General features: G+C 40.3%; 108 protein-coding genes, 5 tRNA genes and 1 pseudogene (1 of these 114 running past the window's edge). 39 read left to right on the forward strand and 75 right to left on the reverse strand.

The features are described from left to right. On the forward strand, positions 1-209 hold a 209-nt coding region (locus QL984_RS04790; RefSeq protein ID WP_290172047.1), incomplete at its 5' end, for a hypothetical protein. A gap of 64 nt (positions 210-273) precedes the next feature. Continuing rightward, entirely contained in the window at positions 274-1,692 is a 1,419-nt protein-coding gene (locus QL984_RS04795) for a sodium:alanine symporter family protein (RefSeq protein ID WP_036956983.1), read from the forward strand. Positions 1,693-2,376: 684 nt separating this feature from the next. Here QL984_RS04795 and QL984_RS04800 read toward each other — a convergent pair. The 7 genes from QL984_RS04800 to QL984_RS04830 all read right to left on the reverse strand — a co-directional run bounded on the left by QL984_RS04800 (position 2,377) and on the right by QL984_RS04830 (position 7,207). Continuing rightward, positions 2,377-2,463: transfer RNA gene (locus QL984_RS04800), tRNA-Leu, on the reverse strand. Between the two features lie 36 nt (positions 2,464-2,499). Beyond that, positions 2,500-2,573 (reverse strand) — tRNA-Cys (locus tag QL984_RS04805). 28 nt (positions 2,574-2,601) lie between these two features. Next, a tRNA-Gly gene (locus tag QL984_RS04810) sits at positions 2,602-2,677 on the reverse strand. A 139-nt stretch (positions 2,678-2,816) separates the two neighbouring features. Then, entirely contained in the window at positions 2,817-3,362 is a 546-nt protein-coding gene (gene pgsA / locus QL984_RS04815; RefSeq protein WP_013464594.1) for a CDP-diacylglycerol--glycerol-3-phosphate 3-phosphatidyltransferase, read from the reverse strand. A 42-nt stretch (positions 3,363-3,404) separates the two neighbouring features. Then, positions 3,405-5,228: an excinuclease ABC subunit UvrC gene (gene uvrC, locus QL984_RS04820; protein WP_036956961.1), complete on the reverse strand. Its 1,824-nt coding sequence runs from the start codon at positions 5,226-5,228 to the stop codon at positions 3,405-3,407. A gap of 9 nt (positions 5,229-5,237) precedes the next feature. Further along, on the reverse strand, positions 5,238-5,888 hold the full coding sequence (uvrY, locus tag QL984_RS04825; protein WP_016899482.1) for a UvrY/SirA/GacA family response regulator transcription factor: 651 nt from the start codon (positions 5,886-5,888) through the stop codon (positions 5,238-5,240). Positions 5,889-6,055: 167 nt separating this feature from the next. After that, positions 6,056-7,207, reverse strand: coding sequence for a dicarboxylate/amino acid:cation symporter (locus QL984_RS04830; RefSeq protein ID WP_016899481.1), 1,152 nt, complete (start codon positions 7,205-7,207; stop codon positions 6,056-6,058). A 377-nt stretch (positions 7,208-7,584) separates the two neighbouring features. Between QL984_RS04830 and cysK the strand changes: the two genes are divergently transcribed. Continuing rightward, a complete protein-coding gene (gene cysK / locus QL984_RS04835; protein WP_028835324.1) occupies positions 7,585-8,553 on the forward strand; it encodes a cysteine synthase A in 969 nt (322 codons plus the stop codon). A gap of 145 nt (positions 8,554-8,698) precedes the next feature. Then, the gene (locus tag QL984_RS04840) at positions 8,699-9,148 is read left to right on the forward strand and encodes a hypothetical protein (RefSeq protein WP_013464590.1); all 450 of its coding nucleotides are present in this window, start codon (positions 8,699-8,701) and stop codon (positions 9,146-9,148) included. Between the two features lie 125 nt (positions 9,149-9,273). On the opposite strand, the gene QL984_RS04845 is transcribed toward QL984_RS04840, so the two are convergent. The 8 genes from QL984_RS04845 to QL984_RS04880 all read right to left on the reverse strand — a co-directional run bounded on the left by QL984_RS04845 (position 9,274) and on the right by QL984_RS04880 (position 17,801). Beyond that, on the reverse strand, positions 9,274-11,550 hold the full coding sequence (locus QL984_RS04845) for an acyl-CoA dehydrogenase (protein ID WP_138764740.1): 2,277 nt from the start codon (positions 11,548-11,550) through the stop codon (positions 9,274-9,276). Between the two features lie 213 nt (positions 11,551-11,763). Further along, positions 11,764-12,552, reverse strand: coding sequence for a putative porin (locus tag QL984_RS04850; protein WP_013464588.1), 789 nt, complete (start codon positions 12,550-12,552; stop codon positions 11,764-11,766). A 208-nt stretch (positions 12,553-12,760) separates the two neighbouring features. Further along, positions 12,761-13,135 carry a PH domain-containing protein gene (locus QL984_RS04855; RefSeq protein WP_013464587.1) on the reverse strand — a complete coding sequence of 125 codons (375 nt, stop codon included), beginning with the start codon at positions 13,133-13,135 and terminating at the stop codon, positions 12,761-12,763. Beyond that, positions 13,135-14,043: an ABC transporter ATP-binding protein gene (locus QL984_RS04860; RefSeq protein ID WP_013464586.1), complete on the reverse strand. Its 909-nt coding sequence runs from the start codon at positions 14,041-14,043 to the stop codon at positions 13,135-13,137. Before QL984_RS04860 ends, QL984_RS04855 begins: the two co-directional genes overlap by 1 nt. Next, on the reverse strand, positions 14,040-14,867 hold the full coding sequence (locus tag QL984_RS04865; RefSeq protein WP_024601640.1) for an ABC transporter permease subunit: 828 nt from the start codon (positions 14,865-14,867) through the stop codon (positions 14,040-14,042). The genes QL984_RS04860 and QL984_RS04865 overlap by 4 nt, the downstream gene beginning before the upstream one ends. Before the next feature lie 143 nt (positions 14,868-15,010). Continuing rightward, positions 15,011-16,189, reverse strand: a complete 1,179-nt coding sequence (locus QL984_RS04870; protein ID WP_024601639.1) for a cystathionine beta-lyase — start codon at positions 16,187-16,189, stop codon at positions 15,011-15,013. 3 nt (positions 16,190-16,192) lie between these two features. After that, complete coding sequence (gene nudC, locus QL984_RS04875; protein ID WP_024601638.1) at positions 16,193-17,119, reverse strand: NAD(+) diphosphatase; 927 nt, start codon at positions 17,117-17,119, stop codon at positions 16,193-16,195. Positions 17,120-17,306: 187 nt separating this feature from the next. Continuing rightward, the gene (locus tag QL984_RS04880) at positions 17,307-17,801 is read right to left on the reverse strand and encodes an NYN domain-containing protein (RefSeq protein WP_024601637.1); all 495 of its coding nucleotides are present in this window, start codon (positions 17,799-17,801) and stop codon (positions 17,307-17,309) included. A 139-nt stretch (positions 17,802-17,940) separates the two neighbouring features. Between QL984_RS04880 and QL984_RS04885 the strand changes: the two genes are divergently transcribed. Both QL984_RS04885 and QL984_RS04890 read left to right on the forward strand, forming a co-directional pair. Further along, positions 17,941-18,564: a hypothetical protein gene (locus tag QL984_RS04885; RefSeq protein WP_013464581.1), complete on the forward strand. Its 624-nt coding sequence runs from the start codon at positions 17,941-17,943 to the stop codon at positions 18,562-18,564. After that, positions 18,564-19,310: a DUF3307 domain-containing protein gene (locus QL984_RS04890; RefSeq protein WP_024601636.1), complete on the forward strand. Its 747-nt coding sequence runs from the start codon at positions 18,564-18,566 to the stop codon at positions 19,308-19,310. Before QL984_RS04885 ends, QL984_RS04890 begins: the two co-directional genes overlap by 1 nt. Positions 19,311-19,380: 70 nt before the next feature. On the opposite strand, the gene QL984_RS04895 is transcribed toward QL984_RS04890, so the two are convergent. Both QL984_RS04895 and QL984_RS04900 read right to left on the reverse strand, forming a co-directional pair. Then, the gene (locus QL984_RS04895; protein ID WP_024601635.1) at positions 19,381-20,778 is read right to left on the reverse strand and encodes a DEAD/DEAH box helicase; all 1,398 of its coding nucleotides are present in this window, start codon (positions 20,776-20,778) and stop codon (positions 19,381-19,383) included. A gap of 171 nt (positions 20,779-20,949) precedes the next feature. Continuing rightward, positions 20,950-21,789 (reverse strand): 2OG-Fe(II) oxygenase family protein, encoded by an 840-nt coding sequence (locus tag QL984_RS04900; protein ID WP_013464577.1) that lies wholly within the window; start codon positions 21,787-21,789, stop codon positions 20,950-20,952. Positions 21,790-22,215: 426 nt separating this feature from the next. On the opposite strand from QL984_RS04900, the gene QL984_RS04905 reads away from it, so the two are divergent. The 3 genes from QL984_RS04905 to QL984_RS04915 all read left to right on the forward strand — a co-directional run bounded on the left by QL984_RS04905 (position 22,216) and on the right by QL984_RS04915 (position 24,753). Continuing rightward, positions 22,216-23,418 carry a bifunctional alpha/beta hydrolase/OsmC family protein gene (locus QL984_RS04905; RefSeq protein ID WP_013464576.1) on the forward strand — a complete coding sequence of 401 codons (1,203 nt, stop codon included), beginning with the start codon at positions 22,216-22,218 and terminating at the stop codon, positions 23,416-23,418. Between the two features lie 157 nt (positions 23,419-23,575). Further along, positions 23,576-24,187, forward strand: coding sequence for a hypothetical protein (locus QL984_RS04910; RefSeq protein ID WP_024601634.1), 612 nt, complete (start codon positions 23,576-23,578; stop codon positions 24,185-24,187). Beyond that, positions 24,184-24,753 carry a hypothetical protein gene (locus tag QL984_RS04915; protein WP_024601633.1) on the forward strand — a complete coding sequence of 190 codons (570 nt, stop codon included), beginning with the start codon at positions 24,184-24,186 and terminating at the stop codon, positions 24,751-24,753. Before QL984_RS04910 ends, QL984_RS04915 begins: the two co-directional genes overlap by 4 nt. A 104-nt stretch (positions 24,754-24,857) precedes the next feature. Here QL984_RS04915 and QL984_RS04920 read toward each other — a convergent pair whose 3' ends face one another. After that, on the reverse strand, positions 24,858-25,604 hold the full coding sequence (locus tag QL984_RS04920; protein ID WP_024601632.1) for an alpha/beta hydrolase: 747 nt from the start codon (positions 25,602-25,604) through the stop codon (positions 24,858-24,860). A gap of 129 nt (positions 25,605-25,733) precedes the next feature. Between QL984_RS04920 and QL984_RS04925 the strand changes: the two genes are divergently transcribed. After that, a complete protein-coding gene (locus tag QL984_RS04925; RefSeq protein WP_008111621.1) occupies positions 25,734-26,057 on the forward strand; it encodes a hypothetical protein in 324 nt (107 codons plus the stop codon). Positions 26,058-26,278: 221 nt separating this feature from the next. Here the strand turns inward: QL984_RS04925 and QL984_RS04930 are convergent, their stop codons facing one another. From QL984_RS04930 to aspS, 7 genes are all read right to left on the reverse strand, one after another. Continuing rightward, positions 26,279-27,295, reverse strand: coding sequence for a lipase family protein (locus QL984_RS04930; RefSeq protein WP_249365151.1), 1,017 nt, complete (start codon positions 27,293-27,295; stop codon positions 26,279-26,281). A 10-nt stretch (positions 27,296-27,305) separates the two neighbouring features. Then, the gene (locus tag QL984_RS04935) at positions 27,306-27,437 is read right to left on the reverse strand and encodes a hypothetical protein (protein WP_283241270.1); all 132 of its coding nucleotides are present in this window, start codon (positions 27,435-27,437) and stop codon (positions 27,306-27,308) included. Positions 27,438-27,447: 10 nt separating this feature from the next. Further along, positions 27,448-27,972: a DUF6795 domain-containing protein gene (locus QL984_RS04940; RefSeq protein WP_138764739.1), complete on the reverse strand. Its 525-nt coding sequence runs from the start codon at positions 27,970-27,972 to the stop codon at positions 27,448-27,450. 321 nt (positions 27,973-28,293) lie between these two features. After that, entirely contained in the window at positions 28,294-28,812 is a 519-nt protein-coding gene (locus QL984_RS04945) for a DUF6795 domain-containing protein (protein ID WP_138764738.1), read from the reverse strand. Between the two features lie 121 nt (positions 28,813-28,933). Further along, positions 28,934-29,128 (reverse strand): DUF4277 domain-containing protein, encoded by a 195-nt coding sequence (locus QL984_RS04950; RefSeq protein WP_138764737.1) that lies wholly within the window; start codon positions 29,126-29,128, stop codon positions 28,934-28,936. Positions 29,129-29,270: 142 nt separating this feature from the next. Further along, positions 29,271-29,870, reverse strand: a complete 600-nt coding sequence (locus QL984_RS04955) for a pentapeptide repeat-containing protein (RefSeq protein WP_138764736.1) — start codon at positions 29,868-29,870, stop codon at positions 29,271-29,273. 89 nt (positions 29,871-29,959) lie between these two features. Next, positions 29,960-31,738, reverse strand: a complete 1,779-nt coding sequence (gene aspS / locus QL984_RS04960) for an aspartate--tRNA ligase (protein ID WP_013464572.1) — start codon at positions 31,736-31,738, stop codon at positions 29,960-29,962. A 237-nt stretch (positions 31,739-31,975) separates the two neighbouring features. On the opposite strand from aspS, the gene QL984_RS04965 reads away from it, so the two are divergent. After that, complete coding sequence (locus QL984_RS04965) at positions 31,976-32,824, forward strand: DUF72 domain-containing protein (RefSeq protein WP_138764735.1); 849 nt, start codon at positions 31,976-31,978, stop codon at positions 32,822-32,824. Positions 32,825-32,851: 27 nt separating this feature from the next. Continuing rightward, positions 32,852-33,349, forward strand: coding sequence for a YgjP-like metallopeptidase domain-containing protein (locus tag QL984_RS04970; RefSeq protein WP_010391443.1), 498 nt, complete (start codon positions 32,852-32,854; stop codon positions 33,347-33,349). Positions 33,350-33,582: 233 nt separating this feature from the next. Here QL984_RS04970 and QL984_RS04975 read toward each other — a convergent pair whose 3' ends face one another. Then, positions 33,583-34,266: a DUF3334 family protein gene (locus QL984_RS04975; protein WP_008111638.1), complete on the reverse strand. Its 684-nt coding sequence runs from the start codon at positions 34,264-34,266 to the stop codon at positions 33,583-33,585. Positions 34,267-34,382: 116 nt separating this feature from the next. Here QL984_RS04975 and cmoA point away from each other — a divergent pair, with 116 nt between their 5' ends. From cmoA to QL984_RS05000, 5 genes are all read left to right on the forward strand, one after another. Next, on the forward strand, positions 34,383-35,108 hold the full coding sequence (gene cmoA, locus QL984_RS04980; RefSeq protein WP_138764626.1) for a carboxy-S-adenosyl-L-methionine synthase CmoA: 726 nt from the start codon (positions 34,383-34,385) through the stop codon (positions 35,106-35,108). Between the two features lie 15 nt (positions 35,109-35,123). Continuing rightward, positions 35,124-36,092, forward strand: a complete 969-nt coding sequence (gene cmoB, locus QL984_RS04985) for a tRNA 5-methoxyuridine(34)/uridine 5-oxyacetic acid(34) synthase CmoB (protein ID WP_138764625.1) — start codon at positions 35,124-35,126, stop codon at positions 36,090-36,092. 196 nt (positions 36,093-36,288) lie between these two features. Further along, a complete protein-coding gene (gene purM, locus QL984_RS04990; RefSeq protein WP_016899473.1) occupies positions 36,289-37,341 on the forward strand; it encodes a phosphoribosylformylglycinamidine cyclo-ligase in 1,053 nt (350 codons plus the stop codon). Continuing rightward, positions 37,341-37,988: a phosphoribosylglycinamide formyltransferase gene (gene purN, locus QL984_RS04995; RefSeq protein ID WP_036956951.1), complete on the forward strand. Its 648-nt coding sequence runs from the start codon at positions 37,341-37,343 to the stop codon at positions 37,986-37,988. The genes purM and purN overlap by 1 nt, the downstream gene beginning before the upstream one ends. Beyond that, positions 37,942-38,739, forward strand: a complete 798-nt coding sequence (locus QL984_RS05000) for a DUF3108 domain-containing protein (RefSeq protein ID WP_036956948.1) — start codon at positions 37,942-37,944, stop codon at positions 38,737-38,739. Before purN ends, QL984_RS05000 begins: the two co-directional genes overlap by 47 nt. A gap of 113 nt (positions 38,740-38,852) precedes the next feature. Here QL984_RS05000 and QL984_RS05005 read toward each other — a convergent pair whose 3' ends face one another. Beyond that, a complete protein-coding gene (locus QL984_RS05005; RefSeq protein WP_036983149.1) occupies positions 38,853-39,617 on the reverse strand; it encodes a class II glutamine amidotransferase in 765 nt (254 codons plus the stop codon). Positions 39,618-39,925: 308 nt separating this feature from the next. Here QL984_RS05005 and fadE point away from each other — a divergent pair, with 308 nt between their 5' ends. Then, the gene (fadE, locus tag QL984_RS05010) at positions 39,926-42,388 is read left to right on the forward strand and encodes an acyl-CoA dehydrogenase FadE (RefSeq protein ID WP_013464564.1); all 2,463 of its coding nucleotides are present in this window, start codon (positions 39,926-39,928) and stop codon (positions 42,386-42,388) included. On the opposite strand, the gene QL984_RS05015 is transcribed toward fadE, so the two are convergent. Both QL984_RS05015 and QL984_RS05020 read right to left on the reverse strand, forming a co-directional pair. Then, positions 42,389-43,501, reverse strand: coding sequence for a DUF6136 family protein (locus QL984_RS05015; RefSeq protein ID WP_036956946.1), 1,113 nt, complete (start codon positions 43,499-43,501; stop codon positions 42,389-42,391). It abuts the gene before it with no gap. Continuing rightward, positions 43,498-44,088, reverse strand: coding sequence for an ATP-binding cassette domain-containing protein (locus QL984_RS05020; protein ID WP_036956944.1), 591 nt, complete (start codon positions 44,086-44,088; stop codon positions 43,498-43,500). The genes QL984_RS05015 and QL984_RS05020 overlap by 4 nt, the downstream gene beginning before the upstream one ends. Before the next feature lie 162 nt (positions 44,089-44,250). Between QL984_RS05020 and QL984_RS05025 the strand changes: the two genes are divergently transcribed. Then, a complete protein-coding gene (locus QL984_RS05025; RefSeq protein WP_036956943.1) occupies positions 44,251-46,194 on the forward strand; it encodes a S9 family peptidase in 1,944 nt (647 codons plus the stop codon). A 63-nt stretch (positions 46,195-46,257) separates the two neighbouring features. Here QL984_RS05025 and QL984_RS05030 read toward each other — a convergent pair whose 3' ends face one another. The 5 genes from QL984_RS05030 to dnaQ all read right to left on the reverse strand — a co-directional run bounded on the left by QL984_RS05030 (position 46,258) and on the right by dnaQ (position 49,424). Then, positions 46,258-46,821 carry a transcriptional regulator gene (locus tag QL984_RS05030; RefSeq protein ID WP_232311339.1) on the reverse strand — a complete coding sequence of 188 codons (564 nt, stop codon included), beginning with the start codon at positions 46,819-46,821 and terminating at the stop codon, positions 46,258-46,260. 43 nt (positions 46,822-46,864) lie between these two features. Continuing rightward, positions 46,865-46,963: a helix-turn-helix domain-containing protein gene (locus QL984_RS05035; protein ID WP_016899469.1), complete on the reverse strand. Its 99-nt coding sequence runs from the start codon at positions 46,961-46,963 to the stop codon at positions 46,865-46,867. A gap of 192 nt (positions 46,964-47,155) precedes the next feature. Further along, positions 47,156-47,232: transfer RNA gene (locus tag QL984_RS05040), tRNA-Asp, on the reverse strand. A gap of 98 nt (positions 47,233-47,330) precedes the next feature. Then, positions 47,331-48,701 (reverse strand): TIGR03503 family protein, encoded by a 1,371-nt coding sequence (locus QL984_RS05045; RefSeq protein WP_128583293.1) that lies wholly within the window; start codon positions 48,699-48,701, stop codon positions 47,331-47,333. A 9-nt stretch (positions 48,702-48,710) separates the two neighbouring features. After that, entirely contained in the window at positions 48,711-49,424 is a 714-nt protein-coding gene (gene dnaQ / locus QL984_RS05050; RefSeq protein ID WP_058154394.1) for a DNA polymerase III subunit epsilon, read from the reverse strand. A gap of 68 nt (positions 49,425-49,492) precedes the next feature. Here dnaQ and rnhA point away from each other — a divergent pair, with 68 nt between their 5' ends. Further along, a complete protein-coding gene (gene rnhA / locus QL984_RS05055; protein WP_013464557.1) occupies positions 49,493-49,957 on the forward strand; it encodes a ribonuclease HI in 465 nt (154 codons plus the stop codon). 14 nt (positions 49,958-49,971) lie between these two features. On the opposite strand, the gene QL984_RS05060 is transcribed toward rnhA, so the two are convergent. Continuing rightward, entirely contained in the window at positions 49,972-50,733 is a 762-nt protein-coding gene (locus QL984_RS05060; protein WP_128583294.1) for a class I SAM-dependent methyltransferase, read from the reverse strand. A gap of 53 nt (positions 50,734-50,786) precedes the next feature. Between QL984_RS05060 and gloB the strand changes: the two genes are divergently transcribed. Both gloB and QL984_RS05070 read left to right on the forward strand, forming a co-directional pair. Further along, complete coding sequence (gene gloB, locus QL984_RS05065) at positions 50,787-51,560, forward strand: hydroxyacylglutathione hydrolase (RefSeq protein WP_128583295.1); 774 nt, start codon at positions 50,787-50,789, stop codon at positions 51,558-51,560. Between the two features lie 187 nt (positions 51,561-51,747). Next, the gene (locus QL984_RS05070) at positions 51,748-53,325 is read left to right on the forward strand and encodes a LysM peptidoglycan-binding domain-containing protein (RefSeq protein ID WP_138764352.1); all 1,578 of its coding nucleotides are present in this window, start codon (positions 51,748-51,750) and stop codon (positions 53,323-53,325) included. A 53-nt stretch (positions 53,326-53,378) separates the two neighbouring features. On the opposite strand, the gene QL984_RS05075 is transcribed toward QL984_RS05070, so the two are convergent. Next, positions 53,379-54,749, reverse strand: coding sequence for a Gfo/Idh/MocA family oxidoreductase (locus QL984_RS05075; protein WP_128583296.1), 1,371 nt, complete (start codon positions 54,747-54,749; stop codon positions 53,379-53,381). Between the two features lie 161 nt (positions 54,750-54,910). On the opposite strand from QL984_RS05075, the gene QL984_RS05080 reads away from it, so the two are divergent. Next, positions 54,911-56,524, forward strand: a complete 1,614-nt coding sequence (locus QL984_RS05080; RefSeq protein ID WP_138764353.1) for a M28 family metallopeptidase — start codon at positions 54,911-54,913, stop codon at positions 56,522-56,524. Positions 56,525-56,555: 31 nt separating this feature from the next. On the opposite strand, the gene QL984_RS05085 is transcribed toward QL984_RS05080, so the two are convergent. The 25 genes from QL984_RS05085 to QL984_RS05205 all read right to left on the reverse strand — a co-directional run bounded on the left by QL984_RS05085 (position 56,556) and on the right by QL984_RS05205 (position 81,033). Continuing rightward, positions 56,556-57,503: an EAL-associated domain-containing protein gene (locus QL984_RS05085; RefSeq protein WP_016899465.1), complete on the reverse strand. Its 948-nt coding sequence runs from the start codon at positions 57,501-57,503 to the stop codon at positions 56,556-56,558. A gap of 231 nt (positions 57,504-57,734) precedes the next feature. Beyond that, positions 57,735-57,950 (reverse strand): calmodulin, encoded by a 216-nt coding sequence (locus QL984_RS05090; RefSeq protein WP_013464551.1) that lies wholly within the window; start codon positions 57,948-57,950, stop codon positions 57,735-57,737. Positions 57,951-58,019: 69 nt separating this feature from the next. After that, the gene (locus QL984_RS05095) at positions 58,020-58,232 is read right to left on the reverse strand and encodes an EF-hand domain-containing protein (protein ID WP_128583298.1); all 213 of its coding nucleotides are present in this window, start codon (positions 58,230-58,232) and stop codon (positions 58,020-58,022) included. Between the two features lie 160 nt (positions 58,233-58,392). After that, complete coding sequence (locus QL984_RS05100; protein ID WP_138764792.1) at positions 58,393-58,605, reverse strand: calmodulin; 213 nt, start codon at positions 58,603-58,605, stop codon at positions 58,393-58,395. 579 nt (positions 58,606-59,184) lie between these two features. Continuing rightward, the gene (locus QL984_RS05105) at positions 59,185-59,400 is read right to left on the reverse strand and encodes a TIGR02450 family Trp-rich protein (RefSeq protein ID WP_033103890.1); all 216 of its coding nucleotides are present in this window, start codon (positions 59,398-59,400) and stop codon (positions 59,185-59,187) included. Between the two features lie 69 nt (positions 59,401-59,469). Beyond that, a complete protein-coding gene (locus QL984_RS05110; RefSeq protein ID WP_058154388.1) occupies positions 59,470-59,823 on the reverse strand; it encodes a cupredoxin domain-containing protein in 354 nt (117 codons plus the stop codon). 22 nt (positions 59,824-59,845) lie between these two features. After that, the gene (locus QL984_RS05115; protein WP_138764333.1) at positions 59,846-62,089 is read right to left on the reverse strand and encodes a heavy metal translocating P-type ATPase; all 2,244 of its coding nucleotides are present in this window, start codon (positions 62,087-62,089) and stop codon (positions 59,846-59,848) included. Further along, on the reverse strand, positions 62,086-62,523 hold the full coding sequence (locus QL984_RS05120; RefSeq protein WP_138764334.1) for a MerR family transcriptional regulator: 438 nt from the start codon (positions 62,521-62,523) through the stop codon (positions 62,086-62,088). Before QL984_RS05120 ends, QL984_RS05115 begins: the two co-directional genes overlap by 4 nt. A 209-nt stretch (positions 62,524-62,732) precedes the next feature. Further along, positions 62,733-63,230, reverse strand: coding sequence for a DUF2059 domain-containing protein (locus QL984_RS05125; RefSeq protein ID WP_036956928.1), 498 nt, complete (start codon positions 63,228-63,230; stop codon positions 62,733-62,735). A gap of 128 nt (positions 63,231-63,358) precedes the next feature. Further along, the gene (locus tag QL984_RS05130; protein ID WP_013464546.1) at positions 63,359-63,691 is read right to left on the reverse strand and encodes a Na+/H+ antiporter subunit G; all 333 of its coding nucleotides are present in this window, start codon (positions 63,689-63,691) and stop codon (positions 63,359-63,361) included. Between the two features lie 9 nt (positions 63,692-63,700). Then, positions 63,701-63,970 carry a K+/H+ antiporter subunit F gene (locus QL984_RS05135; RefSeq protein ID WP_008114565.1) on the reverse strand — a complete coding sequence of 90 codons (270 nt, stop codon included), beginning with the start codon at positions 63,968-63,970 and terminating at the stop codon, positions 63,701-63,703. Next, complete coding sequence (locus QL984_RS05140; RefSeq protein WP_016899457.1) at positions 63,964-64,500, reverse strand: Na+/H+ antiporter subunit E; 537 nt, start codon at positions 64,498-64,500, stop codon at positions 63,964-63,966. Before QL984_RS05140 ends, QL984_RS05135 begins: the two co-directional genes overlap by 7 nt. Beyond that, entirely contained in the window at positions 64,500-66,017 is a 1,518-nt protein-coding gene (locus tag QL984_RS05145; protein ID WP_024602786.1) for a monovalent cation/H+ antiporter subunit D, read from the reverse strand. Before QL984_RS05145 ends, QL984_RS05140 begins: the two co-directional genes overlap by 1 nt. Next, positions 66,014-66,361, reverse strand: coding sequence for a Na+/H+ antiporter subunit C (locus QL984_RS05150; RefSeq protein ID WP_013464542.1), 348 nt, complete (start codon positions 66,359-66,361; stop codon positions 66,014-66,016). The genes QL984_RS05145 and QL984_RS05150 overlap by 4 nt, the downstream gene beginning before the upstream one ends. Next, a complete protein-coding gene (locus QL984_RS05155; RefSeq protein ID WP_096038305.1) occupies positions 66,361-69,153 on the reverse strand; it encodes a monovalent cation/H+ antiporter subunit A in 2,793 nt (930 codons plus the stop codon). The genes QL984_RS05150 and QL984_RS05155 overlap by 1 nt, the downstream gene beginning before the upstream one ends. Positions 69,154-69,442: 289 nt before the next feature. Then, positions 69,443-70,582, reverse strand: coding sequence for a hypothetical protein (locus tag QL984_RS05160; RefSeq protein ID WP_096038304.1), 1,140 nt, complete (start codon positions 70,580-70,582; stop codon positions 69,443-69,445). Next, positions 70,566-71,438 (reverse strand): lipoprotein NlpI, encoded by an 873-nt coding sequence (gene nlpI / locus QL984_RS05165; protein WP_013464539.1) that lies wholly within the window; start codon positions 71,436-71,438, stop codon positions 70,566-70,568. Before nlpI ends, QL984_RS05160 begins: the two co-directional genes overlap by 17 nt. A 185-nt stretch (positions 71,439-71,623) precedes the next feature. Then, the gene (gene pnp / locus QL984_RS05170) at positions 71,624-73,750 is read right to left on the reverse strand and encodes a polyribonucleotide nucleotidyltransferase (RefSeq protein ID WP_013464538.1); all 2,127 of its coding nucleotides are present in this window, start codon (positions 73,748-73,750) and stop codon (positions 71,624-71,626) included. Positions 73,751-74,112: 362 nt separating this feature from the next. Next, a complete protein-coding gene (gene rpsO / locus QL984_RS05175) occupies positions 74,113-74,382 on the reverse strand; it encodes a 30S ribosomal protein S15 (RefSeq protein WP_006793376.1) in 270 nt (89 codons plus the stop codon). A 109-nt stretch (positions 74,383-74,491) separates the two neighbouring features. After that, positions 74,492-75,436 carry a tRNA pseudouridine(55) synthase TruB gene (gene truB, locus QL984_RS05180; protein WP_013464537.1) on the reverse strand — a complete coding sequence of 315 codons (945 nt, stop codon included), beginning with the start codon at positions 75,434-75,436 and terminating at the stop codon, positions 74,492-74,494. Next, positions 75,436-75,843, reverse strand: a complete 408-nt coding sequence (gene rbfA, locus QL984_RS05185) for a 30S ribosome-binding factor RbfA (protein ID WP_008467148.1) — start codon at positions 75,841-75,843, stop codon at positions 75,436-75,438. Before rbfA ends, truB begins: the two co-directional genes overlap by 1 nt. 157 nt (positions 75,844-76,000) lie before the next feature. Beyond that, positions 76,001-78,658 carry a translation initiation factor IF-2 gene (gene infB / locus QL984_RS05190; RefSeq protein ID WP_013464536.1) on the reverse strand — a complete coding sequence of 886 codons (2,658 nt, stop codon included), beginning with the start codon at positions 78,656-78,658 and terminating at the stop codon, positions 76,001-76,003. 25 nt (positions 78,659-78,683) lie between these two features. Continuing rightward, positions 78,684-80,183 (reverse strand): transcription termination factor NusA, encoded by a 1,500-nt coding sequence (gene nusA, locus QL984_RS05195; RefSeq protein ID WP_013464535.1) that lies wholly within the window; start codon positions 80,181-80,183, stop codon positions 78,684-78,686. Between the two features lie 38 nt (positions 80,184-80,221). Beyond that, complete coding sequence (rimP, locus tag QL984_RS05200) at positions 80,222-80,677, reverse strand: ribosome maturation factor RimP (RefSeq protein WP_008114543.1); 456 nt, start codon at positions 80,675-80,677, stop codon at positions 80,222-80,224. Between the two features lie 279 nt (positions 80,678-80,956). Further along, positions 80,957-81,033, reverse strand: a tRNA-Met gene (locus tag QL984_RS05205). Between the two features lie 224 nt (positions 81,034-81,257). On the opposite strand from QL984_RS05205, the gene QL984_RS05210 reads away from it, so the two are divergent. The 4 genes from QL984_RS05210 (at position 81,258) to QL984_RS05225 (ending at position 85,683) form a co-directional block, all read left to right on the forward strand. Next, entirely contained in the window at positions 81,258-82,811 is a 1,554-nt protein-coding gene (locus QL984_RS05210; protein WP_016899452.1) for a cryptochrome/photolyase family protein, read from the forward strand. Positions 82,812-82,970: 159 nt separating this feature from the next. Continuing rightward, positions 82,971-83,984 (forward strand): phospholipase, encoded by a 1,014-nt coding sequence (locus QL984_RS05215; RefSeq protein ID WP_016899451.1) that lies wholly within the window; start codon positions 82,971-82,973, stop codon positions 83,982-83,984. After that, positions 83,984-85,174 (forward strand): peptidylprolyl isomerase, encoded by a 1,191-nt coding sequence (locus tag QL984_RS05220; protein ID WP_016899450.1) that lies wholly within the window; start codon positions 83,984-83,986, stop codon positions 85,172-85,174. The genes QL984_RS05215 and QL984_RS05220 overlap by 1 nt, the downstream gene beginning before the upstream one ends. Continuing rightward, on the forward strand, positions 85,171-85,683 hold the full coding sequence (locus tag QL984_RS05225) for a hypothetical protein (protein WP_016899449.1): 513 nt from the start codon (positions 85,171-85,173) through the stop codon (positions 85,681-85,683). Before QL984_RS05220 ends, QL984_RS05225 begins: the two co-directional genes overlap by 4 nt. A gap of 59 nt (positions 85,684-85,742) precedes the next feature. Here the strand turns inward: QL984_RS05225 and QL984_RS05230 are convergent, their stop codons facing one another. After that, positions 85,743-86,189: an Hsp20 family protein gene (locus QL984_RS05230; RefSeq protein WP_016899448.1), complete on the reverse strand. Its 447-nt coding sequence runs from the start codon at positions 86,187-86,189 to the stop codon at positions 85,743-85,745. Between the two features lie 289 nt (positions 86,190-86,478). Between QL984_RS05230 and QL984_RS05235 the strand changes: the two genes are divergently transcribed. From QL984_RS05235 to QL984_RS05245, 3 genes are all read left to right on the forward strand, one after another. Further along, complete coding sequence (locus tag QL984_RS05235) at positions 86,479-86,742, forward strand: GrxA family glutaredoxin (RefSeq protein ID WP_008114535.1); 264 nt, start codon at positions 86,479-86,481, stop codon at positions 86,740-86,742. 160 nt (positions 86,743-86,902) lie between these two features. After that, on the forward strand, positions 86,903-88,735 hold the full coding sequence (locus QL984_RS05240; RefSeq protein WP_016899447.1) for a DEAD/DEAH box helicase: 1,833 nt from the start codon (positions 86,903-86,905) through the stop codon (positions 88,733-88,735). Between the two features lie 415 nt (positions 88,736-89,150). Continuing rightward, a complete protein-coding gene (locus tag QL984_RS05245) occupies positions 89,151-89,702 on the forward strand; it encodes a hypothetical protein (protein WP_236613528.1) in 552 nt (183 codons plus the stop codon). A gap of 79 nt (positions 89,703-89,781) precedes the next feature. Here the strand turns inward: QL984_RS05245 and QL984_RS05250 are convergent. The 5 genes and pseudogenes from QL984_RS05250 to QL984_RS05270 all read right to left on the reverse strand — a co-directional run bounded on the left by QL984_RS05250 (position 89,782) and on the right by QL984_RS05270 (position 96,800). Continuing rightward, a pseudogene (locus QL984_RS05250) lies at positions 89,782-91,340 on the reverse strand (AbgT family transporter). A gap of 143 nt (positions 91,341-91,483) precedes the next feature. After that, a complete protein-coding gene (locus tag QL984_RS05255; RefSeq protein ID WP_010391380.1) occupies positions 91,484-91,759 on the reverse strand; it encodes a YfcL family protein in 276 nt (91 codons plus the stop codon). Between the two features lie 3 nt (positions 91,760-91,762). Beyond that, entirely contained in the window at positions 91,763-92,905 is a 1,143-nt protein-coding gene (locus QL984_RS05260) for an ATP-NAD kinase family protein (RefSeq protein ID WP_010391378.1), read from the reverse strand. After that, positions 92,895-93,449, reverse strand: coding sequence for an elongation factor P hydroxylase (locus QL984_RS05265; RefSeq protein ID WP_013464525.1), 555 nt, complete (start codon positions 93,447-93,449; stop codon positions 92,895-92,897). The genes QL984_RS05260 and QL984_RS05265 overlap by 11 nt, the downstream gene beginning before the upstream one ends. A gap of 165 nt (positions 93,450-93,614) precedes the next feature. After that, positions 93,615-96,800 carry an HD domain-containing phosphohydrolase gene (locus tag QL984_RS05270; protein ID WP_290172056.1) on the reverse strand — a complete coding sequence of 1,062 codons (3,186 nt, stop codon included), beginning with the start codon at positions 96,798-96,800 and terminating at the stop codon, positions 93,615-93,617. Positions 96,801-97,020: 220 nt separating this feature from the next. Here QL984_RS05270 and QL984_RS05275 point away from each other — a divergent pair, with 220 nt between their 5' ends. Beyond that, on the forward strand, positions 97,021-97,719 hold the full coding sequence (locus QL984_RS05275) for a 2'-5' RNA ligase family protein (RefSeq protein WP_029609924.1): 699 nt from the start codon (positions 97,021-97,023) through the stop codon (positions 97,717-97,719). 46 nt (positions 97,720-97,765) lie between these two features. Here the strand turns inward: QL984_RS05275 and QL984_RS05280 are convergent, their stop codons facing one another. The 3 genes from QL984_RS05280 to prmB all read right to left on the reverse strand — a co-directional run bounded on the left by QL984_RS05280 (position 97,766) and on the right by prmB (position 100,403). After that, positions 97,766-98,152 (reverse strand): DUF4112 domain-containing protein, encoded by a 387-nt coding sequence (locus QL984_RS05280; RefSeq protein WP_013464522.1) that lies wholly within the window; start codon positions 98,150-98,152, stop codon positions 97,766-97,768. A 126-nt stretch (positions 98,153-98,278) separates the two neighbouring features. Continuing rightward, positions 98,279-99,376: a chorismate synthase gene (gene aroC / locus QL984_RS05285; protein WP_013464521.1), complete on the reverse strand. Its 1,098-nt coding sequence runs from the start codon at positions 99,374-99,376 to the stop codon at positions 98,279-98,281. 91 nt (positions 99,377-99,467) lie between these two features. Then, a complete protein-coding gene (gene prmB, locus QL984_RS05290; RefSeq protein ID WP_013464520.1) occupies positions 99,468-100,403 on the reverse strand; it encodes a 50S ribosomal protein L3 N(5)-glutamine methyltransferase in 936 nt (311 codons plus the stop codon). Between the two features lie 295 nt (positions 100,404-100,698). On the opposite strand from prmB, the gene smrB reads away from it, so the two are divergent. Both smrB and QL984_RS05300 read left to right on the forward strand, forming a co-directional pair. Continuing rightward, positions 100,699-101,256, forward strand: coding sequence for an endonuclease SmrB (smrB, locus tag QL984_RS05295; RefSeq protein WP_016899440.1), 558 nt, complete (start codon positions 100,699-100,701; stop codon positions 101,254-101,256). A gap of 32 nt (positions 101,257-101,288) precedes the next feature. Further along, positions 101,289-102,212: an AEC family transporter gene (locus QL984_RS05300; RefSeq protein WP_013464518.1), complete on the forward strand. Its 924-nt coding sequence runs from the start codon at positions 101,289-101,291 to the stop codon at positions 102,210-102,212. A 66-nt stretch (positions 102,213-102,278) separates the two neighbouring features. Here QL984_RS05300 and sixA read toward each other — a convergent pair whose 3' ends face one another. Next, a complete protein-coding gene (gene sixA / locus QL984_RS05305; RefSeq protein ID WP_020476934.1) occupies positions 102,279-102,755 on the reverse strand; it encodes a phosphohistidine phosphatase SixA in 477 nt (158 codons plus the stop codon). 184 nt (positions 102,756-102,939) lie between these two features. Between sixA and QL984_RS05310 the strand changes: the two genes are divergently transcribed. Together QL984_RS05310 and QL984_RS05315 are read left to right on the forward strand one after the other, a co-directional pair. After that, positions 102,940-105,663 carry an insulinase family protein gene (locus QL984_RS05310; protein WP_013464516.1) on the forward strand — a complete coding sequence of 908 codons (2,724 nt, stop codon included), beginning with the start codon at positions 102,940-102,942 and terminating at the stop codon, positions 105,661-105,663. A gap of 51 nt (positions 105,664-105,714) precedes the next feature. After that, positions 105,715-107,955 carry an EAL domain-containing protein gene (locus QL984_RS05315; RefSeq protein WP_013464515.1) on the forward strand — a complete coding sequence of 747 codons (2,241 nt, stop codon included), beginning with the start codon at positions 105,715-105,717 and terminating at the stop codon, positions 107,953-107,955. Here the strand turns inward: QL984_RS05315 and QL984_RS05320 are convergent. Beyond that, positions 107,952-108,146, reverse strand: coding sequence for a hypothetical protein (locus tag QL984_RS05320; protein WP_138686387.1), 195 nt, complete (start codon positions 108,144-108,146; stop codon positions 107,952-107,954). The two genes, QL984_RS05315 and QL984_RS05320, sit on opposite strands and share 4 nt — an antisense overlap. Positions 108,147-108,320: 174 nt before the next feature. Next, positions 108,321-108,893 (reverse strand): elongation factor P-like protein YeiP, encoded by a 573-nt coding sequence (yeiP, locus tag QL984_RS05325; RefSeq protein WP_013464513.1) that lies wholly within the window; start codon positions 108,891-108,893, stop codon positions 108,321-108,323. Positions 108,894-109,086: 193 nt separating this feature from the next. Here yeiP and QL984_RS05330 point away from each other — a divergent pair, with 193 nt between their 5' ends. Further along, positions 109,087-109,473 (forward strand): MmcQ/YjbR family DNA-binding protein, encoded by a 387-nt coding sequence (locus tag QL984_RS05330; RefSeq protein WP_013464512.1) that lies wholly within the window; start codon positions 109,087-109,089, stop codon positions 109,471-109,473. Positions 109,474-109,583: 110 nt separating this feature from the next. On the opposite strand, the gene fadJ is transcribed toward QL984_RS05330, so the two are convergent. After that, a complete protein-coding gene (gene fadJ, locus QL984_RS05335; protein ID WP_013464511.1) occupies positions 109,584-111,776 on the reverse strand; it encodes a fatty acid oxidation complex subunit alpha FadJ in 2,193 nt (730 codons plus the stop codon). Beyond that, positions 111,776-113,086 (reverse strand): acetyl-CoA C-acyltransferase FadI, encoded by a 1,311-nt coding sequence (gene fadI, locus QL984_RS05340; RefSeq protein ID WP_013464510.1) that lies wholly within the window; start codon positions 113,084-113,086, stop codon positions 111,776-111,778. Before fadI ends, fadJ begins: the two co-directional genes overlap by 1 nt. Positions 113,087-113,416: 330 nt before the next feature. On the opposite strand from fadI, the gene QL984_RS05345 reads away from it, so the two are divergent. The 3 genes in view from QL984_RS05345 to QL984_RS05355 are tightly spaced (at most 3 nt apart) and all read left to right on the forward strand, a layout consistent with a single transcriptional unit that may run on beyond the window. Then, positions 113,417-114,373, forward strand: coding sequence for a MoxR family ATPase (locus tag QL984_RS05345; protein WP_013464508.1), 957 nt, complete (start codon positions 113,417-113,419; stop codon positions 114,371-114,373). Between the two features lie 3 nt (positions 114,374-114,376). Next, a complete protein-coding gene (locus QL984_RS05350; protein WP_024602812.1) occupies positions 114,377-115,321 on the forward strand; it encodes a DUF58 domain-containing protein in 945 nt (314 codons plus the stop codon). A 3-nt stretch (positions 115,322-115,324) separates the two neighbouring features. Further along, a protein-coding gene (locus QL984_RS05355) for a DUF4381 domain-containing protein (RefSeq protein ID WP_013464506.1) crosses the window boundary here: on the forward strand, positions 115,325-115,343 show its start. The gene runs 416 nt beyond the window's last position; 19 of the gene's 435 nt are visible here — the first part of the coding sequence; the start codon lies at positions 115,325-115,327; the stop codon falls past the right edge of the window.

Here is a 115,343-nt window from a genome sequence, read left to right on the forward strand (position 1 = left end):
TTTTACTCGACTCACTGAGTAGCTCGTGCCTCGCTATGCGTTGCGCTCTGCCGTCTCAGTGGGGTCGCATTATAGGGCGAATCGATTTTAACGCAAGCGTTTTTAAAGGCTTTTTTGCATTTAATTTTTACCCCAAAGATACCCCACCTAGACACACACGTTACCCACAAAACCCTGTGGATAACTCATTTTTTTACGCTGTTTACTAAACTATTTACTGTGCTTGTGGTAAGTTGCGCCCGATATTTACAACTCGTTCACTAGGTAACGCACATGACAGATATAATAAATAGTATAAGTGGTCTCTTATGGGGTCATATTTTAGTGTACTTATTAATAGCAGCAGGGCTATTTTTTACAATACGTCTTGGTTTTATCCAATTTGTACAGTTTCCACATATGATTAAAGTCATGTTTCAAAGTCGTCAAGGCTCTGACGGCGGCATTTCTTCTTTCCAAGCATTTTGTACATCTTTAGCAGCCCGTGTTGGTACTGGTAATATGGCAGGTGTTGCCGTTGCACTTTATTTAGGTGGCGCAGGTGCTATTTTTTGGATGTGGTTAATTGCTTTAATTGGTATGGCTACTAGCTTTGCTGAAAGTACATTGGCACAAGCTTATAAAACACGAGATGAAGAAGGTAACTTCCGTGGTGGTCCGGCCTATTATATGGAGTACGGACTTGGTAAGCGTTGGATGGGTGTTGTCTTTTCATTGTGCTTAATTTTAGCCTTTGGTTTAGTTTTTAACGCAGTACAGTCAAATTCTATTGCTGCGGCTTTTGAAGTCGCCTTTGGTATACCTAACTATATAGTCGGTATCGCTCTTGTTATTGGTTCAGGTATTATTATATTTGGCGGTCTGAAAACCATTTCTCGATTTGCTGAATTAGCCGTTCCATTTATGGCTGCTGCTTACCTTGTGGTTGCACTTTATATATGTGCTGTAAATTACACTGAATTACCTGATGTATTTATGCATGTGATTAGAAGTGCTTTTGGTATTGAGCAAGCGGGTGCCGGTGCAATTGGTTATGGGGTAATGCAAGCGATGATCCAAGGGATCAAGCGCGGCTTGTTCTCAAACGAAGCCGGTATGGGTAGCGCTGCGAATGCTGCAGCAACGGCAACGCCAAACCCACCTCACCCTGCTTCACAGGGGTATGTACAAATGCTGGGTGTATTTGTAGATACTATTATTATTTGTACTGCAACTGCTGCTCTTATTTTATTATCAGAGCAATTAGTGCCAGGCTCAGATGTAACGGGTATAGCGCTTACACAAGCAGCCCTTGAAGAACATGTAGGCAGCTGGGGTGCCATATTTGTAGCAGTCGCTATTTTGTTTTTTGCTTTTACATCAATTGTAGCTAACTATTCTTATGCAGAAACGAACTTATTGTTTTTAGAGCATAACCATGCATCTGGCATGCTGATCTTCAGATTATTAGTGTTAGGTATGGTGATGTTTGGTGCCCTTGGTGAATTACCATTAGTGTGGACTCTAGCTGATGTGTCTATGGGCCTAATGGCGATTGTAAACGTAATCGCGCTATTTATGCTCTCAGGAGTTGTGGTATGGCTTGCCAAAGATTATAACGCTCAACGACGTGCTGGTAAGTTACCGACGTTTGATCCAAGTAAAAACAACAAGCTTAATAAAACTATTCCGAAAGGTATTTGGCACAAATAACTTTAAAGTGATTTAAGTTAAAAACCCGGAACGGCCATGGCCATTTCGGGTTTTTTATTGATTTAACTTTAATCTAAAAGTTACTGATAACAGTAGTCACTTATAAATTACTAGTGTGAAGATAGACGTTATTAAAGCCGCCCAACCTACCTATAAGCTCACCTTATCCTAACATTATAAGCATCCTACAAGTAAATTTAATAACCTATGTAGTAGGTCTCAATGCTTATAACGACATCCCCGCTTAGGTTTATATACATTACTGCATAACCATAATAACTAACACTGCGCTTATTATACCAATCCGCAATAATACTCAATCATTTTGCGGGACTAAACGTGTCGCTATCTGTGTTAAAAAATTCTCATTTAGAACAACTAAATAGCGAATTTTTTGCCTAGCTATCAACCCGTTTTTCCTGCCTCAAAATAGACCGCTTAATTAAGCGAATTGGTATTAAAGAGTCTAGTTTATGATTTAGCTAACGACCTACACTACACCTTGATTAACTTGTAAAAAAGTCTGAAGTGTTCAGTGACAGTCTCTTGGTGAGCCAATAGTATGTATCAGACCTTGCAACAAACCATTATTGCTAACAGCAGGGGTAGTAAATTAGTGTGCCTAAAGGGATTTAGTAATAAAGATATGATGATTTAATTAGATTTTACGGAAAGAATATAAAGTGGTGCCCGAGGCCGGACTTGAACCGGCACGACTTGTTAGTCGAGGGATTTTAAATCCCTTGTGTCTACCAATTCCACCACTCGGGCATCGAGTTTGCTAATTAAAGCGTGTGGAGTGTTGATTGGAGGCGGAACCCGGAGTCGAACCGGGGTAAACGGATTTGCAATCCGGTGCATGGCCACTCTGCCATTCCGCCTCAATACTAGGTTAGCTTTAAGATAAACTGGAGCGGCACACGAGGCTCGAACTCGTGACCTCGACCTTGGCAAGGTCGCGCTCTACCAACTGAGCTAGTGCCGCTTTGTTTATCTAGGGGGCTATGCCCTCTCAACACGGACGCATTCTACAGAGATTATTAAACGCGTCAACACAAAAAATGCTACTTTTGAACTGTTTGATTATTTTTTATCTAAAATGGTGCGTTATTAGACGTTTACAATCAATTTTTGGTCAATTCTGCCCATGCTGCAACTAAATATTGCACCATAGAACTGAGCGTTAAAAACGTCGCTATATAAAGTAAGCCATAGCTTAAATACATCATCCAGGTATCGTACTGCCAAATTAGGCCAATAATGGCTAACATTTGCGCTGCGGTTTTTAACTTACCCATATCGGATACAGCTACATTGCCGCGTTTGCCTTGCTCAGCCATCCATTCTCGTAGCGCCGATATAACAATTTCACGGCTTATAATAATAAGTGCAGGAATAGTCATATACAAAGATTGATAATGCTCAGATAAAGCAACCAAAGCAGCGCACACCATTACTTTATCAGCAACAGGGTCTAAAAACGCACCAAAAGGCGTTGATTGTTCAAGCTTACGCGCTAAATAGCCATCGAGTATGTCTGTGATTGAAGCAAGCCAAAAAATAAAGGCAGCAACAAAGAATGCCCATGAATAAGGCATATAAAATATCACCAAAAAAATGGGGATAAGAAAGAGTCTAAACGTTGTGAGTGTGTTTGGAATATTCCACATAACTACTTGGATATGTCTTTTTTTCTATATTCGCACATAGGGCTAGCCCTTGTCATGCAAATGGTTAAATATCTTCTCAGCCATGTCAGGACTGATCCCAGGAACTTTCTTTAGCTGTTCTATATTAGCAGCTTTTACGCCTTGCATGCCCCCTAAATATTTTAATAATGTTTGTCGACGCTTTGAACCAACGCCATCTATTTCTTCTAATAGCGACTGAGTTCGCTGTTTTTGACGCTTATTTCGATGTCCTGCAATAGCAAAGCGATGTGACTCATCGCGAATATGCTGAATTAAATGCAGTGCGGGTGCATCAGAATCCATAGGAATAGTTTTACGCCCACCGTCAATAAGTAAAGTTTCAAGGCCTGGTTTACGGCTAGTGCCTTTTGCAACCCCAACTAATAGTGGCATTTTTGCATGCGGCCAGTTTTCAAAGTATTGTTCTGCCCTACCTAATTGGCCTTTACCACCATCAATAAAAATCACATCAGGAATTTTATCTTCATCCACTAACTTGTTATAACGTTTGTTTAGTGCAAATTCCATAGCGGCGTAATCATCGCCACCAGTTATGCCCGTGACGTTGTAACGACGATATTCTTTATTGTTAGGCCCTTGAGAATCAAAGACAACACAACTGGCCACGGTGTTTTCACCCATGGTGTGGCTGATATCAAAACATTCCATGCGATTAATGTCATCAAGACGCAAGGTAGCCTTTAATTGAGCATAACGCTTGTTTATAGAGTCTTGAGTGCTTTGCTTAACCGTAATACTATTTAATGCGTTTTTATTCGCTAACTGTAAGTACTGTGCACGCTCACCACGGGTAACCACTTTAAGCGATACCTTACGTTCACTAATTTGAGTCAAGGCTTCACCTAGTGCATCACTTTCTTCTATTTCAAATGGTAAGATGATTTCTTTGGCAATGCGTCCTGTTGCTCCCGGTGCTAAGTAATATTGGCCTAAGAAAGAGGTTAAGATTTCCTGCTCTTGTGAGTCTTTAGGCACCTTTGGAAAGTAAGTTTTACTACCCAGCACTTTATGATCGCGGATCATTAGTAGATGAATCCCATTTAAGCCATTTAAATGGGCAAAACCTACAACATCCATTTCAGCAAAATTACCTGAGATAGACTGCTGCTCCTGCATTTTACGCAATAGCATAATTTGGTCGCGAACTTTAGCTGCGAGTTCAAAATTAAGCTGCTCACTGGCTTTTTCCATTTTAGCGATAAGATCGGCTATTACTTCATGGGATTTACCGGTTAAAAATTTACGGACATAATCAACTTGCTGCGCGTATTCATCTTCAGAGACTTTATTAACACACGGCGCAGAGCAACGTTTTAATTGGTATTGCAAGCATGGCCGACTACGCGCACGGTAGTAAGCGTCTTCACATTGACGTACCGGAAATATTTTTTGCATTAAGCGCAAACTTTCTGATACGGCTCCAGCGCTTGGAAACGGGCCAAAATATTCGCCTTTTACTTTTCTGCTACCACGATGAAAGGCTAAACGAGGGTGCTTATGATTCGTGAGTAATATGTACGGGTACGATTTATCATCACGTAACAGAATATTATAACGTGGCTGATATTTCTTAATGAGGTTATTTTCAAGCAGAAGCGCTTCTGTTTCTGTATTAGTAAGTGTGACTTCAATATTACAAATATTACTCACTAAAACACGGGTTTTGCTGTCGGTAATGTTGCTGCGAAAGTAACTGCTCACCCGCTTTTTTAAACTTTTAGCTTTACCGACATAAATAACTTGGTTGTCATTATCGAGCATGCGATAAACGCCAGGCTCACTCGATAATGTTTTTAAAAACTGGGCATGATCAAATTCAGACATATATATCGACTAGTAAGAGATATCTATATCAATCATTTTGTAACGTATGGCTAAATGAGTAAGCTCGACATCGCCCCCTACGTTAAGCTTTTCAAACATACGATAGCGATAACTGTTTACTGTTTTAGAGCTTAAATTTAAGCGCTCAGCAATATCCTGTGCTTTTTCACCTTTGGTGATCATCAGCATAATTTGCAGTTCACGCTCAGACAAACTTTGAAATGGGTTTTCATCAGTTCGCCCAGTAACCTGTGCAAGCGCAATTTGCTGTGCTATTTCTGGCGCAATATAACGTTGCCCTGCATGCACGCAACGTATAGCACGCACCATTTCATCAGATCCTGCCCCCTTGGTTAAAAAGCCATGAGCACCAATTTGCATAACCTTGCTCGGAAATGGGTCTTCACAATTAACTGTAAGCACAATAATTTTTACATCGGGACAATAACGGCAAATCTTTTTAGTTGCCTCAAGCCCGCCCATACCAGGCATGTTCATATCCATTAATACTATATTTGGCGCATGTTGACGACAAAACTGTACAGCCTCTTCGCCTGTTTTAGCTTCACCTATTACTTTAAAACCACGTATGTCATCAAGAATACGTCTGATCCCCGTGCGCACAAGTTCATGGTCATCAACTAAAAGTACGTTAATCAATGGAACACCCTCACTAGCCTAATAAGATGCAAGTTAACAAAATTAATTTTCAACATTAGCATAGATACGACGAAACCATAACTAATATTATGCTTTCGCCGTCGGTCGCTATGACCCAATATTGTCAAAGCGTATTTACCTATCGTAGGTAAATACGCCATAGTGATTTAAGCTGAGGCTTTTTCACTAAAACGGTCTACCCACAAAGCAATGATACCGTCGCCAGTTACATTACACGCAGTGCCGAAGCTATCTTGTGCAAGGTACAGCGCAATCATTAGTGCCACTGCACCTTCGTTGAAACCAAGCATACTAGTTAATAAACCTAACGCCGACATTACCGCGCCACCTGGGGCACCTGGTGCAGCAATCATAACCACACCTAGCATCATAATGAATGGCAACATAGCCATTAGTGAAGGTACTTCCATGCTAGGCGATAAAAACATCACAGCCATAGCACAAGTAACTATTGTAATTGTTGAACCTGATAGATGAATAGTGGCACATAATGGGACTGTAAAGTTAGCTACATCTTCTTTAACGTTATTTGCTTTACTTGATTGCAAAGAGACTGGAATGGTTGCCGCGCTCGACATGGTTCCTAATGCAGTAAAGTACGCAGGTAGCATGTTTTTAATTAGCTCAATAGGATTACGCTTAAGTAATAGGCCCGATACAATATAAAGCACACTCAACCATAACCAATGCATCACTAATGCGGCAATGAGTACTACACCAAAGGCCTGTAATGTATCAACAACGGTACCTGCCACGGTCATTTCAGCAAACACACCCGCAATGTAAAAAGGTAATGCTGGGATAATTACTTTAGCAAGTAAACCATCTATAATATCGCGCCCTTGATCAGACACCGTTTTTAATGTGTCTAAACCTAGCTGGCTCATACCAATACCAAATACAAAGGCTGTGACTAAAGCAGTCATTACACCCATTAATGGTGGAATTTCTAAGTCAATAAAGCTACCTACCTCGGTGACGGCTTCAGCTTCAAATGAAATTCCACCGCTTAGGAACGGAATAATCGCTGTGACTAATAAAAACGCTAAGGTACCGGCAATAATTGTTGAGCCGTAAGCAAAACCAACCGTTTTTCCCAGTAAATGCCCAGACCCTTTAGGAAGCCCGGCAATCCCAGAGGCAATAAAAAACAAAATAATCAGTGGAATTGTAAAACTAATAAGCTGGCCAATAAGCTCTTTTACTGTGTATAAAAGCTCAACGCCAGTTAAGGGAATATAGAGTCCGACTAAAATACCGGCCACAATACCGGCAATTAATTTTAAGATTAACTTCATGGTGATTACTTTATTGAATTTAGATAGTGTGTTTTTATCATGTTTTGAATAGTTTGTGTCAATAAACTGTTCAACCGCAGTTCATTTGCACAATTAACCAACAAAATATAAGTATGTAGTGTTGATTTGTTTAAATAACGACTACATAAACAAAAAATACAGTACAAAGTTAAAAACGAACAAATGGCTTCAAGTTCACCTTTTTAATAACTAAAAAAATAACAGGTTAAGTTTTTAGTTCAATCCGTTATAAGCGGAATTAATATATGTTATAGCCAAAGCTTACTTTAACTTTTTTTATCTCACAGTAAAGTAGGCTTATAAAGTTAACAGACTAACTGTTAATGTGTTGATCAGATTGTACCTAAAGGAACATTATGTCTACTATTTTTGAAGATAACTCACTAAGCATCGGTAACACACCGTTGGTAAAACTTAACCGTGTTACAGGTGGGAATGTATACGCTAAAGTTGAGTCGCGTAACCCAAGCTTTAGTATTAAATGCCGCATTGGTGCATCGATGATTTGGGAAGCTGAAAAATCAGGTCAACTTACCAAAGATAAAGAGCTTATAGAGCCAACATCAGGTAACACGGGCATTGCACTGGCATTCGTAGCAGCCTCACGCGGCTACAAATTAACGCTTACAATGCCAAACACCATGAGCTTAGAACGTCGTAAGCTATTAAAAGCACTCGGTGCTAATCTTGTACTAACAGACGGTGCTAAAGGTATGAACGGTGCTATTGCTAAGGCCAAAGAAATTCAAGCATCAGCCCCTGAAAAGTTTATTTTATTACAACAATTTGAAAACCCTGCAAACCCTAAAATTCACTTTGAAACAACTGGCCCAGAAATCTTTGATGCACTTGATGGCAAAATCGATTTCTTTGTTGCAGGCGTTGGTACTGGTGGAACTATCACAGGTGTAAGCCGTTATCTTAAAAAAGAAAAAGGCTTAAATGTAAAATCAATCGCTGTAGAGCCAAGCCACTCTCCGGTAATTAGCCAAACACTTGCTGGTGAAGAAGTAAAACCTGGGCCACATAAGATTCAAGGTATTGGTGCAGGCTTTATTCCTGGGAATTTAGACCTATCAATAATTGATGGTGTAGAGCAAGTCTCTAATGAAGAATGTATAGCAATGTGTCACGAGCTAATGAAAAAAGAAGGGATTTTAGTTGGTATTTCATCAGGTGCAGCTGTGGTTGCAGCGAAACGTATTGCTGAACGTCCTGAAAATGCAGATAAAAATATTGTGGTTATTTTGCCAAGTGCAACAGAGCGTTACTTATCAAGCCCGATGTTTGACGAAGAGTTTAGCGAACAAGAGCTTGTTCAATAATCGAGCGTTCTGATTAAAAAAGGATGTTTTTTAACATCCTTTTTTATTGCTTTTTTAATAAGTTACTATCTATTTAGTTCACTCCTCTTTACATCTTCTCCATTCCATCACACACTTTATGTATAAGTAATCAACCTGACCAAATATGAAAACAATTTTAACCATTTTTGTGCTCATTTTTAGTATTTTGATCGTTGGCTGTAATGAAAATACTAAACCTAAAGAGCAGTATATTGACAATGATCGTCCAGGCGACACTGCTACTGTGTATTTTGATGCGCTTTATAACCAGCATAACTTGCAAAAAGCCAGCGATTTCGCAACGCCTAAATTAGCCCGCATAATGAAATCGTATGGGACGGCCAAACAGTTTGCGCGTAGTCTTATTAATTTACAATACGATGAAGTTGTGATTGAAATTGATATGTCAAATTCAAGCCTGCGAGAACAGTATGGCAATCAGGCTAAAATAAACATTGTGTTTACCGGTTATTTTAATGGTAAAAAAATCGATGATTTCCGCAGCATCGAAATGCTTAAAATAAAAGGTAAGTGGTACGTAGATAAAATCATCGCCGATCCTTACGGGCGCTGATCAGTCATTCAGAGCCTTAGTAACGATAACCGTATATTCGAGCTTAAAAAAATACACAACATAAAAAAAGCCTTAAATCATAAACTTAAGGCTTTTTTTATTATCTACATTATTATAATCCAGTGTTAAATGTCTTCAGGTTTAAAGTTATCAACCGCAATAGCCTGCATTCTTAGCTTATTGGCATGATGCATTGCTTCACCATCAACTTTAGTTACTAACTCATGTTCAAGTGCGTAATCAATCGCTTGTTCAATATCATAGGTGGCAGGCACCTTGCCTTTTCGTTGCCACTGTTTCAACTGCTTAAATTGATTGTGCATATCGTGCATTGCTAAGAAAGCATTTTCCATAACACCCGTTCCGGCATTTTCATCCACATAACACAAATGGGTAAGTCTATTTCTAAATACCCCTGGTTGAGTCATGTGCTCGCAAATACGCTGGGCAATAGCATCACTTGGTTTGTGATAATGGTTACCTAATGGAAAAACAATACGCTTAAGTGCAAAGTTAATCACTGGATTAGAAAAGTTTTTAAAGAAGCCATCAAATGCTTGGCCTATTGCATATAACGATGTCTCTATAGCATATTTTACAAAAGGCAAATCAGCTTGTTGACGCCCTTCATCTTCAAAACGCTTTAATACCGTTGATGCAATATATAAATGACTTAACACATCGCCTAAACGTGCCGATATCATTTCTTTACGTTTAAGTTCACCACCTAACATCAACATTGCAACATCCGTTGTAAACGCCAATCCTCGGCTCATTCTACCTAATTGTTTATAATAGACGGCCGTCTCTCCACACACAGGCGCTTTGGCAAAGTAGCTGCGAGTCAAACCATGCACCAAGGCCATACTTGCATTACTCAGTGCAAATACAATGTGCTTCATTAACAAGCCATCAAATTGCTCAAGTGCAGCATCATCGTCATCCATTGCTGCAACTTCCATTTCTTTTAACACAAAAGGATGACAACGGGTTGCACCTTGGCCAAATATCATAAGGTTACGGGTAAGAATATTGGCGCCCTCTACGGTAATAGAGACGGGAATACCCATATAACCGTGTGCTAAATAGTTATTAGGCCCAACCTGAATCCCTTTACCTGCATGAATGTCCATTGCATCATTCATTACCGTTCGACCCATTTCTGTCATGTGGTACTTTGCAATAGCAGTCACTACTGACGGGCTAAGTTTTAAATCAATTGCACCTGCGGTCATTAATCGGCATGATTCCAATGCATAAGTTAGTCCACCAATACGTGCCAACCCTTCTTGTACGCCTTCAAATTGCCCAATTGACACGCCAAACTGTTGGCGTACAACCGTATAAGCCGAGGTCATCTTAGCTGCCAAGTGCCCTGTTGCAGTGCTTAATGCCGGTAATGAAATACCACGCCCTGCGCTTAAACACTCTACTAGCATGCGCCAACCGCGCCCTGCCCCTTGCTGGCCACCTATAATCCAATCAAGCGGAATAAATACATCCTTACCGTACGTTGTGCCATTCATAAACGCCATGTTAAGTGGGTAATGACGCTCTCCTGTTTTAACACCTGGGTGATCAGTTGGAATAAGTGCACACGTAATTTCGAGCTCTTTTTCATCGCCTAACAATCCATCTGGATCGTACATTTTAAATGCAAGACCTAACACAGTCGCCACAGGCGCAAGGGTAATGTAACGTTTTGACCAATTTAAACGCAGTCCCAACACTTCCTTACCATCATGCTCGCCTTTGCACACCACGCCTGAATCTGGGATACTGCCAGCATCAGAGCCAGCCTCTGGGCCCGTTAATGCAAAACAAGGTACATCGTCGCCTTTTGCAAGGCTAGGTAACCAACGATTTTGTTGCTCAGTTGTTCCGTAATGCAGTAATAACTCACCAGGACCTAAGCTATTTGGCACCATGACCGTTACGGCGGCCGTTAAGCTTTTAGTCGCAATTTTTGACACTATCGTAGAGTTAGCAATAGCAGAGAATTCAAGACCCCCAAATTTTTCAGGGATGATCATTGCAAAAAACCCTTCGGTTTTTAAAAAGTCCCAAACCTCTTTAGGTAAATCTTTGTCTTTTTGTACAATTTTATAGTCATCAAGCATGGCTAATAAAGTTTCAACTTGATTATCTATAAATGCAGTTTCTTTTTCACTTAACTTAGGGCGCGGATAATTATGTAATTTTTGCCAGTCAGGCTCACCACTAAATAACTCGCCATCCCACCAAACATCGCCCGCTTCCATGGCTTCTCGCTCTGTTTGCGATAATGGCGGCAACACCTTTTTAAACATCTTAAAAGTAGGTCGAGTAATTAAATTAAGGCGGATATCTTTAATCGCAAACACCACGACCACCACAACCAGTAATATAATAAATACTGACATGAGCACATTCCTTTTACAGTTATAAAAACACTGATTTAATTATGACCGATCTTAATTTAAATACAATGGGCTGTCAGACGAGTGCCACTAAATGATGAAGTTATTCTATTGCGATTAAAATATAACGATGAGTAAAGTCACTAATTTATTACACACAGCAAAAAGCCCACAAAATGTGGGCTTTTTACTACTTAACTGGTTTTAATTATTTAATTAAAACTGAAAACGCATGTTAGCAAAGTAAGCATCGTTATCTGAGTCATCTGCGTTGTTGCCGTAACCCACTTTTAAACCAATGTTTTTATTGATGAAGTGTTGAGCACCAAAGCTGTAGTTGTCTTCTTTATCGTAAGCTGCAAATACAGAAGTCGCTTTAGAGAAGTAGTAGTTTGTTTCTACGTTCCATTGATCATCTGCTTCGTCAAGGCTTACAAATGTACCTTCTACTGTTAAGTAGTTACCTTGTTGTAAATCAACAAAGTATTTAGCAGCTACTGAACGAGAATCAAAATCATCATCTGATTCTACAGTGATACCTACGTAATCTGTATCGTTTAGCATGTGGTTGTATGCTAAAGAAAAGAATGTAACGTTATCACCATCTTTTTGATCAACAAATCTTACTTTTGCAAGTAAGTCAGGGTTGAAGAAGTAACCAGCAGAAAGTGTGTATGACTCGTTGTTAGAGTTGTAATCAGCATTTTGGTAAGACGCACCAACAACAAAATCTTCAACGAAGTATTCACCACCAATAGCAGTCACATCGCCAAAATCGTCATCAGCGTAGCCACCAAATACGTTGCTTTGCTTGTTAATGTATTCGAATTGGTCGTATGGACCTAGTGTGCTCTTTGGAGAGAAGTAGTAAGTAGAGTCCACGCTGATAGTATCGTTGTTATCAGTATCTGTGTAGCCTAAGTTACTGATTGATTGATAGCTATCTGCAGCGTGTGCAGCACTTGATAATAAAAGACCTGAAATAATAATTGCTAACTTTTTCATAATGAAACATCCCTATGTACATTGTTTTTGTACTTTAACTACATTGCTAAAGTGGGGGTATGCTAACGCCGCGAAACTGAACGAAAACTGAATCAAGCAATTGTATTTGTTAGGGAATTTGTAAGAAAGTGTTGGAGTAATTTATGTTAAAGTAATCGCAACAAGCTGTAAACAATTACTTTAATTTTACACCGATTTTTGTTTGTTTCTATAATGAATACTGGCTGATTATCCTATAAACATCATTTATGTTATCACCTGCTTTAAAGTCCTTGCTAATAGGCGTTGGATCTGACCCTACCCATATTTTTAACTCGGCGTCTAAATCAAAGTGCCCTGCACTCTCTTTACTGAATTTAGTAATTTTAGAATAGGCAATACTGATCATTTCCATTTTAGACCCTGTCACGCCTTGCTTATCGATTAAAATAAGTCGCTTATTAGTAAAGATAAACATATCACGGACAACTTTATACGCTTTTTCAACTTGCTCACCTTCAATAAGGGTATTTGCCAACACTTTCTCTAAATCAGCGTCATCCACTTCACTGGCATTACCCATTAAACCACTAAATAGTCCCATTATAGTTTCTCCTGTTTAAATATTTGATTTTCTAATGTATGGCCATTTACTAACTGCCGATACTGCCAATTATGTTGGCGACAAAATTGCAATAGTGCTATATCGAGCGGATCACTGGTTGGTTGATACTCAATCACGTACTCTTTGTGCTGGCTCATATAAACACGACTCACCCCCTCAAGTGCTTGGAGTTGTTGCTCCACATTTTGATACACGTCGCTAAGCATTAAGGTGTAAAAGTGCTTATCGGTGTTCACTGCTTTAGTTTGGTGCTCGCTTAATACGCCTTTATCCAAATGGAGTACTTGGGAACACAGTCGTTCTAATTCAGTTAAATCATGTGAACTTAAAATAAACGTCGCTTGGTCACTTAACTGAGATACCAACTCGCGCACTTCTCTGGCATGAATAGGATCAAGCCCTGCCGTGGCTTCATCTAACATTACAATTTGTGGTGAGCCAATTAATGCTTGCGCTATGGTTACACGCTTGCGCATACCGTGGGATAAATCCCCAGCGCGGTTTTTTGCAATTTCGCTAAGGCCCACTAAATCAAGCACACGAAGTGCCTCTACGTGGCTTTGCTTAGTACTCATGCCTTGTAGCTTGGCATAAAAACTAAGTTGTTTATCTATATTAAAACGCGGATCAAGCTGGGCATCTTGCGGTAATGCACTCACTTTATTAAATAAAGCAGCGCTGCCTGGTTTATGGCCGAGTATTTCAAGCTCTCCCATGCTAGGGGCTATATAGCCGCACAGCAAACTAAATAAAGTAGTTTTTCCTGCGCCATTAGGGCCAACAAGCGCAACGGGAGCACCTTTTTGAATCTCAAAATTCACATTATTAAGAGCCAGTTTTGAGCCGTACGATTTACTTAAATTACGCCCTGTGATTAATGATTTCATAGTGAGCTCCTTGCAAAAACACGTTGCGCAACCACAAGTAGCACCGCTGTTTGCACAAGCGGAATAGCCAATGCACTCAATAGCGGTAAGTTCTGTCCGGCTAATAACTCTATTTGCACACCAGGGAATAAATAATCAAGCACACTTAATGCGGGTATTTGCCACTCCAGCAATCCAACAATAATGCCACCGGCTGTAAAATATAAAATGGCTAACACAATAGATAAGCGAGATGAGCTCGCAAAAGTATTAATCAAACTCATTAACGCAACAAACGGCGCAAAAGTAACAATGAGAATTAAAAATATTGAAACTGCACGGCCAACGCCACCAGCAAGTAAGCTCGGATCGCGAAACCCGAGCACCGCCAATGTCGCTACCAATGTAATGCCAACTAAACAGGTTAGTACCGCTAACTGCCCTAAAAATCGACCAAAGAGTATTTCAAAGCGGGTTGAGCGCAGTGATAAAAACCTTAAAGTCCCCCTCTCTCTGTCACCCACAGTTTGATCACTACAAATAAATAAGCTAAAAACAGGAAAACTATACAAAGCAATTAGCCAATACATAGCAAATTCGGCTTCAGGCCAATCAAGTAACTTATTTAATCCAATAGAGCCGGAAATATCACGGGCTATTTGTTCAAAATCGGGGGAGCTGATAATGCCCACTGCCTGCCCTATGGGGTAACGTAAAATAACAAGCCACACTAGCGCGAAAGCCGCCAGTGCAATAAGTCCTCGTTTAGTTAAAAACATACGTACAAGCTCAAAACCCGCAATTTGAGTTAAGCGCCCTACGTTTATTGGTAATGGTGTTGCCATTGACTATCCTTAATGACGTTGTTCATGCTTTAAAATAAGCGTTATTTAACAACACTAAGTGTAAACACGTTGAATTGCTAGCAAAAAAAAGCCTACTCAGAGGTAGGCTTTGTAACAAATAATGTAATTTAAACAATTAGTAATTATAAATGTTGCTCATAAATAGCGAATGCTTGCTGTAAGTCGGCAATTAAATCTTCAGCATCTTCTAAGCCAATGTGCAAACGAATAACAGGTCCATGCTCCCATCCTGTTTGCGAGCGCAGCCCTTTCATTGATAGGTTTGCCGTTACTAAGCTCTCAAAGCCTCCCCAAGAAAAGCCCATTTTAAAATGCTGCAAGCTATCTAAAAAAGCATCAATGGCCTTTTGGTTACCGGTTTTCATTACAAACGAAAACAAACCATTACTACCGTCAAAATCGCGTTTGAAAAATTCATGCCCAGGACATGTTTCAAATGCTGGGTGGCGAATATGATCAACTAACTCGTGCTGCTCTAACCATTTAGCAACCTCAATAGCCGCTTTTTCATGCTGATTTAATCGCACCGCCATGGTACGCAAACCTCGTAGTGCTAAATACGCATCATCTGCACTGGTGCATTGCCCGAGTAAATAAGAGTGTTCACGAAGTGTTGGCCAATATTTTTTATTCGCTACAGCTACGCCCATCATCACATCTGAATGACCTACAATATATTTGGTTGCCGCTTGAATACTAATATCAACACCATGTTCAAGTGGGCGATAGTGCAAACCATTACCATAAGTGTTATCAAGCACCGTCATCACATTATGATCATTTGCAACTTGCACCATAGCGGGAACATCTTGAATCTCCATGGTAATTGAACCCGGAGATTCTAAAAACAACACTTTGGTATTGTCTTGAATGTACTCTTTTATATCTGCGCCAATCATGGGCGGATAATAGGTCGTAGTAATGCCCAGCCCCGCTAAAATCTTGTCGCAAAAATCACGGGTTGGCTCGTAAACAGTATCCACTATTAAAATATGATCACCGGACTTTAAAAACGATAACAATGTTTGGCTTATCGCTGCCGCGCCACATGGGTATAAGGCACAGCCTTCACCCCCTTCGAGTTCAGTAATTGCCTCTTGCAGGGCAAAATGCGTAGTGGTACCACGACGGCCATAAAATAACGTTTTATCACCGCGTGTTTTAGCCGCTTCTTTAAGCTCACTCACAGAATCAAACACAATCGTTGAAGCGCGCTGTACCACAGGATTGACTACGCCATGGGTGTACGCTTTTTTGCGCCCTGATGAGACTAACTGAGTATTTTTATTTTTGCTCGACATGATTCATCCTTCTATCTGAGTACGCCAATATTCAATTAAATAACGCGAAATTGAATCAGCTCTAGGTAGCTTTAAATGCTCCCCTTGATGGTGCCAATCTTTAAATTGCGCAAGTTCTTCGCGAGAAAACCACTTTGCATCTTCAAGTTCATCTTGCTCTGTGCTTATTTCATCACTGCTTGCTGTGGCAATAAAACCTAGCATAATTGACGAAGGAAACGGCCAAGGTTGCGAAGCAATATATTCAGCTTTTTCCACAGTAATACCCGCCTCTTCTTTTACTTCTCGGATCACGGTTTGCTCAAGGGTTTCACCAGGGTCAACAAAGCCTGCAAGCGATGAATACAATCCTTTTGGCCAAGTTGCTTGGCGACCCAATAAGCAGCGTTCAATCCCATCAGAAAATGTTCTAGTTACTACCATAATAACCGCAGGATCGGTACGCGGAAAAGTCTGGTGCAAACACGCAGGATTGTCGCATAATCGAGAGTGACCCGCTTCAACTAAGTGATTTTTGGTACCACAACGACCACAAAAACTATGAGTGGCATGCCAGTAACACAACCCACGGGCAAGCGCTGCATTTGAGCCATCTTCAAGCGCCACCTGTGTACCAAACTGGCGAATATCTGCAAACTGGGCGCCATCAATAATCGTTGCTAATAACGACTCTTCGAGTGCGGTTACATCTAGCGCAAATACGGCATTATCCTGCTCATTTGAACCTAAAAAAATAGCCTGCGTTAAATCTAAATGTGCCACCTGTAGGTAAGCCAAATACACCACCTCAGGGCTACTGTTAGCAAATAAGGTGTGATTGCCTTTAACTAAAAGCCATAAGCTGTCTGCTGTTTTTTTTGCGTCTACCCAAGTAGGGTCTTTGCGCGCATTTGAGCCTCTGTCTAATGGCATATTACTGTAGTTAAGCATGTAATTCCTTGATACTAATTGATTCTTAAAATTACCATAATCATCCACTAAACCCAATTTATTACCGCCATAAAAAAAGCCTAAATTAGGCTTAATTAATCTATGCACCCGCTGTATTAAAAATGCTCATGTTGAAGGTGGGCATTCTGCTCAAAAATACACCGAACCAACGCAGCGCTTATACTTTTTAAAGTAGTAACTGATTGTCAATTAAATGAAATTGCTCAGCACTTTGCTTAAGTACCTCTGCGGTTAATTTATCAGCACCGTATACATCACACGGAACATTGTATTGATTTTTTAAGTGCCCAAGTAATAACGCAAAGTCACCGTCACCCGAGAGTAAAATAACCTTATCAAGCTGCTTTCCCTGCTCTAACATATCTATGGTTATACCTACATCCCAATCGCCTTTGGCACTGCCGTCACGGCGTTGAATAAAGGGTTTTAGTTTTACTTCAAAGCCAATAGCGCGCAAAATATTTTGAAACTGATTTTGCTTTTCATCACCTCGGTATATTGCATAAGCAAACGCACATTTAATATCGTATTGTTGCTCTATCATTCGCCAAAAGGCATTGTAATCAAAGTTTTTACCGTAGCTCTCGCGACAGGTGTAATAAATATTTTGTACATCGACAAAAATACCTACACGAGGTTTACTGCTTTGTTGTGAGGTCATTATTATGTCCTAATGAGTAATACTTGCAATTGCGTGTTAAGTAACCTAAATTAGTTACCAAACCCAATGTAACCAAATACGGTTACATTTTAAGATGTAACCAAAATTAGTTACATATAAATAATCTATCTGGATTTATATGATTGGTGTGATCAGCGGCGATATAATTAAATCGCAAAAAATACCTAAACAACAATACGATGCCATGCTTTATCAGCTAGAGCAAAGTTTACGTGCAAATTGTAATAAAACAACATCTTGGGATATTTACCGTGGGGATGCATTTCAGCTGCAAGTAGAAAAAAGTGAACGGTTAGTTACCACCGCTATTCTTATCTATCTACAGCTCAAATCTGCCGGCTATGAATTGCGTCAAAGCATGGCATTGGGACACATAGATAACCCTGGTACGAGTATAAAAACCGCTACAGGCTCTGCGTTTACTCTCTCTGGTCATGAGCTAGATAAAATGACAAACCAGCGCTTTACATTTGCTATTGCAAAACAACCAGTTGATGAGAGCTTTAAGCTAAACCTAGCGTTTGTCGATGTATTACTGTGTAAAATAACCCAAAAACAAGCAAATGCTTTGTATGTATATTTAACCCATACTAATAACAACCATGCAGCCTTAGCTAATGAGCTCAACACCAGCCGAGAAAACGTTACTAAGCTGCTTAATCTTGCTAACTATCAGCTGATAGAACGATTTATTTTACATGCACAACAACAGCTTAAAAGCATACAGCAAGGACATGACTAATGGAATTTTCACTATTACTCGTTGCACTGATTATTGGCCACTTACTCGCTGATTTTTATTGGCAACCCATGAGCTGGGTAAACGACAGAAACACCCGTCATTTTAAAGCAAAAAAACTTTACTACCATGTATTGATTCACGGAGTTACCAGCGCTGTCGTTGTTGCACTTTGGGAATATAGCTTTGGCTGGCAACAACTAAGCAGCGTATTACTGGCCACCAGTATTATTATGATCAGCCACTACTTTATTGATATTGCAAAATCGTATTCAAATAAAGGCGTGGTGCCTTTTTTATTAGACCAAATTGCCCATATCACCGTCCTTGTTGTGATAAGCATTTGGCTCACTGATAATCAGCAATTTACTAACAATTTTATGGCGTTATTGTTCAACGAAAAAGTGCTGTGGGTTATAACTGGTTACCTTATTATTTTAAGTCCCAGTGCGGTATTTATAAGAATGATGTTAGAGCGTTTAACTAATCACTTTTCTAGTGATGGTAGCCTCCCTTTAGCAGGACAAAGTATTGGTATGCTCGAACGAGTACTTATGCTGACATTTATTTTATTAGATCAGTTTGCTGGGCTTGGGTTTTTAATTGCCGCCAAATCCGTGTTTAGATTTGGCGACTTAAGTGCCAGTAAAGATAAACAACTCACGGAATATGTGATGCTAGGCACGTTACTGAGTGTTAGCGTTACGCTGTTTGTTGGCCTAGGCATTAATTACTTACTGATAAATTAAAAACAAAAAAAGCGCTAACCTTAAAGCTAGCGCTTTTTTTGCAGCTGCGTTTAACTAAACGCAGTGACAATTAGTCGTTATTTGCTGGACGACGACGGCGCTGACCAGTGCCCCCTACCGATTGACGCTTTGCCCAAGGGTTTTGTGCATTCTCGTCTGTTTTTGCTGCTGGCTTTTTAGAGCCACCACGACGTGGGCCTGTACCATTGCCACCATTGTTAGGCTTTTTGCTATTAGGTTTGCTGCTATCAGATTTAGGCTTATTAAATGGTTGTTTTTTCTTTGGCTTTTTAGCAGGCAGTGGGCGAGCATCGAGGGCGCGCTCAGCAACAGGGTTAGCCGGTTCAAAGCCTTCTTCTTCAGCACGAGGAATTAACTCGCCAATAAAGCGTTCAATACCGTATAAATCCACTGCATCGTCGACCGTTACAAACGAAATGGCATGCCCTGATGCACCCGCACGACCAGTTCGGCCAATACGGTGAACATAATCTTCATATACATTAGGTAAGTCGTAGTTAACTACGTGTGGAAGCTCAACAATATCTAAACCACGGGCAACAATATCGGTTGCCACTAATACGCGCACTTCACCACTTTTAAAGCCTTCCAATGCTTTAACACGTGCGCCCTGAGATTTATTACCATGGATTGCTGCGCCAACAATATCATCACGTTCCAGTTGCTTAACTAAACGGTTAGCACCGTGTTTAGTACGGCTAAATACCAGTACTTGTTGCCAATTGTTGCTACGAATTAAATGGCTTAATAAGGCCGTTTTACGCGCTTTATCTACTGCGTACACGCATTGAGTCACGCTTTTAGCAGTCGTGTTTTTGGCAGCGACTGAAATTTCAACCGGATCGTTAATTAACTCTTTGGCCAATGCACGAATGTCGTCAGAAAAGGTTGCTGAGAACATTAAGTTTTGACGTTTTTCAGGCATTTTTGCAATTAAGCGTTTAATGTCGTGGATAAAGCCCATGTCTAACATACGGTCGGCTTCATCTAAAACCAGTACTTCAACGCTATCAAATTTAACCGCGTTTTGATTGTGTAAATCAATTAAGCGCCCAGGTGTGGCCACTAAAATATCAACCCCTTTACGCAGGCGCTGCATTTGTGGGTTAATTTTTACACCACCGTAAACCACAAACGAACTCACATCAGAATGCTTAGCGTATTCTTCAACGTTTTCGCTTACTTGCAACGCAAGCTCTCGGGTTGGCGTTAAAATAAGCGCACGTACATGATTACTTTTTGCTTTAGTGCCCGACGATAAACGCTCAATTAGTGGCAAAGTAAAACCAGCGGTTTTACCGGTACCTGTTTGTGCTGCGGCCATTACATCGCGACGCGCAATAATTGCTGGGATAGCTTGAGCCTGAATAGGCGTTGGCGTTTCATAGCCCTTTTCTAAAACCGCATTAACTAAAGACTGTGATAAACCTAAACCATCAAAACTCATATAAACTCTCTATTTCAAATTAGGCCAAAGTGGCCAGTTGCGCGCATTATACCTTTAGTAGCTCAGAATGCATGCCATTATTTACTTTGTGTCAAATCAATACACACAAATACTAAAAAAGCGGCTAAACAGCCGCTTTTTATTTACCTGAGCATTACATATGCTAAAGGATTATTTTACACCTAGCTCACGTAAACGCTCTTGTAAGTAGCTATCTGCTGTGTAGCGTTCAGATAACACCACATCTGGACGAGGATGCAAAAACAAAGGTAATGAAATACGTGATTTGGTTGTTGCTTTACCTGATGGATTAATTACACGGTGAATCGTTGATGGGAAATAGCCACCTGATGCTTCTTGTAGCATGTCACCAATATTAATAATTAAACTACCAAAATCACATGGCACATCTAACCAACCGCCATCGGTTTTTTGTACTTGTAAACCTGGCTCGTTTGACGCTGGCAATACGGTTAATAAGTTAATATCACCGTGCGCAGCAGCACGAATAGCACCTGGCTCTTCATCACCTGTCATTGGCGGGTAATGTAAAATACGCAACAACGTTTGCTCAGACTGGGCAATCATATCTTTTAAATCGATAGAGAACTTAGCACGGACTTCTTCAGGCGCTTCAGCCTGAACCCAGCTTAATAATGTTGCCGCAAATTCATTAGCTAAACGGTAGTACTCACGCACATCAGCTTCTAATTGAGCAGGAACACGGCCTTTAGGATAAACATGAAAGTACTCTTTAATGTCTTTTACTGTATGGCCTTTAGCAACTTCTGATACCGACGGTGGAAAATAGCCATCTTGCGTTTCTTTTGAAAATAAAAACTCATGCTTCTGCTCTGAGTTAAAAAAGTCTTGCCAATTTTTATAAATAGACTCAACTAAAGATTGCGGAATAGGATGGTTTTTTAATACGCCAAAACCAGTATTTCTCAACGATTCAACAAATTGCGCAGCCGCATCGTCCGCTTTATAATCAACTGTGGGTAATTGCATGGTACATTCCAGTAAGTAGGTTGTTAGAAGCCATTTACCAATTCGCTTGAGTAAAGATCCATTAAATTAACTAAATATTACATGCTAACTACGCAAAAAAATTATATCTACTTGTTCTAGATAAGGTTTTTTAAACGACGATAAACAACGACTTAATACATTAAATTAATCACAGGTTTATGCAAACTGGTATTACATTCAAATATAGCTTAACTACTTAATTCAAGTAATAAAGGCTGCATTTTTATGCTGTGCGAGGATAGACAAACCCCTTTGAAATTATAAGGACATATGTCCGCACTCAATTGGCAAGCCCTTTCTAGCTTGATCGAGATCAAAATAATGCCAATATTGAATTTTCATCCCACCGTACCAATCTCTTATTTATCAGCACCACACACTTTATCAATTAGTTAAGGTATTCCCATGCGACAAAAAGTCTCTTTTAAAAGCGGTGAATTAGAACTTGCTGGACAACTTGAACAGCCCTCTGGTGAGGTGAAATTTTATGCCTTATTTGCCCACTGTTTTACCTGCTCTAAAGATGTAGCGGCTGCAACACGAATAAGCCGCGCACTCACTCAGCAAGGCATTGCTGTATTACGCTTTGATTTTACAGGGCTTGGTAATAGCGACGGTGACTTTGCCAACAGTAACTTTTCATCAAACATTCAAGACTTAGTGGCTGCTGCCAATCACTTAAGAACACACTTTAAAGCACCTCAGTTATTAATAGGTCACAGCTTAGGTGGTGCTGCGGTGCTTGCAGCAGCAGAGCATATACCCGAAGTGTCAGCTATTACGACTATAGGCGCGCCATCAGATGCCCAGCATGTTACTCATAACTTTGCTGCTCATTTAGATGAAATAAACCAATCGGGTGAAGCAAAAGTGTGTTTAGCTGGGCGTGAGTTTACGATTAAAAAGCAATTTATAGATGACATCGCCAAATACGATAACAGCCATATAGGCAAGCTTAAGCGTGCTTTGTTGGTTATGCACTCTCCTATTGATGCCACCGTGAATATTAGTGAAGCCGAAAAAATTTACGCCGCTGCCAAGCATCCAAAAAGCTTTATAAGTTTAGATAATGCCGATCACTTACTCAGCAATAAAGAAGACGCTAACTACGCAGCCGATGTCATTGCTACGTGGGCTAATCGCTATGTTAAATACGAGAAAACACCCTATAGTGCAAAATTAACTAACGGCAGTGTATTAGTTGAAGAAAAAGATCATCAATTCACTCAGCACGTGAGTACTAAAAACCATACATGGCTTGCTGATGAGCCTACTGATGTTGGTGGTAAAAACTTAGGCCCAGACCCTTATGATCATTTACTCGCTGGGCTTGGAGCGTGTACTGCAATGACACTTCGCATGTATGCAAGTCGCAAAGAGTTACCGCTAGAGCATATAAAAGTAGAGCTTAACCATACCCGCAATTACAACCAAGATTGTGATGATTGCGAAAAAACCGGCAATCTAGAGGCCATTACCCGCAAAATAACCTTACAAGGAGATTTAACTGACGCTCAGCGAAATCGATTACTCGAAATAGCCGATAAATGCCCTGTGCATAAAACGCTACATAATAGCCCTTTGGTGGTGAGTGAATTAGTGGAGTGACTAAAGAACATCTAAGATAGCGCAGCTGTGGCTGCGCTATCTTAGATGTTCAATGAAGCAACCTCACAATCTGAGATAAAATATAGAGGTTGAATAATAGGTACAATTCTAGTAGTTTGTTAGTAAAATTATATAACCAAGGATAGGTATAAATAGTATGAATAAAAATACTTACTATGAGCGCAATAACTTTTCAATTTACGAAGTAACAAACAAAACAGGTATCGAGTTAACTTTATCTGAACTAAAACAAATTGAAATAGCTATGCTAATTACCCCAAAAGCATTAACAACTTTTATTAATATATTACACAACCCTGCTAACTTAGATGAAAAGAAAAAAGAAAAATTCGAATCAATTATGAAACAATATGGTTTTATTAATTCAATTAATTTTGAGGCAACACGAACATTTCTAATTCGCCAAGCACGCAAAATAATAAACCTTATCGGCTCAATGCTTTTAACCCCTCATAAACTTTATAAATGCACAGGGTTTGGAGATGCTACTTATTATGATAGATATGGAATTATAGGGTTTGGTAAGAGCTTTTTCGAAGTAGGAACTGACAGAAAAGTTGATACTATCGTTCACGAGTTTAGTCACGCGGTATGGACTTCTGAAGATACAGCATATAACGCTAGAACAGCTATGAAAGAGCTTAATATAATCGCTCGAAACGCACGAATAAACCAAAGCGCCCAAGATAGAAAAGAAATTTTATCCTCTTCATACGCATTTGAAAGTGCAGTACGAGCAGCCCAATGAAAAGAATTATTATTACTATATTTTGTTTGATTAGTTACTCATCGTTTGCTAATGAAGAAGCTATCGAAAGTCCTATCGCTACCTCCTCTTTCACTTTTTGTCATATAGATACTAAGTGTATAACGAATATCAGATTAGCTAACACAACACCATATAAAGTTAAGCTAAGCTCTCTCGCTTTTAATAAGCAAGGAATCGATTTAAACTCGATGTATGTATTTGAAGAAAATAGTTATTACGATTTAAAAGAGAATAACTTAGATACAGGTATGTCAGAGCAACCCATACAGGGACGCAGACGCGCCTACAAGCAATTGTCATCATTAGAATTCGAGCCCCTAGAAGTCAAATTTATTGAACTAAAAGGCATAGAAAAGAGGTTTGCATTAGATCCAGGTAAGAGGTATCTGGTGGGAACACTTACCCCATTTGTAAATTTGTACATTAATGGTAAATTTGCCGATATCATCACAATTAGAACAAACTATTCACTTTTAACAATTCCTACAGAAGATATGGAAATAAAGGAACAACCAATAAAGCAGTTTGCTACACCCCAAGGGTAACCTGCAATAATATACATGCTTTGTTTGATCGCACTAAAAATTCTGCGTCAGCTTAAACCTTTATATATCAAGCCAGCATAATGTTGGCTTGATATATATCTTAGCTAATTATCTAAAAACGCCGCTACCTCTTTACTCATTCTATCCACCAGCCATTTAGGCCCGCCATCGTACATATCGTTGTGGCGTGATTCTGCTATAAACGTTTGCGTAACGGGATAAACCGTTAACTCTTGGTCGGTTAAAAGCACGTTCGCATCGGCTGGGTAATCACTACCTCGAAGTGTGAGCACATGTATGTTTTTATTGCGTGGCAATAACATGCGGCGGTGATCGAGCGTAATTAATTGGCTTACTTCATTTGGGTAAATAGCTGCATACAAGGCTGAGATATCTCCACCATTTGAGTGACCAAATAAAGTGAGTTTTGTAAACTCATACTCAGGGTATTTAACACTTAGCTCGTTGACTAAAAACTTGAGTGTTACAACACCCCGGTGCCAATTTTCCATACGGGTAGTCAGGTATGGCTGCGCACCATTAAGTGCAGGGTCACTTTTAAGCTCATGCGCTACCGCAATGCTTAAATAGTCTTGCGCATTAAATAACTTACTCGCAAAAGTGTATTCATTGTGGCTAATGCCATACCCCGCATTTATAAATACCACTGGGCATTTGACTTGCGCGCTGCACTTAAGGTGGTTAGTTGGTAGGGTAATATTTACAGGTATAGAGCGATTACGACTATCATCAATCACTACATCGTCTTGGGCATAACTTGATGATGCAAATAGCGCAGTGCTTAAAGTCAGCGCACTTAATATTAAACGCTTTTTTATAATTTTTAACATGCATTTCATTGTATTATCTATATATTTTTAACTAGTATTAATTTTTATTATAAAGGTTAGCACGCTCCTTTACTAATTTGTGCGATAATAGCGATTATTGTTTTACTATTATCGCAAAAGAATCCATTCATGAAATCATACAGCAGCATTGAACAACGCATCGACATTCTACAAAGTAGAATTGAAGCCTACCAAGAAGAAATTAAAGTGTTACAAGCCGAGCCGAAAAGTAACAACGAACGTATTATTTTTAAGTTTATTGAAACCGGCAGTACAGGTAAAACCAAAGACTTTGTGAGAGAGCTTGGGATTAAATCACCGCGTGATAGTTTATATTCATCAGGTGATGTAACTAAACTAATTAAAGATGGCGCGGATGATATTTCGCCTGAGCTACTGAGCATAGCTCGCGCACTTGCTAGCGCGCGCAACAAAAATGGCCCTGCTTGCTAATAGTAAATATAATAACGTATTAGCCGTAAGCTCTTGCGGCTAAACTGCAATTGTATTTCATCGATAATAATTGCAGTTAAATTTGCAGTTACTACAGCTTATTGTGCTGATTGGTCTTCGTAACCGAAGCAACAGTAATACATGCAGATGTGTGTGAACTGCTTGCAATTAAAGCTGCCAATCAATACCTGCCTTACTTAACTTCCACACCAAGCACCGTGCTATAAACCTTTGAGTGCTAGTTTTGCCATACTGGTCAAGGTGTTTATCATTAGAGTTAAAGTACTCCTTATAAACTTGTAAGTTAATTCAATGGCTTTAAAGGGTAATCCACAAAATGAGAGAATGTGCCCCAAAATACCTCTTACATCTTCGGCGTTACCTTTTGATATATCAATACTGTCTGCTAACACTTTTGCAATTTTATCGTAAACCGTAAGGGTATTTGAAATATCTGCTTGTATTGCGTGTAATCTTCCTGAGGCATGTAAATGAGTTATAATCTCTTCGCCAATTGTTCTTGCCCAGCGAGTTGTTGGTCTAGCTTGCAAGCGCTTATCATAATCAAGTTTTACTTGTCGTCTTAACCTAGATTCCTTCCCTTTATTGATTGCAGCATAGCTCTTAAAGCAACTAGCAGTATGTAAATACCCTGGTGTTTTTACTGTCATACTGTGAGCTTTTGCTGTTATCGTCGGTGCACCATGCAATATGTATTCATCCTCGGTATGCACAAAAGGCCATACAGGCAATAGCGGAACTGGGTCGCCAGCATGGACACAACCATATATACCATTATCGGTCGCATAAACGGTTTTTAGGGCAAAGCTTGGATACCCCACTCTAGATGCTCCAAAGGTATATAGTTTTACATTAGCGTTAAAGTGTTTCTTTAACCAGTTTGTAGCTAGATTAGCTAACGCGCCTCCTAAGCTATGACCAACAACATGAATATTTAAACCTGTTTTTGATTGCGAAGCGGCTAATGTGAAGTAATCTTCAAGCTGCTGCTTTAATGAATTAAAAGTGTTATTAAATCCAGCATGAACAGGTTGCCCATTAGCGCATGTATTCACACCACAGTGTAAATCAGTAATAATATCACGCTTCTTTTCCGTCCCTCTTAAGGCTATTACAAAGTCACCTTCAAATGGCCCTCGTTTGCCTTTTACTATACAGCCGAAAGGAGTTGTATGTTTAAATATTCTTTCTAAAACACTGCCACTAATTGCTTGCAAATTATCACTTTCAAAAAAAACCTACTGCCAACCTACTATGGTAGAGAATTTTTTGAGTTCCGCCGTTACGGTTTACATCATAAGCTACCGAAGCAAACAATGCTGCTAACTCCGGTGTTAATACATTCATATTTGTACTCATTCCAATATCCTTATTGTAAAATTCCGCTTATCATCCGATCAAAATCGGCTTCAAGATCTATTAAAACAAAATCGTCGTCCCATCGACAGATACTTTTTGCACAATACGAATTCTGACACGATGTACCTTTAAAGGAAAAAAAAACTTCCTCATTAATAATGTCGCCATTCAACGAGTTCAACTTATCGACATACTCTTGAATAACAGAAATTCCACTAGGGTTACTTGACCATAATATAAAGTTGTCGCCACTGTATTGAGCTGTAATTTCCTGCCATCTTATTTTCTCTGCTATTAGCAAAGCAGGCTGACTGGATCTCAAACTCATTTCTGGCATTTCAAATTCGCCATTGCTATCTGTAAAACACTCATCTTTTGTGTATTTACCATCAGAATAACTAAGTGTTCTTAATATTCTTACATTGGCAAGAGGCGCACCATTATTAACTAAACGGCCTTTCACTTCGGGACATAAATGTACTTTGTGAGTACCAATATGATTATTGATCTTTCTTAATATTTCAGAAAATGACATCAGCAAACCTTAAAGTTACCGTTAGCTGACAAAGTAAGAAATATTCCATATTTATATTGCCAACATCCATGTAAAAAAAGCAACATAACAAAAAAATGTAAAATTGCAAATTAACTAAAATAACAGCTACTCTTGCATCTTTCTTTTGATCACATATCCTGTTAGATCTTGCATAAATTAAGCAACTACTATTGCTCCACTCTCCTATCTAACAAGTGTATAATTTGCTTGATATTATAAAGGTTCTTTAATAGTTACCTTTTAAGTTTCGCGTTTGACAAAAACAGTCCCCATTCAAGTTGATATATTTTTTATTTTGGTTTAACTATCCTGACCAATAAACTTATATAGATCATCATTGTTAACTTCTTGAAAATTTTCTTTCCAACGGCATATACTAACGCCACTATATTCATGAAAAAGATGATTATCTTTAAAAGAAAATAAAATTTCTTCGTCAGAAATATCACCATTTAAGTTCCGTAACTTCTTTGCGTATGCAGGTTTCGTGTTTATACCTGAATTCTCACTTGACCATAATAAGAAAACATCATTTTCATAATGCGCAAAAATCCTCTGAGAAGTAAACCTTTCAGCTATTAGCAAAGCAGGTTGGCTGGATCTTAAGCTCATTACAGGCATTTGAAATTCGCCATTGCTATCTGTAAAACACTCATCTTTTGTGTATTTACCATCAGAATAACTAAGTGTTCTTGATATTTTTACATTAGCAAGAGGAGTACCGTTATTAACTAAACGGCCTTTTACTTTGGGACATAAATGGACTTTATGAGTACCAATATGATTATTGATCTTTCTCAATATTTCAGAAAATGACATCAGCGAACCTCCAAGTTACCGTTAGCTGACAAAGCAGGAAAGACTCCATATTTATATTGCTAACATCCTTGTTAAAAAGTGAACATAACAAAAACATATAAAATTGCAAATTAGTAAAAAACTAAGGACTTAAAGATAAAGGACGATTGGCAAATTCAAGACAGTTCATAATCATACCTTTAACTGCTTCGCCTGGGATAATTTCTTGCTTCTCATCTTGAGGTAAATATTGGTCTAAAAGGGAAACTATTTTTAAATCTTCAATGACACCTAAAACAATACCATGATGATCTAACCGTCTGATTTCTAAGTTCATAAACACCTAGAAGTTGAGGTGTTATTATACAAGATTACAGCAGTTCTAGTTTTTTAACCTAAAATTGAATATAAATTTATGAGTTTGGCCTGCTCAATGTCTGCTAATAGTAAATATACGTATTAGCCGTAAGCTCTTGCGGCTAATCAACCAGCTCGATATCAAGTCCAGCTAATAAATTTAACGCTTCAAGCCGTTCAAACTTTGCATTACTCACATCATTGCTTGTTATATCAATATTAAATTGCGTTGCGCCAACAAAGTTTGCTTTTCTCAAATTAGTTTGATGAAACAGGCTGTCTCTAAAGTCAGTATCCGAGAAGTTGCTTTGAGTTAAGTTAGCGTGCCTAAAATCAACATCTTTGGCAAAACAACTCGTCATTGTTAACGCTTTTAACTGTAATTCAAAAAACGAACTGTGGCTCAGCTCACACTGTTTAAAACTCACCGGTGACGTTAGCGCTAATTGTGGCCAATTTACTTGTCCCCACATTATGCTATTGAGTTTACAATTTGCAAAGCTCACCCCTTCTAGTGAGCTGTAATTCCAATTAAGCTCAGTCAAATTACAGTTAATAAATTCACACTCTATAAACCGACAGGCACTAAACTGGCTGTGACTAAAATCGCAATCAATAAACTGACATTGTTCAAACTCAATATCGCTAAAGCGCTTTGCATTTGCTGTAAAGTTTGAAAATGACTGATCAAAATAATGACTATCTTTAAATAACTCGCTCATAAAAATAAAGCACCTAAATTGGGTTATGCCAAACAAAAAACCCCTTAGGTACGAAGCCTAAGGGGTTTTGATCTAACTAAACACTAGCTTTATTCTGCGCTTGGTAATTCTTTCTCAACTACACTAATAGCAAGCTCTGTCAGCGAATCGCTGTTTGCTTTGCTAGGCGCATCGGTTAATAAACACGATGCTTGTGTGGTTTTAGGGAAAGCAATAACGTCACGAATGTTATCAGTACCACATAACAACATAACTAAACGGTCTAAACCGAACGCTAAACCTGCATGCGGCGGTGTGCCGTATTTAAGTGCATCAAGTAAGAAACCAAATTTATCTTGCTGCTCTTGCGCTTCAATACCTAAAATTCTAAATGCCGCTTCTTGCATATCTGCATTATGAATACGTACCGAGCCACCGCCCACTTCGTAGCCGTTTAATACCATATCGTAAGCATCTGAAATAGCCGCTGCTGGGTTTGCTTCAAGCTCACTTGCACTAATATCTTTTGGTGCAGTAAATGGATGGTGTACAGCGTGTAATGTGCCTTCATCATCTTCTTCAAACATTGGGAAGTCAACAACCCAAAGTGGTGCCCAGCTATCTAAATTAGTGATTTCTAAATCAATACCAATTTTTAAACGAAGTGCGCCCATGGCTTCATTTACGGTGTTGCGTTTATCCGCACCAAATAAAATGATATCGCCTGTTTGTGCATTAGTACGTTCAAGTAACTGCGTGATCACGTCTTCATTTAAGAATTTAGCGATTGGCGATTGCACGCCCTCAACGCCTGCATCGCGGTCATTTACTTTCATCCATGCTAAACCTTTAGCACCGTAAATACCGATAAACTTAGTGTAATCATCTAGTTGCTTACGAGAAAGTGATGCGCCACCTGGTACCGTTAGTACTGCAACACGGCCTTTTTCATCGTTTGCTGGGCCTGAGAATACTTTAAATTCTACGTCTTTTACTAAATCGGCTACATCAATAAGCTTCATTGGGTTACGTAAGTCTGGCTTATCAGAACCATATAGGCTCATTGCCTCAGAGTAAGGCATAATTGGGAAATCACCTAAATCAACATTTAGTAATGACTGCCACATTTCACGGATCATCTTTTCTGTCATGCCACGTACTTGATCAGAGCTCATGAACGAGGTTTCTAAATCTATTTGAGTAAACTCAGGTTGACGGTCAGCACGTAAGTCTTCATCACGGAAACATTTAACAATTTGGTAGTAACGGTCAAAACCCGACATCATCAACAATTGCTTAAACAACTGTGGTGACTGTGGTAATGCGTAAAAGCTACCTTTATGAACACGACTCGGTACTAAGTAATCGCGAGCACCTTCAGGCGTTGCTTTAGTTAGCACTGGCGTTTCGATATCTAAAAAGCCATTTTCATCTAAAAAGCGACGTACAAAGCTGCTTGCTTTAGCACGTAATTTAATGCGGTCGCTCATTTCTAAACGACGTAAATCTAAGTAACGGTATTTTAAACGACGCTCTTCTGAGTTCACTTGGTTAAAATCAAGTGGCATAGGCTCAGAGCGGTTAATAATAGTTAAACCCGTGCCTAAAATTTCTACTTCGCCGGTTGCCATGTCTTTATTTACTTGGCTGTCTGGGCGAGCGCGTACAATCCCTTTTAACTGAACACAAAATTCTTGACGAAGTTTGTTAGCTGTTTCCATTAATCCTTCAACTTCCGGATCGAATACAACTTGTACTAAACCTTCTCTATCACGTAAATCGACAAAGATAAGTCCGCCAAGGTCACGTCGTTTGTTGATCCAGCCACATAGTTCAACTTCCTGATCTACGTGAGTTTTATTTAGCTGTCCGCAGTATATAGAGCGCATAGTTTTCCTGTCAGATAAAAGGCATATAGCGGTTAAACACCGTTGTTTTAAAAGTTTTTATAAACACTAAAATGAAAATAAAACCGCTAGCAATTCAAAATAATCAAATTAAGCCCTGCATTATACCCAAGTAGGTTGAAGATGCTAGGGCGTGTTTACCTTTCTAGGTTGAATTTAAAGCGTACCGTTTTGTTATTTGTTACACTACAAGCACTTTATAACAAGGCTTTTGTTTGTATGCTTTATATTGGATGCCCGCAGTGGTCGAGCAACGCATGGAAAGGAAATTTATTTTCACGCCAGTGTAAAAATGCCGATATGCTCAGTGAATATGCGCAGCATTTTAATTCGGTGGAAGGTAACACCAGTTTTTATGCCGATCCCTCGCCTGACACTGTATTACGGTGGGCTGCCAGTGTACCTGATGAGTTTAAATTTACCTTTAAATTTCATCGTCGCTTTAGTCACGAACTCCAGCTTAGTAACGTGCAACATGAGCTAACCAATTGGCTTAATTTATTCGCCCCACTATTTGAAAAAACAGGGCAAATAATGCTGCAATTACCTAAAGCGTTTGCCCCACAGCATTTAGCGAAGCTTGCCGCTTTTATTGAGTTACTTCCTAAAGAGCTAAACTATGGGGTTGAGGTACGCCACCCTGATTTTTTCAAAAAAGGTGAGGCCGAAATCGCACTTAATCAGCTTTTAATTGCACACAATATAAATCGCATTGCTATGGATACTCGGGCGCTCTTTGCGGTAAAGCCAACCACCGAAGCGCTAATAGACGCCCAACAAAAAAAGCCCCACTTACCAGTGCACGCTATTGCTACGGGCTCGCAGCCTATGGCGCGCTTCGTTATTGCTGATTTAGAAAACGATTATAAGACCTTTTATCAGCCTTGGCTTAGCAAAGTAACCCAGTGGCTCGATGAGGGCAAAAGCCCCTATGTGTTTTTTCATACCGCTGATAACCACGAAGCGCCGCTGCTGGCTCGCCAGTTTTGCCAAGATTTGGGGTATAATCACAATGTACTCAATCCATTTAGTGGCGAAAAAGAAGCCCACCAGCAAGCACTTTTTTAAAAATAAATTCAAAATACAGAGACAATAATGAGTGAATACGCACGTTACTTTACCGGCTACCCTGCCAATATCGTTGAGCAAGTATTAGGACTAATAAAAGCAGGAAAGGTAAGTGAGTATTTACTTAAAAAGTATCCACAGGCGCATCGTATTACCAGTGATAAGTTACTGTATAGCTACGCCACTGAGCTTAAAAAGCAGTATTTAAAAAACGCCCCGCCATTTGGACGCGCTGCGTTTAAAAAACAAGGTGATATGGTCACCAATGCGCTCGGTACCCACACGTACCGTATGCAAGGTAAAACCCGCAAGCACGATTTAGCAATAAACAGCGATTTATTGCGCGCCCCTGAGCCATTATTAAAAGCATTAGTGGTGCACGAACTCGCGCATTTTAAGGAAAAAGACCATAACAAAGGCTTTTATAAATTATGCTGCCATATGGAGCCGCAGTACCATCAGCTAGAGCTGGATTTACGGATTTTTTGTGTAGCTATTGCGATGGGTGAGAATCCGTATAATTGAGCGGTCAGCGGTCAGCGGTCAGCGGTCAGCGGTCAGCGGTCAGCGGTCAGCGGTCAGCGGTCAGCGGTCAGCGGTCAGCCAAAATAATGACACACGAGTTCGCAATGAAAGCCCTCGTTAACAAAAAACGCGATATAAATCGCGTTTTTATTATTGTCACTTTCTAATCTGACAGCTAAGAGCTTAAAAGCGTGTTAGGTTTCGTTTCACTTAACCCAGCCTACGTAAAAACGTTAAAGCCCTAATTCGGCCATAAAGTCGTCATCGCTATCATCTTGCTTTGGCTGTTTCGCTTTTTCTTTATCCGCTTTTTGCTTAGCTTCATTTTCGATAATATCGTCTGGGTCTATCGCTTCTACAATGTCAAAGTCGTGAAGTTTAATAAACTCTGTTTTATCCATCGCTAATTCTAAATAGAAGATATTTTGGTTGCGAGTCGTAAACGTTACACGACGTGCTTGCGGACGATCCATAGTGGTATCAACCGATATTTGCACTTGTTTATTAATAGCCATCATTTTTGGCTGATTTTGGGTAATAGAGGTATGCAGCTGTTCACGCACTTTTGACGTGAAGTCGCCCACTATTTGGTTCATCAACTCACCCATCACGTTTGAAACGTCATCAGATAAGTGGCTGTGTGCGATTTCGTCTTCTGGCATACCCATGTTACGCATATAATCGCCGTAAATTTCCATGGCCGCTTGCGCTGTAAAGTTGGTAACAACTAAGCCGGTAAAGCCCCCGTCAAATAAAACAAAACAGCCTATGTCTGGTCGCATACAAGTACGCGTTATTTTTTGTACCATGGCTGAATAGCTGATCTCGTTGCCGCTGGCTGATGAAAGTACACCCGTTACTGAGTGGCATAATGTTGCTAATATATCGTCGGTACTAATAACCTTACTTTTGCTCATTTAATAATCTCTTTTATACTTATTCTTCATAATTCTAGTCAAGCTACTGAATTTATCACTGACTATCCAGCATAAAATGTTAAAATAGCACTATTATTTTCAAAGAGACTGCCTTCGTGAGTATAAAAGACAGTATTTATGCCTCTGAGCAACAAGTAAAAGACTTTAGTTTTGATCAAAATGTGGTTGAAGTATTTCCCGACATGATCCAACGCTCGGTACCCGGTTATGCCACCATAGTAAGTACCATGGGAAAATTAGCCGGTGAGTATGCTCAGCCAAATTCAAATTTGTATGACCTAGGCTGCTCGTTAGGGGCGGTTACCCTAAGTATGCGTCGTAATATTAAAACCGATAGCTGCCAAATTATCGCCGTAGATAACTCACAAGCCATGATTGAGCGTTGTAAGGTCCATTTACAAGGATTTAGATCAGACGTTCCTGTAACGGTTACCTTAGGTGATATTAACGATCTTGATATACAAAACGCGTCGGTAGTGGCAATGAACTTTACCCTGCAATTTATACCACCTGCGCAGCGCAAAGCGGTACTTGAAAAAATATACGCTAATTTAAAGCCCGGTGGCGTTTTGCTATTAAGTGAAAAAATTAAAGCCGAAATCGAGCAATGCGATAACCTATTGATTGACTTACACCACGACTTTAAGCGTCATAATGGCTACTCTGAGCTTGAAATAAGCCAAAAGCGTACCGCCATTGAAAACGTAATGCGCCCCGATACACTTAGCACACATACACAACGTTTAAGCGACATTGGTTTTAGCCAAACGCAAGTGTGGTATCAATGTTTTAATTTTTGCTCAATGGTAGCAATTAAATAATTTAGAGAGTGACACATGTCTGCATGGTTTAACCAATTTTACGCTGCAATTGCACAAAGCCCACTTAGCCACTGGCTAGAAACCTTGCCTGCGCAATTAAAGCATTGGCAACAAGAGGCCAGCCATGGCGATTTACCTCAATGGCAAAAAGTACTAAAAAACTTACCTGAGGTATCAACAAACCAAGTTGATATTGTCAGCAAAGTAGCAATAGGCGCGCCTGGCGAAATGACTGAAGGCGAAAAAAAGCAAACCACGCATTTATTAAAACGAATGATGCCTTGGCGTAAAGGCCCATTTAATGTGCACGGTATCGACATTAATACAGAATGGCGCAGTGACTGGAAATGGGATCGACTCCTACCGCATATTGAGCCATTAAAAGGCCGTACTGTATTAGATATTGGTTGTGGCTCGGGGTATCACCTATGGCGTATGCGCGGTGAAGGTGCTCAATTTGTAGTGGGTATTGACCCATCTGACTTATTTTTGTGCCAGTTTCAGGCAATTAAACACTTTAACCCAGATGAAAACGTGCATTTGTTACCATTAGGTGTAGAAGCCCTGCCAGAGCTCAAAGCGTTTGATACAGTATTTTCAATGGGGGTGCTTTATCATCGTCGTTCCCCTATCGACTTTTTAGCGCAATTAAAAGCACAGCTTCGCCCAGGTGGTGAGCTGGTGCTTGAAACATTAGTTATTGAAGGCGATGAAAACACCGTATTAGTACCGACCGACCGCTACGCGAAAATGCGTAATGTATGGTTTATTCCAAGCACTGCGGCATTAAAATTGTGGATGGAACGTGTTGGCTTTAAAGATGTGCAAATTAAAGATTGTGCTATTACAACGCTCGACGAGCAGCGTAAAACTGACTGGATGGAAAACGAATCTTTAGTTGACTTTTTAGACCCTGCTGACACCAGTAAAACCATTGAAGGCTACCCTGCACCACTTAGAGCGATACTTACAGCTAAAGCCTAATTTGTAGTATTAATTTTTATTTCCATATTAAAAAGCGCCATTGGGCGCTTTTTTTGTTTACTAATACAGCAACTAGCGGACAAGTGTCCTTGTCTTTAAAATCAAATCCAGATTTCAACTAGCCGCGCCCTTGCAATTGTTGTAAAATACGCGCGTTTCTAAGTAAGCATCAAAACAACTATTTTGAGGAAAACCTGTGAGCGAACAAAAACAGTCTCTAAGCTATAAAGACGCGGGCGTAGATATCGACGCTGGTAATGCACTTGTTGAGCGTATTAAAGGCGTAGTTAAAAAAACTCGTCGTCCTGAAGTGATGGGCGGAATTGGTGGTTTTGGCGCACTTTGCGAAATTCCTGAAGGTTATAAGCAACCTGTACTTGTAGCAGGCACTGACGGTGTTGGCACTAAGTTACGCTTAGCAATTGACCTTAAAAAGCACGATACTGTAGGTATCGACTTAGTTGCGATGTGTGTAAATGATTTAATAGTACAAGGCGCTGAACCCCTGTTTTTTCTAGATTACTATGCAACGGGTAAACTAGATGTAGACACAGCAGCCGACGTAGTAACCGGTATTGGTAAAGGTTGTGAAATTTCAGGTTGTGCCCTAATTGGTGGCGAAACAGCTGAAATGCCAGGTATGTATGATGGTGAAGACTACGACATGGCAGGCTTTTGTACCGGTGTGGTAGAAAAATCAAAAATTATTGATGGCACTAAAGTAGCTGCAGGCGATCAACTTATTGCCCTTGCTTCTAGCGGTCCTCACTCAAATGGTTTCTCTTTAATTCGTAAAGTTTTAGAAGTCTCTAACGCTGATACTAATCAAGTGATTGATGGCAAAACCTTAGGTGAGCATCTTTTAGAACCAACACGTATTTACGTTAAACCATTACTTGAGTTGTTCAAGCAAGTAGACGTGCATGCCCTTTCGCATATTACTGGTGGCGGTTTTTGGGAAAATATCCCACGCGTATTACCTGAATCTGCTAAAGCGGTTGTTAAAGGTGATAGCTGGCAGTGGCCAAGTGTGTTTAGCTGGTTGCAAGAAAACGGCAACATTACAACACATGAAATGTACCGCACATTTAACTGTGGTGTAGGCATGGTGTTAGTTGTACCTGCGGATGAGCTTGAAAATAGCTTAAATATCTTAAAAGATCTTGGCGAGAACGCATGGCACCTTGGTGAAATCCAAGATGCAGTTGCTGGCGAAGAGCAAGTTGAAATTGTAGGTGGTGCTGCGTAATGGCACCCACTCGTCTAGTAGTTTTGATCTCAGGCAGTGGCTCAAATTTACAAGCCATTATAGACGCCTGTGAAAGCGGCGAGATAAACGCCCATATAGCGGCTGTTATTAGTAACAAAGCAGACGCTTATGGGTTAGAGCGTGCAAAAAATGCAGGTATTGCCACACACGTGCTGAGTCATAAAGAGTTTGACTCACGCGAAGCGTACGATGCCCAGTTAATGCATATAATTGACTCTTTTGAACCAAATCTAGTTGTATTAGCTGGGTTTATGCGTATTCTAACTCCTAGCTTAGTGCAAAAATATGTTGGAAAAATGTTGAACATTCATCCATCTTTGTTGCCTAAGTATCAGGGGCTGAATACCCACCAAAGAGCAATTGATGCAAAAGACGACGTTCACGGCGTTAGTGTTCACTTTGTTACTGAAGAATTAGACGGCGGACCCGTTATTCTTCAAGCCAAAGTGCCTGTATTAGCAGACGATACAGCAGACACGCTCGCTAAGCGTGTGCATGCGCAAGAGCACATAATTTATCCTTTGGTGGTCAAGTGGTTCAGTGAACAACGACTTACGATGGAAGCAGATTATGCAGTTCTTGACGAAAAACAACTTCCTGCACACGGCGCGCACTACCCAAAATAAAAAATTAAGTGCCTGGCTATTATGTGCGGGCACTTTATTACTTCCTACCAGCCTGATTGCAGGTGAGTTAACCCAGTATCAAGCCAGCTACGATATTTTGCGCAAAGGCGCAAATCATGGTACAGCCGAGCGGACGCTTAAAAAACTCGATAATAATAACTACCAAGTCACTTACCATAGCGATATTGAATGGATGATTTTCTCTGACTCACGTCAAGAGTCATCAACTTTTAGCTTTGCTAACGATAAAGTAGAGCCTATTCAGTACTCTATGATCCGCACGGGGACTGGGCCTGACAAAAAGTATGAAATTAACTTTGATCGTCAAACACAAACTGTCACCAGTAACACCAGCGACTACCCGTTAAAATGCCAATGGCATGATAACTTCCAAGATGGTATTTCTTATCAAGTGCAAGTTCGAGAAGGACTTAAAAAAGGAAAAACCAGTTTTTCGTTTCCACTGGTTGATAAAAAAGGTAATTGCCGTGACTACGACTTTGAAGTGGTAGAAACCGAAATGATTTCCTTACCTATAGGTAATGTAGAAGCCATTAAAGTAAAACGTTTATACGACAATGACAAACGCCAAGCCTTAGCATGGTTTGCCCCAGAAATGGATTATATGCTCGTGCGCATGTGGAAAGGTGAAAAAGGTGTGGAACAGTTTGAAGTGCAGATGAAATCGTTTACCGTGATCACTCCACCGGCTTTACCTGCACAAGTTAAAAACGAAATAACCCCCGAATAAATTACTTACAAGATGCAATACGAAACGCCCAAGTATGACAACCATAACTTGGGCTTTTCATTTTAATACTTAGATTTGAAACTTTAAGTTGGGTTTCGTTTTACTCTACCAACCTACATTAATTCACCCATTTTAAATAACGCAAACTCTCCTGGCTGCATTTTTTGCCAGCGTTCATCGTTGGTTAGCGGCCTTGTTGCTATAACCGTTACCACATCGTTTGGCGTGGTTTCTTGTTGAAAGTCGACCACCATATCAGCATCAATAAGTGTTGCTTTACCAAATGGCGCACGGCGCGTTATATAATGTAAATTATTAGTACAATACGCTAAAACAAATACACCATCGGTCAATAACATATTAAACACGCCTTTTTCACGTAGCGTATGCGAAAGCTTAGCCGCATATCTAAAAACCGACGCCATATTACTTGGTCGCTGCGGGTACTTTTCACGAATTTTTTCAAGCAACCAGCAAAATGCCAACTCGCTATCGGTATTACCCACAGGTCGATAATATTCAGGTTTTAAATCATGATAATTTGAAAGCTGCCCGTTATGAGCATAGGTTATTTCACGCCCCCACAATTCACGAGTAAACGGATGAGTATTTTCAAGACATACCCGACCTCGATTTCCTTGGCGAATGTGGCTAATAACTGATACGCTTTTAATCGGATAAGCTTTAACTAATTTAGCTATTTCTGACTGGTAACTTGGCTCGGGATCTTTAAAGGTTCTACAACCTTTGCCTTCATAAAAAGTAATGCCCCAGCCATCTTTATGCGGCCCCGTATTGCCACCGCGCTCCAACAACCCTGAAAAACTAAAACAAATATCCGTTGGCACATTGGCTGACATGCCAAGTAATTCACACATAAAATAAATAAACCTTTAAAAAGCTAAACATAGAATATCGTTCTATTTTTAATAAGCGTACACTGATCATCATAAGTATATTTACTTAATTAAACTTATATTACTACTAGATTAATTGATTTTTTTAATGCTTATATTTTTTATGATAAGCCAAAATAAACCATTACAGTTAAACTGTTCGTATAACATACAACGCATTGTAATAATCGTACCGATAACTACACTTTAATCTAAGTAATGTACTTGAAACTTAGCGTTACTAGCGCTACTCTAAACGAGGTGGTCTGACCTCTATTAAGGAATTAGCAATGACACTCATATTTACACTCGGTTTAATCGCACTGCTCAGCATTGCGCTTTACCACAGAGCGAGTTGGAACACAGCACTTGGTGTTTCTGCCGCAACATTATTAATTGGTACCTTTGCTGGTGCTTTTGGTTTAATTAGCTGGGTGATCTTTTTAATCATCGCAGTGCCTCTTTCTGTTACTGGCATTCGTCAGCAATATATTATCAAGCCTATTTTCAAGGTCTTCAAAAAAGTTACACCGAGCATGTCTGACACCGAAAAGTCAGCTATTGATGCCGGTACAACTTGGTGGGAAGCTGATTTATTTTGTGGTAACCCAGATTGGAAAAAGCTTCACCAGTATCCAGTTCCAAAACTTACTATTGAAGAGCAGGCATTTATCGACGGACCTGTTGAAGTTGTATGTAGTATGCTGGACGATTGGGAAGCTACGCATGAGCTAACGGATTTACCTCAGGACGTATGGCAATATCTGAAAGATAACAAATTCTTTGCCATGATCATTAAAAAGGAATACGGCGGCTTAGAATTCTCTGCATTTGCACAATCGTGTGTACTGCAAAAACTAACCAGTAAATCAACATTGCTTTCGTCAATTGTTGGAGTACCTAACTCGTTAGGCCCGGGTGAGTTATTACAGCACTACGGTACTGAAGATCAAAAAAATCATTACTTACCGCGTTTAGCAAGCGGTCAAGAAATTCCATGTTTTGCTCTTACTTCGCCAGAGGCAGGTTCTGATGCAAGCTCAATTCCAGACTACGGTGTAGTATGTAAAGGGCAATGGAATGGCGAAGAAGTAGTCGGTGTAAGCCTTACATGGAACAAGCGTTACATTACACTTGCACCTGTAGCTACGGTTCTTGGTCTAGCATTTAAATTACAAGATCCAGATGGATTATTAAGTGACGTTAAAGAGCCTGGTATTACCTGTGCACTTATCCCAACAGATACCCCTGGGGTAGAAATTGGTCGTCGTCACTTCCCGCTTAATGTGCCGTTCCAAAATGGCCCTACTCGCGGTAAAGATATTTTTGTACCACTTGATTACATTATTGGTGGCCCAGAAATGGCTGGTCAAGGCTGGCGTATGCTGGTTGAGTGTTTATCGGTTGGTCGTGCAATTACGTTGCCGTCAAATTCAGCCGGTGGCATTAAAATGATTGCTGTAGCAACCGGTGCTTATAGCCGTATTCGTCGTCAATTCCGCTTACCAATTGGTAAAATGGAAGGGGTTGAAGAGTCAATGGCGAAGCTTGCCGGTTATGCTTACAGCTCAGACGCTGCAGTAAGTATGTCTACCGGTGCTGTTGATTTAGGCGAAAAACCATCTGTGATTTCGGCTATTATTAAATACCACCTTACCGAGCAAATGCGCGATGCCACCATTCATGCAATGGACGTGCTAGGCGGTAAAGGGATCATGCTTGGGCCAAATAACTATTTAGGTCGTGGCTATCAAGGTGCACCTATTGCCATTACCGTTGAAGGTGCAAACATCTTGACCCGTAATATGATTATTTATGGTCAAGGTGCTATTCGTTGTCATCCATTTGTACTTACCGAGCTAGGTGCGTGTGAAATTGAAGACCGCGAAGAAGCGCTTAACGTATTTGATAAAGCGCTAATGGGCCACATTGGCTTTACCATGTCTAACCTAGTACGCACTAAGTGGCTTGCACTTACTGGCGCTCGCTTTACTAGTGTGCCGTACAAAGACGAAACGGCAGAGTTTTATCGTATAGCTTCACGCTTTAGTGCATCGCTTGCACTTATGTCTGATATTAGTATGGCAGTATTTGGTGGTTCACTTAAACGTAAAGAACGTATTTCAGCACGCTTAGGTGACTTATTAAGCTACCTTTACTTAGTGTCTGCAACGCTTAAACGTTATAACGACGAAGGCCGTAAAAAAGAAGATTTTGCACTGGTTCAGTGGAGCTGTCAGGATCACCTTTACCACTGTCAACGTGCGCTTGCTGATTTAATCAACAATATGCCATCTGCACCACTTCGTGGCGTATTAAAAGTATTGTTATTCCCGTTTGGTCGCCCGGTTCGTAAACCTACCGACAAACTTGAGCATAAACTAGCGCAATTACTGCAAGTGCCTAGCGAAACGCGTAATCGTTTAGCAAGTTATGTATACCTTACAAACGAGCCGCTTAACCTTGTAGGTCGTCAAGAGCAAACGCTTAAAGACGTGCTAGAGGTAGAGCCTTTATTTGAACGCGTATGTAAAGAGAAAGGCGTTAAATTGCCATTCTTCCAACTTGATAAAGTGGCGCAAATGGGCTTAGAAGCCGGCATTTTAAGCCAAGCTGAAGCTGATAAGTTAGCAGCTGTTGAACAAGCTCGCTTAGACGTTATTAACGTTGACGACTTTGACCCTGCAGATTTACTTGCCGGCAAAGCAGCGCGTAATAGCAAAGCTAAATCTAAAAAGGCAGATGCCGCTTAACTAATTTAGTAAAGCTAGTAGCAACCCTGTTGAAATTAGCCAAACCAGCGCATAATGCGCTGGTTTTTTTTGTGCAAGGTAAACCTGTAATACACACCACATATTTCCAATGACAAATAATACAATATGAGTGTAACCAAAAATAACGCTATAACTTATTGTGGCTAATAAAAACAGCAATATGCTAGGTAAAAAATGGCTAATATAAAAGGCGCGTTCTCGCTGGCATGTTTTAAAAAATAATCGATACTGCTCATACACCCTACCGCAATCAAATTGCAATGAACTACTAAAGAGTACAATAAAAGCCATGGCTAATATCACAAGTATAGGTACTAAATCAGCACGTTCGTTTATTAGCGCAGCTGATGCCATGAATACACATAAAAGTAACGACACGCGCCAAACAAGTGTCCAACAATGGTTTAATAAATAACAAAACCAAAAGCCCAATAATGAACTTACTGCAATACGCCCGTTAACATTAACCACGGGGACAAAAAGGCTCAGCGCAAACAATAAAGTAAAGCCCATATGATAAGTGAGCGGCTGCATATGAATAGGAACACACACTAATATCACGCTAAACAAAAAGCCATATACCAGTGCGCTGGTTTTGTATAAACACAAAACGCCCAAGCTAAACTGCAGCAACATAAATACAATAAAATGCGGTACTTTAACCCATTGTGATAGCGTTAAATCTAGCGCAATTAATACACTGGCTATAAGCCATGCATTACTGAGCGTTAATAGTTTAATATCGACTAAATATAACCAAACTGATCGTGCAATAGTTTGCTGAAATAACCGCTGCTTACTATTTTTAATTGCTGACTTCATTGCGCTGAGCATCACACTTTGTAGTAACAAATAAAATAAAGCCATTTGTGCACCGTATTGGGGTGCTGCGCTGCTGTCTATAATTTTTCCAAGGCCTAAAAAAAGTAGCAATATCAAACCCAACACTGACGAGCCTAACACCACTAAAAATAACAACCCAAAGCTTTTTAGTTGTAACAATAATTGCGTGAGTTCAGTTTTGTAAGCCTGATAACGATAATCCATAAAAGAGCGATATTGCCCGATTGATTGTTTTAAATTTGCAATCATAACGGTATACACTCAAAGCCACGTTCAATAAATGGCGCTGGTTCATGGCAGGTGATAACTATTTGCCCATTTTGCTTATCTATTAGATATTCATCAAGCAGTACTAATAAATACTGAATACTGGCTTGATCAAGTGCTGCGCTGGGTTCGTCTAGAAGTAAATAAGGTGCATCACGCATAAGCGCTAAAATTAACTGGCATTTCTTTTGATTACCTGACGACAGCGCATCAAAACGAGTATTTAAAAATTCATTGAAATTAAACCCATCTATTATTGTCGTTGGCCAATCACAACCCAGCGTATTCACGGACAAGTTAATAATTTGCTTTGCCGTAAGAAAGTCAGGTAAAGCAATACAGTCTGAGGCTATAGCAACTTGTTTATGCGGTTCGGTTAATGCTTTTTTAGAAAATAAAATCTGCCCACTTTGGCGCGTTTCGAGCTCTGCCAACATCATCAACAACGTTGTTTTACCTTGGCCATTAGGCGCTTCAATGCATATTTTAGGTGCACAAAACTGCACACTATAACCACTGTACAATACGTTTTCAGCAAACTGTTTATGTAACCCAATGACTTCTATCATAAATACTCCCTGATTTTGAAAGTGAATTATAACTAGTTTTCTATTTTCGTGGGCTACATGGTTTGTAACACTTTATTGCAGTTCGAATAGGCTAATTACTTGCGTTTAAAAAACCTTCGGTTAACACTAAAAGTCCATAATTATAATCCAAGGAATGTATCTATGAAAAAAGCCCTCAAATTTGCCTGTATTACCTGTGCAGTATCAATTGCATTAACAGGTTGCAATCAATCTAATAATTCAGCCTCTACCCCTGTGGCAACTGAGCAAACACGACAAGTAAAAACCTATAACGCTAAAACCTTTTTTGATACAACATCTATCATGGGCAGTAGCTTTTCCCCGACTGGCGATAAAGTTCTAGTTAGTAGCGATGAAAGCGGTATTTACAGCTTGTATGAAGTTGACGTAAAAACAGGTAGCAAAACGCGCCTAACCAATTTTGAAGACAGCACCTACCCTATTCGCTATTTCCCAAATGATGAGCGTGTACTATTTACCAAGGACTCAGGCGGTAATGAGCGCTACCATGTTTATGTGCGTGAAGTTGATGGTTCAATCAAAGATTTAACCCCAGGGGAAGAAACCCGCGCGAGTTTTGCAGGCTTTACTAAAGATGGCAGTCAGTTTTTTATTACCAGTAATCAACGCGATGCCAAGTTTATGGACTTGTATCGCGTAGATAGCAAAACCTATAAAGTCACGCCCGTTTATCAAAACACACAAGGACTAGATGTGGGCGCAATTAGCCCCGATGGACGCTACATTGCGCTGTCTAAAAATAATACCAATAAAGACAGCGATACGTTTATTCTTGATACCTATAAGAAAACCCTCAAGCCGCAATTAATTTCAAAACACGATACACCAGCACAATATACGCCTGAGACCTTCTCTGTAGACAGCAAATATTTATACTACTCAACAGACGCTAAAGGAGAGTTTTCAGAGGTGTGGCAATATGAGCTCGCCACAGGCAAGCACAGTCCAGCATTAAAAGATGATTGGGACGTTAGCTTTATTGATTTTTCTAAATCTGGGCGATACCAAGTAAGCGGTGTAAATGCTGATGCCAGCACAAAGGTCACAGTAAAAGACACGCAAACAGGGGATGAAATTGCCATGCCTAAATTACCTGCGGGAAATCTACGTGGTGTGAATTTCTCAAGCGATGAGAAAACCATGGCGTTTTATTTAAATTCAGATACCTCACCAAGCAACTTATTTGTTTGGCAAGTTGGCAGTAATGAAGCCAAGCAACTTACCAACACATTAAGTGAAGATATAGATCAAAACGACTTAGTAGAGAGCACCATTGTGCGCTTTAAAAGTTTTGATGGTTTAGAAATACCGGGCGTATTATACAAACCAAAACAAGCCAGCAGCACCAATAAAGTACCTGCACTTATTTGGGTGCATGGCGGCCCAGGTGGGCAAAGCCGAACTGGTTATAGCGCAATGCAGCAACATTTAGTTAATCATGGCTATGCTATTTTTGCCGTCAATAACCGCGGTAGCTCAGGCTATGGTAAAACATTTTTCCATTTAGACGATAAAAAACATGGCACCGATGATCTACAAGATATTATCTACGGTAAAAAACACTTACAAAGCCTAGATTGGGTCGATGCAGATAAAATCGGCATCATGGGTGGTAGCTACGGCGGTTTTATGACCGCAGCCGCGCTTGCCTTTAAACCGGAAGAGTTCAAAGTAGGTATCAATATTTTTGGTGTGACTAACTGGGTACGCACACTGAACTCAATTCCACCATGGTGGGAAAGCTTTAAAAAGGCGCTTTACGATGAAATGGGCGATCCTGCCACCGATGGTGAACGTCACCGTGCTATTTCACCGCTGTTTCATGCCGATAACATCACTAAGCCTTTAATGGTGATACAAGGTGCTAATGATCCACGCGTATTACAAGTTGAAAGCGATGAGTTGGTTGCTGCGGTTAAAGCTAATGGTGTGCCAGTAGAATATGTATTATTTGATGATGAAGGACACGGTTTTAGCAAAAAAGAAAACCGTATCAGCGCCTCAAACGCCTACCTCAACTTTTTAGATACTTACTTAAAAGAGTTATTTGGCCCACAAGGATAATTGGAAGCCAATTTATATTAAAGCCTGCTGCGTTTTCATGTACGCAGGCTTTTTATTACTTTTTTATTGCTTGGTTAATCTGGGTTCCAGTAAAGCGAACGCCAAACCAAATACAGCAGCCAAAATACCTAAAAACTCAAACCAACTATTGCCTGCATGTGGTATTGTTCGCGAGAGTTCATTTACGTTATAAAGTCGTTTACCTCCCTCGACTTCTTCAACAAATGATTCACCGATGTATTCATCCATTAACTTAAAACTGGGTACCCTTCTGGCCAGCATTTCACGAGTTTTTTCCTCTCTTTTCTCTCGGTTTGAATCAATAATATAATTGCTCCAATGAGTATATATATTTAGAGGTTCATCATTTTTGATCACACCCAGTGATTTATATTCGTAAAAGCGCTCATTGAACAGATAATTTTTATGTCCTGCATAAAATAATGCACAGCCAAAAGAAATCAGAAACATAGCGAGGTATATAATTTTACGCTGTGCGACTGAGCTCTTTACTGCTTTACTTTTAAACCACAGCTCTAAATCGGGTATTTGCATGAGTCTTGTTTTGTCATGGCTGTAGGTAAGGGGCTTCATAAACTCATCAATTGAAAGGTCTAATGCTATCAATAAAGCTCTAAATATTTCATTCGAGGGAATTGATTTATCGTTTTCAAGTTTTGATATATATACCTACTTGCTGGGCAAATTCAGGTTGGCTCAATTTTTTATTATTTCTTAGCTGCTTTAATTGCTGACCTAATGTACTCATCTTAATGCTTCCTTTTTTAAAGTGAGATTAGATTCTTGGTAATTCATGCAGAGATAAGAAGCTGAATATTGAAGAATAGACAAGAATATTAGCAGGTTAGTATATAAGAGTCGAGCTGATAGCTGATAAAAATGATGTTTGGATTTATTAATAAGTAAATTATCTATTGCTTGTTATTGAGGAAATAACAAGTGGCGGAGTGGACGGGACTCGAACCCGCGACCCCCGGCGTGACAGGCCGGTATTCTAACCAACTGAACTACCACTCCGCATTTTCGTTGCTGTCTGAGTCTCCCCTGACAGCGGCGTGAATAATACGAACCAGCCCCTACTTCGTCAAGGGCTTTTTTGTTTTTTTACAGGTTTTTTAGTCATCTGACATCGAAAGGTTTAAAATTTCACCTGTTTTGTCATTTTTTGAGCCATTTTCTGCATCAGTTGTTTTTTGCTGTTCTGATTTTTTTGCCTCGGTTGCTTTCTTTTTCTTTAAAAAAGCAAAATTCAATTTAAGTTTTATTGGTTTATTCTGCACAAAAACACGAATACATAACCAACCAATAAATAATATGGCCAAATTCCCACCAATAATTAAACTTACCATTACACCGGTTGCCATTACTTTTGGTTTTATAACAGGCTCTGGAATATTTTCTTCCTTAATGAGGCTCGCTTTTGGAATTTCAGGAATAACTTCTATCGGTCTTTCTATTTCAAATAAATAGGTTGGCAACGTAGCCATAAACTCTCTGTCATTTACTGTTGAGCCAAACACAGAAATTTCAATGTTGTAACGTCCCCATCCGTAATCTTGTAAAGCCAGTTCTCTTACTGCGGTGTTATTAGTGTCTAAGTAAAATACTTGCTCTTCATTATTGGGATAATAAATTTTCCCTTGCATGATAACGGTTTCAGGCTTTAATAACTTTTCATCAATATTTATAGTAATACGGTGATCGTCCCCCTCATCGGTTGCTTCAACTGAGGTAAAACTAAAAGGCGGCTCATGCACAACTATCGTGTCTTGAACAACTCGTCGCTCAAGGACATCGGTGGTAATATAAAGTTCTGGCCGCCACTCGCCTGGAGTAAAATTTAAAGTAAACTCACCCGTAAACACACCGTCTTTTGCACTTTCATCAAATCCGTAGCCATCGTCTTTAAATTCAGTAACTTGCTGTATGCCCGCTCCAAAATTTTCAAAATTTTCATTATTAGTACTCACAAAACTCACATTGAGCGATACCGCATCTTTGAAAAGATTAGCGCGAATGGGCTCGCCATCATTTAAAATCTCACCGGTTACCTTTACAGTTTCACCCTGAAAAAGAATCTTAGGGAGTGGATCAACCTTAAGCGATAGCTCACCAATTACAACAATACGGCTCTGTGGCATTATTTGGCCAATAACTTGCCATGGCCCAGGCATAGGGTTGCGAATAACCACTAGATCGTAATTTAATTCGTCGTACCAATCTAGGCTGGTGTTTCTTACCGCATTGGTTGCAAAGTACTTAGTGCCATCGGGTCTAACTAAAATAACGGCAGGCGAGCCAGGACGTCTAAAAAATATTAATTTTATTTCATCAATTTTGTCATCTATACGAAAACGGTTATCCAGTAACGGGATTTCATTTTGTTTACCGCTGCCTTTTAACTCTTCAACTTGCTTTACGCTGTGTGCATCGGGGTGGAAACACACGGCAATTAAAAGCAGTGAAACTACTAATAGCGTTTTCATAATAATGCCCTATTCAGCGCGCCATAAACAATGGCCGCCCTCCTTTTGTACAATGTCTAAACGCGTTTGATGTGCGCTTTGCTCTGCTTCGCTTGCTGCTATAACTACCAAAGGCGCCCTGTCGCTACTTAGGCGTCTAATACCGCCTTTTTGATCTTCACTTGAGTCATCTTTGTTTTGATTTAGGTTTAGCTTTACTTGTCCACCGGTCATTGCCAGGTAAACATCGGCTAAAATTTCAGAATCCAGTAAGGCGCCATGTAACGTCCGCTTAGTGTTATCAACATCGTAGCGACGGCAAAGCGCATCCAGGTTGTTCTTTTGTCCTGGATGCAAGTCACGCGCCATTTTAAGGGTATCAAGCACGCCACAAAAATCATGGGTGTTTTGATAACCTTGATTTAATAACGCAAATTCATTATCCATATGGCCAATATCGAACGGCGCGTTATGAATAACGAGTTCTGCGTCTTTAATATAGTCAAAAAACTCTTGGGCAATGTCTCTAAAAAGCGGTTTGTCACGTAAAAATTCGTTGGTAATACCGTGAACGTCGATTGCTTCTTCTTCAATGCTGCGTTGTGGATTTATGTAAACGTGAAAATTATTGCCGGTTAACCGGCGATTCATTAGCTCCACACAGCCAATCTCAATGATTCGATGCCCTTGTTTAGGGTCGATGCCGGTGGTTTCTGTATCTAAAACTATTTGTCTGCGTGCCATATCGAATTAAGCCTGACTCTGGTATCTTTCTATAATCACTTTATTGTACATAATATCAAGGTAAAACAGTGCAAAAAACCGTAGAGATTTACACCGATGGTTCGTGTTTAGGTAATCCAGGCCCCGGTGGTTATGGTATTTTTATGATTTATGAAGCCCACGAAAAAAAATTAAGTCAAGGTTACAAACTCACAACAAACAACCGCATGGAAATGCTAGCTGCCATTGTTGCGCTAGAATCACTTAATCGTTCATGTCCTGTTACCCTGACTACCGATAGCCAATACGTAAAACAAGGCATTGAGTCGTGGATCACCAATTGGAAAAAACGCGGTTGGCAAACCTCTGCTAAAAAGCCGGTTAAAAATGTCGACTTATGGAAACGTCTCGATAAAGCCTGCGCCGAGCACGATGTTACTTGGAAATGGGTAAAAGGTCACAGTGGCCATAAATATAATGAAATTGTTGACGACCTTGCCCGTGATGCGGCCAGCGGCAACAACTTAATTGATGATGAAGGTTACCAACCGTAACCCTCTACATCATGCTATTTTTTATTTTGCTGATAATGTTGCTTTGAGGTCTGCCTAAGCCCTACCCCTTTTATTGGCGCAAATTGTGGCCGTGCATGCCACTTAGGTTTTATTGGCGTAAGTGGCGCAACACGCTTTCGTGCCACCAGCAAATATACACTGCCCATAGGTTTTAAATATTGCTTGGTAAAGCTGCGCCAAAACGCAAACCGCGACAACCGGTTACCGCGTGCCAACGATGAATAAATAAAGCGCTCATCGGCCACAATTTCAAACCCAAGCAAATTAAGCCAGTCTTTTACCCGTGCAGGGGTAAAAAAGCGCCCTGTCCACGGTAATTTTTGACCACTAAATGGCAGTAATTGCGCTAACCCACAAAAGCTAAAAGGATTAAAACCGGTAATGGCAATATAACCGCCGGGAATAAGCGAACGATGAGCCTCACGTAATATATGATGCGGATCTGAGTGATACTCTAAACAATGGCTCATAATGCACGCATCTATACTGTGCTCATAAAAAGGCAGTTCGTCTATGTCAGCCACCACTCCGGTATAAGGGCCTGGCTCTGCAACACATACTTGATGCTTAATGGAACTTTTGCTGGTATCTAACTCGCCACTTAAATTACCCAATTTAAGCATATGATAGCCAAACATACGTGGTAACCACGGCGACAATTTGCGTTCTATATCACAACGTAAATAATCACCATGCGGAAACTGTTGCCATGACAACGGTTTGGGGCCTTCTTGAAAACTAAGGGCTGGTTTCATTATATAAGCTCGTTATAATATTAATTAAATACCACTTTATAGAGCAACGATACATGGTGCAAGTCAAAGCAATTAAAGCCTTTTCTGATAACTACATTTGGTGCTTAACCACCGAGCATAATAATCAAGCGTGGGTGGTTGACCCTGGCCAATCTGCGCCGGTCACTGAGCATTTAGCACAGTATAATTTAACCCTAGGCGGTATTTTGATAACGCATCATCATTATGATCACACTGATGGCGTTGCCCAATTAGTAAAACAGTATCCAAACGTTGAGGTTTACGGCCCAAGTAACAGTCCATTTAAAGGAATAACAATGCCTTTAAATGAAGACCAAACGATTACCGTTTTAGGCACCTCATTTAATATTATCACCACGCCTGGCCACACACTCGATCATATTTGTTATGTTAATGATGCACTTGCCTTTACTGGCGACACCCTATTTAGTGGTGGTTGTGGGCGCTTATTTGAAGGCAGCCCAGAGCAAATGTGGCATTCATTTAATAAGTTGCGAGCACTGCCAAGTGATTGCAAAGTGTATTGCACCCACGAATACACCCAAGCAAACTTGGCCTTTGCAAAAGCGGTTGAGCCACGAAACCCCGAATTACTCGCTTACAGCCAGCAAGTAGATGAATTGCGTAATAAAGATGAAATAACGTTGCCAAGTACCATAGGCCATGAGCTGAAAATTAACCCTTTTATGCGTAGTAATTTGCCAAACATTACAGAATTAATACCAAAAGAATATTGTTTAGTTACAAAAAACAATGAACCTTGGGAAAACTTTGCTAGTCTGAGAAAGTTCAAAGATCATTTTTAATTTGGGCCTGTTGACCTTTCAAGGTTAAACATGCGCTAGCAACAACAATAATAAAACGATTAGTTAATAAACAACAAGTTAACATTTTCTAATCATATTTGTTTGGAACTTTTAACGGTCATAAGTGGCAATGTTGACTCATTATGGGTAGTATTCGCCGAGTTTTTTACCCTATGTATTGGTATTTATGAATAAATCTCCTCTTTTATTGGTCTTAGTGATGACGCTAAGCGGTTGTCAAACACTGACAACGTTAAACACAGATTCACAAAATCAGGCACTAGACCAGCTTGAAGGCGCAAGCCCAAACGATATTAGCACGGCGCTGATGATGAACGCGCAATATCAACAAGTGAACGATATCGAAGAGGAAGCCCCTGTGTTTGACGATGTTTGGGAGCGTATTCGTTACCAATTATCTATCGATATTCCCCAAAATCGCCCAGTGGTCGCTGAGCGTAACTATTATGCGCGCCATCAAGCATACTTAGATCGTATCTCTAAACGTGCTGAGCCGTATTTGCACTTTATTGTTGAAGAAATTGAAAAGCGTGAAATGCCAATCGAAATTGCACTTTTACCTATAGTAGAAAGTGCTTTTGACCCTTATGGCTACTCGCATCGCACCGCATCGGGTATTTGGCAATTTATGCCAGCAACCGGCGAGCGTTTTGATTTAAAACAAAACTGGTGGTATGACGGCCGTCGCGACATTGTGCAATCAACTCGCGCAGCGCTTGATTATCTCTCATACTTACACAAAACCCTTGAGGGTGACTGGCTGAACGCAATTGCAGCTTATAACTCAGGTGAAGGCCGCTTACTGCGTGCGATTAAAAAGAATCGTAAAAAGCATTTACCTACCGATTTTTGGTCACTTGATTTACCTCGTGAAACCACTGCCTACGTGCCTAAATTATTAGCATTAGCCGATTTATTAAAGCGCGCTGATGATTTTAATGTGTCATGGAAGCCTATCATTAACGCGCAAGTGGTTGAAGTGGTCAATATTGAGTCACAAATTGATTTAGCGCTGGCAGCCGACATGGCTGACATGACCCTTACCGAGCTATACAGACTAAACCCTGGATTTAACCGCTGGGCAACAGACCCTGATGGCCCACACTTTTTATTAATACCCACCGATAAAGTAGAGCAATTTACAGAAAAATTGGCTGCAACTGACATTAAAAATCGTCTTCGCTGGCAACAATATAAAGTAAAAAAAGGTGATAGCCTGTCGGTAATTGCCAGTAAATTTACCACTAGCACCAATGCAATAAAGTCATTAAATAAGCTTAATTCAAACGTAATTCGTGTTGGCCAACAAATTTTAGTGCCGCTAACAGATGGTAAAATTAACAGTGAACATTTGCCTCAGCAAGTACGCGCGGCCGCTAATAAAAGTTTGCGTACTAAGCTCTCACACACGGTAAAAAGTGGTGACACATTGTGGGACATAAGCCGCGAATACGATGTCACTATAGGTGAATTAGCTAAGTGGAATAAGCTGAAGAAAAATGCAGTACTGCGTTTAAATCAAAAATTGGTTGTTTATAAATCAGCAAATCAGCCTAAAGAGTCAGCGAATAACACCAATCGCACTATTACTTATAAAGTGCGTCGGGGTGATTCATTAGCGCGTATAGCCTCTAAGTTTAATTTAACCGTGAGCGATATAATTAAATGGAATGACTTGGCTGGGCAAAAATACTTACAGCCAGGCCAAAAGCTTAAACTCAAGGTTGATGTGAGAAGTAGCTAATAAACATAACCAATAAATAAAAAAAGAGCGCATGCGCTCTTTTTTTATTTGGCTTAGCTTACAATGCCCAAAGGCTGTGCGGTTTGCCATGCCCCGCGAGTAAAATCGGGAATATCTATTGAGCGGCTACGCTCACTCACAGACTGGGCTGATAACGGCGAAATAACCGACCATGCCGCCCCGTCATAAACGTCTTGATCTAGCGGTTCACCATTTCTTAAGCAGTAAATCATCCGCCAAAACATTAAAAAGTCCATGCCACCGTGACCACCATTGCGCTGCGCCTCTTCACCCATTTTTGTCCATAAGGGATGGTCGTACTGCTCATACCATGCGCTCATATCATAATCCCACTCATGAAAACTTTTTGAGCCACCAGTTTCAATGGCAATACGATTAGGGAAACCTGCAAACACGCCATTCGTGCCTTGTATTAAGTTATGTCGTGAGTACGGCCGAGGGGTTGTCGTATCGTGCTGCACCATAATACTGCGCCCTTTGAGAGTTTTAATCAGCGTCGTGTTCATGTCACCAGCAATATAATTGAGCTGGTTACGGGGATGATCGGCAGCAAACTCACGTTGCGCATAGGCGCTTCGGCCAAGTGAAGGTGAGCTCATTGAGGTTAAAAAATCGAACCGATCGCCACGATTTATATTCATGTATTGCGATACCGGCCCTAATCCATGCGTAGGATATAAATTACCGTCACGTCTTGCATGCCACTGCGTTCGCCATGAGCCTGTTTTGTGCTCAAGCTCTTTCATTTGCCAGCGCAGTTCATGAATATACGCCGCTTCGCCATGTAACAGCTTCCCAAATACACCTTGGCGTACCATGTTTAATACCATTAACTCGTCGCGGCCGTAGTTAACATTTTCCATCATCATGCAGTTTTTTTGCGTACGCTCTGCGGTATCGACAATTTGCCACATTTCATCAACAGTCAGTGCCAGAGGCACTTCAACAAAAGCATGTTTTGCGCTGTTCATGGTATCGATAGCCATTGGCGCATGCCATGCCCATGGTGTTGAAATAATCACAATATCAATGTCTTGTCGTTCGAGCATTTGTTGATAAGCGCGCTCACTGCCACTATACAATGCAGGCTTTGCCACTCCCGTATCAACTAAATAATTAGCGGCACGTTCTAAAACCTCTGTATGAGTATCGCAAATAGCCACTATTTGAGTACCTTCAATGTGGCTCATACGCTTTACATGGCCATACCCGCGCTGACCCACACCAATAAACCCTACTCTCACCACATCCATTTTAGGTGCGACCAAACCGATAACGGAGCGCCCTTGTTGCATAGGCGCGCTAGTATGAACACTGCCACTAGATGCGCAGCCACTAACCACACCTGCAGCGGCAGCTACACTGGCTGCCTTTAAAAAATCCCGACGATTAAATTGCTTCATTACTTATCCCTTTTGTTATTATTTTTAACTTACCTAATGGCGATTAATGGGTAAAGGGCCAAAGAGGTAAGCTGCATAAAAATAGGTTTAAAAGGGATAAAAATTCGCATTGTGTTATTGTTTGGGGTTATAGTCGAAAAAATATTATTTCCTAACTTATTATGTCTTATATAAAAACCATCACATTTTTTTTAGTTATTGTACTAACGGGTTGCTCAGAGTCTGCAACCCCCACTTCCTCGCTCGAAAACAGTCCGGGCATTAGTTTAAATAATATAAAACAGCATATTAAAACCCTTGCCTCTGATGACTTTGAAGGTCGCGGTCCTTTAACATTGGGTGAAGTAAAAACCGTTGGCTATTTGAGTGAACAATACAAAGCCATAGGGTTAACTGGTGCCTATAACGGTGATTTTTTACATCCGGTTAAAATGGCCATGATCACCGCAGATCAAAACATGCAATTGACCATGGGTGATTTAAGCTTTAAAGCGGGTAAAGACTTTACTGCTCGTACTAAACAATTGCAGCCAGTTATTGATGTTCGAAATTCTGATGTGGTCTTTGTCGGTTATGGTATAAATGCCCCTGAATATAACTGGAACGACTACGCCAATATTGATGTAACTGGTAAAACCGTTATTGTGCTGGTAAACGATCCGGGCTTTGCCACTCAAGACGATACGTTATTTACTGGTAATGCCATGACTTATTATGGTCGTTGGACTTATAAATATGAAGAAGCCGCGCGCCAAGGCGCTAAAGCGGTATTTATTGTTCACGAAACAGCTCCTGCCGCATACCCTTGGGGGGTAGTTGAAAGCTCAAATACCGGCACTAAATACAGTCTAATGGATAACAACCTCAATGCATCTGAATTGCCCGTTATGGGCTGGCTAACACTCGATGCCACCGAGCAAATATTTGCATCAGCACACTTAAATTACCAACAATTAAAGCAACAAGCACTTAGTGAGCAATTTCAAGCTAAAGCGTTGAATTTAAAAGCAACCCTTGCATTTAAAAACGAAGTGTCACATGCAAAATCACATAATGTGGTCGCAAAAATCACAGGCAGTGAAAGCCCAGATGAATACATCGTTATTAGTGCCCATTGGGATCACTTTGGCACTAAACAAACCGACAGCGGTCCTAAAATTTATAATGGCGCCGTTGATAACGCATCAGGCACCGCGGCCACCCTTGAGATTGCTCGAATAATGCAAAAAATGCATCAGCAAACACCGTTTAAACGCTCGATTATTTTTGCCAACTTCACCGCCGAAGAAACCGGTTTAATTGGTTCAGCGCAGTTTGCCTCTGGTGACGTGATCCCAACAAAGAATATGGTTGCCCTACTAAATATTGATGGGATGAACGTACTCGATAGCACCGACTATATTTTACAGTACGGTAAAGACCTCTCGACTATGGAACACTATTTAGCTAAAGCCGCAAACGCGCAAGGACGTCAAGTTAAACTGGATCCTCGTGCGCAAAATGGCTTATTTTTTAGATCGGATCATTTTTCACTCGCCAAACAAGGTGTGCCAAGCTTACTGTTTATGAGCCTAGGTGATACCGATCCTGACTACATCACTCATAAATACCATAAAGAAGCTGACGATTACTCAGCAGATTGGTCATTAGGTGGGGTAAAACAAGATGTAGAACTGATTGTTGATATAGCCTCACAACTGGCGAATAACGGTGATTGGCCAAAATGGACAAGCGAGTCTGACTTTAAAACTAAACGCACCGCTGACAAACAATAAATACAATTAAACATTACTATTTAAAATCCTCCTACTCGGAGGATTTTAGTTTTACCCGTGCCTGTGTAAGCAATGTTTCAGCTTTTGCCCCTAAATACACATATATCGCTAAAGCAATTAAAAGTCCCACCACTGCAAGCATCATCGCTATAGCTGGCATTAAATACTCTGATTGCCCTAATGCGGCTTTAAACATAGTGAGTAGTGCTTCAATTGATATAGCAATTAACACGGTAGAGATAAACCGGGTAATGGTTCGTCGTGTTGATGAGTGTCTAAAAATATCTTTATGCATGAGGATTTCTTCCTCAAGAATTGTTTTGCCAAGATCAAAAACAGCCAATGCTAACGTGATATAAATAATGATGCTAAAGGGTTCTAGGGGATCGGACGAACTATTTACGTGAGTTATTAATTCATAGATGTCGATAAATACGATGTTGAGTAAAAAAAGCACCAAACTAAATAAGCACGCCACAATAATGCCATAACCTGCTTTAAAATAAGGTGACATAGTCGCACGTGCGGTATCACCCATCACAAACTCAATAAGCTGCGTTAAACTTACATCAACAACTAAATAATGTTGATTATTGATAGGTTTGTTTAATTCTTTAATCGCAGATATACATAAATGGTTGGTCGCAATAGAAATATAAGGCGCAGTAAAACAAATAGCATTACAGGCTTTTACATTTAAAAAATAAGGCCGCTCACTTAAATCCTGATTATTGCCTCTCTGTGCTAATTTTTTATTGTAGGCACGTTTAAAACAAACGTTATTGCCCTGTTGTGAGCCCTTCTCGTCCAAACAGTATTGTAATTCTAAAAAAGGATAATGCTTTGTTAAATAGCGCATATCACGATTATTAGCGATGCCGTCATCTATACTCATTAAAATTGATTCTAATAAGCTATGTATTATCTGCTCATATTCGTTATAGCGCTCTACACTACTGATATAACTCATTCTCGCCATAATTAGGCTCCTTAAATACCCTAATCAACAGCTAAGCAAGTTTAAAACCAAAAATTAAAGAACTTAAAAATCAATAGATTAAATTAAATACATTGATGCCATTGCACTATTTTAGTGACAACTGCACACACTATTTCCCGCCACGCACAAAAAAGCAGCTGAGTATTTACTACTTAGCTGCTTTTTATGTCTCGTTTATAAATTACATAAACGCTTTCATCCGTAATGTAATTACTGAATTTTTGCGAACTCTTCTTTTGAAAGCTCACCGTTGCTATCAACATCTAAATCATCAAATAATTGAGCTAGTTGTGAGTTAGCTTGTGCTTCAGACTGGCTAATAACGCCGTCGCCATCAGTATCGAAAGAATCAAAGTCAACCGCAGCAAAAGCCGCTGAAGATGAAGCAAGTGCAATTAAAGCGAGTGTTTTAGTAAATGTTTTCATAATTAATCCTTAGGCTAAATGCCTTAATTAAAATGGTAAGAAGTCCTTTTCAAAGATCCTTAAGGGAAACTAGTACGCTGAAAATTCTTCTTTAGAAAGTTCACCATTACCATCTACATCTAGCTCTGCAAATTGCTCCATAAGCTCAGCAGCAACCGATGCCTCTGCTTGGCTGATGGTGCCACTGCCATCTACATCAAGCGTTTCAAAGTCTGTGCTTGCAAATACTGCAGATGAAGAAGCAAGCGCCATTAATACCAGTGTTGATTGTAACTTTTTCATAATATAATCCTTCAAAGTGTGCAATGTTCGTCAAATAAAAAATAATTGGCTCAAAACTATCAACCTCATATCCTTGCGATTCTTTGTCATAGGCTCCCTTGCCTATTTAGGTTGTCTTGGGCAACTCAGAATCAGTAGTAGTATTGAGCACTAAAGCTGGTTACGCCTCAGAAAACTCTGCTTTAGATAACTCACCGTTTTGGTCAGTATCAAGCTCAGTAAACTGGCTCATAAGTGAGGCGTCAACTGATGCTTCAGCTTGGCTAATAGCGCCGTTGCCATCCACATCGAGTGTGTCAAAATCGGTTGCTGCAAAAGCCGCTGATGAAGAAGCTAAAGCCATTAATACCAGTGTTGATTTAAGTGTTTTCATAATGTAATTCCTTCATTAGGTTGTGCGATAAAAGCGATATGCTTTATCACGTTTTTTGCTAAATACAGCTTAGGTATTACAACTTCGATGCCATGTTTTTAAAGTTATTTAAAAACATGAAGTTAGAATGATTTTGAAGCATTTTAATAAAAATAAACCATGATTTTGTTGCTTTTTAGCAACAACCACTGAGGCTGAAATAAATAAACATTTAGAATCAATAAGTTAAATTATAATAAAAAGAGACATGGGAATGAAAAAACCGGAAAAATCATGTTTAGAGCAGTTATGAGAATAAACCGACTCTGAACACATCCGACATACTTACTTTAACGGTATAAAATAATACGCATAACGCATTGAAATATAATAACTAAAATAATTTTTCTATTATTTTTTATAAAAACTTTTGAAGAACGATTTAAAAACTATCGTTTTGTTGCCAAATGGCGAATTGGGATGAAAACAAGCTGTAATAGAGGAGAGTCGCTAGCAATGTGTTGTTCTAAAAAACAATAAACTAGTCGCTCATACTCATAAGGGCTATGAGCATGAGCAATGTGTTTTACAAAGTCTGCTTTATTTCCAACCTTGCAGCCATTTTTGTTGATCTTTTAAATCGCGCCACTGAATTGGGTATTGGTTTTTTGACATTACCGCCTCAGTGATACATTCAACGACGTTGCCGTCTTCATCAAACTCAACCTCAACAATAATAAAATGTTTTTCCTTATTAATTGCTGGGATCGCTGTCCATTTACTATTAAGCAGTTTTTTAGGATTTAATTTATTCATACTACGCCTTATAAGTTTTCTGCTTGAACATACGCATCAGAGCCACTTTTAGTTTTATTAATCTAATATTCAAGACACTACTAACGTGCCTTTATACATTTGCATTTGGCAATGAAAAGCATATTCACCCACTTTAAGTGCCGGCAGCTCAACAGTGTTATTCTCACCCATAGCGAGCGTTTTACTGATATCGAGTGAAGGAAACACCACCGTTTCGGCGCATGGGGCGCTGTCTTGTCGATTAAACGTCAGCGTTATTTTTTTATCAGCAGCCACTTTAATATGGGCAGGATAATAAACGCCGTTATTAACCACTATCGTTATTTTGTTATTATTACTCTGCACTTGCTTAGGTTTGTATAGCCAAAACCAGTAAATAATAACCGCAATTAACAATGCGCCGAGTATATTGATCATCAACATAATGCTACTCCTATTTATAAAATTACGATTTACTGGGTTTAAAAAAGCGCAGGCGATTGGCGTTTGTGACCACAGTTAGTGATGACAACGCCATAGCAGCACCTGCAACAACCGGGTTGAGTAATATACCAAAAAATGGATATAACAGCCCCGCAGCAATTGGAATACCTGCCACATTGTAAATAAATGCACCAAATAAATTTTGCTTAATATTGACTATAGTGGCGCTACTAATCGCAATGGCATCGCCAAGACTCTGTAATGAACCACGCATTAAGGTGATATCAGCGCTCTCAATCGCCACATCGGTGCCAGTGCCAATAGCAAACCCAACATCGGCCTGTGCCAGTGCCGGCGCATCGTTTATACCATCACCCGTCATACCGACTATTTCACCTTTAGCTTGGCGTTTAGTTACTTCACTGGCTTTGTCATCAGGCATTACTTGGGCAATAAAGTCCTTAATACCGACTTTGTTAGCGACGGCTCTAGCGGTAGCTTGGTTATCACCGGTCAGCATAACAACATGGATACCTTTTTTTTGTAGACGTTTAATGGCCTCTGCTGAATCGTCTTTTATCGGATCGGCTACCGCTATAATGGCTTGTAGTTGGGTATCAATAGCAAAATACATTGGCGTTTTAGCGGCGCTGGCTAATTGCTCTGCTTGCTCTTTTGCCTCTGCAATACTGATATTGTGTTGGCTCATAAGCGCTTCATTGCCAAACAATAAAGTTTGTCCATTTAATGTGCCTGTAACACCTTGCCCCGTCACAGCGTTAAAATCGCTGACTTTTTCAATCGTGATATCTTCATTTTCAGCATAACTTACAATAGCTTGCGCTAAAGGATGTTCAGAGCCGCTTTCAAGACTAGCGGCAAGCTTTAGCACGTGTACTTTATCGCTGTCATTAAAATTAATGATATCGGTAACGGTGGGTTTTCCTTCTGTGATCGTGCCAGTCTTATCTAAAATCATGGTGGTTATTTTAGAGGTAGTTTGCAGCGCTTCTCCATTACGAATAAGTATTCCCAATTCAGCGGCTTTACCTATCCCAACCATAATTGACATAGGGGTTGCTAAACCCAGCGCACACGGACAGGCAATGATAAGCACCGTGGTCACGGCCACTACCGCATAAGCAATGCTCGGCTCGGGGCCAAAATTAAGCCATGCAAGGCCCGCGAGCACTGCAATAATCATTACCGTAGGAACAAATACGCCGGATATTACATCGGCTAAACGCCCTATGGAGGGTTTAGAATTTTGTGCTCGTTTAACCATATTAATAATACTGGCAAGTGTGGTTTCACTGGCAATATGGGTGGCTTTAAATAGCAACGTGCCACTTTTATTAATACTGCCTGCAACAACGGTATCGCCCTCACTTTTGTTCACTGGCATAGGCTCACCCGTGAGCATTGACTCATCAACTGAGCTGCGACCTTCAATGACTTCTCCATCTACAGGGATTTTTTCACCGGGGCGTACACGCACAGTCTCGTTTTTTAGTACCTCACTAATAGCTATATCTTGCTCTTTGTTATCACGCACTACCCGAGCGGTTTTTGGCTGCAAACCGATTAAGCGTTTTATCGCCTCAGATGTGCGACCGCGGGCTTTTACTTCAAAGGCAAGGCCTAGGCTAATTAAACCGATGATCATCGCTGAGGCTTCAAAATAAACATGCCTGGCCACCTCGGGTAGCACGCTTGGCGCAATGACTACCACCATAGAATACAACCACGCGGTACCTGTGCCCAACGCAATCAGTGTATCCATATTGGCGGTGTGGTTTTTAAATGACTGCCATGCGCCGTTGTAAAACTGTTTACCCGCAATGGCCATAACCACTAAAGTGACTATACCAACAATAAACCAGCCAATGCGCTGCGCGTTGGTGGTGACACTCATATCAAAAATAAGCCCATACAACATAAGCGGAGCGCCAACGCCTAGCGCCAATACCATATTACGCATTAGCTTTTTATAATGTGCGTTATCGGCTTTGGCTTTTTCATCTAGCGCGTCTTGCTCCGACTCGCTATTCATTGGCTTAGCCTTGTAACCAATATTTTCGACTGCTTCAATCAGCTCTGCTGATGGCGCATTGCCTTCAACTTGCACACTGCGATCAGCAAAGTTCATTTCAACACGCTGCGCACCTGATACGCTTTTTAGCGCTTTTTCTATTTTTGCGACGCAGCTGCCGCAATTGGCGCCTTCAATTATAAAATTTTGCACTGTGTCTTTATTGTTGCTCATTTTGTTTCCTCGGAACTAACTTGTTCGTTAAGGGGATCTACAAAGGTCTCAATTAAACTACATATATCAGCACTTGCGGCACCATCGCTTGAGTTTTCCCACTGTTTTACCGCTGCTTGCATACGCGTTCTTAGTTTGAGTGTTTCTTGAAATAGCCGCTCTGTTTCTTCAAGTCGCTTTGCTATTAATTGTCGTGTCAGTGGACACGGACAATTCCCTTGCTCCGACTGAGCAACTATTTGCTGAATATCTTTAATAGAAAAACCAAGTTGCCGTGCACTAATAATAAACTTTAAACGCTGTTGATCGGCAGCGGTATACACTTGATAGCCATTGCTTTGGCTACGAATGGGGTTAAGTAACTTTATACGCGTGTAGTGCCGCACTGTATCTTGGGTCACTCCCATGATTTTAGCTAGCTGTTTAACATACATAACTCACTCCATCGGGTTTTAATAGTGATATAATAAACCTATGTGTAACACACAGGTCAACCGCTATTTTAAAACTCAGGGAATGCGTTATCGGCACATTAAATAAGTGATTACGTTTGCTTAAAGAAGAGGAAGAATACAGCAGTCACAAAATAGTGACTGCTAGAAAATGTAGACGTTATTTTGCTAAGAGTTAGGTTAACAATAATTTAATTTGCTTCGCTACGCGATTGTTTAAGTGCTTCACCTAGCTGCCCAGCAATTGCTTGGATCTCAGGCATGGCTTCTTGCACTAAAGATTGTGACATTTGCATAGATGCTTGCATCACCTGTGGCATTTTTTTCAAAATAGCTTGCCCTGACTCTGTTTTATAAAAATCGAGCATATCGCTAATCTCTTGCTCACTAAATTGCTTATCATAAAGGTTAACCATCATAGGCTGCATTTTTTGCCAGCTCATTTTGGTTTTTAGCACCTCAGTCATATCGGCATAATATTTATCAAATATTGGCTTTTCATCTGGCTTTACACCCATTTGCACCGACATATTTTGCATCATGCCCTCAACTTGAGAATACATAGAGTCAACCATGGCGTCCATATCCATCACCTCTACCAGCTCATCAATTTTTTGTTGCTTAGTAGTTTGCGCTGCATATAAGTTAGTTGAAAAAATAAGTAGTGATAAAAGTAATACCTTACCCATATTAATATCCTTTTTGTATTTGAATTTACGCCATACTCACATGTTCAATAAGTGTTGTAAATGGGAACAACCAAAAAAACAAAAAGCCGAATAACTACCATTATTCGGCTTTTTGTCGTTTGTTAGGGTTAATCTTTTTCGATATTATCGAGTCCTTTCGTTCCATCTTTGGCTTTTAACTTATGATGAATAGCGGTTTTAATTAGCATATAACCACTAATGGGCGCCGTGATTAATAAAAATATAGTGATTAATATTTCTTTTACGCTTAAGCCACTAGCTGAATTGGCAAAAAATACCATCGCAGCCGTGAGTATACTTGCCATCCCTAAAGTGGTTGCTTTAGTTGGCCCATGTAAACGCATAAAAAAGTCCGGCAGTTTAATTAAGCCAATAGAGCCAATTAAAATAAAGAGCCCACCTAATAACAGCAATATTGATACGATCCATTCACTTATCATTTTAATACCTTACTCAATTATATCGCCACGAAGTAAATACTTACATACTGCCACCGTACTTATAAAGCCTAACATTGCGATAAGCAAAGCGGCTTCAAAATATAAACCTGTTCCCATACTGATGCTATATAAAATAATCAATGCAATAACGTTAATGTACATTGTATCGAGCGCCAAAATACGATCTGGTACTGATGGACCAATAATAAGTCGCCATAGATTTAGTAGTAATGACAATCCAACCATTGAAAAAACAATCAGTAATACTGTATCTAACATTGAAATATCTCCTTTAGGGGAGCTTCGTAGCGTGCTTTAATTTGTTTGATAAGTGCTTGCTCATCATCTAAATCTAACACGTGAATTAATAAATATCGCTGCGCCGGTTCATCGTCTTCATTAAGTGACTTAATGAGAGGATAAACCTCAGCACTGACTGTACCCGGCGTTAAAGACACACAACTAGCTAAAATAGTAATTGGCATTTCATGCATTAAATCGATAGGCACTTTAACAAAACCTGGACGTAAATTTTTTGAAGGGCCCAGTATTAATAAGGCCACTTGTAAATTAGCCACAATAATATCGTAAAGCACAATAAGTAACTGCTTAAACGCCAAGCCAGGCTTTAATATGAGTGGTTGTGGATCTCTAAACGACATACTAAATAAAGGAATAAGCAGTGCTAACAATGCACCCAATATAATATGCCCTACAGACACACTGTTATTTAATAATAGCCATACTATAAATAAAAATAGACTACGAAACGGTGTGGGTAACCAACGAAAACGAGCTTCTAAGCGCATTACAGACCTCCCTTGAGTACCGCATTAATACCACCACTAATATCATGAAGTTGAGTTGCTGTTTCAAGTGCATATTGCGTTGCCAAATCACCAAAAACAACCAACAGTATTGAGCTTGTGAGCAGGCCAACAAGTACGATAACTTGCAACGGATGTGCATTAGCAACATCAGCAGCCTCACCGCCTTTGTCTTTATGCTCCCAAAACAAACTCGTGCCTGCACGTGATATAGCAACAATTAACGCTAAGCTCATAATTAAGTAAACAGGCCAAAATACCAGTGCTTGCTCACTGTTTAAGGTGGTTTTTAAAATCCAAATTTTACCTACAAAACCTGAAAGTGGCGGCATACCTATGACGGTTAGTCCAGCGATAATAAAACACGCTCCCAACAAGAATGGTTGTTTAACTGCGCGTCCGCCAACTAATCTGTCGCCGGCTTTACCTCGCTGAGTTGCAATTAAATCAGCCAGTAAAAATAGTGCTGCAGTCACTAACGTTGAGTGCACCAAATAATACAATAGTGCAGCTGTGGCGTTTATATTTTGAAGTGCAACCAGTGCCACTAAAGTACCCACAGAAACCAGTACTAAGTTTGCGGTAAGCTTACGTAAATCTTGTGCTGCCAACACCCCGATTGCCCCAATCACTATGGTAGCAATGGCCAACGCCCATAGCCAAGACTGCGCCATATGCTCAAGTTCACCGGCTTGCTCACCAAATACCACTGTATATACGCGTAAAGTGGCGTAAACACCTACTTTGGTCATAATCGCGAATAATGCAGCAACCACGGGTGTCGCACTTGAATAGGCATTTGGGAGCCATAAATGCAGTGGTAATAGTGCACTTTTAAGGGCAAATACTACAAGCAATAGTAACCCGCCCGCTTTAGCTAAATAAACATCATCACCAGTTAACTGCGGTACTTTATTAGCCATATCAGCAATGTTTAGGGTACCCAATACCCCATATAAAATACCTAAGCCGATTAAAAATACACTTGAGCCAACCAAGTTTAAAATAACGTAATGCAGTGCTGCACGTGTTTTTGGTTTACCGCCGCCGTGCATTAATAGCGCATAAGAAGCAATTAGTAACACTTCAAAAAAGACAAAGACGTTAAATAAATCGCCCGTTAAAAACGCACCATTTACCCCTAATATTAAAAAATGAACCAAGGGATGGAAAAAGCTGCCTTGCTCGTCATCGCCGGCACACCCATATAAAACCACACCAAGACCTAAAAAGGCGGTTAAAGTAACCAGTAAAGTTGAGAGCATATCTGCTACCAGTACAATACCAAACGGCGCTGACCAGTTACCGATTGCATAAACAATAATCCCGTTATCTTTAACCTGAACCAGCAGTAATACTGTAATTACAAAGGTTAAAATAGCCATTAGGCTTGAAGTTAATCGCCGTGCAAATAAACTTTTGCCACACGGTGGCAGTAGCAGAATGATTGCCGCTAGCATAGGCATTAAAACAGGCAAAGATGCTAAATGCTGAATCATTTTCTCTCCTTGCGTTTACTTCTGGTTAGGGTGCCATCAACATGATCATTCCCTAAATCTGCTCGCCCTCGTATCGATAAAATAACCACAAACGCAGTCATGGCAAATCCTATCACAATAGCTGTTAATACTAAGGCTTGTGGCAGCGGATCGGCGTAATCAGCGCCAGTTCCAAGTACCACCGCTTTATTGATAGTTAAGCGCCCTGATGAGAATAAAAACAAATTAACCGCGTAAGAAATCATTGTCAGCCCCAATACCACTGGGAATGTGCGCGCTCTTAATAATAAGAACACACCACAGGTGACTAGCACGCCAACGCAAGATGCGTATAACAGTTCCATTAAATATTTACCTCTTCTTTCTCTGCTTTCGCTGTCATATTACCTAAGCTCGCAAGGATCATTAGCGTCGCGCCAACGACGGTTAAGTACACGCCCAAGTCAAATACAATGGCGCTAGCTAGCTCTGTTTTACCAACAAACGGAATATCAAAGTAATCAAACCAGGTAGTTAAGAATGGTTTATCGAAGAACCAACTTCCGACACCCGTAAACATGGCGATAGCGATACCTGATGCAATAATTTTTCGATAGTTAACATCAAAACGTTCATTAATCCACGCAGTACCATGGGCCATATATTGTAAAATAAAGGCAATAGAGGTCACTAGGCCGGCAATAAATCCACCGCCCGGTAAGTTATGACCACGTAAGAAAATATAAGCGGATACTAATAGCGCCAATGGTAATAAGCTTTGTGAAATACAAGCCAATAAAATAGGGTGACGGTCTTTAGACCATGGGCGCCCTTCACTGTCGCTTGCTGGCATATAAAGCGGAATTCTTGATAACAGTTTAAATATACCCAGTGCTGCAATCCCTAACACGGTGATTTCACCTAAGGTATCAAAGCCCCTAAAATCAACTAAAATAACGTTAACAACGTTAGTACCCCCACCGCCTGTTTTAGCATTAGCAACAAAGAATTCAGAAATTGAATTAAGAGGACGGGTCAGTAATGCATAACAAATACTAGCAATAATTACCCCCACCGTAGAGGAAATAACCACATCACGTAAAATACGCAACGAGCTTGACTCTCTTGGCGTACTTTGCGGTAAGAAAAACAGTGCCAACATTAATAATATGATGGTCGCAACTTCTACTGTAAGTTGCGTTAAGGCCAAGTCAGGCGCTGAAAAACGTGTAAACGCTACCGACACCATTAATCCCACAATCGACAGCATTAATAACGACACCATCCGAATTCGATGCCAAATAACGGTAGCAATAGCACCAATAATCAATAGCCCTGCACCTATAGCATTTTGAATATCAACTGGGGTGTTAGGTACACTGCCAGCTAGCTGTTTCATTTCAAATAATGGCCAACCTGAGGCAAGTAATACAACACCTAACATAATAAATACATAGCGTTGTAATGAGCCATTTTCTGTTGATTGGATTTTGTTTTGACACCAATTAACCACAACCGCTAAAAAACGCTCGAATATTTTTTTAGCATTAAAAGGGGGTAACGACGCCTGAAACTGGAACAAGTACTTACGATTAACGTAAATAAATAAACCACCAATCACCGCCATACCACTCATAAGTAGAGGTAAATTGAAACCGTGCCAAATAGTTAGCTTGTACTCAGGCATAGCTTGGCCAAGCACCGCCAATGAGGCAGCCGATAAAATACCATCTACTGCAAAGTGCGGAAAAATCCCCACTAAAATACACAGCACCACTAAAATTTCGATTGGCACTCGCATATAACGTGGTGCCTCATGAGGAGTGCGTGGTAAGTCTATCGGTTCACCATTAAAGAACACGTCATGAATAAAGCGAGATGAGTACGCTACCGACAGCGCACCTGCAACGGTTGCCAGCACAGGAATTAACCACGACATAGAGCCAAGTACTTGCTGATGCAGTGTTTCAGCAAAAAACATTTCTTTTGACAAGAAACCATTTAATAGCGGCACCCCAGCCATTGCCGCCGCAGCAACCATCGCCAATGTGGCTGTATAAGGTAAGTAGCGCCACATGCCATTGAGTTTGCGCATATCACGCGTGCCGGTTTCATGGTCAATAATACCCGTGGCCATAAATAACGACGCTTTAAACGTAGCATGGTTAATAATATGAAAAATAGCGGCTACGGTTGCAAGTTGTGTGTCTAGGCCGAGTAATAGAGTAATTAGGCCTAAATGACTAATTGTTGAATAGGCTAATAAGCCTTTTAAATCATGTTTGAATAGCGCAATGTAAGCGCCAAATAAAAGTGTAGTTAAACCCGTCAAACCGACTAATAAAAACCAAGTGTCGGTTCCCGCCAGTGCTGGATAAAAACGCGCAAGTAAAAAGATACCCGCTTTTACCATAGTGGCAGAGTGTAAATAGGCACTAACAGGCGTAGGTGCTGCCATGGCGTGGGGTAACCAAAAATGAAACGGAAATTGTGCAGACTTGGTAAAGGCGCCTAGTAATACTAGCACCAGCGCTAATTCGTATAAATCATGTGATTGAATAATCGCTTTGCTAGCTAAAATAGTGTCTAGGTTGTAGCTTCCAACAATATCACCTAGCAGCATTAAGCCGCCCAGTAATGCTAAACCACCCGCACCGGTTACCGCCAGTGCCATACGCGCCCCCTTGCGCGCCTCTGATTTATGCCACCAGTAACTAATCAACAAGAACGAGCTAATACTGGTTAGCTCCCAAAATACCCATAACTGAATCACATTGTTTGACATAACAATGCCCAGCATGGCGGTCATAAATAACATTAAGTAACTAAATAGCTTTGGCAGTGAATCGTTTTGACTTAGGTAATAACGGGCATACAAAATAACCAGCAGCCCTATTCCTAAAATCATAAATAAAAACAGTAAACTCAATCCATCTAAGCGTAAGGAAATATCCAGCCCTAAAGCAGGTATCCACTGCGCGCTAAAACGAATGGTTTCTCCCGCGAGAACCGCAGGCGCATGATAAAGTGTAATTGCAAGCGCGGCTAAAGGCGCAATAGCCGTTAGGCTCGTTGCCTGATTTCGAGAAAGTTTGCCGGTGCATGCAGAAATAACACTGCCTAATAAGGATAACAGGGGTATCCAGAGCAAAGTCATAATGAAGGGCCTTTTTGAATCATAAAGTTTATCAATTCGCTACTTGTTATTATTAAATACCAAAGTGACTTGGGTATACGTTTTATATCTGTTTTTTAACAACATTAATACGTACAGTTATACTGATAAACACGGTTTTTGTCTATAGAAAGCGCTTCTAGCGGGGCAATAATCAAACAAAAAAGTCTATAAATTAATGAACTGGGATAAAACCGGCTCAGCTTTTAAGCAGTTTTAATAGGCTCATATAATCATTGGTTAAACAACCTAAAAGCACTCTATTTAATGATTAAAAGCGCGGGAATAAATCTGCATGTTGCTCTATATGAGTTTGCCACAAAGCCCGATATTGCTCTGAAAGTCCAACCTGTTGATATTGCATAATAGACCACTGTGCGCTTGGCTTATAAGCAACACCTCCTTGCTGACAGCTTTTGCTTTTGTGCCATCCTTTTGGCGCATCAGTGTTATGAGCAATAAACAAGTTAGGGGCAACCAACCCCTCAAGCTGACAAAGCCAAGCTTGTTTTTTTGCTGGTAAAGCATATTCATCTTCAAAACCATTAAAGTGCATTAATTCATGTAAAAAGACTGCATAATTAGCCTGCGAGTTAATATGCATTAAGCCCTGATGCACATTGGCAGTACCTTGCTTGGGCATCATAATCGCAAAATCGAATCCTTTAGGAAGCCGCTGCTTAAGTGATGACTGTTGCCAATCGCACTGCGCAAGCGTTGCTTTAGTGCTGTTACAAGCAATTGCATTACCAACATATATAGGCTTTGAAAAACAAAATGCATTACTACTAGGCTCTGGGTGTTGTGCGTATTTTTTCACAAAGTGGTTGAGCCTATATAAACCATCACGGTGATCGCTCAGCATTAGCACATTAAATGTGCATTGCTTTTGTATCTCAATTTGATCGCTCGCTACCAAAAACCCTAATTTATTCATAAAGGAGTTGTTTAATGCATCGAAGGGAGCATGCTGTTGTAACTGTAAATGATAAAAGGCATCCCCTTTAGGTAACTTATTGTGAGCTTTTAATAACGCTAAATCTTGCCAACGCTGTTGAGCAAGCAATGAAGCTGCGAGATGTTTTTGTTGTTTAATTGTTATCTCATCGAGGCTTGCTTGCCAAAAGAGCTTGGCGGTTTCAGTTTGATTATTGGCTATTAATGATAACCCATATCCGTATTGTGCATGGGCTATTTTATTGCGTGCTAAGGTGGCTAATGAGGTCGGGGGGAGTTGTAAAATATGCGATGCAAAGTAACCAGGGAATTGCCAATAACTATCAATCACATTGGCTTTGGCGTGCAATACTTGCCAAAAGCCAATGCTATTTTGTTTATTACTGGAGCCACTAATTAAGCTAGTGCACAGTAATAAAATACTTAATTTAAAAAAATTAGCCCGCGCTTTCACTTGCCATCAACTCAAGCTCTAAACGTGCATATTTATATTCTATAAATTCATGAACGTTCGTGGCCAGCGCCAACTTAAAGTAATCTGTTGCAATTGAAAGCTCACCTGCGGCTTGGTGCTGTTTAGCTAAGTAAAAATAAGCTTCACATAAACGTTGAGCATATTCTTGTTGTGAACTTACACCATCGGCTATCCCTGAAAAAAATGCTTTTTCACTCATATCACCTACATACAAGGCAATAAGCTGGTATGCCCATTCATTTTCATCAAGGGCCGCCGCATTAGCTTTTAACGAAGCGAGTGCCTGAGTTTTATCTTGTGCGGCCTGCGCTAAATAAAGCCACAGCACACGATAAGGATCGTTAGGAGAGCGCTCCAAAAACGTTTTAAAGTCATCCTTTGCAAGCGTAGCTCTATCACCATAGTACAAAGCAATACCACGATTTAAATACGCATATTCATGTTCTTGGTCTAACTCTATGGCTGAATCAAAATACTCGTATGCTTTTTCGTATTGCTGCATCAAGGTATGTTGAATCCCCAAAAAGTTATACACTTCAGCCAAGTCGGGCTTAAGCTTAACCGCTCGGTTAAAATCAATTCGCGATAAAGTTGTCATGCCTAAGCTATCAAACAGCACACCACGGTCATAATACAGCTTTGCTTGTTGCTCTGTACTTAAGTCTGCTCTATTTAATAGCTCTGAAAAACGAGCAATGGCAATTTCATTTCTAAAGTCTGATGCAAGTGGCGCAGTAAATGGCACATTAATAATAGCAGCGGGTTTAGTAGTAGCCTGACAAGCGCTTAAAGACAAAATAGCAAAAGATGCCAAGGCTAAATGTTTAAGTCTCATTAAAATCCTTAATACCGAGGTAAGTAGCAAATAGATAAGACATAAGCTGTCTTGTAAGGTTCATTCTTGTTATATGTTACTTAACGTCTTGAACACAATAGATTGCTAACATTAAAGCATAAAAAAAGGGGCTAAACAGCCCCTTTTTATACTATCCAGTAATTATCTGGATGAAAGATTAGCAATTACGCGTCTTTAGACTCGTCAGCTGCAGGTGCTGCTGATTCCATTGCTTCTTTAATACTTAGACGTACACGGCCTTGGCGGTCTACTTCTAGTACTTTAACTTTAACTTCTTGACCTTCACTAAGGTGGTCAGCAACGTTGTTAACACGCTCTGTGCTGATTTGTGAGATATGCACTAGGCCATCTTTTCCAGGAAGAATATTTACAAACGCACCAAAGTCAACGATACGTACAACTTTACCTTCGTAGATAGTACCAACTTCAAGCTCAGCAGTTAATTGCTCAATACGGCTAATTGCATTTGCTGCACTTTCACCGTCTGTAGCAGCAATTTTGATTGTGCCATCATCACCGATTTCAATCGTAGTACCTGTTTCTTCAGTAAGTTGACGAATAGTTGCGCCACCTTTACCGATTACTTCAGCAATTTTCTTCTGTGGGATTTGCATCGTGTAAATACGCGGAGCAAACATAGATAACTCTTCAGAAGGTGCAGAAATCGCTTCGTCCATCACACCTAGAATGTGTAAACGAGCTGCTTTAGCTTGCTTAAGCGCGATTTGCATGATTTCTTGCGTGATACCTTCAATCTTGATATCCATTTGTAGTGCAGTGATACCGTTAGTTGTACCCGCTACTTTAAAGTCCATGTCACCTAAGTGATCTTCATCACCTAAGATATCTGAAAGTACTACAAAGTTTTCTTCTTCTTTAACTAGGCCCATCGCGATACCCGCAACAGAGGCTTTAATTGGTACACCCGCGTTCATAAGCGCTAGAGACGTACCACAAACCGATGCCATTGAAGATGAACCATTTGATTCAGTGATTTCAGATACAACACGAATTGAGTAAGGGAACTCAGTTAATGTTGGCATTACAGCTTGGATACCACGCTTAGCTAGGTTACCGTGGCCGATTTCACGACGCTTAGGAGAACCTACAAAACCCGTTTCACCTACACAGAATGGAGGGAAGTTGTAGTTAAGCATAAAGTGGTTTTTGTGCGTGCCAGTTAAATCATCGATTAACTGTGAGTCACGTTCTGTACCAAGTGTTGCTGTTACTAATGCTTGCGTTTCACCACGTGTAAAGATTGCAGAACCGTGAGTACGTGGAAGTACGCCCGTCATTACATCTAGTGCACGGATCATATCTGGTTCACGACCATCGATACGTTTTTCGCCAGCAGCGATACGGCCACGAACGATTTTCTTCTCAAGTGAACCGAATACTTTACCTACTTCTTGCTTATCAAGCGTTTCGCCTTCAGCAAGTTCGCTAGTAAGCGCTTCAACTACGGCATCTTTTGCTGCAGTTAATGCTTCTTTACGCGCTACTTTATCAGTAATACGGTAAGCTTCGCCTACTTTATCAGCAGCAAGTGTTGCTACTTTCTCTTCTAATGCAACGTTTTTCTCAGGTGCAGTCCAATCCCAAGTAGGTTTGCCTGCTTCTGCTTTAAATTCGTTGATTGCCTTGATGATAGACTGTGATTGCTCATGGCCGTATACAACTGCGCCTAGCATTACGTCTTCAGCAAGTACGTCTGCTTCTGATTCAACCATAAGTACGGCGTTATCAGTACCAGCAACAACTAAATCAAGTTGGCTTTCTTCAAGCTCTTTTAGTGTTGGGTTAAGTACGTATTCACCGTTGATGTAACCAACACGTGATGCACCAATTGGACCGCTGAACGGGATACCAGAGATAGCAAGTGCTGCTGATGTACCAATCATCGCAACCATATCAGGTTGGATTTCAGGGTTTACAGAAACAACAGTCGCGATAACTTGTACTTCGTTTACGAAACCATTTGGAAAAAGTGGACGAATTGGACGGTCAATAAGACGTGCAATTAGCGTTTCGCCATCGTTAGGACGACCTTCACGCTTAAGGAAACCACCTGGGATACGACCTGCAGCGTACATACGCTCTTGGTAGTTAACTGTTAGTGGGAAAAAGTCTTGGCCTGGTTGAGCTTCACGCTTACCAACAACCGTTACTAGCACTGACGTGTCGCCAATGCTTGCTAGTACTGCGCCATCTGCTTGACGGGCGATAGCACCTGTTTCTAGCGTCACTGTGTGTTGACCTAGTTGAAATTCTTTTATAATTGCTTGCACTTAAAATATTCCTTAAATGTATTTTTAGTATTAATTAAGTTTTCATCAAAGTACCAATTACAGTACATAATTGTATTCAGTTGGAAATCAATTAAGTACTACAATTGGCAATGATGTAAATAACCGTAGATAAACCTTTTTATCTACGCGCCATAGTATATAACAAAGTCAGGTAAAATTGCGAGCTTAGCACCGAGATAAAATAGTGCTTGCAGCAATGTCAAAAACATTCGCTTTGTGAAAGATAATAGTATGGCTTTTATTCGATATTTCAAGGGGTTTACTAAGAAGTACTGGGGAAAGCGAGAAAATTCAGACACAAAAAAAGGAGCTAAAAAGCTCCCCTTTTGATAATCAAGTTCTTAGCGACGTAGGCCAAGCTCTTTGATTAACGCAGTGTAACGCGAGATATCTTTACCTTTAAGGTAATCAAGCAGTTTACGGCGAGTGCTTACTTTACGAAGCAGACCACGACGTGAGTGGAAGTCATGCTTGTGATCAGCAAAGTGACCTTGAAGCTTGTTGATATCAAAAGTAAGTAATGCTACTTGTACTTCAGGTGAACCAGTGTCGCCTTCAGCGCGTGCGAATTTAGCAATGATATCGATTTTTTCTTGATTGCTTAGTGACATAATAACTCCAAAAGTTAAATTTAATAGGTGCTTTAGCCGATCACTAATTCAGCCAAAACGATTAAGCGGGCGTATTCTACCAATTATCAGCATAACTACAAGTTAAACTTTACTCTGGTTGCTGATTAGACAAGCCACGTTTTGATTTTAGATGGCCATCAGGATTACGTTCACCAGTACCAATAAAGATTCCGTCAGCCAGAACTTTTATTGCACCTTCAGGTAATTCTTTACCTAGCACCACAGCTTGACCATGGCTAAATGCTATTCCCTGCTCTTTAGTAATTTCCACAACAGGTAAATCAACTAACGCGGTATCCATTGGCAATAATAGTTCGTCAAGGTAAGTAGAAGGCGCAACGTCTTGTTCTTTCGCTTGATTTAATAACGTTTCTAACTGCTCAAGTGTGACCATTTTATCTGCTGGGTAATGCCCTACAGCACTACGATGCAGCATAATCACATGCGCGCCGCAGCCAAGGTTTTCACCTAAGTCATCAACGATAGTACGAATATATGTGCCTTTAGATACATGGGCAGTCATTTGTATTTCGTTGGCTTGCTCATCAAACTCATCAAGCGTTAAGCTAAATACGTTAATTTTTCGACATTTGCGAGGAACTTCTATGCCTTCACGCGCATATTTATATAAAGGCTTGCCTTCATATTTAAGCGCTGAGTACATTGATGGGTATTGATCTGACTCACCTAAAAATTTAGCAATTTCCTGTGTAAGCAGTTCAGCAGTAACATTAACATCACGCGTTTCGACCACTTCACCATCAGAGTCTGACGTGGTAGTACGCTCACCCAGTTTTGCTCGCACAACATAGGTTTTATCTGTATCGAGTAAAAACTGGGTAAACTTAGTGGCTTCACCAAAACAAATAGGCAGCATACCGGTCGCAAGCGGATCGAGCGCACCAGTGTGCCCCGCTTTTTGAGCAAAATAAATACCTTTCGCTTGCTGCAGTGCTTTGTTTGATGAAATACCTTCTGGTTTGTTTAACAACAAAATACCATCAACTGGACGGCCTTTACTGCGTCTTGCCATTAGTCTTTAGTGCCTTCTTCGCTATCTGTTTCATCATCAACATGCTTAGCATTATCTTCACGAATGATAGAGTCCACTAAGTTAGAGATTCGCATCCCTTCCATTAATGAATTATCAACCACAAATTTAAGCTCAGGCATGATTCGCGCACGAATACGTTTACCTAGCAACGAGCGGATATAACCGGTTGCTTCGTTAAGTACTTTGGCACTTTGCTTGGCTGCATTTTCATCTTCAGTGTTAAACACAGTAATGAAAACTTTGGCATAAGATAAATCGCGCGATACTTCTACCGCAGACACTGTCACCATGCCCAAGCGTGGATCTTTAATTTCGCGTTGTAAAATCACCGCAATTTCTTTTTGAATTTGCTGAGCAACACGATCAGTGCGAGAAAATTCTCTCATTTCACTTTCCTAAAATTATAACTTATTGAAAAATAATAATAAGCTAACTAAATAATGGATACACAAATGGGGGCTGAGCCCCCATTTAAAATCTTAGCATAGGTTATGTTGGGCTATCGAGGTACAACCTTGAATGTCCAACACCACCTAATAACAATTAAAGAGTACGTTGTACTTCAACTGTTTCAAATACTTCGATTTGGTCACCAACGCGAACATCATTGTAGTTCTTAACGCCGATACCACATTCCATGCCGTTACGAACATCAGCAACGTCATCTTTAAAGCGACGTAATGACTCAAGCTCGCCTTCGTAAATAACCACGTTATCACGAAGTACACGAATTGGTGCGCTACGCTTGATAGTACCTTCAGTAACCATACAACCGGCAATTGCACCAATTTTTGGAGACTTAAATACGTCACGTACTTCAGCAAGACCAATGATTTCTTGTTTAAACTCAGGCGCAAGCATACCAGACATGGCTTGCTTAACTTCTTCGATTAGCGCGTAGATTACGCTGTAGTAACGAAGATCTAGGTTTTCAGAATCAATCACTTTACGCGCTGATGCATCAGCACGAACGTTGAAGCCAACCACAATCGCGTTAGACGCTGCCGCAAGAGTTGCATCAGTTTCAGTGATACCACCAACACCAGAACCAACAATCTTCACTTTTACTTCATCAGTAGAAAGCTTAGTTAATGAGTCTGAAATTGCTTCGATTGAACCTTGAACGTCTGCTTTAAGTACCACGTTAACTTCAGATACGTCGCCTTCAGTCATGTTAGTAAACATGTTTTCAAGCTTCGCTTTTTGTTGACGCGCTAGTTTAACATCGCGGAATTTACCTTGACGGTAAAGTGCAACTTCACGCGCTTTTCGCTCATCTTTAACTACAGTTGCTTCATCACCGGCAGCTGGAATACCAGACAGACCTAAAATCTCAACTGGAATAGAAGGACCGGCAGACTTAATGTCTTTACCGTTTTCATCGCGCATTGCACGAACACGGCCGTATTCAAGACCACATAATACAATGTCACCTTGATTAAGCGTACCTGACTGAACAAGAATAGACGCAACAGGACCACGGCCTTTATCAAGACGTGATTCAATAACAACACCTGCAGCCATACCTTCGGTCGGCGCATTTAACTCTAAAAGCTCAGATTGCATTAATACAGCTTCTAGCAGGTCATCAATACCTAAACCAGTTTTTGCTGAAATGTGCACGTACTGTGTATCGCCGCCCCACTCTTCTGGGATAACGTCTAGCTGAGCTAGTTCGTTTTTAACGCGATCTGGATCTGCGCCTTCTTTATCCATTTTGTTAACAGCAATAATTAAAGGAACGCCAGCTGCGCGAGCATGCTGTACCGCTTCTTTAGTTTGTGGCATTACGCCATCATCGGCTGCAACCACTAGGATTACGATATCAGTTGCTTTTGCACCACGAGCACGCATTGATGTAAATGCGGCGTGACCCGGAGTATCTAAGAAAGTGATCATGTTGCCGTTAGTTTCAACGTGGTATGCACCAATGTGCTGTGTAATACCACCGGCTTCGCCTGATGCAACTTTAGCTGAACGAATGTAATCAAGCGTCGATGTTTTACCGTGGTCAACGTGACCCATAACAGTTACTACTGGCGCACGTGGCTCTGACTTACCATCTTCATGGCGGTCATTAAGTACTGTTTGCTCTAATTCGTTTTCTTTAACGATGATAACTTTATGGCCCATTTCTTCTGCTACAAGTTGCGCAGTTTCTTGGTCAATAACTTGGTTAATAGTAACCATGTCACCCATTTTCATCATAGTTTTTACAACTTCAGCACCTTTAACCGCCATGCGTGATGCAAGCTCAGCAACTGTAATTGTTTCACTAATACGCACTTCGTTTTTAACATCAGCCGTTGGTTTTTGGAAACCGTGCTGTAATGACGCTGGCGCTTTTAGCTTACCTTTTTTACCTTTAGACGCTGCAAATTTATCTTTTGCTGGCGCTTTTTTCTTTTTCTTCGCACGGCGAGAGCCTTGCTCTTCGCGAGCATCAGCTACATCTTCTGCTTCACGTGCGTACGTTGAAGTCGTAAGGTGGTGATCCGCGGTTTCTTCGCGTTTCTTACGTTCTTCTTCTTCTTTCTTCCAGCGTGCTGAGTTCTCTTCAGCTAGCTTTCTTGCCTCTTCTGCTTGACGTTTCGCTTCTTCTTCAGCTTTCTTCAATGCGGCCTCTTCTGCTTCTTTTTGCAGACGCTCAGCTTCGATGCGATCTTTCTCAGACTTAGCACTTTGCTCAGGGGTCATCTGCTGTTGTTTCGCTTTACGCTCAGCATCTGCTTTGCGTTTAGCTTCTTCTTTGGCTTTACGATCAGCGTCTTCTTTTGCTTTACGTTCTGCCTCTTGTTTTGCCTTTAATTCAGCAGCGGCTTGTTCAGCTTTTTGCTGCTCTTCAAGACGTGCTTTTTCTTCAGCGGCTAGACGTTGCTGTTCTTGTTCTTGCTCAACAGCACTTTTTTTCACATAAGTGCGTGTTTTACGAACTTCAACTTGCACAGCTTTTGCTTTACCCGTAGAGCCCGTCACACTTAATGTGCTTTTGCTCTTACGTTGCAATGTCATGCGAGCAGGGCCTTCAGAGCCCGTGCCACCATGTTGCTTGCTTAGGTGATCAAGTAACGTCGCTTTTTCAGCTTCAGTTACATTATCGCCTGCTTGTTTAGTAATACCGGCTTGTGAAAACTGCTGTAGTAATTTATCAACAGTTGTACCTATATCACCGGCTAGTTTTTCAACATTTACTTCTGCCATAGTCTCTAATACCTCCGTTAATAAATTACTCGTCTGCAAACCAACAAATATTACGTGCAGCCATAATTAGCTCGCCCGCTTTCTCTGAAGATAGCTCTGTAATATCTACAAGCTCATCAATGCCTTGCTCAGCTAAGTCTTCAAGTGTTACTACACCCTTACTTGCCATAACAAATGCTAAATGACGCTCTAAGCCTTCAAGCGCAAGTAAGTCTTCTGCAGGCTCAGCGCCTTCTAAGCTTTCTTCCGTTTTAAGCGCTTTCGTTGTTAATGCATCTTTTGCACGTGAACGTAATACGTCCACTGTTTCTTCATCTAAGCCGTCGATTTCTAAAAACTCTGAAGCCGGAACATAAGCAACTTCTTCAAGTGTTGAGAAACCTTCGTTGATAAGTAATGATGCAAATTCGTCATCAATATCTAAGTTTTCAGTAAATAAGTTAATTAACTTATCTGACTCAGCTTCGTTCTTAGCGCGCATTTCATCAACGGTCATTACGTTTAATTCCCAGCCAGTTAATTGGCTTGCTAAACGTACGTTTTGACCATTACGACCAATAGCTTGTGCTAAGTTATCAGCTTCAACAGCAATATCCATTGAGTGTGTATCTTCATCCATTACGATTGAAGCCACTTCTGCTGGTGCCATTGCGTTAATAACAAACTGTGCAGGGTTGTCATCGTAAAGTACGATATCAACACGCTCACCGCCAAGTTCTGACGATACCGCTTGAACACGTGCGCCACGCATACCAACACACGCACCAACAGGGTCAATACGCTTATCGTTAGATTTAACCGCGATTTTAGCGCGTGAACCTGGATCACGTGCTGCAGCGCGTAATTCAATCATTTCTTCGCCAATTTCTGGCACCTCAATGCGGAATAATTCCATCAGCATTTCTGGTTTAGAACGGGTTACAAATAATTGTGCACCGCGTGCTTCAGGCTTCACTTCATATAAAAGACCGCGGATACGATCACCCGGGCGGAAGTTTTCACGTGGCAGCATGTCGTCACGATAAATAACCGCTTCTGCGTTGTTACCTAAATCAAGTACGATTGCATCACGGGTTGCTTTTTTAACAACACCCGTTACCAGCTCGCCTTCTTGATCTTTATATGCTTCAACGACTAAGGCGCGCTCTGCTTCACGTACTTTTTGTACGATCACTTGCTTAGCCATCTGTGTTGTTATGCGGTCAAATTTAATTGATTCAATCTGCTCTTCTACGTAGTCGCCCATTTTCAAGTCAGGTTCTTCAACTTGAGCAGCTTCTAACGTGATTTCGCTGTATGGATTCTCTAAAGAACCATCTTCTAAAACTTCAGCTATTTGCCAGCGACGGAAGGTATCGTAATCGCCGGTTTTACGGTCAATTGCAACACGTACATCAATTTCACCATCATGCTTTTTCTTTGTCGCTGTCGCTAATGCGAACTCTAGAGCTTCAAAAATCTTTTCTTTTGGAACCGCTTTCTCATTGGAAACGGCTTCAGCAACCAATAATATTTCTTTTGCCATGGGTAATGCCTCGCTTGCCCTATTCCTTCGCACTCGAATTAAAACTTTGCGATTATGTTCGCACGTTCAATGTTACTAAGCATGATTAAATGCTCCGCACCATCGCTAGATAGTGTGATCATATCGCTGCTAACTGCTATTAAGTCGCCTTTAAAATTACGGCGACCATCTTGTGGAAGCTTAGTACGCACGCGTACTTCCTCTCCTTGCGCCTGCTCGTAGTGATCTTGTTTGAATAATGGACGATCAACACCAGGAGACGACACTTCCAAATCGTATTCGTTTGTAATTGGGTCTTCGACGTCTAAAATCGCACTAATTTGACGACTTGCATCGGCGCAGTTGTCAACTGAAATCCCATCCTCATGAGCAATGTATACTCTTAAGGTAGAATGGCGACCCGCTTGTACAAACTCAAGCCCATGTAATTCAAAGCCTAACATTTCTACCGCAGGCGTTAACATGGTTACTAAATCTTGTTCAAGTTTTGTCACGAAAATCCTCCATACAAACAAAAAAAGGGCTTATAGCCCTAAAATACTGAGTTTAAATTTTGATTTAATCGATAAACATTAAATCAAACGGTGCAGATACAACAACGCCCCGAACCAAGCGGGGCGTCACACCAAAAAACGCAAAACTGTGTGGCCTATGGCCAAGCTTGGTTGCGAGTCAGTACCCTGACCAAATTAAACTTCATTAGCTTAAACGCAAAACGCGCATTACTTAGAATGCGCGATATAAAGTAGTAAGCATAAACCTACTATTAAGATTGGTTGCGGGAGCCGGATTTGAACCAACGACCTTCGGGTTATGAGCCCGACGAGCTACCAGACTGCTCCATCCCGCGCCAATAGATAAAAAGTTAATAACTTAATATCGCTGTTAGTAAATTTTATAACCTACTAAACAATGGCCGCTATTATAAAGATGTACACCTAAATTAGCAACCACAATAAGTAATAAGTTGATAAAAAAAGCAATGCTGTTTATTGCTTTGCTCTATGATTAAAACGACATGTAGAAATCGATCGCTTTTTAAAATACAGCGTATAAAGATAATTTTGGCTCATTATGAAAAAATTCAAAACCTTAAAACTAATTTTAGGTGACCAGCTAAACCCCGCTCATTCTTGGTTTAAAGATAAATCCGATGACACCGTGTTTGTTATTGCCGAGCTCATGCAAGAAGCGCTGTACGTAAAGCATCACGTGCAAAAAATATCAGCCTTTTTTAAAGCCATGGAAAACTTCGCTAACGCCTTAAAAGATGCCGGCTTTAACGTGTTGCATTTAACGTTAGATGACACCAAAGACGATGATAACTTACCCGCTCTTTTAACTCGATTAGCTAAGCAGCATGAATGCACCTCAATTGAATATCAATACCCAGATGAGTACCGTTTAAAAACACAACTGCACGACTTTGCCACTAACAGCGAATTAGCTGTGACTGCCTGTGACAGCGAGCATTTTTTATTAGCCTACAGCGACATAGATAAACGCTTTAAAAAAGATAAGCACGTCACTATGGAGCATTTTTATCGGGCAATGCGTAAGCAGTTTGATATTTTAATGGATGATGACAAACCTCAAGGTGGCCAATGGAACTTTGATGCGAATAACCGTAATAAGTTTTCAAAAAGCGATTTAGCCGATATCCCCAAACCCAAATTATTTAAAAATGATGTTAGCACCATCATTGAGCGTTTAGATAAACATAAAATAAAATACTTTGGGCAAATAGAAACCCAATTAAGCTGGCCAACAACCCGTAAACAAGCAATAAACGCACTTGATCACTTTTGTGCACATTTACTTCCCCGCTTTGGTCAATTTCAAGATGCGATGACAGATCAATGCCCTGATAAAGATACCTTTTATCACAGCCGGTTATCATTTGCGTTAAATGCCAAAATTTTACATCCTCGCTATGTTATCGACCGTGTGGTCAAAGAATACCAACAACGCCAAGATGAAATATCTATTTCTCAGGTTGAAGGCTTTATTCGTCAAGTACTGGGTTGGCGCGAATATGTGCGTGGTGTCTATTGGAAAAACATGCCCGATTACGCTTACAAAAACCAGCTTAATGCAACCCGTGCACTGCCACGTTATTTTTGGAATGGTAAAACAAAAATGAACTGCCTAAGCCACTCATTAACACAAAGCTTAGACAGCGCGTATGCCCATCATATTCAACGTTTAATGGTAATAGGTAATTTTTGTTTACTAACCGCTATTAACCCTGATGAAGTGGATGAATGGTATTTGGGTGTTTATATCGATGCTATTGAATGGGTAGAAATGCCTAACGCGCGTGGCATGAGTCAATTTGCTGACGATGGCATCATTGCTACTAAGCCTTATGCGGCTAGCGGCAACTATATAAATAAAATGAGCGACTACTGTAAAAGCTGCCAATATAAGGTGAAAGAAAAAGTAGGAAAAGACGCTTGCCCTCTAAATAGCCTCTATTGGCAATTTATGCAAACACACCGAGAGCGGCTTGAAAAAAATCCACGAATAGGCATGGTTTATCGCAATTGGGATAAACAAGATGAATCATTGCGCCAAGAAACCTTAGAGCAAGCTAACAACTATTTAAATAATATTGAAAAGCTTTAAATATAAATGCCGTCAATTGACGGCAGCATTCTTGATAGTTAATATTAAAGTACCAAAATAGGTAATATTGTTAATTAAATGTTTAATTTATTTGTCATGTCAGTGTAATGAGCTTATTTTTTAATAGCACCTCTTACTCCAGACTATGATGAGAATAAAATGAAAAAACAATTAATTGCAGCGACACTTTTATTGCTCGGTACAAGCCAAGCTCAAGCTTTTAGTCAAGAAACTCACAAACGTATTGTTCTTGATGCCGTAAATTATATGCAGCAACACCCAGCCAGCACCGAATATGCTGCCCTACGTCAGTACGCTGCACAAAACAATCTGACAATCTCTGAATTAGCGGAGCTGCTGGGACAAGCTGCTTATGATGTAGATGACTTTGAAGACACCTTTTTCTGTGGTGCTATTACAGGTTCATGTGTTCAAGCGCCAGTATGGGGAGCAGCGCAAAGTATAGTTAAATATACAAGCTATTGGCATTTTCAAAATCATACCCAAGGTGCAGACCACCATGGAAACGATTTTGGTGGTTATAATTATGAAAAGCTCACCGTTTGGGGCACTATTGATAATCTTGCATCTGCTTGGCTTAAAGGTGACTATCTTGATGATGGTAAAGGGGGAGAAACAGGTTGGTTCAATGCCGACTCTTCAAAATATAACAGTTATGGTGTAACAGAATCTCACTACAGAATCGATAGCAACTCAACCTATTCTATGTACGATGACTTTGAAGAAATGCCATTTCAACCTATCGATAATTTAGGGCAATATTGGTATCAAAGTTACTTACAGAGCGGCAATCCGCAAGTATTAGGGTTTGTGTTCCATACTACTGATTTATTACAGCCTCACCACACGTGGACCACATCAGATCTAAATCATTCTAGCTGGGAAAGTTGGGTAAACGATTACTATGACCAAGAGCAGCTCAACGATTTATCACTCGTTACTCAAGCAATGCAAACGTTCTCGCCTTTAGATAAAAATAGCCAAGATGTTCGCCCATTATTAACTCAAGGCGGTTCATTTTCTTATGCACAAGGTGGGATTGTGCTCAACTCAGAAGATCATTTTGATCGCCTTAATATAGCTAAGCAGGTCGTGCCCCATGCAATAGCAATGGTGGTGCACTTATTAAACCATGCCATGGTTGCTCGCTAATGAAAAAAATGGCAATTTTAGTGATTACATTACTAGGTGTGTTTTACCACTCCCTAGTAATGGCATCATTTACACAATACAACAGTGATGAAATTAACTTTATGCATCGTGCTTATTTAAAGCACAACCCTGATATTACAATCAATGAAGTTAGAACTCGTCTGTATGAGAATCAGTTTTTATTACAACAAGCTGCGCTAAAAACCCCTGCGATAATAAAACGACAATCTGCCGTTGGTTTTAGTACTCAATACCATGTTGAACGTTACTTAAAAAATCTGCTCGATTCACAATTAGCTATAAGTGCACAGTCAAGCCCGATAAAGCTTGAAATTTATGATAACCAATGGCTTAAACACACATTAGGGCCCTACCCTAAAAATGGCCAGTATGTGCAAAGCGCCATCAAAAAAATGCAGCAGTTTGATTTAACCCCTCTTTTGTATAACGCTATTAATTTATATGAATTTGTCGATTCACTATCAATGCAGGTACGCTTTAAACTCCACAAAGGAGATAGTGAACTATTCAAAAGTGAATTAATAAAAAAACGGCAATTCAATATAGCGTTTTCAAAAGCCAAACCGATTTTGGCAAAACAGAATATTGATATTGAACATCTGTATGAAATAGCTCAAGGAGATATTTTGCGCTCCTCCATTCAAAGCTGGCTAGGCATAAATACAATGATGCATATGCAAAGCCCCGTTCTTGAAAAACTAGAGAAACAAGTAAACAAAAGCGAAATTAAAGCATTTTATCAAGCCAATAAATCGCAGTTTAAATTTTTAAGCCACGTAAAAGCCCATGGAGCTCAATTTGCAAATCGAGCCAATGCTTTAGGTTTTCGCACCTTGGCCGGTAACAAAACGCTAAAACAAGCATTAGTAATATCAGGAAAACAAGATATATATGCTCAATACAACAGTGAATTAAACCGTAAAAACAAAAGTAGCTGGGTTGTACAACTTGCGTTCACAACTAAAGAAAACACCATTTCTCCTGTTATACGTACACCCAGTGGTGAATGGGTGGTGATACACAGTTATGAGCATCAGTTTGAGTACTTTTCGCCAGAAGATGAAACCGTTCGGTACCAAGCAACAAAGGCCATCGCAAAACAAAAAGCGGTACAACAGTATGAGGATACTTGGCTCAAGTGGCAAAATAAGACAGGAGTAATTTTATGAGCAAAAAAGTTTTCGTTTCTGTTGTTGTAGCTTGTGTTGGTATGTACGCACTTTTTACTCAATATACTAGTAAACCAACGATAAAGAATATTGATTCCCTTAACCAAGCTAAAAGTGTTAAGCAAATAACGTCACTTGAGCTGACTACTGCTGACATGACCCAAGAGCTGAAAAGCACGCAATTAAACACGGTTACAACTAACAATACGAGCCCTCAGCCTTTGCCACCAATAACCTCTCCTGCCTATTTACCCAACATAGTAAAAAATACTCAGCCAGTTGCTCAGTACAGCGGTGATTTAAATAATCACCAGGCATATCAAGATTTCCACCTTGAACAGCAAAGACAGCTAGAGCAACGTTTTGTTATTGCTGCACAAGCCAAAATATTAAAACTTGAAGAATTACTGGCTAAAGGCCGACAAAAAAAGCTTTCACAAGAACAACTGCAAGTTGCGATAGATAAAATTAACGCTTTAAAACAAATGCAAATAAACTTAAAAGACTAACAACGCAAAAAGCCGCCAAATGGCGGCTTTTCACAGGGAAAATACATGTGCTAGCTTAACTATTTGCTTTCTAGCATATTGCCTGAGCCAATCTCGATTTTACGTGGCTTAAGGGCTTCTGGGATCTCACGTTCAAGGTCGATGCTTAGTAAGCCATTGGCTAAGTCTGCACCAAGTACTTTAACGTGGTCGCCTAACTGAAACTTACGCTCAAAGTTACGCTCGGCAATCCCTTGATGAATAAATTTGCGCTCATCATTTTGCTCTTTACCTGCTTTAGTGCCTGATACAACCAAAGTGTTGTTTTCAGATTGTAAGCTTAACTCGTCTTCACTAAATCCAGCGACTGCCATAGTGATACGGTACTTGTCTTTATCAAGCGCTTCGATGTTATAAGGAGGAAAACTTGGCTGCTTATCAGTTCGTGCAGCGGCATCCATTAATGATGCTAAATGATCGAAACCAATGAATGAACGGTATAGGGGTGATAAATCTACTGTACGCATAATAATATCCTCATATTTAAGCGATATATTGCTGCTACTTTTCGTTTGAACAAGTAACGGCAAAAGTTAATTAATAATATAATTTTCAAATAGTTCTGATTTACTGAAGACCCATCAGGCGTCCTCAAATAACTATTTATGGGCGGGCAATTTTATTTCAAGATTTTTTTATAAAATATTTTTATTTTTTTACAGGCCCTAAAAAAAGCGAACGCAATAATCGTTTTTTTGCACTGTAATAAAAAATGAAATTAGTTACACTAGGGTCAACTAATTTGAGGAGAGCGTTATGTTAACAGTAATTTTTGGCCGTGAAGGCTGCCCTTTTTGTGTTCGCGCTAAAGATGTTGCAGAGCAACTTGCTAATGATCGCGATGATTTTAAATACCGCTACATCGACATCATCAAAGAAGGTATCAGTAAAGAAGATTTAGAGAAGTCTGCAGGCAAACCATGCCCAACCGTACCGCAGATTTTTGTAGACCAAACTCATATTGGTGGATTCACTGAATTTGAAGCTTATGCTAAAGAAAACCTAGGCCTTTACCAGTAATTTTGTAGACAGAGTGTTAACCAGCTCAATTAACGTACAATTGAAGCTGGTTAAATTTCGACCAACATCAAACACATATAAATTAGTTGTAATTTATACAAGCATTTGCCTCGCATTTCCTATACAATGCGCGCCTCTTTAAATTCGTTGAGGCGTATTAATGTCAGAACCAGTCACGTTTGAATCTCTAAATCTTTCTCCTGCAATTTTAAAGGCAGTTGAAGAGTTGGGTTACAAGACACCATCTGAAATCCAAGCTCAATGTATACCGTTATTGCTAGAAAGAAAGGACGTACTGGGACTAGCACAAACGGGTACAGGTAAAACAGCAGCATTTGCACTGCCATTACTAAATAATATTGACCCGTCTGTGAAACAGCCACAGATCCTTGTACTCACACCTACCCGTGAGCTTGCGATCCAAGTAGCTGAGGCATTTGAACAATATGCAAAACACACTCGTGGTGTTGAAGTATTGGCACTTTATGGTGGCCAGAGCTACAGCATCCAGCTGAGCGCACTTCGTCGTGGCGCACAGATTATCGTTGCTACACCAGGTCGTTTAATCGATCACATAAACCGTGGCACTATCAAGTTTGATGCTTTACAAGCCCTTGTACTTGATGAAGCCGATGAAATGCTACGTATGGGCTTTATCGATGATGTAGAAAGCATCATGGAAAAAACACCGCGTGAAAAGCAAACATGTCTTTTCTCTGCGACTATGCCTAAGCAAATTCAAAACATCAGCAGCAAATATATGAATAACCCTGAACAGGTTCATATTTCTGCGCGCAACTCAACTGTATCATCAGTTGAACAAGTGTTTTGGAATGCACACGTACATAAAAATAAAGCGATTGTTCGTTTCTTAGAAGCTGAACAATACGAAGGTGCTATTGTTTTCGTACGTACGCGTAACGATACAGTGCAACTTGCTGAGTTATTAGAGCGCGAAGGTTTCTCTGCAGCGCCACTTAACGGTGACATGAACCAGCAAGCGCGTGAGCGCACGGTTGATCGTTTAAAAAGCGGCATGCTAAACGTTGTTATTGCAACAGACGTAGCGGCACGTGGTCTTGATGTAGACCGTTTAAGCTTAGTTATCAACTACGACATTCCACAAGACTCTGAAGCCTACGTTCACCGTATCGGCCGTACAGGTCGTGCTGGTCGTACTGGTAAAGCGATTCTTTTCGTTAAGCATAACGAGCGTTATTTACTTAAAAATATCATTCGTCATACTAAATCTGAAATCGCACAAGTTGAATTACCTACAGCTAAAGTTGTTGAAGAAAAACGTATCAATGCCTTACAAGAAAAGCTTACGCTTGCGCTTGAAAACAAAGATATTACTTTCTTCAATGAAGTGGCTGCCAACATGGCACAAAAACTTGAGCTTGCTCCTGAAGACTTAGCGGGTGCGTTACTGTGTTTAGCACAGCAACAATCACCAATTAAAGTTGAAGAAGTTAAGATTCAACCGCGTGAGCGTAACGAACGTAATGATCGTAATCCTCGTAGCAATGACCGTGGTCGTCGTAACGAACGCCCTGAACGCGGTGGTGAGCGCGCTGAGCGTAAACCACGCGAGCGTAACAGCCGTGATGCAGGCCCTATGGATACATACCGTATCGAAGTAGGTCGTGAGCATGGTGTTCAGGTTAAGAACATTGTTGGCGCAATTGCTAACGAAGCAGACATTTCAAGCAAGTTTATTGGTGACATTCGTCTTCACGACAGTCACAGTACGGTACAATTACCGCAAAACATGCCTAAAGATGTACTTGATCACTTCCAGAAAGTGTTTATTTGTAAACGCCCAATGGGTATGACATTAACACAAGATCAAGGCCCTTCTGAGCCACGCGGCGAGCGTTCTGAACGCCCTGCTGGTGACAAGAAGCGTAGCTTTAATAAAGATGGTCAACGCCCTGATAAGCGTAGCGGCCCTCGTAAAGAACGTCGCCCAGTTAGCTTTACCGCTAAGTAAGCAACGACTCTTTAGAAAAAAAGCCTTGGCATGAAAGTGCCAAGGCTTTTTTGTGTCTAGAATTCAGCTATCTGCTTAATTTCCGTAACTTGAAGCCGCAAGTCAGTATTAGGCACTTAACTAACAGATTGAATTAAAAATATTTTTTTGTTTTCTCTAACCAGAGATTGCAGTGAAAACAAGGCGAAATTACGCGTCAATAGCTAGCCTATTGTAAGTAAATTCAACGTAATTAGCGTTGAAAAAGCTGATTGAGATAGCTTTATTATCCAAAACTCAGATTACTTAATGTGTATAAACATGTTTTCTTTGATTTTTAAAACAATAAAATTTATGTAAACTAAGCAAAGGCTATAATTCATGGACGAATTAAAAATTGAAAAGAAATTACGACAACTTACTCTTTGTAGTAATAATGTTACCTATTTTATTATGCATAATTATTCCTATTTTAATGGACTTTACAGATCCACCATTTATCACAAATGAAATATACGACGTTATTTTCTTTATAGCATTCCCTATTATTTGTGGCGCATCATTCATCTATTTAAATATACTTGTATTCAATAAATATAGACGCTGCAGTAAATACAGAGAGCACCTTAAATATAGTTTTTCAGATACAAAAACGAAATTATCATTAATATTCGCGTACCCATTAATCCCTTTGTTAATCTATGCAAGTCTCTATTTTTTATTCTCTGCCCCCATTAAATTATGGGCTTACTACACGCAAGGCGACTATTGGTATAAGGAATATATCCTAACTGATGTGCAAAAGTGTGGTTCTGATTATGAAGATAATTGTACTCGTTTATATTTTAAAGATCCTAAAACAAACGAAACTCATGATTTTAGATGGTACGAAGATAAGTCTACAATAATGAATAACAAAAACGATTATGTTTATATTTTTGGTGAGGCTAGTTTGTTTGGCTATATAGTGAGAGATTTAGAAAGGTAACTTAGACTTACTTTGAATATTACAGCACTTTTATATAAACCTCACTCGAGTGAGTGAGGTTTATGAATCAAGATTTAAGTTAAGGCGCTACTGCTGGGTACACGTAGCTGGCATCAAGCCCTAATGGGATACCAAGTGCCCAGTAGCCTAGCAAGAAGATACTCCAGCCAATCATAAAGGCGATTGAATACGGTAGCATCATCGCGATAAGCGTACCTATGCCTGTGCCTTTAACGTATTTTTGACAGTACACCACAACTAGTGGGAAGTATGGCATGAGCGGAGTGATAATATTAGAGCTAGAATCTCCCACACGGTACGCCGCTTGCGTTAAGTCTGGCGAAATACCGAGTTGCATTAGCATAGGTACAAATACCGGACCTAATAGTGCCCACTTAGCCGAACTTGAACCAACAAATAAGTTTACAAAACCAGTTAAGAAAATAATCCCTACGACCGTTACAGAGCTCGGTAACTCCATTGCTTTTAATACCTGAGCCCCTTCAATTGCCAGTAAGGCACCTAGGTTTGATTTACTAAATGCAGCAATAAATAATGAACAAAAGAATGCCATAACAATGTAATACGCCATACCATTCATGGCTTTGCTCATCGCATCTATCATGTCTTTAGAGCTTTTAAAGGTGCCTACGGTAAAACCATATACTGCGCCTGGGATCCAAAACAGTAAGAAGATTAGCGGCACTATTGACTGCATTAGTGGTGAACTAAAGTTTGTTAAAGAGCCATCGCTGCTGCGCATCGCTGAATCAGCGGGTGCGGATACATACGCTAATAACGCAATACCTGCAATCATTACGGAACTAGCAATAAGAAAGGCGCGCTTTTCGTCACTACGGGCATCTTCAAATGCTGGTAGGTCTTGAGTTTCACCATCTACTGGTGAATTTTTTAAACGTGGTTCAATAATTTTATCGGTGATGTACCAGCCTAACATTACAATAAATAAGCTTGATGCTGAAGCAAAGCCCCAGTTATTAAGCGGGTTAATGCTCATTGTTGGATTAATAATTTGTGCTGCACTTTGCGTAAAGCTTTGCAGTAACGGGTCAATCCCAGATGGAATAAAGTTAGCGCCAAAGCCACCGCTAACCCCTGCAAATGCCGCTGCAATACCTGCAAGCGGATGACGACCTGCTGCAAAAAATATTACCCCAGCAAGTGGAATAACCAGCACATACCCTGCATCGGTAGCCGTATGGCTCACAATAGCTACCAAAATAATTGAGGGTGTTAGTAATTTTCTAGGCGTTACTTTGAGCATTAATTTAAGGCCGGTATTAATAAAGCCCGAATGCTCTGCAACGCCTACACCTAGCATAGCAACCAGTACTACACCCAGTGGCGCAAAACCGGTGAATGTTTTTACCATAGAAGATAAAAAAGTGGCCAACGAATCGCTGGCAAGCATGTTATTAATAATAATGGCTTCGCCAGTACGAGGGTCTATTGCATCAAATGTGACGCTTGAAAACCACCAAGACAAAAACCGATTAATAACATGGCAAACAAAAAGATAATTGCTGGATCAGGAAGCTTATTACCTACCCGCTCAACAAAATTTAAAAATCGCGCAACTATGCCAGTTGGCATTGTCGCATCATTATTGTTATTCATTTCACTTGTTCCCTAGAATTTAGACTGTGCTACTTTAGCGTATCTAAGGAATGAGGTAAATTTTAACTGAATAAACAAGTTCTTTTTTAGGCACAAAAAAACACGGCTCAGTAGCCGCGCTATTTTTAATGAATAAAAAAAGCTTATGCGAGTGCTTTTACTTCATCCCATATTCTTACTACGAGTGCTTTATCATCTTCATTAAGTTCGCCATTGCGATAAGCTTTTACTAAGCTTTTTTCAACCGTGTCGTTTAGTTCTGCAATTTCTAGATTTAACTCTTCAACTTGTGCATAACCTACGGCTAAATCAAAGTGGCCGCGTAAATAACCGCCAGCAAATAACTCGTCATCGGTTGCTTTTATCACTAAATCATCAAAATATTGCTGCGCAGCATCTATGTAATTTACTAAACTCATGTGTTACTTCTCCTCTGGGTGCAGCCCATCTTGATGACCTACTGCATACATAATATGGTCGTTAAACCCACTGGTTACACGTATATAACCGCTTAATTCATCATCTAATTTGCTATCGCCGGTATCACAAATCAGCGGTCGGCCATTTAAAGCCTGTAATTTTGTTTTAGTAGCCACCACAATAATATTATCGCGGCCTATCGCTTTAATTAACGCAGGACTGAGTTGTTGATTGCCTCGACCAAAAATATGCCCTTGACCGCCAATTAGGGTGATCACTAACTTTGTTTCACGTTCTTTGGTAAGTTCAAGAAGTTGCTGGGCTGTTAGGTCTTGCCCTACTAAAGCTTGATCTTCAACGAGATCAACACCGAGTAAGGTGTTTTCAAGCCCCATCTCTTCCATCACTGCGCCAACGGTAGAGCCACTACCCATGACATAGAGGATATCGGCATCCATTTCACTAACGACATAAGCAGCTATATCTGCTAGCACCAGCTCGTCAGTTTCTTTACCGCCATTTTTAACCGCTTGTACATAGCGCACTTCACTTGGCACTTGCATTTCACCATAACGTTTTGCTTTTACTGTTCCTTGGCGAAAAGCCACTTCATCAATGTCCATGACATCAGCATCGCTTAATGTTACCAGCTCACCTTTTACCAGCATTTCAACTACACGGCCTGCGGCTTTTGGCGTTATGGCATAGACGCCGGAATGAATTTTACACCCAGCAGGAATGCCCAACACGGGTACAGAGTCTTCTACAGCATGGCAAATATTGCGCGCCGTTCCGTCGCCACCAGCAAATAAGATTAAATCTACACCTTGTTGCTGTAATAAACGAGCTGCAGCTTCGGTATCGTCACTGGTTGTGGGTGAGTTACTTTGATAAACCACTTGCGTATTAAAGCCCAACGCTTTTGCTGTTTGCTCCCCCATTTCATCATTAACAGTATAAATAGTAATGTTTGATTGATGAGGTACAAGCACTTCAAGTGCAGCTTTAGTGCGGCTATTTGACTTAGGCTCTGCACCTAATGCAATGGCTTTAGCAGCGGTGTCTTCACCGTCACTGCCCTTAAGCGCAACACTACCACCGAGCCCTGCGACCGGATTTACAATCAATCCTAACTTAAACTGCATCTTTTAACTCCTCGGGAGAATGCCATGAAAACTGCGCAGCATGTAATGGCCACGTGGTGTTATAAAATTTACACAGTGCTTTTAATAGTAAGGTTGTTCTTGGGTTAAACCCGTTTTGCAATAACTCTAATAACTTTGCATGAACGCGAGACTGAAACGCAAATCGACATGTTTGCTCACCATTTAAATTATCTACCGATACGTTAAAATCAAACCCGGCAGCCACACTCAATGCCCACTCTATTGCTTGAGGTTTTACCTCTACTGATTCAAACTCCGCTTGCTGTGAAGCATCGCGCCCATCAGGGCAATACCAATAACCATAATCTTCAACTAAGCGGCGCTGAGAACCTGCCACTAACCAATGGGCTATTTCATGCAATGCGCTGGCATAAAAACCATGGGCAAACATAATTTGATGATGCGGGGTTGTATCATTTGCGGGAATGTAAATAGGCTCATGATCACCTTTTACCAAACGCGTGTTATAGCTTTGGTAAAAAGTGTGTTCGAAAATAGAAATCAGATCAGCTACTTGGTGCATAAATACTTCGTATACTCGTTTGAACCCGATGCTTTAAAGACAGATGAAATTAGTATAAAGCACACTAAAAACGAAGCGAATTGTACGTACTTTTATCTACAAAGTAAAAAACAAGTGATTAAAAACATTGTTAGCGCTAAGCGGTTTAATTTTAACGCTTTGGCCCTAAGTTATATATTTAGAAATATCTACTTCATCTATTTGTTCAGCATTGAGATAACGCTTAGCATAATCAAGATAAATACCTGAACTTAAAAATAATTCAAATACGGCTTTATCAACATGCTGATCGGCCACCATTTTAGCTAATATACCGATGGACTCACTGAGTGTTTTTGCCTTTTTATAGGGCCTGTCGGCTGCTGTTAATGCTTCAAAAATGTCAGCAAGTACCAACACCCGCTCAGGTATCGATAAGTCATCCGCATTGAGTTTACGCGGATAGCCTGTGCCGATTAATGTTTCGTGATGGGTAGAGGCATAACGCGGTACGCGCTCAAGTTCTTTAGGGAACGGCAGTGTATCGAGCATACGTATCGTACTTATCATGTGCTCATTAATTTTAAACCTATCCTCTTTAGTAAGAGTGCCTCTTGAAACTGTTAAATTATAAAGCTCCCCTAGGTTATATTTATATTTACATGGGGCAATTTTAATCCCTAAACGCTCATCATATTCAATCGGCTTATCATGAGGAATTAAGTGCCAAGGTTTATCACTGAGTAATTTTTCTGTGATGGGAAGCGTGTCATCAGTCCCTTCATAGCGATACATTTCTACTGGTGAAAGCCCCAACTTATCGTCAAAATGACGCTGCCAAGTAATATTACTCAACGCAGTTAAACGCTCAAGGGCAGCTTCTGTGATTTTTTCGCCGCCAATATTACACTGTGCAATAAAAGCAAAGTCGTCCAGCAACTGTTGCTGTTTAGCTGCCAACTGCTTGGTTAAGTCGAGCTGATTTTGAGGACTGTGTTGCAATGATTTATAGTAATCAAGTTCGGCATCTCGCCAAAGTACCTCAAAACGCGTTCTAATTTCATGAATACGATTATAAATAGTCTCCCGCTTAGTGTCTTTATCAACTATGTGCTCTGGAGTGGTTATTTTACCGCAATCATGTAGCCAAGCGGCTAAACTAAATTCTTCAACCTCATCATCATTTTTAAACTTAAACCCTTTAAAAGCGGGTAACTCTGACTCTGAAGCGGCCTTAGCAAGCTCAATACCGAGTTCAGGTACGCGCTCGCAATGCCCCGCTGTATAGGGAGATTTATCATCAATGGCTTGTGCTATTAACTCGATAAACGACGCCATGAGTGCTTTTTGACTGTCTTCATGTTGCTGTATCGACTTACTCATATCAACCATAGAGTAAGCTAACGTATTAATTTCTTTAATATGACTTTTTAAAGTCGAGACTTGTTTAAACTGCCGATTTTTAATTTTATTGTTTTCACCCACCAGCGTTTTAATAGGACCGACAATGGGGGATGCAAAAAACCACGACACTGGTAACATCATAATTAAGCAGGCAACCGTAATTATTATTGAAAGCTTTATTTTTTCTCTTGTGGAGCTCAATACATCTTCTTTAGAAACCATAATGGCTAAATAGCCCGTACTAGCTAGCGCTAAATAATCAGATAGTGGCTTAATAAAAACATACTGTTCTTTACCATTAATGTTCACTAACTGTAGCTTAGAGAAGTTACTATCATCATCCAATAAAGTGATTAATTGCTCATCAGGAACAGTGCCTACAATTTTTGATTTTTTCCCTGAGTTAGTATTGAGCCATTTATCACTAAGCTGTTGTTTAAATTGCAGAGGAAGTTGCGTGGCGGCGTAATCAAACAAAGCTTTTAATTGTGCGTCTTGGTTTTGAAACAATAAATGGTAGTCATTTGAAAAAAGCGCGGCACTGTCTTCATCAAGCGGATTGTACTGGATCCCCTCAATAAAAAATTGCTGCTGTATATATTGCAATACGGCTTTGCTGTCTATTCCCGCATAAGTATCACCATTGGCAACATGCATTAACAACGCCTTTGTGTTGGGAACTTCCACGAGGTTAATTTCTGGAAATTGCGCTCGTAATATTTTTACAATTGACCAGCCCTCTCCCACCGCAACTGACTTACCAGCAAGTTGCTGCATATGGGTAATTGGTGGATTGTTTTGTTGATTAACAATACTTAAAGGCAAAGTTACCATGGGTATACTGAGCATACCCAATGTATTATTCGATGCTGTATTAAGTACCGGATGAATCACATCTATCTGCTTATTTTCAAATAAATTAAGTAATTCTTGCCAACTGAGTCCATTAATATAATTAACCTTAATACCCAACAGTTCAGCAATCGCATTTATATATTCAACACTGTAGCCTTTAGGCTTACCACTGACACTAAAATCCATAGGTGCCCAATTGGTTTCATTTGAAACTGTGATAGTAGGATATTTGGCAACTATTTTTTGCTGTTGCTCATCCAGTACCAACCGATTTAGCCTTGCCTCAACCGTTGAGCTAAAGGGCTGATTTGAGGCAATAATTTCTCCTTCTCGGTTATAAATAAGTAACTGTGTTGAGCTGTGCATCTCCAAACGCTGTTTCTGTTCGATTAAATAATTAGACATGTTATCAACGATAATCCCTAAGCCAAGCACATGATTTTTACCCGCTATCTTAATCGAATACGTTTGCCCAGAGGTTTGTAAATGGGTAAATAGATAAGGCTTGGTTTTGTTTACTTGCTGTGAGTTTGCTTGCTTAAACCATGCTTGCTCGCGGGGATCAAAATACGTCGGTTTTTTGGTTTTTTCTCTTAAGCTAAATGACGCATCAAAATAAAGCGTTTGCTGTATTCTTTGCCCTTCTTCAGATTTTATTTGAATAACGACCCAGCGGTCATTATCCGTTGCACCAAGGCGCTGACGAACCATCGCACTACTTTCAAGATTAATAACCTCAAAATAGTCACCATTGTTATAGCCCATATAAAAAGCATAAAACAAAGGATTCAAATCCATCATTTCACTTAATACATTTCGTAGCTCTGTTTTATCTGAAAGGTTTTCACCGACTAACGAGGTGTTTTTTACCATCATATATAAAGTATTTTCAGATTTTTCATTAATGCGTGTTAGGTAATCAGCAACCGATTGAGTGGTCATATTAAAGTGTTGCACATTCGACTCGAGCGCCATTTTTTCACTAAAATAATACTGTAAGCTCGTGGCTATAATAGCGGTAATAGACGTTGCCAACACAAATACTGCCACAACCGTCAAACGAATAGAAAAGCGTACTGTTTTTGTTAACTTTTTAAGCGCTTTAAATATCATTGAACGTTCCTTGCGACACTTTTAAAAGCAGTAAATATACGTCGTTGAAAATTGCAATTTAGCAATATTCAAAGCCTATGAAGTAAGTTAATCATTAATTGTTTGAGCTAAAATAATATTAGTCACAAAATCAGAAATTTAAAAACTTTATGCCTTTATTTACTGAACACCTAATTGCGCTTACCATATGCAAACTAAAAACCTAAATGAATACACTCTTATGGTTAAACAACACACCACTAAAGCATGGCCAGTTAGCATTCTTACTTTTTTAGCGCTACTGAGTGCCTCTGCCAATAGTTATGCAAAAAGCGTGAGTATTAACGTGTTTGCTATTCCCTCTTCGCCAATTGTTGAGCTCATGGCTACAACCAGCAATGAACTAGCCAAACAGCAAATAACCACGTTTTATCAGCAAGGCTTACCCGTGCATGCCACATTATATTTGACTGATTATCCGCAAGAGGCACAAAATGAAATTAAGCAGGTGGTGGAGCGTATTGTAAAGAAACATCAACCTTTTGAAATTAAAGCCAATGGGTTTAGTGTATCTGCCAGTAATTGGGCCTTTATAGACTTAGAAAAATCTTATCAGTTACAACGCTTAGCCGATGAAGTGACACTTAAACTTGAGCCACTTCGCGATCATCAAGCGCCAGTACCAAGTTGGGTAAAGCATTACCCTAATAAACTCGTGGCCTTTGAGCGTTATGGTAGCCCAAATGTGTTTCAAAACTTTCAGCCACATTTAACCCTACTTGCAAATGAGCAAAACCCTGCATTGGCTGCGTTTAATAAAGTTATGCAAGCTGAGCCACCGCAAGCACAAGGTGAAATAATTGGGATTGGAATTGGAATTTCTGATCAGTTTGGGCAACAAAAACAGATCATCGCTAAGTACTTCTTTGATACCAAATAAATAATTAATAATGGGAGCTAATTACACATTTATTAACTTAAGTGGTTTATGGATTTGTGGTTAGCTTATCGCTTAAATGCTTTTTAAGTATGCGGGTATTGCGCGTATTTGCTTTGAACATGGCATCAAAAATATCACCAAAAAATGGAATAAGCCCACCTACAAAATCAACTAACATGTTTAAAATAATCCGGCTTTTTACTCGCTTACTAACACCTAATCGCTGCGCTTCAATTAATACATACCCAGATAAAATAAGCCCGGCTAAATCGCCTACCACTGGCAATAGCCCAATCAATGATTCGACACCGAAACTAAATTTAGTAAACGGAATACCAATGCTGCTGTCGGTAAAGCGGCTAAACTCTTCAAGCCGTTTTATGGTGGCTTTATATTCAGCTTGTGTAACGTGAGATTGATTATTTTTTTGCATAATAACTGCTCTTTATTTTTAGGTGCGCTAAGCACATGGAAATTATTGAGCGGCAATAAAGATGTATAGCCTGTACATAATAAACGCGCTAGTGCGCGTTTATTATTAATTTATAGTAAAGCGCGCTTAAATAGCGCCTTTAATTGGCCCATGTTCGTGGTTAACATGTGGGTTTTGACCGCGTTGACGTAGTAAATGATCCATTAAAGTAATGGCCATCATTGCCTCAGCAATCGGAATAGCACGAATGCCTACACAAGGATCGTGACGACCTTTGGTGATCATCTCGACCGCTTCATTTTCGGTATTAATACTATTACCGGGAATGGTAATGCTTGATGTTGGCTTAAGCGCAATGGATGCGATTATATCTTGCCCTGTAGAAATACCTGCCAATACGCCGCCGGCATGATTTGAGGTAAAACCATCAGGGGTTAACTCATCACGGTGCTCTGAGCCTTTTTGCTCAACCACATCAAAGCCATCGCCAATTTCAACGCCTTTTACAGCGTTGATACTCATTAATGAATGGGCAAGTTCGGCATCTAGCCTATCAAATACCGGCTCACCTAAACCAACTGGCACATTTTTAGCCACTACTTTTACTTTGGCACCCACTGAATCACCTTGCTTTTTAAGCTCGCGCATATATTCATCGAGTGCTTCAAGCTTGCTAACGTCTGGGAAAAAGAATAAGTTATTTTCCACCTCATCCCAATCGTAATTTTCGGCTTTAATTGGCCCTAATTGGCTCAAACACGCACGTACTTCAATACCATGAAATTGCTTTAAATACTTTTTAGCAATAGCGCCTGCGGCAACCCGAATAGCGGTTTCGCGCGCAGATGAACGGCCACCACCACGGTAATCGCGAAGGCCGTATTTGTGCCAGTAGGTATAGTCACCGTGGCCTGGGCGAAATACATCTTTAATTTTGCCATAATCTTGTGAACGTTGATCGGTATTTTCAATTAATAAACCAATGCTGGTACCAGTGGTTTTACCTTCAAAAACGCCCGCTAAAATTTTGATTTGGTCGCTCTCACGGCGCTGCGTGGTATAACGACTTTGCCCAGGTTTGCGTCTGTCTAAATCGTGTTGTATGTCGGCCTCAGTGATTTCAAGGCCTGCGGGCGTGCCATCCACTACGCCGCCTAATGCAACGCCGTGGCTTTCGCCAAAGGTGGACACTTTAAATAACTGCCCTATGCTATTACCTGCCATTAACTTTCCTCATTCCTAATGACTTATAGCCGAGGATTAACTCTGCTATTGTTTTGCCCAGCCATTTCGGATGAATGGCTAGTACTAATTATTACTGTGCAAAGTAGGCATCTAGTTGTTGTTTGCTAATAACAAACACCCCTAATCCGCCTTGTTCAAACTCAATCCATTCAAATGGTGCGCCTGGATACAGTGCATCCATATGTACCATAGAGTTACCTACTTCGACAAATAACAAACCGTTATCTGTTAGATGCTCACTAGCTTGATCTAAAATAGTACGTGTTACATCAAGACCATCGTGTCCCGATGCTAATCCTAGCTCTGGTTCATGGTGGAATTCACGTGGTAAATCAGCCATATCTTCAGCGTCAACGTACGGTGGGTTTGCTACGATTAAGTCGTATTTTTGCCCAGGTACACCACTGAATACGTCAGACTGAATCGGTAATACGCGGTCACTTAGTTGATAGTCAGTGATATTAATATCAGCCACTTCAAGCGCTTCATAGGATATATCAACCGCATCAACTTGCGCATTCTCGAACGCTTGTGCCAAGGCAATAGCAATACAACCTGAGCCTGTACATAAATCTAAAATACGCCCTACTGACTCTGGTTTTTCTAACCAAGGGGTGAAGCGATTATTAATAAGCTCAGCAAAAGGCGAGCGAGGAATTAATACGCGTTCATCCACATAAAATGGCATGTTAGCAAACCATGCAATGTTGGTAAGGTAAGGTACTGGGGTAAAATCGTTAATGCGCTCGGCAATCAAGCCCGCTAAACGATTTTTTTCAGTACTGGTTAAACGCGCATGCATCAGCTCTTTGGGTGCATCGATAGGCAAACTAAGCGCCGGTAATAACAAACTTACCGCTTCATCCCATGCGTTATCGGTGCCATGACCAAAGAAAATACCGCTACTTGCAAATTGACTAGTTGTCCAACGAAGCCAATCGTGTAAGGTTGAAAGTTCTGCAACAGCTTCATCTAGGGTTGCTTCTTCTATTAGTAATTCACTCATCAGTATTATCTGCCTGCTACTTTCAAAAAAATAAACTCAATCGGGGCGCATCATTGGCCCCATGATTGCCCTATTGTATACCCAAGCCACCTTTAGGTGCGAGCGCAGTTAGTATTAAAAGCGATTTAGGTAAGGCTTTGATTGCAAATAATAGTCACTCTATTGTTCAAATCAATAACGCAGTATAAATCGCTTTTAAACTAACCTTAATGGCGCTGTAATATGCACCTCAAAGCTGCTTGGGTATCACACCTTTTTACTCGATTTTTACCGCTTTTTTGTTTAGACTGCCGCTATGAAAAAAGATCCCCACTCAAACAGCCTAATTAGTCCTGACGACATTGACTTGTTTCGTCAAAGTATCAGTGGTGCGCGTGTATTTAAACAAGACACTCACCGTTTTAGCAATAAACCTAAAGTGTCACAAGCGAAGCAATTTGCCCAGCAAAAAAAGCAACAACAGTCAGAATTTTTCTTTTCTGATGAATATGTGCCCGATATAGACACACATGGTACCGTTAATTATGTACAACAGGGTCAGGATCGTTTTTTAGCCAAACAACTTCGTCGAGGGGATTTTATTCCTGATTTAACCCTCGACCTGCATGGCTTGAATAAAGAGATAGCCAAAGATGAACTCGCAGGGCTTATTCATGAGTGTAAAAAAAAGCATTACTATTGTGCCTGTGTTGTACACGGAATTGGCGGCCATATCCTCAGGCATAAAGTACCGCAATATTTAGTGCAACACCCCGATGTAATTGCTATGCACCAAGCTCCGCTTGAGTATGGCGGTAAAGGGGCGGTACTCATATTAATTAACTTACCGCAAAGTGATGAGTTTAGACGCTGAGCACTAGAGCCAATCAATAAGAGTCTTTTTTAGTGCATATATTTTCGATTATATTTCCGCTTATTTTTATTGTGTTATGCGGCTACATAGCAAGCCGAAGTCAGTTTTTAGAACGCATTCATATAACAGGGCTCAGTAAATTTACTTTTTACATTAGTGTACCCAGTTTTTTATTTTTAAATATGGCCCAGGCAGACCTAAAAACCAGCGTGAGCTTAAATGGCTTTTTAAGCTTTTATATTCCCGTTATTTTAATTTATTTTTTTGCGCTCATTATTGACCGCTACACTCTCTCTAAACATCCTCAATATGAACGTCACAGTGTATTTGCCCTTGGCAGTAGTTATTCAAATACCGTATTGGTGGGCTTGCCCATTATTATTGCAGCATTAGGTGAGCAAATGATGGGCATTATTTTTATGATCATCACCTTTCATAGCGCGCTATTGTTCACCCTTACCTTTTTAATTAGTGCAAACAGTGCCAGTCATGTGTTTTCTTGGTCAACATTTGCCAAAAATATGCTACTCAACCCTGTCGTATTGAGTATTAGCACGGGTTTGTTGGTAAATTTAGCAGGGATTACTTTATTTTCTGATTTAACTAATGGCTTAGCGCTTTTAGCTAAACCTGCCATTGCCTGTGCGTTATTTGTTTTAGGCGCAAACTTAGCTTTTTATAAAATTAGCGATAACTGGCAAGCGGCAGCTATTGCCAGCCTGTTAAAGCTAGTTATATTGCCCGCCTTAGTATTAGTGTTAGGCTCACATGTATTTGCTATTAATGAGTCACTCTTAAAAGTACTCGTATTATTGAGCGCATCGCCCTTGGGGGTTAATGCGTACTTAATTGCATGCCAAATAAAACAACATCAAGATACGTTAGCCAGTGCGGTTGTTTTATCGACAGTTTTGAGTGTGGTGAGTTTTAGTATGTGGTTAACAATTCTACTGTAGACAAATACCTAAAAGTATTGGCATTTATCTAACAGAAAGTAGCTTAGCTAAATGCTCGTTTACAAGCTATGCATCTACATTCGCTGGTGCATTAATGGTGATAAAATCACTTTTATGGCGAGTTTCATCATAACTAATTTGTGCAACAGCGCCGGTATTAAAAATAGGCATGTGCCCAGCACACAACTGATCAACCAAATAGCTCACCATAGGCATATGGGCAACCACAAGCCAAGTATCGCATTCCGGATGAAGCGCGATTAACGTTTCTAAATAATCTGCAGCAACCTGCGGGTTACCTTCAGGAATAATATCTTGGCAGGTCTCTTCAAATAAAAAGGTATTATTTTTTTTAACACCCTCAGCTGTTTGCTGCGCTCTTACATAAGGACTCACTAATAACCCCGTTGGAGCATGCTTTTTTTGTAACCACAGCCCCATTTTTTCTACCTGCTGATGGCCCAAAGGAGTCAAATTTCTACTGACATCATCAGAGTGCATCGGTATTGCTTCACCATGACGCATTATCAAGATTGTTTTCATAAAAAATCAACCAATTAAAGAATATAAAACAGTAGCCAGTTTGCTCGAATTTCCGCTATATTAATAACTCAAACCTATTTATTTTCTTAAAATAGTTCTTTCATGATGTTCAGGTAAATAGCATTGCATTCCTGAAGTTATCATCTGTTGTTAACAATTATACGTTTAGTTTCAGGAGCATCATTTGAAAATCAGCACCAATGATAACAGAGCTTACCGCACACTAACACTGGACAATGGTCTAAAAGTACTTTTAGTGCACGATCAAGACTCAGCAAAAGCTGCCGCATCCATGGCTGTTAACGCTGGTCACTTTGATGATCCACTTGATAGACAAGGCCTAGCGCACTTTTTAGAGCATATGTTGTTTCTAGGCACTGACCTTTATCCTGAATCAGGAAGTTTTAATAATTTTGTCTCGCTGTCTGGTGGCAATACCAACGCGTGGACTGGCACAGAGCATACCTGCTATTTCTTTGATATTAATAACCATCATATTGAAACAGCATTAGCACAATTTAGTCGGTTTTTTATAGCGCCCACACTAAACCCCGCTGAAACAGAAAAAGAACGTAATGCTATTGAGGCTGAGTTTAAATTAAAAATTAAAGACGATGGCCGTCGAATTTATCAAGTGCATAAAGAAACGGTTAACCCTGCACACCCATTTGCTAAATTTTCCGTAGGCAACTTACAAACGTTAGCAGATAGAAAGCGCTGTATTAGTGATGAATTACGTGACTTTTTTAATAGGCATTACCAAGCTCAGTGGATGACGTTAGTGATTTGTGCCAATGAGTCATTAGATACACTTGAGGCATGGGCAACCCAGTATTTCTCCCAGATAAAGGGAGATAAACACCAATTAAAGCCACCTATAGAAGCGCCGCTTTATCGCAGCCAAGACTTGGGTAAGTTGCTTCATATTGAACCACACAAACATGTACAAAAGCTGATTATTAGCTTTGCCATGCCAAACATTGACGATTTTTATCGTCATAAAACGGTCAGCTTTATTGCGCACTTACTAGGTTATGAAGGGCAAGGCTCGTTGTATTCTGTGCTTAAAGAGCAAGGTTGGATCAATGCCCTCTCTGCAGGTGGCGGAATTAATGGCAGTAATTTTAAAGACTTTAATATTAGTATGGCGCTGACCGATGAAGGCATTGAATACTACGAAGATATTATTGAAATGGTGTTTGAATACATTTGTTTAATTAATAACAACACCAGCAAATTACCTCGCCTATATCAAGATAAGCAAAAACTATTACAAATCGCATTTGATAACCAAGAAAAGTCTCGCCTAATTGATTGGGTCAGTAATTTAAGTATTAACATGCAACATTACGATGAAGTTAATTACTTACAGGGTGACTATTTAATGGAGGGCTTTAAAGCCAGCACGCATGAAATGGCTATGCAGTGGTTAACTCCGCACAACATGCGTTTAGTGCTTATTCATCCTGATGTAGAGCCTGAACACACAGCTGCTTGGTATAACACCCCCTATAAAATTGAAAAATTGTCGCTACATTGGCTCGAAGCACTTGCACAGATTAGCCAGCCACAAAGTGAAATGCTATTGCCCACGGCTAATCCTTATTTAGCTAAAGATGTCATTTTATATCCGGTTGAATCACAGCAACGACATCCAACATTACTGATAAAAGAAGCAGGCTTTGACTTTTGGTTTAAACAAGACGCCACCTTTAGAGTCGCCAAAGGGCATTTTTATTTAGCCATGGACTCTGACTTTGCAGTAAAAGATGTGAAACATATGGCACTGACGCGGTTATTTTCAGATTTATTCATGGACAGTGTTGGCGAACAGTTTTACCCAGCGGAACTTGCGGGCTTAAGTTATCACTTAACCTCTCATCAAGGTGGCTTAACGCTTCACACTGCGGGGCTTTCTTCAAGCCAACTCGAATTAGTCGATCAGCTGATTGATGCACTATTTAACGTAAAAATTTGTGCCAAACGCTTTGCAGAATATAAAAAGCAACTGGTAAGGCATTGGCGTAATAGCAATCAAAACAAACCCGTTAGTGAGCTATTTAGTATTTTAGGCGCTAAAATAATGCCGTGGAATCCTCAGCCTGACGAGTTAGCAAATGCACTCAAAGACACCTGTTTCCATCAGTTTAATGAATTTAGACAAGCGTTTTTTAATGCCCTTCATGTTGAGTCTTTTTTACATGGTAATTGGCAGCAAAATGATGCGCTTGAGTTTCAAAAGAAGGTCGCCCAGCACCTTAAAAAATCAGCCGTTATCGACGATTTAAAGCGCCCACTTTATGAAATTACTAAAGTGACCCGCTACGAGCTTGAACTTGCCTGCAGCGATAATGCCATGGTGATTTACTACCAAGCACAAAGCGATGACGTTAATGAAAAAGTGAAAATGATGGCGCTAAATCATTTAATTAATCAAGATTACTTTAATGAACTCAGAACCACGCAACAACTCGGTTATTTAGTAGGGGCAGGATACGCTCCTTTTAATACCCGTGCTGGTATTGCCTTTTATATACAATCACCAAAATTTGAGCCCACCACGTTACTGCACAGGCATAATTTATTTATTAGCCAGTATTTAGCAACAATCGATGAGCTAACAGAACAAGACTGGCTGCAACAAAAACATGGATTAACAACCCATATTGCTGAAAAAGACAAAAATTTGCGTTTACGTTCACAACGTTTATGGCTTGCTATAGGTAATGGCGATCATCGGTTTAATATGCAGCAACGCCTGCTGGATTCTTTAAACGCATTAACGCTTGAAGATTTAAAAGCCTACGCCGCTGAAATTTTTAATGCAGATCGCCCAAGATATGAGCTTTTAAGTGCCAAATCTGTGAATTTGTCTGAGAAACTACCACTTTATTCGCATTCTCTTTGACTCTTGCTCGCGCTTGATTTAGATTGTCTTTTGTTAATAAGAAGTAAGACAATGAAAAAAATAAAAATAATAAAATACATTCTATTGTTGGCCACTTTGGCCACAGCCTACTCTGCGAGTGCATTCGAGTCATCGTTTAACTTGAATTTAAATGCGTTGGTCGTGAGCGTGTGCGCAATAATGTCGTTAGTTGTGGTTTATTTGTTAACGATTGTTCACTCACTCAGGCGTTCACACTCTCAATTACAGCTTTCTGAAAAACGATTAAAAAGTACCGTAGAAGGCAGTGGTGATACTCTATGGGATTGGAATATCAAAACCGGTAAAGTTATTCGTATCAATGACAAATACGTGATGAATAGTAATAACCTAGTAGAATTTCCACCGAATAAAAGCTTGATCCACCCCCGCGATTTAACCCATGTTGATTACCTACTAAAAAAACACTTTGCCGAAGAAAGTACTTTTTTTGAAGCAACTTATCGTATTAAAGACAGCTTTGGTAAATGGCACTGGGTGCTCGACCGCGGAAAAATCATTGAAAAAGACGCTAACCTAAGCCCACTGCGAATGACTGGCACAGTCAGAGATATCTCGCAGTTAAAATCAACGGAAGATCGACTTAACTTATTTGCAAAATGTGTTGAGTCACTCACTGATGCGCTGGCCATTTATGATAAAGACTTTAGGCTTGTGGATATTAATCCAAGCTTTTTAACTTTGTTTGGCGGCGTACGCGAGCAATACCTAAAGAAAGAGTTTCATTTAGCCGGTTACGACAAAAGCTATATAGAATCCATAAAAAATACCGTTAGAAAGCACGAACATATTCAAGAAGAAGTAAAGCTTCGCAATAGCGATCATGCTCTGCTGCCATTTGAAATATCAATAGACGAAATTAAAAACGCGCAAAATCAAATAACCAATTATGTGGTGGTGTATTCAGATTTAACCGAACGTAAAAAGACCGAATCTGAACTGAATAATTTATCAAACCGAGATCGCACCACCAGCTTACCCAACCGTAATTTGTTTTTTTCTGACTTACAAAAACTTGCAAAGCAGCATTCTCATCATGCATTACTCGTATTTGATTTAGATAACTTTAAAAAGATAAACGACTCATTAGGCCATCAATTAGGTGATAGTTTACTGGCAAAGCTTGCTATGCGTTTAAATAAGCTCACCCGTGAAAATGACGTATTTTATCGCCTTGGCGGCGATGAATTTGCACTAGTTATGTCAAACACCAACGATATTCTCACTATCACTCGCATGGCTAAACAGTTTTTGGCGGCCATAGCTACACCATTTAAAATGGCAGGCCATGAACTTGCTATCACCTCAAGCGTTGGTATAGTGTTGTTCCCCGAAGATGGTAACACCCCCGAAATACTATTAAAGAACGCCGATACTGCGATGTATCATGCTAAAAAGAAAGGCAATAGCTACCTGTTCTTTAATGACACCATGAACCGCCAAGCAGTAAAACGACTGCAAATAGAAAACCTAATGCGCTTTGGCTTAAAAGAAGATCATTTTGAGGTGTATTACCAGCCTAAAATGAATATTCGTACTGGTAAGCTTGCTGGAATGGAAGCGTTGGTACGTTTTATTACCCCGAAAAAGGGGGTTATTAGCCCAGGGGTATTTATTCCAATTGCCGAAGAAACAGGGCAAATTATTGAAATTGGTGAAGTAGTTTTAAACAAAGCTTGTCGCGATGTAAAACAGTGGTTAGATGCAGGCTTATTTAATGCCCGTGTTGCTGTTAACTTATCAGCAAAACAATTTAGCCTACCCGATCTAACCTCGCGCATAGATGTGATTTTACAAAAAAATGAACTGCCCTCGTACTTTTTAGAGCTTGAGATAACTGAAGGCACCGTAATGGACGATCCACAAGAAGCCATTGCGATTATGCGCTCTTTAAGTGCCCGTGGAATTCACTTAGCAATGGATGACTTTGGTACCGGCTATTCATCACTTGCGTATTTAAAGCAGTTTCCACTCAATACGCTTAAGGTAGATAAAGCCTTTATCGATGATATGAAGACTGAACGTGGCCGCAATATGGTGGACTCTATCGTCACTATTGCGCATAACCTTGATTTGCATGTAGTTGCCGAAGGGGTGGAGCAAGCGTCGCAAATAAGCATACTTGAAGAGCTAAACTGTGAAACACTGCAGGGTTATTACTACTCTAAACCACTCTCAAAAGATGAATTTACTGCGTTTTTAAAACAACAACAAAGCCAATCAAAACTCAGTTTAATTAGAGCGACCAGTTAAGCACGCCATAGACACGCATTTACACCTATATTGCGTATCAATGCACGTCGATAATGTATATTAAACAAGCACCAAGCAACAGGACCAAATACGCCACCTAAAAATAACCAGCGTTTAACAGGCATGCCCTTTTTAATGGTTTCTAAATACATAAGCGCTATAAATACACCGCTAAGCAAAATAAATAACACCACCACCTCAACCAGCTCAAAAATAAGGCGCGTATAATAGCGTTAAATTGGCTAAATTTGAAGCAACGCATGCTGCTAATCAGCAATAATGCTGAATCAATTTGAGGGGCAAATCAGACACAAAAAAGCCGAGCAACTTAAATACTCGGCTAATCATCATAGATTTATAGCGGCTTACTTGTCAGCACGGCCCATAAACTTATGCTCTGCAGTATTAATACGGATGCGATCGCCCGTAGAAATATGCTCTGGCACTTGAATAGTTAAGCCGGTTGATAAACGAGCAGGCTTTGAACGCGCGCTGGCTGAAGCACCTTTAATTGAAGGGTCGGTTTCCTCAACTACAAGCTCAACACTTGAAGGAAGATCAAGCCCAACTGGCGCACCATCAATCACAATAACATGCACGCCTTGGGTCTCTTCGTTAACAAACTGAATCTCTTCAGCTATGGCCTCTTTAGCCAAGTTGTAAGGCGTGTAGTCTTCGTTATCCATAAAGACATACTCATCGCCATCAATGTACGACAGCATCGCTTCACGACGGGTTAAATCCGCAAGGTTAAGCATGTCGCTGTCTTTAAATGTTTCGTCAACTTTGCTACCCGTGACCACATCGTATAAACGCATACGGTATAAACTACCACCGGCACGACCTTGTGGTACAGAACGTACGATATCTTTTACTACTAATACACGGCCATTAAAGTCAATAGCCGTCCCTTTTTTAACATCACTTGCCTTTGGCATGGGTGAATTCCTATTGTTTTTTTGATTGCGAGAAACATACCACGAAACTGATTTTGTTCAACAATAAAGTGATATGATTAGCTTCTTACTTCGTACTGACTCATAAATCTGTAATTTAGACTTAAACTCGTGTTATCTAGTGGCAAAAAGCTGCTATGGTTAAGTTATCGATTATGACCTCAAGGAATGGCTCATGAACCAACAAACTGTACATACCTATTTAATGAACAAGCCGTTAGTTAAACTAACCCAGCCTTTTGCTAAAGATGTTGATGTGTATAAAGTAAATCATAAAATGTTTGCCACTCTTGCACTTAGCAATGAGGGTGAAACCGACGAAAATGGCGAACCTATTTGGTGGCTAAACTTAAAGTGCGATCCTGATGAGGCGCAATCATTACGAGATATTTTCCCTGCCGTTATTCCAGGTTATCATATGAATAAACGCCTTTGGAATACCGTGATTTTAGATGGCTCAGTACCACAGGGTGAAATTGAGCGTATGATTGATAACTCGTTTAATTTGGTGGTCGACAACATGCCTGATAAAGATAAAAAGGCCATTGAAGCGTTACTGTAAATAAGCGTCCAGACGCAACTTTTACCAATTCGATTGATTAAGTATTATTGTTGATTATCGAACACAAAAAAGCCGCATAATTTGCGGCTTTTTTACGTTAACTTAAAACATTAATCTTTGTGTTCAGTCGTCTCATTTGGAGTGTCAGTTGATTTATCATCACCTTGCGCTAACTCCACTTCAGCTTTATTAGCGGCTGTTGTGTAAAACTTATCGCCCTTGTCAGCCATTGCAAGTAAAGTATCACAAGGTGTAAAAATAGCGTTGCTGTTAGCCAGAGTAGACATATCAGAGCTTATTTTGCCTGCGCCTAATTTATCCATATAGCTAAACGGGCCACCTAAGAACGGTGGGAAACCAATACCAAAAATAGCACCAATATCACCATCACGCGGGCTGGCAATAATACCGTCATCTAAACAGCGAACGGCCTCATTAAGCATTTGTGAGATACAACGCTTAGCAATTTCGTTTTTATTTAAACGTGGAGCTGGGGTTACACCTAGTAGCTCATAGACTGACTCATCAACCTTTTTGCCTTTCTTGTCGTATTCATAAAAACCACGACCCGTTTTACGGCCTAAGCGTTTTGAATCAATCATGCGCGAGAAAGCATCTGGGCCTTTAAAACGCTCACCGAGTTCTTTTTCAAGAATTGGCGCGATTTTAGAACCAATATCAATACCGACTTCATCAAGCAGTGCCAACGGCCCTACTGGAAAACCAAACTCAACTAAGGCTGCGTCAATTTTTTCAATTGGCTCACCGGCAAGCATTAAGTTTGCCGCCTCATTCAGGTATGGCGCTAAAATACGGTTAACATAAAAACCAGCCATATCTTTTACCACAATTGGCGTTTTACCTTGCTTACGCGCAAAGTTAACTACACGAGCAATCGTTTCTTTTGAGGTGCCTTCGTGAGGAATAATTTCTACCAGTGGCATTTTCTCTACTGGTGAGAAATAATGTAAACCAATTACATTTTCAGGACGCGCTGCTTTAGCTGCAATTTGCGAAATAGGTAATGACGAAGTATTACTTGCGAAAATAGTATTCGCTTGGCAATGCTGCTCTACATCAGCAACCATACCTTGCTTAAGCTCTAAATCTTCAAATACGGCTTCTATCACTAAATCTATGTGTTTAAAACCGCTGTAATCGGTAGTGCCGGTAATGCGGTTCATGGTTAACTGCATATCGGCTTTAGACATAATACGGCGTTTAAGACGCTTATCTAAAATTTTGTATGTGTAGTTCATGGCATTACTTATGCCCTGCTCTGCCACATCTTTAATTCGCACCGGCAATTTAGCTTTGACCGCACTCACATGGGCAATACCTGCACCCATTAAGCCACCACCTAACACGGCAGTTTTACTAATCGCGGGAGCATCATCATTGCGCCATTCTTTTTTCATTTCAGTGGTTGCAAAGAAAATACCGCGCAGCGCCTTAGACTCATCACTCATTACCAATGTGGCAAAACCTTCTGCTTCGGTTTTATACGCTTTCATTTCATCAAGCTCTACGCTTGCACGTACCGCTTTAATAATTGCAAGCGGCGCAGGGTAATGACCACCGGTTTTTTTAAGAACGTTTTCTTTAGCTTTTTTAAAGATAAAGTTACGACCAAACGGGTTTGATTCTAATAACTTACTGATCTTATCAAGTTTAGGCTCTTTAGCTTGTGGCTTTTTCTTCGCCGCAAACTCTTTGGCCACTTTTAGCAGTACGCTTTGTGGTACACAATCATCCAATACACCGGCTTTTTTAGCTTGTTTAGGACGAATTTGTTTTCCGGTTAGCATCCACTCAAGGGCTTTTTGAATGCCCACGATTTTAGTTAAGCGCTGTGTACCACCACCGCCAGGTAATAAACCAAGTTGCACTTCTGGTAAACCAATTTTAGTTAAATCGCTATCTGTACCTACGCGGTAATCACAGGCTAAAGCAAATTCTAAACCGCCACCAAGCGCTGCGCCATGTATAGCACTAACTGTGGTGTACGGAAGCTTTTTCATATCAAAAAATGCTTGATGGCATAATTCGCTAATAGCTAATGCATCTTCACGCTTTTGCACGCTGTCTAGCATTTTAACATCGGCACCAGCAATAAAGTTATCGCTTTTACCACTAATAAATACCATACCTTTAACTGCGTGCTCTTTAGCTTGTGCTAATAATGCTTTTAAATCATCAGCAAAGCTATCTCGCAGGGTATTCATTTTCTCACCCGGCACATCAATGGTCACTACGGCTATTTTGTTATCATCAACCGTTAAATTAAATACTGAATCTGTCATTACGCACTCTCCAATACAAAGGCTGCACCTAAACCACCCGCAGCACAGGCAGTCGTTAACGCTAAACCACCGCCACGACGCTTAAGCTCGTATAAACTTTGTGTAATTAAACGCGCGCCGGTTGCCGCAAATGGATGACCATATGCAAGCGAGCCGCCGTTCACGTTAAACTTATCCATGTTAATTTCACCTATGGCTTTATTACGCCCTAAGTGCTCTTGTGCAAATTTATCTGAAGCAAACATTTTCATATTCGCTAAGGTTTGCGATGCAAACGCTTCGTGCATTTCAATTAGATCTAAATCGGCTAACGTAATACCTGCTCTATCAAGTGCGATAGGCGTTGAGTGAGCCGGCCCCATTAGCATGTCTTTTTCTACGCCAATGGCTGAAAACGCAAAACTGCGTACGTAGCCTAAAATTTCGTAACCCAATGCTTTTGCTTTGCTTTCGCTCATCATTAACACTGCGGCTGCGCCATCGGTTAATGGGGTTGCATTGGCTGCAGTGACTGAGCCGTGTTGACGGTCAAATACCGGCTTAAGCTTGGCATAACCTTCAACCGTTGAGTTTTTACGAATATTGTTATCTTCTTCAATAAAGCTTTTATAAGGCGGTAAATGAGCCGTCATTACTTCATCTTTAAGCTTGCCATCAGCCCAGGCTTGAGTTGCCAGTGAGTGAGAACGATGCGCTAAGGCATCTTGATCTTCACGGCTAATGTTATGGGTTTTAGCCATTTGCTCGGCTGTTTGTCCCATTGATAAACCCGTTGAGTACTCAGCAACCGCTGGCGGCACTGGCAATAAATCTTTTAAACGTAGTTTTGAGAATATTTTTAAACGCTGACCAAGCGTACGTGCTTTGTTTAAATCAACTAAGCTACCCGCTAATTTTTTACTTACACCAATTGGCAATACAGATGATGAATCGGCACCACCGGCAATACCTACGCTTACAGAGCCTGCCATAATTGATTCGGCAACGTTTGCTATCGCTTGAAAACTCGTCGCACAAGCACGCGATACAGAGTACGCATCAACCGATACTGGCATCCCAGTACCCAATACAATTTCACGCGCAATATTTGGCGCTTCTGGCATTTGTACTACTTGCCCAAAAACCAATTGATCGATTTCTGACTTGTCGAAATTTAATCGCTCAAGCATTTCATTAACTACTAACTTACCCATATCCAACGCTGGTACATGGTGGAACGCAGTCGCTTGCTTAGCAAAAGGAGTACGTAAGCCGCTTACGATGGCAATACGGTCGCCTTTTGGTGTTTTAAGTATGTTTTGCTCAGACATTTATTATTCTCTCCCGCTGACAGGTCAGACCTGTATGTTTTCTCCGATTCTAAACAACCCGTGTGATAAAGCCAATAGATAAAGGTAAATTAATACAAAAGCGCCATTGTAAATCACTACATACATTGTATGAGGGTAATACAATAGGCTTTTTTAGCTGGTTTTACAAAGTTTTATGTTAGGCTAAAAAATCGTTAAAAAATAACGAACTATTTTTAAAAAATCAGTCTAACTCTTGAGTTATCCACTTATAAACCTTATAACTAGCTCAGTATTTGTTACCTAACCAATTTAGGTATTATTTAAGCTGACGAGGACAGTCCACTTATTATGGCAGCTAACGCATTTTCACAATTAAAAACGTATTTAGACACCCAAATTATTGGCCAGCCTGCGCTCACTCAAGCACTATTAATTGCTATTTTAGCCGATGGTCATTTATTAGTTGAAGGCCCACCGGGGCTTGCAAAAACACGCGCTGTTAATGCCTTAGCAAAAGGTATTGAAGGCTCGTTTCAGCGTGTTCAGTTTACCCCAGATTTATTACCAGCCGATGTGACCGGCACCGATATTTATCGCCAACAAACCAGTGAGTTTGTGTTTGAAAAAGGCCCTTTATTTCATAACCTTATTTTAGCGGACGAAATAAACCGAGCACCAGCAAAAGTACAATCGGCATTATTAGAAGCAATGGCCGAGCGCCAAGTCACGGTGGGCAAAAACACCTATCCACTCAGTGACCTGTTTTTAGTGATGGCAACACAAAATCCGCTTGAGCAAGAAGGTACTTACCCGCTACCAGAAGCGCAATTAGACCGTTTTTTAATGCACCTAAGTATTAATTACCCAGGTGCTGAGCATGAGCTTGATATTTTACGTTTGACCCGTGGTGAAGCACTTAATGATGAAGCCCCAGTGCTTGAGCAAATTTCACAACCCGATTTGTTTGCTGCGCGAAAAGCAATTTTAGGTCTGTATTTGGCCGAGCCATTAGAGCAGTACTTAGTTCAATTGATTATTGCTACTCGAGAAGGCGCAAACTTAGATGAGCAACTTGGCCGCTGGATTGAATACGGCGCAAGCCCTCGCGCTACTATCGCTCTTGATAAGTGTGCCCGCGCTCATGCGTGGCTAAGTGGCCGTGATTTTGTATCACCTGATGATATACAAGCTGTTGTACATAATGTATTGCGCCATCGTATTATTTTAAGTTACGAAGCACAGGCCGATGGTATTACAAAAGATCAGGTTATTAGCCGTATTGTTGAACTAGTCGCAGTACCTTAAGTTATGCAAACACACGTTGATTCTCAGGCATGGCTTAAATTAAGCCATAGCCATGGTGTTAATTTATCGCTTAAAGAGCTGATGTATTATAAAGCAAAAGCGCAACTGCTTGAGCTGGCACCTAAAGTTAGAATAAAAAACACCTTGGCGGGGCAATACCTTGCGCCCCACAAAGGCCGGGGTATGGAATTTGCCGAAGTGCGTCATTATCAAAACGGTGACGATATACGCTCTATTGATTGGCGCGTTACCGCACGCACAGGCGAAACCCACACTAAACTTTTTCAAGAGGAAAAAGAGCGCCCGGTATTTGTGTTTACTGACTTTTCAAACTCAATGCTATTTGGCTCGCAATTACTGTTAAAATCGGTGCAAGCGGCACATATTAGCGCCTTAGTTGCGTGGTCAGCGTGTCAGCGTGGCGACAGAATTGGCGGTATTGTGTTTAATCAGCACTCGCATTTAGAGCTAAAACCCAGCGCTCGTGAAAAAGCGGTATTAAAACTATGCCATAATTTATGCGATGCGCATCAGCTGGCTCTTGAGAACATTGATAAGCCGGCCGCGAATAATTTTAGCGATAACCTCAAACGTTTAAATCACTTAGCTAAGCCCGGTAGTTTGGTTTATATCGTGTCTGATTTTAACGCCTTGGATGACGCCAGCTTTAAGCAACTTGAACTTTTAGCGCGTCATTGCGAACTGATTGGGTGTCATATTAGCGACCCCTTTGAACATCAATTACCTGCTTTTAAACAAACGGTAACCGTCAGTGCTAATAATCAGCAATTTGCCCTGCCCTTAATGGACAAGAGCTTTAGACAACGATTTGCCAAAAATGCCGAGCACGCATTTAGCGCGCGCATTAATCGCTTAACAAAGTCTGGACTCACCCTATTATCATTTGATGCAGCCACTGCGCTGGAACTGCAATTAGTGAGAAAATAAATCATGCAAACCTCTCCACTTG

The organism is Pseudoalteromonas sp. APC 3495, from assembly GCF_030407645.1.
In the GTDB taxonomy this organism is placed as follows: Bacteria; Pseudomonadota; Gammaproteobacteria; order Enterobacterales; family Alteromonadaceae; genus Pseudoalteromonas; species Pseudoalteromonas tetraodonis.

What these genes read in the sequence shown, in the direction of transcription:
- QL984_RS04890 (WP_024601636.1), top strand. Translation starts at nt 18,564, where the DNA reads ATGGAATTTTCACTATTACTCGTTGCACTGATTATTGGCCACTTACTC.
- QL984_RS05240 (WP_016899447.1), top strand. Translation starts at nt 86,903, where the DNA reads ATGTCAGAACCAGTCACGTTTGAATCTCTAAATCTTTCTCCTGCAATT.
- sixA (WP_020476934.1), bottom strand. Translation starts at nt 102,755, where the DNA reads ATGAAAACAATCTTGATAATGCGTCATGGTGAAGCAATACCGATGCAC.
- QL984_RS05345 (WP_013464508.1), top strand. Translation starts at nt 113,417, where the DNA reads ATGGCAGCTAACGCATTTTCACAATTAAAAACGTATTTAGACACCCAA.
- QL984_RS05330 (WP_013464512.1), top strand. Translation starts at nt 109,087, where the DNA reads ATGAACCAACAAACTGTACATACCTATTTAATGAACAAGCCGTTAGTT.
- QL984_RS05015 (WP_036956946.1), bottom strand. Translation starts at nt 43,501, where the DNA reads ATGATTGCAAATTTAAAACAATCAATCGGGCAATATCGCTCTTTTATG.
- aspS (WP_013464572.1), bottom strand. Translation starts at nt 31,738, where the DNA reads ATGCGCTCTATATACTGCGGACAGCTAAATAAAACTCACGTAGATCAG.
- infB (WP_013464536.1), bottom strand. Translation starts at nt 78,658, where the DNA reads ATGGCAGAAGTAAATGTTGAAAAACTAGCCGGTGATATAGGTACAACT.
- QL984_RS05005 (WP_036983149.1), bottom strand. Translation starts at nt 39,617, where the DNA reads ATGTGTGAATTACTTGGCATGTCAGCCAATGTGCCAACGGATATTTGT.
- fadI (WP_013464510.1), bottom strand. Translation starts at nt 113,086, where the DNA reads ATGTCTGAGCAAAACATACTTAAAACACCAAAAGGCGACCGTATTGCC.
- QL984_RS05120 (WP_138764334.1), bottom strand. Translation starts at nt 62,523, where the DNA reads ATGTATGTTAAACAGCTAGCTAAAATCATGGGAGTGACCCAAGATACA.
- QL984_RS05070 (WP_138764352.1), top strand. Translation starts at nt 51,748, where the DNA reads ATGAATAAATCTCCTCTTTTATTGGTCTTAGTGATGACGCTAAGCGGT.
- QL984_RS05110 (WP_058154388.1), bottom strand. Translation starts at nt 59,823, where the DNA reads ATGTTGATGATCAATATACTCGGCGCATTGTTAATTGCGGTTATTATT.
- QL984_RS04955 (WP_138764736.1), bottom strand. Translation starts at nt 29,870, where the DNA reads ATGAGCGAGTTATTTAAAGATAGTCATTATTTTGATCAGTCATTTTCA.
- QL984_RS04895 (WP_024601635.1), bottom strand. Translation starts at nt 20,778, where the DNA reads ATGAGTTTTGATGGTTTAGGTTTATCACAGTCTTTAGTTAATGCGGTT.
- cmoB (WP_138764625.1), top strand. Translation starts at nt 35,124, where the DNA reads ATGTCTGCATGGTTTAACCAATTTTACGCTGCAATTGCACAAAGCCCA.
- QL984_RS04900 (WP_013464577.1), bottom strand. Translation starts at nt 21,789, where the DNA reads ATGCAATTACCCACAGTTGATTATAAAGCGGACGATGCGGCTGCGCAA.
- QL984_RS05150 (WP_013464542.1), bottom strand. Translation starts at nt 66,361, where the DNA reads ATGGAACTGTTATACGCATCTTGCGTTGGCGTGCTAGTCACCTGTGGT.
- nlpI (WP_013464539.1), bottom strand. Translation starts at nt 71,438, where the DNA reads ATGAGACTTAAACATTTAGCCTTGGCATCTTTTGCTATTTTGTCTTTA.
- QL984_RS05095 (WP_128583298.1), bottom strand. Translation starts at nt 58,232, where the DNA reads ATGAAAAAGTTACAATCAACACTGGTATTAATGGCGCTTGCTTCTTCA.
- pgsA (WP_013464594.1), bottom strand. Translation starts at nt 3,362, where the DNA reads ATGTGGAATATTCCAAACACACTCACAACGTTTAGACTCTTTCTTATC.
- fadJ (WP_013464511.1), bottom strand. Translation starts at nt 111,776, where the DNA reads ATGACAGATTCAGTATTTAATTTAACGGTTGATGATAACAAAATAGCC.
- QL984_RS04970 (WP_010391443.1), top strand. Translation starts at nt 32,852, where the DNA reads ATGAGTGAATACGCACGTTACTTTACCGGCTACCCTGCCAATATCGTT.
- QL984_RS05060 (WP_128583294.1), bottom strand. Translation starts at nt 50,733, where the DNA reads ATGAAACCAGCCCTTAGTTTTCAAGAAGGCCCCAAACCGTTGTCATGG.
- QL984_RS05075 (WP_128583296.1), bottom strand. Translation starts at nt 54,749, where the DNA reads ATGAAGCAATTTAATCGTCGGGATTTTTTAAAGGCAGCCAGTGTAGCT.
- QL984_RS05255 (WP_010391380.1), bottom strand. Translation starts at nt 91,759, where the DNA reads ATGAGTTTAGTAAATTACATAGATGCTGCGCAGCAATATTTTGATGAT.
- QL984_RS04945 (WP_138764738.1), bottom strand. Translation starts at nt 28,812, where the DNA reads ATGTCATTTTCTGAAATATTGAGAAAGATCAATAATCATATTGGTACT.
- QL984_RS04910 (WP_024601634.1), top strand. Translation starts at nt 23,576, where the DNA reads ATGAATAAAAATACTTACTATGAGCGCAATAACTTTTCAATTTACGAA.
- gloB (WP_128583295.1), top strand. Translation starts at nt 50,787, where the DNA reads ATGGTGCAAGTCAAAGCAATTAAAGCCTTTTCTGATAACTACATTTGG.
- QL984_RS05265 (WP_013464525.1), bottom strand. Translation starts at nt 93,449, where the DNA reads ATGCACCAAGTAGCTGATCTGATTTCTATTTTCGAACACACTTTTTAC.
- QL984_RS05125 (WP_036956928.1), bottom strand. Translation starts at nt 63,230, where the DNA reads ATGGGTAAGGTATTACTTTTATCACTACTTATTTTTTCAACTAACTTA.
- QL984_RS05245 (WP_236613528.1), top strand. Translation starts at nt 89,151, where the DNA reads ATGTTACCTATTTTATTATGCATAATTATTCCTATTTTAATGGACTTT.
- QL984_RS04870 (WP_024601639.1), bottom strand. Translation starts at nt 16,189, where the DNA reads ATGTCGAGCAAAAATAAAAATACTCAGTTAGTCTCATCAGGGCGCAAA.
- QL984_RS05155 (WP_096038305.1), bottom strand. Translation starts at nt 69,153, where the DNA reads ATGACTTTGCTCTGGATACCCCTGTTATCCTTATTAGGCAGTGTTATT.
- QL984_RS04940 (WP_138764739.1), bottom strand. Translation starts at nt 27,972, where the DNA reads ATGTCATTTTCTGAAATATTAAGAAAGATCAATAATCATATTGGTACT.
- QL984_RS04920 (WP_024601632.1), bottom strand. Translation starts at nt 25,604, where the DNA reads ATGTTAAAAATTATAAAAAAGCGTTTAATATTAAGTGCGCTGACTTTA.
- QL984_RS05130 (WP_013464546.1), bottom strand. Translation starts at nt 63,691, where the DNA reads ATGATAAGTGAATGGATCGTATCAATATTGCTGTTATTAGGTGGGCTC.
- QL984_RS04850 (WP_013464588.1), bottom strand. Translation starts at nt 12,552, where the DNA reads ATGAAAAAGTTAGCAATTATTATTTCAGGTCTTTTATTATCAAGTGCT.
- uvrC (WP_036956961.1), bottom strand. Translation starts at nt 5,228, where the DNA reads ATGTCTGAATTTGATCATGCCCAGTTTTTAAAAACATTATCGAGTGAG.
- QL984_RS04925 (WP_008111621.1), top strand. Translation starts at nt 25,734, where the DNA reads ATGAAATCATACAGCAGCATTGAACAACGCATCGACATTCTACAAAGT.
- yeiP (WP_013464513.1), bottom strand. Translation starts at nt 108,893, where the DNA reads ATGCCAAAGGCAAGTGATGTTAAAAAAGGGACGGCTATTGACTTTAAT.
- QL984_RS05230 (WP_016899448.1), bottom strand. Translation starts at nt 86,189, where the DNA reads ATGCGTACAGTAGATTTATCACCCCTATACCGTTCATTCATTGGTTTC.
- purN (WP_036956951.1), top strand. Translation starts at nt 37,341, where the DNA reads ATGGCACCCACTCGTCTAGTAGTTTTGATCTCAGGCAGTGGCTCAAAT.
- prmB (WP_013464520.1), bottom strand. Translation starts at nt 100,403, where the DNA reads ATGAGTGAATTACTAATAGAAGAAGCAACCCTAGATGAAGCTGTTGCA.
- QL984_RS05270 (WP_290172056.1), bottom strand. Translation starts at nt 96,800, where the DNA reads ATGATATTTAAAGCGCTTAAAAAGTTAACAAAAACAGTACGCTTTTCT.
- QL984_RS04845 (WP_138764740.1), bottom strand. Translation starts at nt 11,550, where the DNA reads ATGTCAGTATTTATTATATTACTGGTTGTGGTGGTCGTGGTGTTTGCG.
- QL984_RS04830 (WP_016899481.1), bottom strand. Translation starts at nt 7,207, where the DNA reads ATGAAGTTAATCTTAAAATTAATTGCCGGTATTGTGGCCGGTATTTTA.
- QL984_RS05085 (WP_016899465.1), bottom strand. Translation starts at nt 57,503, where the DNA reads ATGGCGAGAATGAGTTATATCAGTAGTGTAGAGCGCTATAACGAATAT.
- aroC (WP_013464521.1), bottom strand. Translation starts at nt 99,376, where the DNA reads ATGGCAGGTAATAGCATAGGGCAGTTATTTAAAGTGTCCACCTTTGGC.
- QL984_RS05115 (WP_138764333.1), bottom strand. Translation starts at nt 62,089, where the DNA reads ATGAGCAACAATAAAGACACAGTGCAAAATTTTATAATTGAAGGCGCC.
- QL984_RS04855 (WP_013464587.1), bottom strand. Translation starts at nt 13,135, where the DNA reads ATGGGACTATTTAGTGGTTTAATGGGTAATGCCAGTGAAGTGGATGAC.
- QL984_RS04915 (WP_024601633.1), top strand. Translation starts at nt 24,184, where the DNA reads ATGAAAAGAATTATTATTACTATATTTTGTTTGATTAGTTACTCATCG.
- QL984_RS05045 (WP_128583293.1), bottom strand. Translation starts at nt 48,701, where the DNA reads ATGAAAACGCTATTAGTAGTTTCACTGCTTTTAATTGCCGTGTGTTTC.
- QL984_RS05315 (WP_013464515.1), top strand. Translation starts at nt 105,715, where the DNA reads ATGAAAAAAATAAAAATAATAAAATACATTCTATTGTTGGCCACTTTG.
- QL984_RS05220 (WP_016899450.1), top strand. Translation starts at nt 83,984, where the DNA reads ATGAAAAAAATGGCAATTTTAGTGATTACATTACTAGGTGTGTTTTAC.
- QL984_RS05215 (WP_016899451.1), top strand. Translation starts at nt 82,971, where the DNA reads ATGAAAAAACAATTAATTGCAGCGACACTTTTATTGCTCGGTACAAGC.
- QL984_RS05350 (WP_024602812.1), top strand. Translation starts at nt 114,377, where the DNA reads ATGCAAACACACGTTGATTCTCAGGCATGGCTTAAATTAAGCCATAGC.
- nudC (WP_024601638.1), bottom strand. Translation starts at nt 17,119, where the DNA reads ATGCTTAACTACAGTAATATGCCATTAGACAGAGGCTCAAATGCGCGC.
- dnaQ (WP_058154394.1), bottom strand. Translation starts at nt 49,424, where the DNA reads ATGGCACGCAGACAAATAGTTTTAGATACAGAAACCACCGGCATCGAC.
- QL984_RS05090 (WP_013464551.1), bottom strand. Translation starts at nt 57,950, where the DNA reads ATGAAAACATTTACTAAAACACTCGCTTTAATTGCACTTGCTTCATCT.
- QL984_RS05225 (WP_016899449.1), top strand. Translation starts at nt 85,171, where the DNA reads ATGAGCAAAAAAGTTTTCGTTTCTGTTGTTGTAGCTTGTGTTGGTATG.
- QL984_RS05140 (WP_016899457.1), bottom strand. Translation starts at nt 64,500, where the DNA reads ATGCGCTTAGAAGCTCGTTTTCGTTGGTTACCCACACCGTTTCGTAGT.
- rpsO (WP_006793376.1), bottom strand. Translation starts at nt 74,382, where the DNA reads ATGTCACTAAGCAATCAAGAAAAAATCGATATCATTGCTAAATTCGCA.
- truB (WP_013464537.1), bottom strand. Translation starts at nt 75,436, where the DNA reads ATGGCAAGACGCAGTAAAGGCCGTCCAGTTGATGGTATTTTGTTGTTA.
- QL984_RS05210 (WP_016899452.1), top strand. Translation starts at nt 81,258, where the DNA reads ATGAAAAAATTCAAAACCTTAAAACTAATTTTAGGTGACCAGCTAAAC.
- QL984_RS04885 (WP_013464581.1), top strand. Translation starts at nt 17,941, where the DNA reads ATGATTGGTGTGATCAGCGGCGATATAATTAAATCGCAAAAAATACCT.
- QL984_RS04975 (WP_008111638.1), bottom strand. Translation starts at nt 34,266, where the DNA reads ATGAGCAAAAGTAAGGTTATTAGTACCGACGATATATTAGCAACATTA.
- QL984_RS04880 (WP_024601637.1), bottom strand. Translation starts at nt 17,801, where the DNA reads ATGACCTCACAACAAAGCAGTAAACCTCGTGTAGGTATTTTTGTCGAT.
- QL984_RS05135 (WP_008114565.1), bottom strand. Translation starts at nt 63,970, where the DNA reads ATGTTAGATACAGTATTACTGATTGTTTTTTCAATGGTTGGATTGTCA.
- QL984_RS04950 (WP_138764737.1), bottom strand. Translation starts at nt 29,128, where the DNA reads ATGAACTTAGAAATCAGACGGTTAGATCATCATGGTATTGTTTTAGGT.
- QL984_RS04865 (WP_024601640.1), bottom strand. Translation starts at nt 14,867, where the DNA reads ATGGCAACACCATTACCAATAAACGTAGGGCGCTTAACTCAAATTGCG.
- nusA (WP_013464535.1), bottom strand. Translation starts at nt 80,183, where the DNA reads ATGGCAAAAGAAATATTATTGGTTGCTGAAGCCGTTTCCAATGAGAAA.
- rbfA (WP_008467148.1), bottom strand. Translation starts at nt 75,843, where the DNA reads ATGAGAGAATTTTCTCGCACTGATCGTGTTGCTCAGCAAATTCAAAAA.
- QL984_RS05020 (WP_036956944.1), bottom strand. Translation starts at nt 44,088, where the DNA reads ATGATAGAAGTCATTGGGTTACATAAACAGTTTGCTGAAAACGTATTG.
- cysK (WP_028835324.1), top strand. Translation starts at nt 7,585, where the DNA reads ATGTCTACTATTTTTGAAGATAACTCACTAAGCATCGGTAACACACCG.
- QL984_RS05025 (WP_036956943.1), top strand. Translation starts at nt 44,251, where the DNA reads ATGAAAAAAGCCCTCAAATTTGCCTGTATTACCTGTGCAGTATCAATT.
- QL984_RS04965 (WP_138764735.1), top strand. Translation starts at nt 31,976, where the DNA reads ATGCTTTATATTGGATGCCCGCAGTGGTCGAGCAACGCATGGAAAGGA.
- QL984_RS04840 (WP_013464590.1), top strand. Translation starts at nt 8,699, where the DNA reads ATGAAAACAATTTTAACCATTTTTGTGCTCATTTTTAGTATTTTGATC.
- QL984_RS05235 (WP_008114535.1), top strand. Translation starts at nt 86,479, where the DNA reads ATGTTAACAGTAATTTTTGGCCGTGAAGGCTGCCCTTTTTGTGTTCGC.
- QL984_RS04905 (WP_013464576.1), top strand. Translation starts at nt 22,216, where the DNA reads ATGCGACAAAAAGTCTCTTTTAAAAGCGGTGAATTAGAACTTGCTGGA.
- QL984_RS04795 (WP_036956983.1), top strand. Translation starts at nt 274, where the DNA reads ATGACAGATATAATAAATAGTATAAGTGGTCTCTTATGGGGTCATATT.
- smrB (WP_016899440.1), top strand. Translation starts at nt 100,699, where the DNA reads ATGAAAAAAGATCCCCACTCAAACAGCCTAATTAGTCCTGACGACATT.
- QL984_RS04935 (WP_283241270.1), bottom strand. Translation starts at nt 27,437, where the DNA reads ATGAGTACAAATATGAATGTATTAACACCGGAGTTAGCAGCATTGTTT.
- QL984_RS05035 (WP_016899469.1), bottom strand. Translation starts at nt 46,963, where the DNA reads ATGAGTACATTAGGTCAGCAATTAAAGCAGCTAAGAAATAATAAAAAA.
- QL984_RS05280 (WP_013464522.1), bottom strand. Translation starts at nt 98,152, where the DNA reads ATGCAAAAAAATAATCAATCTCACGTTACACAAGCTGAATATAAAGCC.
- QL984_RS05260 (WP_010391378.1), bottom strand. Translation starts at nt 92,905, where the DNA reads ATGCAGTTTAAGTTAGGATTGATTGTAAATCCGGTCGCAGGGCTCGGT.
- QL984_RS05080 (WP_138764353.1), top strand. Translation starts at nt 54,911, where the DNA reads ATGTCTTATATAAAAACCATCACATTTTTTTTAGTTATTGTACTAACG.
- QL984_RS05100 (WP_138764792.1), bottom strand. Translation starts at nt 58,605, where the DNA reads ATGAAAACACTTAAATCAACACTGGTATTAATGGCTTTAGCTTCTTCA.
- QL984_RS05105 (WP_033103890.1), bottom strand. Translation starts at nt 59,400, where the DNA reads ATGAATAAATTAAATCCTAAAAAACTGCTTAATAGTAAATGGACAGCG.
- QL984_RS05275 (WP_029609924.1), top strand. Translation starts at nt 97,021, where the DNA reads ATGGTTAAACAACACACCACTAAAGCATGGCCAGTTAGCATTCTTACT.
- QL984_RS04860 (WP_013464586.1), bottom strand. Translation starts at nt 14,043, where the DNA reads ATGAAATCATTAATCACAGGGCGTAATTTAAGTAAATCGTACGGCTCA.
- fadE (WP_013464564.1), top strand. Translation starts at nt 39,926, where the DNA reads ATGACACTCATATTTACACTCGGTTTAATCGCACTGCTCAGCATTGCG.
- QL984_RS05145 (WP_024602786.1), bottom strand. Translation starts at nt 66,017, where the DNA reads ATGATTCAGCATTTAGCATCTTTGCCTGTTTTAATGCCTATGCTAGCG.